At 58.5% G+C, this 113,963-nt stretch carries 105 protein-coding genes, 4 tRNA genes and 2 pseudogenes (1 of these 111 running past the window's edge); 63 read left to right on the top strand and 48 right to left on the bottom strand.

The genetic code is table 11. The features are described from left to right. The 3 genes from NIM86_RS00555 to NIM86_RS00545 all read right to left on the bottom strand — a co-directional run. Nucleotides 1–882, bottom strand: the 5' portion of a protein-coding gene (locus NIM86_RS00555; protein ID WP_253378304.1) for a DNA polymerase IV. It extends 459 nt beyond the left edge of the window; only the first 882 of its 1,341 coding nucleotides appear in the window; it begins with the start codon at nt 880–882; the stop codon falls past the left edge of the window. Nucleotides 883–966: 84 nt separating this feature from the next. Further along, nucleotides 967–1,617, bottom strand: coding sequence for a hypothetical protein (locus NIM86_RS00550; RefSeq protein WP_253378303.1), 651 nt, complete (start codon nt 1,615–1,617; stop codon nt 967–969). Beyond that, nucleotides 1,614–1,907, bottom strand: a complete 294-nt coding sequence (locus NIM86_RS00545) for a DUF3572 domain-containing protein (RefSeq protein WP_253378302.1) — start codon at nt 1,905–1,907, stop codon at nt 1,614–1,616. Before NIM86_RS00545 ends, NIM86_RS00550 begins: the two co-directional genes overlap by 4 nt. 185 nt (nt 1,908–2,092) lie before the next feature. On the opposite strand from NIM86_RS00545, the gene NIM86_RS00540 reads away from it, so the two are divergent. Both NIM86_RS00540 and NIM86_RS00535 read left to right on the top strand, forming a co-directional pair. After that, on the top strand, nt 2,093–2,464 hold the full coding sequence (locus NIM86_RS00540) for a response regulator (protein WP_094078022.1): 372 nt from the start codon (nt 2,093–2,095) through the stop codon (nt 2,462–2,464). Nucleotides 2,465–2,502: 38 nt separating this feature from the next. After that, nucleotides 2,503–3,873: a PleD family two-component system response regulator gene (locus NIM86_RS00535; RefSeq protein WP_253378301.1), complete on the top strand. Its 1,371-nt coding sequence runs from the start codon at nt 2,503–2,505 to the stop codon at nt 3,871–3,873. A 348-nt stretch (nt 3,874–4,221) separates the two neighbouring features. Here NIM86_RS00535 and rpmG read toward each other — a convergent pair whose 3' ends face one another. The 5 genes from rpmG to topA all read right to left on the bottom strand — a co-directional run bounded on the left by rpmG (nt 4,222) and on the right by topA (nt 10,675). After that, on the bottom strand, nt 4,222–4,389 hold the full coding sequence (gene rpmG, locus NIM86_RS00530; RefSeq protein WP_253378300.1) for a 50S ribosomal protein L33: 168 nt from the start codon (nt 4,387–4,389) through the stop codon (nt 4,222–4,224). Between the two features lie 118 nt (nt 4,390–4,507). Further along, nucleotides 4,508–5,290, bottom strand: a complete 783-nt coding sequence (locus tag NIM86_RS00525) for an NUDIX hydrolase (protein WP_253378299.1) — start codon at nt 5,288–5,290, stop codon at nt 4,508–4,510. After that, nucleotides 5,287–5,742 carry a DUF983 domain-containing protein gene (locus NIM86_RS00520; RefSeq protein WP_253378297.1) on the bottom strand — a complete coding sequence of 152 codons (456 nt, stop codon included), beginning with the start codon at nt 5,740–5,742 and terminating at the stop codon, nt 5,287–5,289. Before NIM86_RS00520 ends, NIM86_RS00525 begins: the two co-directional genes overlap by 4 nt. After that, complete coding sequence (rnr, locus tag NIM86_RS00515; protein ID WP_253378296.1) at nt 5,739–8,060, bottom strand: ribonuclease R; 2,322 nt, start codon at nt 8,058–8,060, stop codon at nt 5,739–5,741. The genes NIM86_RS00520 and rnr overlap by 4 nt, the downstream gene beginning before the upstream one ends. Next, the gene (gene topA / locus NIM86_RS00510) at nt 8,060–10,675 is read right to left on the bottom strand and encodes a type I DNA topoisomerase (RefSeq protein ID WP_253378295.1); all 2,616 of its coding nucleotides are present in this window, start codon (nt 10,673–10,675) and stop codon (nt 8,060–8,062) included. The genes rnr and topA overlap by 1 nt, the downstream gene beginning before the upstream one ends. A gap of 260 nt (nt 10,676–10,935) precedes the next feature. On the opposite strand from topA, the gene NIM86_RS00505 reads away from it, so the two are divergent. Continuing rightward, a complete protein-coding gene (locus NIM86_RS00505) occupies nt 10,936–11,166 on the top strand; it encodes a hypothetical protein (RefSeq protein WP_253378294.1) in 231 nt (76 codons plus the stop codon). Between the two features lie 21 nt (nt 11,167–11,187). On the opposite strand, the gene dprA is transcribed toward NIM86_RS00505, so the two are convergent. From dprA to NIM86_RS00485, 4 genes are read right to left on the bottom strand one after another with little or no spacing between them, the layout of a single operon-like run. Beyond that, on the bottom strand, nt 11,188–12,333 hold the full coding sequence (gene dprA, locus NIM86_RS00500; protein ID WP_253378293.1) for a DNA-processing protein DprA: 1,146 nt from the start codon (nt 12,331–12,333) through the stop codon (nt 11,188–11,190). Further along, nucleotides 12,317–12,952, bottom strand: coding sequence for a glycerol-3-phosphate 1-O-acyltransferase PlsY (gene plsY / locus NIM86_RS00495; protein WP_253378292.1), 636 nt, complete (start codon nt 12,950–12,952; stop codon nt 12,317–12,319). The genes dprA and plsY overlap by 17 nt, the downstream gene beginning before the upstream one ends. Nucleotides 12,953–12,977: 25 nt before the next feature. Then, complete coding sequence (locus NIM86_RS00490; RefSeq protein WP_253378290.1) at nt 12,978–14,270, bottom strand: dihydroorotase; 1,293 nt, start codon at nt 14,268–14,270, stop codon at nt 12,978–12,980. Then, nucleotides 14,267–15,223, bottom strand: a complete 957-nt coding sequence (locus NIM86_RS00485; RefSeq protein ID WP_253378288.1) for an aspartate carbamoyltransferase catalytic subunit — start codon at nt 15,221–15,223, stop codon at nt 14,267–14,269. Before NIM86_RS00485 ends, NIM86_RS00490 begins: the two co-directional genes overlap by 4 nt. Before the next feature lie 151 nt (nt 15,224–15,374). On the opposite strand from NIM86_RS00485, the gene NIM86_RS00480 reads away from it, so the two are divergent. The 3 genes from NIM86_RS00480 (at nt 15,375) to NIM86_RS00470 (ending at nt 17,960) form a co-directional block, all read left to right on the top strand. After that, nucleotides 15,375–17,000 carry an acyl-CoA dehydrogenase family protein gene (locus NIM86_RS00480; RefSeq protein WP_253378286.1) on the top strand — a complete coding sequence of 542 codons (1,626 nt, stop codon included), beginning with the start codon at nt 15,375–15,377 and terminating at the stop codon, nt 16,998–17,000. Nucleotides 17,001–17,106: 106 nt separating this feature from the next. Continuing rightward, nucleotides 17,107–17,589, top strand: a complete 483-nt coding sequence (locus NIM86_RS00475; RefSeq protein ID WP_253378284.1) for a hypothetical protein — start codon at nt 17,107–17,109, stop codon at nt 17,587–17,589. Next, nucleotides 17,586–17,960 carry a DUF6105 family protein gene (locus NIM86_RS00470; protein ID WP_253378282.1) on the top strand — a complete coding sequence of 125 codons (375 nt, stop codon included), beginning with the start codon at nt 17,586–17,588 and terminating at the stop codon, nt 17,958–17,960. Before NIM86_RS00475 ends, NIM86_RS00470 begins: the two co-directional genes overlap by 4 nt. Here NIM86_RS00470 and ruvX read toward each other — a convergent pair. Continuing rightward, nucleotides 17,916–18,392: a Holliday junction resolvase RuvX gene (gene ruvX, locus NIM86_RS00465; RefSeq protein WP_253378280.1), complete on the bottom strand. Its 477-nt coding sequence runs from the start codon at nt 18,390–18,392 to the stop codon at nt 17,916–17,918. The two genes, NIM86_RS00470 and ruvX, sit on opposite strands and share 45 nt — an antisense overlap. 73 nt (nt 18,393–18,465) lie before the next feature. Between ruvX and NIM86_RS00460 the strand changes: the two genes are divergently transcribed. From NIM86_RS00460 to NIM86_RS00440, 5 genes are all read left to right on the top strand, one after another. Then, nucleotides 18,466–19,176: a metal-dependent hydrolase gene (locus NIM86_RS00460; protein WP_253378278.1), complete on the top strand. Its 711-nt coding sequence runs from the start codon at nt 18,466–18,468 to the stop codon at nt 19,174–19,176. Nucleotides 19,177–19,301: 125 nt separating this feature from the next. Next, nucleotides 19,302–19,589: an Asp-tRNA(Asn)/Glu-tRNA(Gln) amidotransferase subunit GatC gene (gene gatC, locus NIM86_RS00455; protein ID WP_253378276.1), complete on the top strand. Its 288-nt coding sequence runs from the start codon at nt 19,302–19,304 to the stop codon at nt 19,587–19,589. 4 nt (nt 19,590–19,593) lie between these two features. Beyond that, a complete protein-coding gene (locus NIM86_RS00450) occupies nt 19,594–20,064 on the top strand; it encodes a GNAT family N-acetyltransferase (RefSeq protein WP_253378274.1) in 471 nt (156 codons plus the stop codon). After that, entirely contained in the window at nt 20,061–21,542 is a 1,482-nt protein-coding gene (gene gatA / locus NIM86_RS00445; RefSeq protein WP_253378272.1) for an Asp-tRNA(Asn)/Glu-tRNA(Gln) amidotransferase subunit GatA, read from the top strand. Before NIM86_RS00450 ends, gatA begins: the two co-directional genes overlap by 4 nt. Then, a complete protein-coding gene (locus tag NIM86_RS00440; protein ID WP_253378271.1) occupies nt 21,539–21,808 on the top strand; it encodes a hypothetical protein in 270 nt (89 codons plus the stop codon). The genes gatA and NIM86_RS00440 overlap by 4 nt, the downstream gene beginning before the upstream one ends. On the opposite strand, the gene mnmD is transcribed toward NIM86_RS00440, so the two are convergent. Both mnmD and NIM86_RS00430 read right to left on the bottom strand, forming a co-directional pair. Further along, a complete protein-coding gene (mnmD, locus tag NIM86_RS00435) occupies nt 21,788–22,522 on the bottom strand; it encodes a tRNA (5-methylaminomethyl-2-thiouridine)(34)-methyltransferase MnmD (RefSeq protein WP_253378269.1) in 735 nt (244 codons plus the stop codon). The genes NIM86_RS00440 and mnmD overlap by 21 nt on opposite strands. Continuing rightward, complete coding sequence (locus tag NIM86_RS00430; RefSeq protein ID WP_253378267.1) at nt 22,519–22,806, bottom strand: YrhK family protein; 288 nt, start codon at nt 22,804–22,806, stop codon at nt 22,519–22,521. Before NIM86_RS00430 ends, mnmD begins: the two co-directional genes overlap by 4 nt. Before the next feature lie 68 nt (nt 22,807–22,874). Between NIM86_RS00430 and NIM86_RS00425 the strand changes: the two genes are divergently transcribed. Further along, nucleotides 22,875–23,987 carry an FAD-dependent oxidoreductase gene (locus NIM86_RS00425; RefSeq protein WP_253378265.1) on the top strand — a complete coding sequence of 371 codons (1,113 nt, stop codon included), beginning with the start codon at nt 22,875–22,877 and terminating at the stop codon, nt 23,985–23,987. A gap of 51 nt (nt 23,988–24,038) precedes the next feature. Here NIM86_RS00425 and NIM86_RS00420 read toward each other — a convergent pair whose 3' ends face one another. Then, entirely contained in the window at nt 24,039–24,494 is a 456-nt protein-coding gene (locus tag NIM86_RS00420; RefSeq protein WP_253378263.1) for a VOC family protein, read from the bottom strand. A 229-nt stretch (nt 24,495–24,723) separates the two neighbouring features. On the opposite strand from NIM86_RS00420, the gene NIM86_RS00415 reads away from it, so the two are divergent. The 4 genes from NIM86_RS00415 to NIM86_RS00400 all read left to right on the top strand — a co-directional run bounded on the left by NIM86_RS00415 (nt 24,724) and on the right by NIM86_RS00400 (nt 27,688). Beyond that, entirely contained in the window at nt 24,724–25,305 is a 582-nt protein-coding gene (locus tag NIM86_RS00415) for a cold-shock protein (protein WP_253378262.1), read from the top strand. 163 nt (nt 25,306–25,468) lie between these two features. After that, the gene (locus NIM86_RS00410) at nt 25,469–25,987 is read left to right on the top strand and encodes a DUF192 domain-containing protein (RefSeq protein ID WP_253378261.1); all 519 of its coding nucleotides are present in this window, start codon (nt 25,469–25,471) and stop codon (nt 25,985–25,987) included. Nucleotides 25,988–26,063: 76 nt separating this feature from the next. Next, the gene (locus NIM86_RS00405; RefSeq protein WP_253378260.1) at nt 26,064–26,825 is read left to right on the top strand and encodes an alpha/beta fold hydrolase; all 762 of its coding nucleotides are present in this window, start codon (nt 26,064–26,066) and stop codon (nt 26,823–26,825) included. After that, complete coding sequence (locus NIM86_RS00400) at nt 26,822–27,688, top strand: alpha/beta fold hydrolase (protein WP_253378259.1); 867 nt, start codon at nt 26,822–26,824, stop codon at nt 27,686–27,688. Before NIM86_RS00405 ends, NIM86_RS00400 begins: the two co-directional genes overlap by 4 nt. On the opposite strand, the gene NIM86_RS00395 is transcribed toward NIM86_RS00400, so the two are convergent. Continuing rightward, nucleotides 27,685–28,461: an enoyl-CoA hydratase/isomerase family protein gene (locus NIM86_RS00395; RefSeq protein ID WP_253378258.1), complete on the bottom strand. Its 777-nt coding sequence runs from the start codon at nt 28,459–28,461 to the stop codon at nt 27,685–27,687. The genes NIM86_RS00400 and NIM86_RS00395 overlap by 4 nt on opposite strands. Nucleotides 28,462–28,583: 122 nt before the next feature. Here NIM86_RS00395 and cysE point away from each other — a divergent pair, with 122 nt between their 5' ends. Then, nucleotides 28,584–29,405: a serine O-acetyltransferase gene (gene cysE / locus NIM86_RS00390; RefSeq protein ID WP_253380617.1), complete on the top strand. Its 822-nt coding sequence runs from the start codon at nt 28,584–28,586 to the stop codon at nt 29,403–29,405. Nucleotides 29,406–29,552: 147 nt separating this feature from the next. Continuing rightward, entirely contained in the window at nt 29,553–29,762 is a 210-nt protein-coding gene (locus NIM86_RS00385; protein ID WP_253378257.1) for a DUF3126 family protein, read from the top strand. A gap of 46 nt (nt 29,763–29,808) precedes the next feature. Here the strand turns inward: NIM86_RS00385 and NIM86_RS00380 are convergent, their stop codons facing one another. Further along, complete coding sequence (locus NIM86_RS00380; protein WP_253378256.1) at nt 29,809–30,516, bottom strand: hypothetical protein; 708 nt, start codon at nt 30,514–30,516, stop codon at nt 29,809–29,811. 116 nt (nt 30,517–30,632) lie between these two features. On the opposite strand from NIM86_RS00380, the gene NIM86_RS00375 reads away from it, so the two are divergent. Next, entirely contained in the window at nt 30,633–30,935 is a 303-nt protein-coding gene (locus tag NIM86_RS00375; protein WP_253378254.1) for a hypothetical protein, read from the top strand. Between the two features lie 100 nt (nt 30,936–31,035). On the opposite strand, the gene NIM86_RS00370 is transcribed toward NIM86_RS00375, so the two are convergent. The 3 genes from NIM86_RS00370 to NIM86_RS00360 form a co-directional block, all read right to left on the bottom strand. Then, nucleotides 31,036–31,635, bottom strand: a complete 600-nt coding sequence (locus NIM86_RS00370) for a transglutaminase-like cysteine peptidase (protein ID WP_253378251.1) — start codon at nt 31,633–31,635, stop codon at nt 31,036–31,038. Nucleotides 31,636–31,989: 354 nt separating this feature from the next. Then, nucleotides 31,990–32,574: a PilZ domain-containing protein gene (locus NIM86_RS00365; RefSeq protein WP_253378249.1), complete on the bottom strand. Its 585-nt coding sequence runs from the start codon at nt 32,572–32,574 to the stop codon at nt 31,990–31,992. A gap of 100 nt (nt 32,575–32,674) precedes the next feature. Beyond that, nucleotides 32,675–33,301: a PAS domain-containing protein gene (locus NIM86_RS00360; RefSeq protein ID WP_253378246.1), complete on the bottom strand. Its 627-nt coding sequence runs from the start codon at nt 33,299–33,301 to the stop codon at nt 32,675–32,677. Between the two features lie 212 nt (nt 33,302–33,513). On the opposite strand from NIM86_RS00360, the gene NIM86_RS00355 reads away from it, so the two are divergent. The 7 genes and pseudogenes from NIM86_RS00355 to NIM86_RS00325 all read left to right on the top strand — a co-directional run. After that, complete coding sequence (locus NIM86_RS00355; RefSeq protein WP_253378245.1) at nt 33,514–34,332, top strand: rhomboid family intramembrane serine protease; 819 nt, start codon at nt 33,514–33,516, stop codon at nt 34,330–34,332. Nucleotides 34,333–34,406: 74 nt separating this feature from the next. Continuing rightward, entirely contained in the window at nt 34,407–34,832 is a 426-nt protein-coding gene (locus NIM86_RS00350) for a CBS domain-containing protein (protein ID WP_253378243.1), read from the top strand. Between the two features lie 185 nt (nt 34,833–35,017). After that, on the top strand, nt 35,018–36,517 hold the full coding sequence (gene gatB / locus NIM86_RS00345) for an Asp-tRNA(Asn)/Glu-tRNA(Gln) amidotransferase subunit GatB (protein ID WP_253378241.1): 1,500 nt from the start codon (nt 35,018–35,020) through the stop codon (nt 36,515–36,517). Nucleotides 36,518–36,598: 81 nt separating this feature from the next. Next, a complete protein-coding gene (locus NIM86_RS00340) occupies nt 36,599–38,026 on the top strand; it encodes a Glu/Leu/Phe/Val dehydrogenase (protein WP_253378239.1) in 1,428 nt (475 codons plus the stop codon). 137 nt (nt 38,027–38,163) lie between these two features. Next, nucleotides 38,164–38,661, top strand: coding sequence for a GNAT family N-acetyltransferase (locus NIM86_RS00335; protein WP_253378237.1), 498 nt, complete (start codon nt 38,164–38,166; stop codon nt 38,659–38,661). Between the two features lie 77 nt (nt 38,662–38,738). After that, entirely contained in the window at nt 38,739–39,137 is a 399-nt protein-coding gene (locus NIM86_RS00330; protein ID WP_253378235.1) for an NADH:ubiquinone oxidoreductase subunit NDUFA12, read from the top strand. Nucleotides 39,138–39,598: 461 nt separating this feature from the next. Further along, a pseudogene (locus NIM86_RS00325) lies at nt 39,599–40,018 on the top strand (DUF2155 domain-containing protein); the annotation flags it as partial. Here the strand turns inward: NIM86_RS00325 and aat are convergent. The 5 genes from aat to NIM86_RS00300 form a co-directional block, all read right to left on the bottom strand. Then, on the bottom strand, nt 40,019–40,645 hold the full coding sequence (gene aat / locus NIM86_RS00320; protein ID WP_253378233.1) for a leucyl/phenylalanyl-tRNA--protein transferase: 627 nt from the start codon (nt 40,643–40,645) through the stop codon (nt 40,019–40,021). Between the two features lie 22 nt (nt 40,646–40,667). Further along, nucleotides 40,668–42,008: an acetyl-CoA carboxylase biotin carboxylase subunit gene (gene accC / locus NIM86_RS00315; protein WP_253378231.1), complete on the bottom strand. Its 1,341-nt coding sequence runs from the start codon at nt 42,006–42,008 to the stop codon at nt 40,668–40,670. Between the two features lie 19 nt (nt 42,009–42,027). Continuing rightward, nucleotides 42,028–42,504, bottom strand: a complete 477-nt coding sequence (gene accB / locus NIM86_RS00310; RefSeq protein WP_253378229.1) for an acetyl-CoA carboxylase biotin carboxyl carrier protein — start codon at nt 42,502–42,504, stop codon at nt 42,028–42,030. A 158-nt stretch (nt 42,505–42,662) separates the two neighbouring features. Beyond that, nucleotides 42,663–43,382: a DsbA family protein gene (locus NIM86_RS00305; RefSeq protein WP_253378227.1), complete on the bottom strand. Its 720-nt coding sequence runs from the start codon at nt 43,380–43,382 to the stop codon at nt 42,663–42,665. Nucleotides 43,383–43,407: 25 nt separating this feature from the next. After that, nucleotides 43,408–44,808, bottom strand: coding sequence for a M48 family metalloprotease (locus NIM86_RS00300; RefSeq protein ID WP_253378225.1), 1,401 nt, complete (start codon nt 44,806–44,808; stop codon nt 43,408–43,410). 151 nt (nt 44,809–44,959) lie between these two features. On the opposite strand from NIM86_RS00300, the gene NIM86_RS00295 reads away from it, so the two are divergent. Next, a complete protein-coding gene (locus NIM86_RS00295) occupies nt 44,960–46,159 on the top strand; it encodes a pyridoxal phosphate-dependent aminotransferase (RefSeq protein ID WP_253378223.1) in 1,200 nt (399 codons plus the stop codon). Between the two features lie 30 nt (nt 46,160–46,189). Here NIM86_RS00295 and NIM86_RS00290 read toward each other — a convergent pair whose 3' ends face one another. Further along, nucleotides 46,190–49,102, bottom strand: coding sequence for an Rne/Rng family ribonuclease (locus tag NIM86_RS00290; protein ID WP_253378222.1), 2,913 nt, complete (start codon nt 49,100–49,102; stop codon nt 46,190–46,192). Between the two features lie 627 nt (nt 49,103–49,729). Between NIM86_RS00290 and NIM86_RS00285 the strand changes: the two genes are divergently transcribed. The 3 genes from NIM86_RS00285 (at nt 49,730) to prfB (ending at nt 54,809) form a co-directional block, all read left to right on the top strand. Further along, entirely contained in the window at nt 49,730–50,920 is a 1,191-nt protein-coding gene (locus NIM86_RS00285) for an N-acetylmuramoyl-L-alanine amidase (RefSeq protein WP_253378221.1), read from the top strand. Between the two features lie 200 nt (nt 50,921–51,120). Further along, nucleotides 51,121–53,571: a penicillin-binding protein 1A gene (locus NIM86_RS00280; RefSeq protein WP_253378219.1), complete on the top strand. Its 2,451-nt coding sequence runs from the start codon at nt 51,121–51,123 to the stop codon at nt 53,569–53,571. Nucleotides 53,572–53,692: 121 nt separating this feature from the next. After that, nucleotides 53,693–54,809 (top strand): peptide chain release factor 2 gene (gene prfB, locus NIM86_RS00275; RefSeq protein WP_253378218.1). Its coding sequence is split into 2 segments (ribosomal slippage): nt 53,693–53,761 and nt 53,763–54,809, totalling 1,116 coding nucleotides; the frame shifts between segments, so codons are not numbered across the junction. A gap of 28 nt (nt 54,810–54,837) precedes the next feature. Here prfB and NIM86_RS00270 read toward each other — a convergent pair. After that, nucleotides 54,838–56,064 (bottom strand): M23 family metallopeptidase, encoded by a 1,227-nt coding sequence (locus NIM86_RS00270; protein WP_253378217.1) that lies wholly within the window; start codon nt 56,062–56,064, stop codon nt 54,838–54,840. A gap of 419 nt (nt 56,065–56,483) precedes the next feature. Here NIM86_RS00270 and NIM86_RS00265 point away from each other — a divergent pair, with 419 nt between their 5' ends. Next, entirely contained in the window at nt 56,484–57,755 is a 1,272-nt protein-coding gene (locus tag NIM86_RS00265) for a diguanylate cyclase (protein ID WP_253378216.1), read from the top strand. 53 nt (nt 57,756–57,808) lie between these two features. On the opposite strand, the gene NIM86_RS00260 is transcribed toward NIM86_RS00265, so the two are convergent. Then, a complete protein-coding gene (locus NIM86_RS00260) occupies nt 57,809–58,276 on the bottom strand; it encodes a peroxiredoxin (protein WP_253378215.1) in 468 nt (155 codons plus the stop codon). A 348-nt stretch (nt 58,277–58,624) separates the two neighbouring features. Between NIM86_RS00260 and NIM86_RS00255 the strand changes: the two genes are divergently transcribed. Beyond that, nucleotides 58,625–61,690: a DUF3971 domain-containing protein gene (locus NIM86_RS00255; protein ID WP_253378214.1), complete on the top strand. Its 3,066-nt coding sequence runs from the start codon at nt 58,625–58,627 to the stop codon at nt 61,688–61,690. A gap of 3 nt (nt 61,691–61,693) precedes the next feature. Here NIM86_RS00255 and tyrS read toward each other — a convergent pair whose 3' ends face one another. Beyond that, nucleotides 61,694–62,947 (bottom strand): tyrosine--tRNA ligase, encoded by a 1,254-nt coding sequence (gene tyrS, locus NIM86_RS00250; RefSeq protein ID WP_256478305.1) that lies wholly within the window; start codon nt 62,945–62,947, stop codon nt 61,694–61,696. A gap of 74 nt (nt 62,948–63,021) precedes the next feature. Here tyrS and NIM86_RS00245 point away from each other — a divergent pair, with 74 nt between their 5' ends. Then, nucleotides 63,022–64,167, top strand: a complete 1,146-nt coding sequence (locus NIM86_RS00245; protein ID WP_253378213.1) for an anhydro-N-acetylmuramic acid kinase — start codon at nt 63,022–63,024, stop codon at nt 64,165–64,167. Here NIM86_RS00245 and NIM86_RS00240 read toward each other — a convergent pair. Together NIM86_RS00240 and NIM86_RS00235 are read right to left on the bottom strand one after the other, a co-directional pair. After that, entirely contained in the window at nt 64,164–64,442 is a 279-nt protein-coding gene (locus NIM86_RS00240; RefSeq protein ID WP_253378211.1) for a hypothetical protein, read from the bottom strand. The genes NIM86_RS00245 and NIM86_RS00240 overlap by 4 nt on opposite strands. A 143-nt stretch (nt 64,443–64,585) precedes the next feature. Beyond that, nucleotides 64,586–65,260: an alpha/beta hydrolase gene (locus NIM86_RS00235; RefSeq protein WP_253378210.1), complete on the bottom strand. Its 675-nt coding sequence runs from the start codon at nt 65,258–65,260 to the stop codon at nt 64,586–64,588. Between the two features lie 205 nt (nt 65,261–65,465). Here NIM86_RS00235 and NIM86_RS00230 point away from each other — a divergent pair, with 205 nt between their 5' ends. From NIM86_RS00230 to NIM86_RS00185, 10 genes are all read left to right on the top strand, one after another. After that, entirely contained in the window at nt 65,466–66,638 is a 1,173-nt protein-coding gene (locus NIM86_RS00230; protein WP_253378209.1) for a cysteine desulfurase family protein, read from the top strand. A 143-nt stretch (nt 66,639–66,781) separates the two neighbouring features. Beyond that, the gene (gene sufB, locus NIM86_RS00225) at nt 66,782–68,320 is read left to right on the top strand and encodes a Fe-S cluster assembly protein SufB (RefSeq protein ID WP_253378208.1); all 1,539 of its coding nucleotides are present in this window, start codon (nt 66,782–66,784) and stop codon (nt 68,318–68,320) included. After that, nucleotides 68,317–68,511 carry a hypothetical protein gene (locus NIM86_RS00220; protein WP_253378207.1) on the top strand — a complete coding sequence of 65 codons (195 nt, stop codon included), beginning with the start codon at nt 68,317–68,319 and terminating at the stop codon, nt 68,509–68,511. Before sufB ends, NIM86_RS00220 begins: the two co-directional genes overlap by 4 nt. A gap of 48 nt (nt 68,512–68,559) precedes the next feature. Further along, nucleotides 68,560–69,315: a Fe-S cluster assembly ATPase SufC gene (gene sufC / locus NIM86_RS00215; protein WP_253378206.1), complete on the top strand. Its 756-nt coding sequence runs from the start codon at nt 68,560–68,562 to the stop codon at nt 69,313–69,315. A gap of 12 nt (nt 69,316–69,327) precedes the next feature. Continuing rightward, nucleotides 69,328–70,593 carry a Fe-S cluster assembly protein SufD gene (gene sufD / locus NIM86_RS00210; RefSeq protein WP_253378205.1) on the top strand — a complete coding sequence of 422 codons (1,266 nt, stop codon included), beginning with the start codon at nt 69,328–69,330 and terminating at the stop codon, nt 70,591–70,593. Continuing rightward, nucleotides 70,586–70,975: a VOC family protein gene (locus NIM86_RS00205; RefSeq protein WP_253378204.1), complete on the top strand. Its 390-nt coding sequence runs from the start codon at nt 70,586–70,588 to the stop codon at nt 70,973–70,975. The genes sufD and NIM86_RS00205 overlap by 8 nt, the downstream gene beginning before the upstream one ends. Further along, entirely contained in the window at nt 70,965–72,221 is a 1,257-nt protein-coding gene (locus tag NIM86_RS00200; RefSeq protein ID WP_253378202.1) for a cysteine desulfurase, read from the top strand. Before NIM86_RS00205 ends, NIM86_RS00200 begins: the two co-directional genes overlap by 11 nt. A 4-nt stretch (nt 72,222–72,225) precedes the next feature. Continuing rightward, a complete protein-coding gene (locus NIM86_RS00195; RefSeq protein WP_253378200.1) occupies nt 72,226–72,603 on the top strand; it encodes an SUF system Fe-S cluster assembly protein in 378 nt (125 codons plus the stop codon). A gap of 100 nt (nt 72,604–72,703) precedes the next feature. Then, entirely contained in the window at nt 72,704–73,081 is a 378-nt protein-coding gene (gene sufA / locus NIM86_RS00190; protein WP_253378198.1) for a Fe-S cluster assembly scaffold SufA, read from the top strand. Nucleotides 73,082–73,092: 11 nt separating this feature from the next. After that, nucleotides 73,093–73,428: a TfoX/Sxy family protein gene (locus tag NIM86_RS00185; protein WP_253378197.1), complete on the top strand. Its 336-nt coding sequence runs from the start codon at nt 73,093–73,095 to the stop codon at nt 73,426–73,428. A 415-nt stretch (nt 73,429–73,843) separates the two neighbouring features. On the opposite strand, the pseudogene NIM86_RS00180 reads toward NIM86_RS00185, so the two are convergent. The 3 genes and pseudogenes from NIM86_RS00180 to NIM86_RS00170 form a co-directional block, all read right to left on the bottom strand. Further along, nucleotides 73,844–75,020: pseudogene (locus NIM86_RS00180) on the bottom strand (DEAD/DEAH box helicase); the annotation flags it as partial. A 180-nt stretch (nt 75,021–75,200) separates the two neighbouring features. Beyond that, nucleotides 75,201–75,959 carry an NAD kinase gene (locus NIM86_RS00175; RefSeq protein ID WP_253378195.1) on the bottom strand — a complete coding sequence of 253 codons (759 nt, stop codon included), beginning with the start codon at nt 75,957–75,959 and terminating at the stop codon, nt 75,201–75,203. Nucleotides 75,960–76,106: 147 nt separating this feature from the next. Next, nucleotides 76,107–76,182: transfer RNA gene (locus tag NIM86_RS00170), tRNA-Thr, on the bottom strand. A 109-nt stretch (nt 76,183–76,291) separates the two neighbouring features. Between NIM86_RS00170 and NIM86_RS00165 the strand changes: the two genes are divergently transcribed. Further along, entirely contained in the window at nt 76,292–77,626 is a 1,335-nt protein-coding gene (locus NIM86_RS00165; RefSeq protein WP_253378194.1) for a deoxyribodipyrimidine photo-lyase, read from the top strand. Nucleotides 77,627–77,646: 20 nt separating this feature from the next. Here the strand turns inward: NIM86_RS00165 and NIM86_RS00160 are convergent, their stop codons facing one another. From NIM86_RS00160 to NIM86_RS00120, 9 genes are all read right to left on the bottom strand, one after another. Then, nucleotides 77,647–78,759 (bottom strand): DNA topoisomerase IB, encoded by a 1,113-nt coding sequence (locus NIM86_RS00160; RefSeq protein WP_253378193.1) that lies wholly within the window; start codon nt 78,757–78,759, stop codon nt 77,647–77,649. Between the two features lie 79 nt (nt 78,760–78,838). Next, nucleotides 78,839–80,008, bottom strand: coding sequence for an osmoprotectant NAGGN system M42 family peptidase (locus tag NIM86_RS00155; protein ID WP_253378192.1), 1,170 nt, complete (start codon nt 80,006–80,008; stop codon nt 78,839–78,841). Then, nucleotides 80,005–81,714: an N-acetylglutaminylglutamine synthetase gene (ngg, locus tag NIM86_RS00150; protein WP_253378190.1), complete on the bottom strand. Its 1,710-nt coding sequence runs from the start codon at nt 81,712–81,714 to the stop codon at nt 80,005–80,007. The genes NIM86_RS00155 and ngg overlap by 4 nt, the downstream gene beginning before the upstream one ends. 2 nt (nt 81,715–81,716) lie before the next feature. Continuing rightward, entirely contained in the window at nt 81,717–83,501 is a 1,785-nt protein-coding gene (locus tag NIM86_RS00145) for an N-acetylglutaminylglutamine amidotransferase (RefSeq protein ID WP_253378188.1), read from the bottom strand. A gap of 114 nt (nt 83,502–83,615) precedes the next feature. Continuing rightward, nucleotides 83,616–84,362 (bottom strand): peptidase, encoded by a 747-nt coding sequence (locus tag NIM86_RS00140; RefSeq protein ID WP_253378187.1) that lies wholly within the window; start codon nt 84,360–84,362, stop codon nt 83,616–83,618. A gap of 35 nt (nt 84,363–84,397) precedes the next feature. Continuing rightward, the gene (locus NIM86_RS00135; protein ID WP_253378186.1) at nt 84,398–85,195 is read right to left on the bottom strand and encodes a transglutaminase family protein; all 798 of its coding nucleotides are present in this window, start codon (nt 85,193–85,195) and stop codon (nt 84,398–84,400) included. Nucleotide 85,196: 1 nt separating this feature from the next. Continuing rightward, the gene (locus tag NIM86_RS00130) at nt 85,197–86,138 is read right to left on the bottom strand and encodes an alpha-E domain-containing protein (RefSeq protein ID WP_253378185.1); all 942 of its coding nucleotides are present in this window, start codon (nt 86,136–86,138) and stop codon (nt 85,197–85,199) included. Nucleotides 86,139–86,174: 36 nt separating this feature from the next. Continuing rightward, entirely contained in the window at nt 86,175–87,590 is a 1,416-nt protein-coding gene (locus NIM86_RS00125) for a circularly permuted type 2 ATP-grasp protein (RefSeq protein ID WP_253378184.1), read from the bottom strand. 208 nt (nt 87,591–87,798) lie between these two features. Then, complete coding sequence (locus NIM86_RS00120; RefSeq protein WP_253378183.1) at nt 87,799–88,629, bottom strand: RNA methyltransferase; 831 nt, start codon at nt 88,627–88,629, stop codon at nt 87,799–87,801. 173 nt (nt 88,630–88,802) lie between these two features. Here NIM86_RS00120 and NIM86_RS00115 point away from each other — a divergent pair. The 3 genes from NIM86_RS00115 to NIM86_RS00105 all read left to right on the top strand — a co-directional run bounded on the left by NIM86_RS00115 (nt 88,803) and on the right by NIM86_RS00105 (nt 89,963). Then, nucleotides 88,803–88,887, top strand: a tRNA-Tyr gene (locus NIM86_RS00115). Between the two features lie 32 nt (nt 88,888–88,919). Beyond that, a tRNA-Gly gene (locus NIM86_RS00110) sits at nt 88,920–88,993 on the top strand. Nucleotides 88,994–89,162: 169 nt separating this feature from the next. Continuing rightward, nucleotides 89,163–89,963 (top strand): hypothetical protein, encoded by an 801-nt coding sequence (locus tag NIM86_RS00105; protein WP_253378182.1) that lies wholly within the window; start codon nt 89,163–89,165, stop codon nt 89,961–89,963. A gap of 11 nt (nt 89,964–89,974) precedes the next feature. On the opposite strand, the gene NIM86_RS00100 is transcribed toward NIM86_RS00105, so the two are convergent. Beyond that, nucleotides 89,975–91,897, bottom strand: coding sequence for a bifunctional diguanylate cyclase/phosphodiesterase (locus NIM86_RS00100; protein WP_253378180.1), 1,923 nt, complete (start codon nt 91,895–91,897; stop codon nt 89,975–89,977). Nucleotides 91,898–92,118: 221 nt separating this feature from the next. Between NIM86_RS00100 and tuf (NIM86_RS00095) the strand changes: the two genes are divergently transcribed. From tuf (NIM86_RS00095) to NIM86_RS00085, 3 genes are all read left to right on the top strand, one after another. Next, nucleotides 92,119–93,294 carry an elongation factor Tu gene (tuf, locus tag NIM86_RS00095; RefSeq protein WP_253378178.1) on the top strand — a complete coding sequence of 392 codons (1,176 nt, stop codon included), beginning with the start codon at nt 92,119–92,121 and terminating at the stop codon, nt 93,292–93,294. A gap of 187 nt (nt 93,295–93,481) precedes the next feature. Then, complete coding sequence (locus NIM86_RS00090; RefSeq protein WP_253378176.1) at nt 93,482–93,913, top strand: VOC family protein; 432 nt, start codon at nt 93,482–93,484, stop codon at nt 93,911–93,913. Beyond that, nucleotides 93,906–94,721 carry a hypothetical protein gene (locus tag NIM86_RS00085; protein ID WP_253378174.1) on the top strand — a complete coding sequence of 272 codons (816 nt, stop codon included), beginning with the start codon at nt 93,906–93,908 and terminating at the stop codon, nt 94,719–94,721. The genes NIM86_RS00090 and NIM86_RS00085 overlap by 8 nt, the downstream gene beginning before the upstream one ends. Before the next feature lie 22 nt (nt 94,722–94,743). Here the strand turns inward: NIM86_RS00085 and kdsB are convergent, their stop codons facing one another. Next, nucleotides 94,744–95,481, bottom strand: coding sequence for a 3-deoxy-manno-octulosonate cytidylyltransferase (kdsB, locus tag NIM86_RS00080; RefSeq protein WP_253378172.1), 738 nt, complete (start codon nt 95,479–95,481; stop codon nt 94,744–94,746). Between the two features lie 2 nt (nt 95,482–95,483). Continuing rightward, on the bottom strand, nt 95,484–96,113 hold the full coding sequence (locus tag NIM86_RS00075; RefSeq protein WP_253378170.1) for an HAD family hydrolase: 630 nt from the start codon (nt 96,111–96,113) through the stop codon (nt 95,484–95,486). Between the two features lie 194 nt (nt 96,114–96,307). On the opposite strand from NIM86_RS00075, the gene NIM86_RS00070 reads away from it, so the two are divergent. The 9 genes from NIM86_RS00070 (at nt 96,308) to rpoC (ending at nt 108,916) form a co-directional block, all read left to right on the top strand. Next, a tRNA-Trp gene (locus tag NIM86_RS00070) sits at nt 96,308–96,383 on the top strand. Between the two features lie 340 nt (nt 96,384–96,723). Continuing rightward, nucleotides 96,724–96,930 (top strand): preprotein translocase subunit SecE, encoded by a 207-nt coding sequence (gene secE / locus NIM86_RS00065; RefSeq protein ID WP_253378168.1) that lies wholly within the window; start codon nt 96,724–96,726, stop codon nt 96,928–96,930. A gap of 38 nt (nt 96,931–96,968) precedes the next feature. Next, nucleotides 96,969–97,499: a transcription termination/antitermination protein NusG gene (nusG, locus tag NIM86_RS00060; protein ID WP_253378166.1), complete on the top strand. Its 531-nt coding sequence runs from the start codon at nt 96,969–96,971 to the stop codon at nt 97,497–97,499. Nucleotides 97,500–97,654: 155 nt separating this feature from the next. Continuing rightward, nucleotides 97,655–98,083, top strand: a complete 429-nt coding sequence (gene rplK, locus NIM86_RS00055) for a 50S ribosomal protein L11 (RefSeq protein ID WP_114390530.1) — start codon at nt 97,655–97,657, stop codon at nt 98,081–98,083. Between the two features lie 4 nt (nt 98,084–98,087). Then, nucleotides 98,088–98,786: a 50S ribosomal protein L1 gene (rplA, locus tag NIM86_RS00050; RefSeq protein WP_253378164.1), complete on the top strand. Its 699-nt coding sequence runs from the start codon at nt 98,088–98,090 to the stop codon at nt 98,784–98,786. 324 nt (nt 98,787–99,110) lie between these two features. Beyond that, nucleotides 99,111–99,629, top strand: a complete 519-nt coding sequence (gene rplJ, locus NIM86_RS00045; protein ID WP_253378162.1) for a 50S ribosomal protein L10 — start codon at nt 99,111–99,113, stop codon at nt 99,627–99,629. Nucleotides 99,630–99,689: 60 nt separating this feature from the next. Next, complete coding sequence (gene rplL / locus NIM86_RS00040) at nt 99,690–100,070, top strand: 50S ribosomal protein L7/L12 (RefSeq protein WP_253378160.1); 381 nt, start codon at nt 99,690–99,692, stop codon at nt 100,068–100,070. A 306-nt stretch (nt 100,071–100,376) separates the two neighbouring features. Then, nucleotides 100,377–104,552 (top strand): DNA-directed RNA polymerase subunit beta, encoded by a 4,176-nt coding sequence (gene rpoB / locus NIM86_RS00035; protein WP_253378158.1) that lies wholly within the window; start codon nt 100,377–100,379, stop codon nt 104,550–104,552. Nucleotides 104,553–104,713: 161 nt separating this feature from the next. Beyond that, on the top strand, nt 104,714–108,916 hold the full coding sequence (gene rpoC, locus NIM86_RS00030) for a DNA-directed RNA polymerase subunit beta' (protein WP_253378156.1): 4,203 nt from the start codon (nt 104,714–104,716) through the stop codon (nt 108,914–108,916). An 86-nt stretch (nt 108,917–109,002) separates the two neighbouring features. On the opposite strand, the gene NIM86_RS00025 is transcribed toward rpoC, so the two are convergent. Then, nucleotides 109,003–109,287: a transcriptional regulator gene (locus tag NIM86_RS00025; protein WP_253378155.1), complete on the bottom strand. Its 285-nt coding sequence runs from the start codon at nt 109,285–109,287 to the stop codon at nt 109,003–109,005. A 432-nt stretch (nt 109,288–109,719) separates the two neighbouring features. Here NIM86_RS00025 and rpsL point away from each other — a divergent pair, with 432 nt between their 5' ends. The 4 genes from rpsL to tuf (NIM86_RS00005) all read left to right on the top strand — a co-directional run. Further along, nucleotides 109,720–110,091 carry a 30S ribosomal protein S12 gene (gene rpsL, locus NIM86_RS00020; RefSeq protein WP_253378153.1) on the top strand — a complete coding sequence of 124 codons (372 nt, stop codon included), beginning with the start codon at nt 109,720–109,722 and terminating at the stop codon, nt 110,089–110,091. A gap of 64 nt (nt 110,092–110,155) precedes the next feature. Continuing rightward, nucleotides 110,156–110,626 carry a 30S ribosomal protein S7 gene (gene rpsG / locus NIM86_RS00015; protein ID WP_253378150.1) on the top strand — a complete coding sequence of 157 codons (471 nt, stop codon included), beginning with the start codon at nt 110,156–110,158 and terminating at the stop codon, nt 110,624–110,626. A gap of 28 nt (nt 110,627–110,654) precedes the next feature. Beyond that, nucleotides 110,655–112,748 carry an elongation factor G gene (gene fusA, locus NIM86_RS00010; protein ID WP_253378148.1) on the top strand — a complete coding sequence of 698 codons (2,094 nt, stop codon included), beginning with the start codon at nt 110,655–110,657 and terminating at the stop codon, nt 112,746–112,748. A gap of 64 nt (nt 112,749–112,812) precedes the next feature. Continuing rightward, nucleotides 112,813–113,963: elongation factor Tu (gene tuf / locus NIM86_RS00005; RefSeq protein WP_253378147.1), on the top strand; the 1,151-nt coding region annotated here is incomplete at its 3' end.

Raw genomic sequence — 113,963 nt, 5'->3', positions numbered from 1 at the left:
TAACCTGGAAAGATCACTGTTGAAGGTGGTCTCCGACGACAGACTTTTGCGGTTACGATCCGGAACGACCTTTCGGTCGTCCCGTCCTTCGGACAAAGCTTTGAGGCGCTGCCCGCCATTGCCGTATCGGCGCAAAAGCTTCTCCTCGCTCATCGCCTGAAGATCGCTGATATGTTCGATACCGTCCTTTCGCAAAGCGGCTTGAAAAGCGGGACCGACACCCGGCAATCGGCCGACAGGTTGGCGGGCCAGAAACGAAACGGTCTCCGCTTGGCCGATAATGGAAAAGCCGCGCGGCTTATTCAGGTCGGATGCCATCTTGGCCAGAAATTTGTTGTGCGACAGGCCGACGGAGACCGTAATTCCGATCTCGGTCTGAATGCGCCGAGCGAACTGCGCCAATGTGTAGGCGGGCGGCGCCTTATGCAGACGCTCCGTGCCGGAAAGATCGAGAAATGCCTCGTCGATCGAGACCGGCTGCACGAGCGGCGTCAGCTCTTGCATCATCGCCCGGATTTGCCGGCCGATGTTTGCATATTTCGCCATATCCGGGCGGATGATGACGGCGTCAGGGCAGAGCTTCAATGCTTTGAACATCGGCATTGCGGAGCGCACACCGAAAATCCGCGCCTGATAACAGGCTGTTGTAACAACTCCGCGCTTGCCGCCGCCAATAATGACCGGAAGGCCAGCAAGCTCTGGCCGGTCGCGTTTCTCGACCGATGCATAAAAAGCGTCGCAATCGATATGGGCGAGGCTGAGATCCGACAGTTCCGCGTGGCGAAGCAGCCGTGGCGACCCGCAATTTGGACAGCGTTTGGCGTTGCGAATCTCTGTGTTGAGGCAGTCCCGGCAAAATCCTTGAGCGAGATCGATTGTCATAGCCGAATGCCGCCGGATGATGTTGCGCGGGGTCTCTCCGCCCATTTTAGCGTTCGATTGGCGCGCTGGCCAACGATGAAATTATCAGACGCCGAGAGCCTGGCGCGCCTCGGCCGCCGCCATGTACCAATCCTCCGCCGCAATGACAGAATCGGGCAGGGGAGGCATCAGGGCCTTCATCGGCCGGTGAGCCATAAGGTGGATCAATGCCGCGCCCGGCATGGCTTTGCCAACCGAAAGGAGATTGTATGCCATGTCGTCTATGAAAGCGACGGGTGCATCGCGTCCGCCGTGCAAGAGCGCGACGGCTGGTCCTTTCGCCTTCTCGGTCGTAACCAGCGGATAGGAAACGGAAAGAGATGACAGTAATGCCTCACGAGCCTCGAAATGACGATGCGGCATGGCCGTCAGAAGCACGATCTGTACCTGGTCTGCCAGTGGTTCCAGGGCATCCGGAAAGCCGGGCGCTAATGTCTGCCAGTCGTGCTGAACTTCGAAAAACCTTGTAACCAATTCCTTGACGGTTGTTTTGGATGCCTCGGCACCGTCTGCATCGAAAATGTTTCCATCAAGCGCAAACGAAATCGGGCGGAACGAATAATTTTCTGATTTGAGCCAACTCATGAACGGCCCGAGAAACTCCAGAACAACTTCATCAACATCGAGCACAAGCAAGGGACGGTTGTCGGCGGCGATTGATTCGATCTGTCGCCTTGTCTGAGGATCGTCGCTCATGGCTGTCTGTCCCATTCATCCCTTCCACCGGGCAAATGACGCGCTGCCTTGACGACACGTTCGGGCGCGATGCCGGACTGGGCTGAAAAGTCCATAAGGGTGGGCTCATGCGCCAGTACGAATGCCAGTACGCCGCCGAGAAAGCCGGGTTCCGCCGCGGCAGAGCGGATTTCCGATATGGTGATCCCGGTGAGCGAAAGAAAACGGGGCAGAAGAACGGAATCGGCCGCGATGTAGCTTAGCGCTGCAATCGCTATTTCTTCGGGTTCATCCGCGTGGTTATCGGGCATTCAGTCTACTCATGTGCTGGGTCTAGCTTTTCTAGTGCCTGCGTATTCAACAGGTTGCACCGTGGAATAAGCGCCAGTTTGCGTTTCATCAATCAAATCGCGCTAGTGTGGTGGAGAATTTTGCGTATGGCGTGGTGAGTACCGCCATGGCGTTCGATGAAAATCGATAAGGAGAGAGGTCGTTCATGGCCAAGACCGTGATGATCGTCGAGGATAACGAGCTGAATATGAAGCTCTTTCGCGATCTCATAGAAGCGTCGGGCTATGAGACGGTCCGGACGCGCAATGGCCAGGATGCACTGGATCTGGCGCGCGAACACCGCCCGGACCTCATTCTCATGGATATTCAACTGCCCGGTCTCTCCGGGCTCGAAGTGACCAAGTGGCTAAAGCAGGACGACGAACTGCACACCATACCGGTCATCGCGGTAACGGCCTTTGCGATGAAGGGTGATGAAGAGCGCATCAGGCAGGGTGGTTGTGAAGCTTATATTTCAAAACCTATCGCTGTTGGTTCCTTCATGGAAACAATTCGCTCCTATCTCGGTGATGGATAATTGGCCGGGCAGTCCGGACGCGCATTGGGGGTAGACTGATGACAGCTCGGATACTGGTGGTCGATGACGTTCCGGCCAACATTCTGCTGTTGCAGACGCGGCTGAGCGCCGAATATTTCGACGTGGTGACAGCGGAAAACGGCCTGCAGGCCCTGAAGGCTTGCGCCGAACAGGCCATCGATGTGGTGCTGCTCGACATTATGATGCCGGACATGGATGGCTATGAAGTCTGCGAACGGTTAAAGGCCGATCCGGAGACGGCTCATATACCGGTCGTTATGGTGACGGCTCTCGATCAGCAGAGCGATCGGGTGCGTGGTTTACGCGCCGGCGCTGACGATTTCCTGACGAAGCCCGTCGATACCATGCAGCTTCTGACGCGGGTCAAAAGCCTGGTTCGCCTTAAAAATCTCTCCGATGAATTGCGGCTTCGAGCGGCGACGTCGCGCACTATCGCGATCACCACTCTGTTGACGGGTGCGGAGGAAGCAGCCCGACAGCCATCTATTCTTCTGATCGACGAACGCGAAGGCTCGGCAGCCTGCTTGTCCGCGAGCCTGGAAGGCTGGGCAACGATCAAGCACCAGAGCGATCCGCAAACCGGGTTTTTCGATGCGGTTGAAGGCCAGTGCGATCTCGTCATGGTCGCAACCGGCTTCAAGAATTACGATCCATTGCGGATCATCGCGCAACTGCGGTCGATAGAGCGGACACGCTTTACACCGCTCATGCTGATTGCCAATCCGGAAGAAACGGACGTGGTGACGCGGGCGCTCGAACTTGGCGTGAACGATTACGTCACCCGACCGGTTGAGCCGCAGGAGTTGAAAGCCCGGATCACGACCCAGTTGAAGCGTAAGCATTTTCACGAGGGACTGCGCGCCAGCCTGACCGAAACGCTACAACTCGCCATTACCGACCCGCTGACGGGACTGCACAATCGGCGTTATCTCGAGGGGCATTTGCAGACGCTTTTTGATCGGGCCGTCAAACGCGGAGCGCCACTTTCGCTGATGATGATGGACCTCGATTTCTTCAAGCAGGTGAACGACCGACACGGTCATGATGGCGGCGACGCGGTGCTACGCGAGTTCGCTCAAAGGCTCCGGCGAAATGTTCGCGGAATGGATCTGGCCTGCCGCTACGGCGGCGAGGAATTTATCATCATCATGCCGGAGACCGATCAGCGGACGGCCCGGCAGGTTGCGGAACGCTTGCGGGCGGCCATTGAGGCATCGCCATTCCCGCTTGGCCCAGGCAAGCCCGATATCGACGTGACCGTATCAATCGGCGTGTCGTCATTGGGGGAAGAGCAGGAGACGACAAATTCTCTCCTGAAGCGTGCCGATATGGCGCTTTATTCCGCCAAAGAGAACGGCCGTAATCGGGTTATCGACGATGCGGCATGACGCGAAACCCCTTCAATATTAACCAATTCGCAGGCTTTCCGCGCCGCATTCTTAAGAATCGGTTGATTTCCGTCACCACTTGACGAATCGTATTATTATGAAACAGACGCATCCGTCCTGTTTCAGAAGAACACCCCTCGATGCTCAGGTCCGCCGCATCTCCTGGGTTCTTGGGGTCAGTCGGTCGACGGCATTCTTATCGGTTTCCTCGTACCGTGAGTGTTCGTCGACCGGCTCCTTATCTTCAGATATTACCCGAAGTTCACCATCCAACATTCTATAGGTAAAGAAAAACCGGGCGCTAGGCGCACCCGGTTCAAACGTTCGATGCAAGTCGCGACGGCGACGTTACTTGATTTTGGCCTCACGGAAATCGACGTGCTTCTTGGCGATCGGATCGTACTTCCGCTTCACCATTTTTTCCGTCATCGTCCGGCTGTTTTTCTTTGCTACGTAGAAAAATCCGGTATCCGCCGTGGACTGCAGCTTGATTTTGATGGTCGTGGCCTTCGCCATGGTCTTGCTTCCGACAGTTAGAGAAATTGCAAACACGCCAAGGGGCGCGTTGCTCGCCCGGCGACAATCGTGCGCGGACCAATAAAGATCGCCGCGACAATGTCAAGCGCTGGTCTGGTCATACGCGTTCCAGCACCATGTCGCCGTGCCGTTCAAAGTGCACAGGCACCGTTGGAGATTCATGAAGATCGGGATCATTCGTCAGTCGCTCCACCAGATGAGCGATGATAATCCGCGTGATACCGGGCAGCTTGTCGCTCTCAAGCGCCTCGCTCAATGGAAGCCAGATGAGATCGCTCAATTCCTGCGTCGGCCCACCCTCCGGCAGCTCATGCGCCACCGCCTCATCCCGCCAGCAGGCGAAAAAACGTGTGTCGAACCGTCGCACACGACCGGGCGGCGTAATGGCGCGTGCGACGAAACGCAGCTTTGACAGATCCGGCAGAAGCCCATGTTCGCCAAAGGCTTCCCAGCCCGAAGGCATCCGCGGCACCTCACGCTCAGCCACGCCGATCAGCAGGCCGGCCTCTTCATAGCTTTCGCGAACAGCTGAAAGAGCGGTGGCGGTGGCGCGCCGTTCGGTAAAGCGCTTCGCTGTACGGCTGGTCAGTTTATCCAGATCGTCGGAGCGCAGACGCTGAGCTGCACCAAGCGCCACGCGTGAGTCGCCGGGATCGGTGCGTCCGCCAGGGAACACGTAACGATTGGCCATGAAGGCGTGTTTACCGTGCCGCTTGCCGACCAAGACGCGAACATCGTCGCTAGAGCGATCGAGAACGATGAGCGTGCCGGCATCGCGAGGGCGAAGACTGCGGCCCTTGACGGAGCGCATGTCGGCAGGGTCGTCGCCGCGCGGGTCCTTTGGCGCGCCTCTCGGAAGTTGCGAGGCGAAGTCTGTCACGAACCGCTCCGCGGGTCGGAAGGATGATCTTCGATGGTGTCAGGTTCTCCGCCGAAGCCGTGCATGTAAAGCGCCCATTGCAGGCCGACCACCGCGCCTTTGACGGGCGGAAGCATGGCGATCACCGCGATGATGATGAGAACGCTCCAGACGATCATGTGAGTGACCATCGACCATTCTACGAGCGCCTCTGCCGCCATATAGGCCCCGACGACGATATGGCCGACGATAAAGACGACGAGATAAGCGGGTAGGTCGTCCGCCCGGTGATGAAAGATCGGCTCCTGGCAGACCTCGCAGCTATCGACCGTTCTCACATAGCTGCGAAATAATCGGCCTTCGCCGCAGTTCGGGCAGCGCATGGCCGCGCCACGCAAAATGGAGCGGCCGAGAGGTCTGTCCGGGCGGCCCGTGTGGTTCTCGCCTCCAAATTGGGAGATGTCGTCCTTCATCGCCTTCTGCCTCCGCTACGGCCCTTGCGAATCTTTTTCTCGCCCGACCTGCCTTTGGCTTTCGCCGATCGCGCACGTCTCTGGCCAGCACGCGCCTTGTCGCGCGAACGGGCGATGCCAGACAGTTTATGCGGCTCGCTCTGCATTTCCAAAAGGATCGAACCCGCAAGCGGCTGAACTTCGAGCAGTTTCACCTCAACGGCGTCGCCAATCCGCCACCCAAGCCCGGTGCTGTCGCCACTCAGCGCAAACGCCGCTTCATCGAAATGATAATACTCATCGCCCAACGACGAAATTGGCACGAACCCATCCGCTCCGAATTGATCGAGCTGGATGAAGAGACCGCTTTTCGTGACACCCGTGATACGTCCGTCGAAGGGCTCGCCGATCCGTTCGGCCAAAAAGCCGGCAGTCAGGCGGTCTACCGTCTCGCGTTCGGCAATCATGGCGCGGCGTTCGGTCCCTGAGATAAGGGCGGCAATATCGTCCAGCCGCTCCTCCTTCTCGTTGGATAGACCATCGTCGCCTAGATTGAGGGCGGAGATCAGTGCGCGATGCACGATCAGATCGGCGTAGCGGCGGATAGGTGAGGTAAAATGCGCATAGCGCGTCAGGGAAAGACCGAAATGGCCGAGATTATACGGGCTATAGACCGCCTGGCTCTGCGTCCGCAGCACAATTTCAGAAGCCATCGCTTCATATGGCCCGCCGCGCGTCCGTTCGAGAATGCCGTTAAAGGCGCTTGAGTTCAGCGCTGGGCCGCGCTGAAGCGATTGTCCGATGGATTTCAGAAACTCGCGCAGCACTTCCTGCTTGGCCAACGAAGGTTCGTCGTGGACCCGGTAGATCAGCGGATGTTTTTTGCGTTCCAAAGTTTCAGCGGCGCAAACATTGGCCTGGATCATGAACTCCTCGATCAGCCGGTGCGCATCGAGGCGAGGGGGGATTTCGATCCTGTCGATCGTGCCGTCTTCCTTCAGCCGGATCTTGCGCTCCGGCAGATCCAGTTCAAGCGGTCCCCGGCTCTTTCGACCCTGCGACAGAACGCGATAGGCTGCCCATAGCGGCTCCAGAACCGTTTTCAGAAGCGGTTCGGTCTTCTGCGTCGGCGCGCCGTCAATGGCGGTCTGAGCCTCTTCATAGGCAAGTTTGGCCGGCGAGCGCATCAGCACTCTGTGAAACGAATGTCGCACCTTACGGCCGCCAGAATCGAACACCATGCGGACGGCGAGGGCAGGGCGGTCTTCGCCTTCGCGCAGGGAACACAGATCGTTGGAGATGCGCTCCGGCAGCATCGGGACGACCCGGTCTGGAAAATAGACCGAATTGCCGCGCTTCAGGGCTTCGCGATCCATGGCCGAGCCGGACCTTACATAAGCCGCGACATCGGCGATTGCGACGGTCACGACCTGCCCGCCGGGATTCTTTTCATCCAGGTCCGGTTTGGCGAAGACCGCATCATCGTGGTCTTTCGCGTCGGCTGGATCGATGGTCACAAGCGGAACTTCGCGCCAGTCCTCGCGGCCTTCTGAGGATATCGGCCTGGCGTTGCGCGCTTCCGCGATCACTGCGTCCGGGAAGATATGAGGAATGCCATGGGCGTGAATCGCGATGGCCGAAACGGCGCGTTCGGTTCCGAGTTGCCCGATAACTTCCTCGACCGAGCCGCTGGCAAGGCCGCGCCTGTTGCCACGGTTGGGCGAGACCTCGACGAGATCGCCGGGCTTTGCTCCTGCCAGCCCTCCTTCTGGCAAAACGATCTCATCCTGGCGCCGCTCGACGGGCTCAAGGCGAAACGAACCGTCTTTCAACTGCCGGACGACGCCTAATACGCGTCCTTCGGCCTTGTCGAAGACCTTGATAATCCGTGCCGTGTAAGAAACACCATCGTCATCGCCTTTTGCAGGAAAGATCTTGGCCAGCGCCTCATCGCCGATTCCGGGCGGCCGGCGTTCATCCTTGCGCAGCTTTACCGCGATGGCCGGTGGGAAGCCGTCGGCATCCTGATCCCAGTTGCGCGGTCGCGCCATCAGTCCGCCATCGGCGTCGCGGCTCATAATGACGATGGGAGTGACAGGCGGAAGTTGTCCCGGCACCCGCATTTTTCGGCCCTCCGCTTCCAGAAGACCGTCATCGGCCATGTCCTGCAAAAGATCTCGGAGCGCCGCGCGTTCCGCGCCTTTGATACCGAAATGGCGGGCAATCTCGCGCCGGCTGGCCGCGTGCGGATGATCTTTTAGATAGGCCAGGACCGTATCGCGGTCCGGCACCGCCTGCATTCGCTTGGACGAATGGCCCTCGGCCTTTTTCCTGGCCATCAGTCCTCTTTGGCCTTGGTGGCCGTTTTTTTCTTAGCGGAGGCTTTCTTTTTGGCTGGCGCTTTCTTCTTCGCGGCGGTCTTCGTGCCCCCGCCTTTTTCGACTTTCGCCGCTATGAGCTGAAGCGCCTCTTCCACGGTGATGCTCGCCGGGTCCTTGCCTTTCGGCAATGTCGCGTTGACCTTGCCCCAATTGACGTATGGGCCGTAGCGGCCATCGCGGACAGTCATCGGACCACCATCGGGATGATCGCCGAGCTCCTTCAGCGCTGCCGCCTTGGCGCGGCCTCGGCCGCCGCTTTTCGCCTTTTCGGCAATGACTGTGACCGCGCGGTTGATGCCGATGGAGAAAACGTCTTCCACGGTCTCCAGATTGGCGTATTTGCCGTCATGCAGGAGGAACGGGCCATAGCGGCCGATACCCGCCGAGATCATCTTTCCGCTTTCCGGATGTTGACCGACATCGCGCGGCAGGTTGACGAGCGCCAACGCCTTTTCATGGTCGATCTCCTCGACGGCCCAACCTTTGGGAATCGAACCGCGTTTGGCCTCCTTGCCTTCGCCGCGTTGAACGTAGGGACCGAAACGTCCCGTCCGCAAGGTAATTTCCTCGCCCGTATGCGGATCGGTGCCGAGAGCTTTCGGTCCCTCGTCGAGGCCCGATCCTGCTCCATCGCCCTCCGGCGGCCCATCGAGCTGGCGGGTGAAGCTACAATCCGGATAATTGGAGCAACCGACAAACGCGCCGAATTTTCCGAGTTTGAGCGACAATTCGCCATTCCCGCATTTCGGGCAGATCCGTGGATCGGTGCCGTCTTCCCGATCCGGAAATGCGACCGCCGCCAATTCGTCATTCAGACGGTCGAGCACATCCGAAACACGCAGTTCCTTGGTATCGTCGACATGGGAAGAAAAGTCGCGCCAGAAGCGGGCGAGCACGTCCTTCCATAACGCCTTGCCATCGGAGATCTGGTCGAGCTCCTGCTCGAGACCCGCAGTAAAATCGTATTCGACATATTTATCGAAGAAGTTTTCCAGGAACGCGGTCACGATGCGACCGCGCGATTCCGGCACCAGTTTGCGGCTTTCTACCTTGACGTAGTTTCTGTCCTGCAGCGTCTGGAGCGTCGCGGCATAGGTCGACGGACGACCTATGCCAAGCTCTTCCATCTTTTTGATAAGGCTTGCTTCGGAGTAGCGAGGCGGCGGCTCGGTAGTGGATTTGGTGACTTCAATCGCCTTGCGCTCGGCCTCTTCGTCGGCGCGAATTTCTGGCAAACGTCGATCGTCATTGTCGTCGTCGCCCTTGTCGTCCTCATCTCGCTGGTCGGTATAGGCGGCCAGAAAGCCGTCGAAGCGGATCACCTGACCATTGGCTCGAAGCGTCGCAGGCGCGCCGCCGCCTGACGCGATCAGCTCCACGGTGGTGCGCTCGAGGTCGGCCGCAGCCATCTGGCTGGCGATCGCTCGTTTCCAGATCAAGTCGTAAAGGCGGAACTGGTCGGCATCGAGAAAGCGCTTCACGCTGGCCGGCGTACGCGTGAAGTCCGTAGGGCGGATCGCCTCGTGTGCTTCCTGAGCGTTTTTGGCCTTGGTGGAGTAGTGACGGGGCTTTTCCGGCACGTAGCGGTCGCCAAATTCACCGCCAATCGCCGATCGGGCGGCATTGATGGCTTCTGGCGCCATCTGCACGCCGTCCGTTCTCATATAGGTGATGAGGCCTGCGGTCTCGCCGCCGACATCGACGCCTTCATAGAGGCGCTGGGCAACCTGCATGGTGCGCGAGGCGCCGAACCCCATGCGCGACGAGGCCGCCTGCTGCAGTGTCGACGTGGTGAAGGGCGGGCCGGGATTGCGTTTACCGGGTTTGGCCTCGACACTTTCGATACGGAAGGACGACTGGTTGAGAACAGCCTCGATCCGCTTGGCGTAATCTTCGTCCTTGATATCGAGCTTGTTGGTTCGCTTGCCGTCAAAAGTCGTTAGCCGGGCGGAGAAGCTATCGCCGCGCGGTGTCAGAAAGGTGCCGGCCACCATCCAGTAATCTTCGCGGACAAAGCGCTCGATCTCCGCTTCTCGGCTGCAGACCAGGCGCAGTGCGACGGATTGAACGCGCCCGGCTGACCGGCTGCCGGGCAATTTGCGCCAAAGCACGGGCGATAGGGTAAAGCCGAACAGGTAGTCGAGCGCACGTCGGGCGAGATAGGCGTTAACCAGATCGTCATCGATCTGGCGCGGATTGGCCATCGCCTCCAGCACGCTCTTCTTTGTGATGGCGTTGAAAACCACCCGGCTGACCGGCTTGTCCTTTAGAGCACGCTTCTTGTTGAGTACGTCCAGAACGTGCCATGAAATGGCTTCGCCTTCGCGGTCGGGGTCGGTCGCTAGAATGAGATTGTCAGCATCTTTTAAAGCTCTGGCGATTTCCGACAGCCGTTTGTTGGATGCGCCGTCGACTTGCCAGCTCATGGCGAAATCTTCTTCGGGCCGGACCGAGCCATCTTTCGGCGGCAGGTCGCGGACATGCCCGTACGACGCAAGAACCTTATAGTCCTTGCCCAGATATTTATTGATGGTTTTGGCCTTGGCAGGCGACTCGACGACGACGACGTCCATGAAACTTCCGATGTTGGAGCACCGCCACGCGATGCGAATGGCGCTTCACATGGCGGCGCAAAGGCATGCGGTCAAGCCCGGCGCGTTTTGTCTGCAATTTCAATTTCACCAAATTCTTTTGGAGATGGAGGCCTTGAATCCAGTCGGGACACACCAAAAACGCGCTGGCAGGACAAAATAGGAAATATTTCTTTACAATCTAAGAGAGTGATTTAATAAATATACAACTGACATTGCTGACGGACAGGCGGAGAGCCATTATGAAAAGCCGAAACAGCCGCACCGACACGCTTGATTATATCCAGATGATGCTCCGTGAACTGTACCGGCTGGCCCAGTCCGAACGCTATGACATTCTCGCTTATATGATCGAGATGTCTTACATCGAATGCAGTGACGTTTTGCGGGGCGAACGACCTCAGCGCCTTCCAGCCAGGAACGACGAAAATTTCAGCGAGCCGCCAGCCGCCGCACAACGTCGTACGGGTTGATCGGAGAACGGACCGAAGAGGCTACTCCTCCGGAAGGCGTTGGACGCGGTTGCCTGGCAAGCGTTGTATCCGGCCCGCGAGATCGAGTTCGAGCAGGTGCGCCAGGACTGCCGATGCGGACAGACCCGTATGGCGGATGAGTTCGTCAATCTCGACGGGTGAGAAGTCCAGCGCCTCCACAACCCTGTCGCGCTCACTCTCGTCCGGTTCGTACGCGGGTTGCTCCGGCTCGTCGGCCACGACCGAAGGATAGGCCGTCGGCGTACTTTGCTGAGGCCGCAGATCCTCGATAATGTCAGCCGCCGATGTCACGAGGACCGCCCCATCCCGTATCAAACGATTGCTACCTTCGCTTCGAGGATCGAGAGGTGAGCCCGGTACTGCAAAGACATCCCGACCGAGTTCTGCCGCTAAACGCGCAGAAATGAGCGACCCGGAACGTTTGGCTGCCTCAATCACGACGAGACCGATACCGAGCGCGGCAACGATCCTGTTTCGGCGCGGAAAATCCCGAGCCGTCGCGCGCCATCCGAGAGGCATTTCGCTGACGACCGCACCGTTCTGCGAAATGATCGCATCCATTAACGGGATGTTCTCCGGCGGATAGGGTTGATCGAGACCGCCAGCAAGCACAGCGACCGTGCCGAATGGCAAAGCTGCTTGGTGAGCTGCTGCGTCGATACCACGCGCAAGGCCGGAAACCGTGCCGTAACCACCTTCTCCGAGTTCAGCGGCTATTTTGCGGGCCAGCTTGATCCCCGTGATGGAAGCGTTCCGAGCGCCAACGATTCCGACGAGCGGCGTCTGAAGAACATCGGCCGAACCCGCTATGCACAGAAGTGGTGGCGGCAGTTCGGTATGAGAAAGGATTGCGGGATAATCCGGTTCGCCGATGGCGACGAATCGAAAGCTGTTTCTCTCGGCCGTCTCCAACTCCCTCTCGATGTCGCCCTCGTCAGCGATACGAGGCAATTTTTTTGCGCCGCCGCGCGCGGCCAGTTCGGGCAATGCCGAAAGAGCCAGCTCTGCCGAACCGTATCGGTTAATGAGGGCGCGGAAACTTGCCGGGCCCACATTCTCGCTGCGGATGAGCCGCAGCCAGGCAAAGCGCTGACGCGAGGACAGGCGCGGCCTTTCGCTTCGGTTCGTCTCAGGCGGCCGGTTCACGCTTTTCGCCCATGCGTGGTTCGGTACCGTTCATAAGCCGACGGATATTGGGATGATGCTTGGCGTAGACGATAATGCTCATGAGAAGAAAGAACCACGCAACCGACCCATAACCGAGAAACAGCAGCACAATAGGTACGGCCAGAGTGGCGATCAGAGCGGAAAGAGAGGAGATGCGCGTGATCGCGGCACAGCCAATCCAAATCGCTGCGAATGTCAGGAAGCCAGGCCAGGCCAATCCCAGTAAGACGCCGAGATAAGTTGCAACGCCCTTGCCTCCCTTGAACCCTAGCCAGACGGGAAAAAGGTGGCCAAGAAAAGCCCCAAGCCCTGCGCCCATGGCAGGATATGGACCCATGCCATTGTTCCGCCCCCACCAGAGCGCCAGAAGAACAGGCAAGGTGCCCTTCAGCGCGTCGGCCAAAAGTGTCAGCGCAGCCAGTTTCTTATGGCCGGTGCGCAAGACATTCGTCATGCCGATATTGCCGGAGCCGATGGCGCGAATGTCGCCCAGCCCGGCCATGCGGGTGATGACGAGGCCGAACGGGATCGATCCGCACAGATAACCGCCGGCCAGAGCAAGCAGCGTGATTGCCAGCGTTTCGCCCGATAAATCCATCAAGGCCCTCCCAGACCGCCGCCGGCTAATCGTTCAATTCAAAGACTGTCCGTCCTGAAACGATTGTCCGGATGACTCGCCCGCTCATTCGCGCATTTTCAAAACAGCTATTGCGCGAATGTGAGCGTAAATCCTTGTCGGAGACCTCCCATGGTGCGTCAAGATCGATTATCGCGATATCGGCCTTGGAACCCGGTTTCAACGTACCGTATGGCAGGCCGAAAAGGGCGGCAGGAGCGCTCGTAACCACTTCGATAGCGCGCATCAAATTCAGGGTTCCATCGTGAACGCGGCGCAAAAGGGCCGCCAGAAGCGTCTCGAGACCGATTGCGCCCGGTGCGGCCTCCGCGAAAGGCAGGCGCTTGGTGTCGACATCCTGCGGATCGTGGCTGGATACAACGACATCGATCGTACCATCGGCGATTGCATTGGCCATGGCGTGACGATCCAACTCGTCACGAAGAGGCGGCGAAAGCCGGTAAAAGGTTCGATAGCCCTGTACGTCGTTCTCGTTCAGTGAAAGGTGGTTGATGGAGACGCCGGCGGTGACTTTATGGCCGTTATCCTTTGCGCGTCGCACGGCGTCGGCGCTCATCATGCAGGAGATCTTCGCCGCGTGATAGCGAGCGCCGGTCAGACCGGCCAAAGCCAGATCGCGCTGGAGCGATATCAGCTCGGCTTCGCGGGGAACGCCGGGCAGCCCCATCAGCGTGGCCAGCTTGCCTTCATTCATCACGCCGCCCGCGGCCAGCGCCTCGTCCTGCGTTTCAGACGCGATCACAGCGTCGAAATCGCGCGCATAGGTCATAGCCCGGCGCATAACAACAGGGCTTTCCAGCGTATTGCGTCCATCGGTGAATGCGACCGCCCCGGCTTCCCGCAAAAGGCCGAATTCGGTCATCTCCTGGCCGCGCAGTCCTCTGGTGATAGCAGCAGCAGGATGAATGCGAACGAGCGACGTGGCGCGGGCGGTCCGCAGAACATATTCGACGAGTGAGGGTTCATCCATGACGGGACTGGTGTCCGGCATCATGACAAGGGAAGTGACGCCGCCTGCCGCTGCCGCTTCGGAGGCCGAGCGGATGGTTTCACGATATTCGTAGCCCGGCTCGCCAATGAAAACTCGGCCATCCACAAGCCCGGGCGCGATTATGCGACCTTTGCAGTCGATAATCTCAGCGCCTTCCGGTGCGCCCTGATTGTGGACATCGGGACCGGCAGCCACGATATGATCGTCTTCGACGAGAACCGCGCCGGTCGCATCGATGCCGCGCGAGGGATCGACGACGCGGCCATTGGCCAGAAGCAGCGTGCTCATGAGCTGCCCTCTTCATTATGCGACGGGCCGGCAAGCAGTTCGAGCACGGCCATGCGGACGGCTACGCCCATTTCGACCTGCTCCTCGATCACGCTTTGCGGCGCATCGGCCATCAGACTGGCAATTTCCACGCCGCGATTCATCGGGCCTGGATGCATCACGATTGCGTCGTCCTTGGCGAAGGCCAGCTTCTCGGCATCCAGTCCGAAATAGCGGAAATATTCGCGCTCGCTCGGCACGAATGCGCCACTCATGCGCTCACGCTGCAGGCGCAGCATCATCACCACGTCGGCGCCGGCGAGGCCGTCTTCCATCCGGTGAAAGACCTCAACGCCGAACTCGTCAATCCCGGCTGGCATGAGCGTCGACGGGCCGACCAAGCGGATGCGCGCGCCCATCTTACCGAGAAGGAAGATGTTTGAACGCGCGACCCGGCTGTGCAGCACATCGCCGCAAATGGCGACAGTCAGGCCCTGCAACCTGCCTTTGTGACGGCGGATCGTCAGCGCGTCGAGAAGCGCCTGGGTTGGGTGTTCGTGCTGGCCATCGCCGGCATTGACCACGGCGCAGTCGACCTTTTGCGCCAGCAATTCCGCCGCGCCTGAACTGCCATGGCGGATGACCAGAATGTCGGGTCGCATCGCGTTCAGCGTCATCGCCGTGTCAATCAGCGTTTCGCCTTTTTTCACCGAGGAGGACGCAACGCTCATGTTCATGACATCGGCGCCGAGCCGTTTTCCAGCCAGTTCGAAGGACGCCTGAGTTCTCGTCGAGGCTTCGAAGAACAGGTTGATCTGGGTTCTGCCGCGCAGCGAGGAGGTCTTTTTGTCCGGCCGGCGGGAGACTTCCACCGCCTTCTCTGCCCGGTCCAGAAGAAATTCGATATCCTGCTCGGAAAGGCTGCGGATGCCGAGCAGATGACGCATCGAAAAGGAGTGCGGGCGGGCCACCATGGTTGTGTCTGATAGCGGCGCGCCACCGGGCCTGCAAGCGCTCATCGCCAATCAGCCACAGGCGATTGCTGTGGCCGTGGCGGCATGAAAATGCTGAAGACGCGATAGAATACGCTTCGATTCGCCTCCCAGGCAGAAGGACACGCCCATCATGGCTAGCGATTTCAACCGCACACCCCCGCTGGCTGGCGCCAATGCGTGGCGGCGCGATCCTTTGCTGGTGCAACTCACCGACGCGTTTACCGCCGATGTCCGCGATGGACTCGATTCGCTTGGCGCTTACGTCCTCGCGCCCGAAGCGCTCGACCTGGCAAGGCTCGCCAACCAAAAGTCACCGACGCTCGAAATACATGATCGGCACGGCGAACGGCTGGATCGTTTGGAGTTTCATCCCGCATATCACGCGCTGATGCGTCGCTCCGTCGCCGAGGGACTTCACGGCTCCTTCTGGGAAGAAGGCGCAAATGAAGCCGGCCATCGCGCGACGGCACGCGCTGCGCGATTCTATCTGATGGCGCAGCTTGAATGCGGCCATCTGTGTCCGATCACTATGACGAACGCTTCGCTGGCTTCCATCGCCAGCAGCGAAAGTCTCTTCAATGATTGGCGGCCGCGGGTCGTGACGCGGAAATACGATCCCAGCGAGCGGCCGCCTTCGCGAAAGGCCGGGCTGACGTTGGGAATGGGCATGACCGAGAGGCAGGGCGGCACAGATTTACGCACCAACCGGACCGAGGCGGCCGAGATCGGCAGCGGTTATTGGCGGATCGAGGGGGAGAAGTGGTTCTTCTCCGCACCGATGAGCGATGGTTTTCTGGTGCTTGCCCAAACCGGTGAAGGACCGGGCTGCTTTCTGATCCAACGTATTCGTGGCGATGGCCAGAACAATGGACTTCGCTTTCAGCGCCTGAAAGACAAACTCGGCAATCGTTCGAATGCGTCATCGGAAGTGCGTTTCGAAGGCACGATCGGCCAGCTTCTAGGCGAACCTGGGAAGGGCATTCGCACCATCATGGATATGGTCAGCCTGACCCGGCTCGATTGCGCCCTCGCTTCTTCCGGGTTGATGCGCGTGGCGCTGGCCGAGGCCGTTCACCATTGCAGGCATCGCGAAGTTTTCGGCGCGAAACTCTACGACCAGCCTTTGATGAAGCGGGTCCTGGCAGACATGGCGCTCGATGTTGCTGCCGCGACGGCGCTGGCCTTTCGTTTGGCGCGCGCTTTCGACGAAGCGGCTGAAAGCGATATTCAGGCGTCTTGGCTACGATTGATGACGCCAGTGGTTAAGTACTGGATCTGTAAAATTGCTCCCGCGCTGACCTACGAGGCTATGGAGTGCCTGGGCGGGGACGGCTACTGCGAGACGTTTCCAATGGCGCGGTTTTACCGCGAGGCTCCGGTCAACGCGATTTGGGAGGGGTCAGGCAATGTGATGGCGCTCGATCTGTTGCGCGCCCTCAACCGGTCGCCGAAGGCTCTCGAAACGATCCTTCAGGATCTGCACGAAGGGCTCGGTCGCTCCGCCGATTCAACGGTCGATGTTCTGCGTGCGGCCGCCGAAGTGGCGCGTAACGATGAGGGTAGCGCGCGTTTTCTGACCGAGCAGCTTGCCTTGGCAGCCGCGGCGGCTGAACTGCGTCGTCTCGGCGCGGGGCGGATTGCCGACGCCTTCGCCGAAAGCCGCCTGGGCGGCGCTTGGCGCAGCACCTATGGCACGCTCGATAGCCGCTACGAACCTGCGGCTATTCTGGAAACGCTTTACCCTGCCGATGCCTGAGAGGCTTTTGTGGATAGAAGCGCCTGCCGTTAACCCTAAGCCAGAGATTGCGTGGACACATCACCGCTCCCACTACAGTTTATAAATCGTTAACAGGGAGTGTTTCATGGCGCGGCTTGTGCCGGTCTCGGTGTGTCTGTTCTGGATGGCGGTTTTCGTTGCGACTGGCCTGATGGCGATGCTGGCTCATCGGTCAGCGGGCGAGGCGGCGATCTGGCCGGCTTTGATACTGCCGATCATCGCGGGAGCGACGGCATTGGGGTTTGCATGGCTGGCGGCGATGATCGCCGTATTGCCTCGAAACGAATGCCCTGCGTCAGATCGCCCCTCTTATCAGCTGGTTTTCACGCTAGCTCTCGTCACGATTGGCGTTTCGATGATCGGACATGTGCCGGCCTACGGCCTTCGCTCTCTGATCGATGGCAGTCTTGTGGCATCCGGGCTGATTGCCTCATTCCTGCTGATCGAAAAGGCCATGCCCGAAGGTTTCGAAGAGCCTCCCGCAAGGTTGTCAGCCCGGCGCTCCAGCCATCTGGCTGCGCTTGCGGCCGTTGTCAGGCCTTGCAGAGCCGATGGTGACAGATCGTGATCACCCGCGTCTGTCTTATTTTCTGGGTGTTGCCGCTGACGCTGTACACGACATGGTTTGTTCTGTCGGCAAATGACATCAATTTCGGCAGCATCTATCTTTCGCGGCAGATGCACGACCTCATCATGCAAAGCTACGCCAATCTTCTGGGGATTGAAGCATCGCTGGTTCCCGCCCTGCTTATCCGTGCGGTCGTCTGGGATCTGGCGGTGGTGCTGTGCATTCTCGCTTTCCGCCGCCGAAAGCAGATAAGAGCCTGGTGGAACGCGCATCTCCACGGGAAGCAGCCCAGCACCGCGCCTCTAAACGAAACGGCCGGCGAGAGCTTAACGCTTTCGCAGCATGGCGATCCGGTCCAGCGCCCCCTGTAAAATAAAGGCAGCCGCGGCCGAATCGATCTTCGTTGCCCGTTTGGCGCGCGACACATCGGCGTCGATCATGGCGCGCTCGACCGCAACTGTAGAAAGCCGCTCGTCCCAGAAGATAAAAGGCAGCGCCGTGACGCGCTGCATGTTTCTGACGAAGGCACGCGTGGCCTGTGCGCGTGGACCGGCCGATCCATCCAGATTGTTTGGCAATCCGATAACGAAGCCCGCCAGCGGATCGCCCGCTAGTGACGCCAGCAGCGCTTCGGCATCCTGGCTGAATTTTTTGCGCGCAATGACGGGCCTTGCATGAGCAAAAGAAAGCTGTCCGTCTGAAACGGCGAGACCGATGGTCTTCTCACCGAGGTCAAGACCTGCCAGCACCTGTCCGTAAGCCAGTCGATCAGTGATCTCTTCGATGGTGATGGCATTGTTCATGCGGTAATCCCGTTCTTTTCGTTGGCGGCCCGCGACCTATTGTCACTCGCTGACAGAGATGAGGAGACGCGCCATGAAACTGACTTGGTACGGTCACGCAACATTTAGTCTGCAGACTGCCGATGCAAAAATCTTCGTTGATCCCTTTCTGGAGGGCAATCCGTCATGGGACGGCGGATGGGAGAAACCGGCGGAGGGGGTGAGCCATATTCTGCTGACACATGGGCATGACGACCATATCGGGGTGACCGTAAAAATGGCGCAGAAGACAGGCGCCACGGTGGTCGCGCCATACGAGATCATCCAGTTTCTCACAGCGGAGGGTCTGCCGGAAGATCAGGGCAGCCCTATCAATCACAGCGGCACCGTTGCGTTCGATGCATTCAGGGTGACGTGCTGGCCGGCGCTGCATTCCAGTTCGACCTTCCGTGATGGCAAGACCATCTATCTCGGCAACCCCACCGGCCTGGTCGTCGAACCGAAGGGCGAGGATGAAGCTACGGTTTATTTTTCCGGCGATACGGGCATCTTTTCCGACATGGCGCTCATCGATGAAGTTCATAAGCCGAAGATTGGAATTGTCTGTATCGGCGATCGATTGACCATGGGACCGAAATTGGCGGCGATGGCGTGCCGCAGATATTTCAACTTCGACAAGGTAGTCCCAAGCCATTACGGCACGTTCGAGTTTCTGAGCGGCACCGCTGAAGCGTTCAAAGATGAGATGAACGGTTCCGATACGGAGGTTGTTGTTCCGACAGTCGGCCGGCTCGTCGAAATCTAACCGCTTCCCTCCTGCCTTAGCATGGTATGCGGCTCGGTTGCGCCGCTGATAGCGCCTCGCTATAGCGGGCGGCGAGAGCGCAGCCGAACAAGGCCGCGTGCCGACCCGTCTGCCCGGAGTTTGTCATGAGCGTCGATATCGACACTGTTCACCGCGTTGCCCACCTCTCGCGTATTGCCTTGAAAGAAGGCGAAGCGGAGCGGATGACGAGTGAACTCAACGCCATACTGGGCTTTGTCGAACAGCTGTCCGAAGTGGACGTCGAGGGTGTCGAGCCGATGACTTCTGTCCGTCCGATGGCCATGCGCCGTCGCGATGACGAGGTCACAGATGGCGGCAAGGCGGACGACATCGTCAAGAACGCGCCGGCGACCGAAGATCATTTCTTCATGGTGCCGAAGGTGGTGGAGTAGGGTTTTGGCCTTCGCCGTTACAGCAGAGCCGGCATTGCAAGACGATGTGCGAACCATGGTGGAAGCATTGACTTTGGCGATGACGCCGCTCCATCCGCCGGAATTTCAGTTTCAGATGACCGCTGAAGAGATGGACGGTGCGGATTGCACGGTTTTCCTCGTTCGCGACCCTGATGGTGCGCCTGTCGGGATGGGCTGCCTGAAACAGCATGATGCGAAGACTGGCGAGGTCAAACGCATGTTCGCGGAGCCTGAGCGTCGCGGGCAGGGCATCGGCGCGAAGGTGCTGGCCGCTATCGTCGAAAAGGCGCAGGCGCTGGGTCTTGCCGAACTGGTGCTGGAAACCGGCACGGCGGAGGAGTTCGCCCCCGCCTGGCGCCTCTACGAGCGCGCTGGCTTTTCGCCCTGCGGCGCCGTTCTCGATTATCCGTCCTCAGACCATAACCGTTTCTACCGTAAGGCTCTTTCCGCATGACCGATCTCACAAAGCTCACCCTTGCCGAGGCGCGCGATGGCCTTGCCGGGAAGCAGTTCACGTCCTCGGAGATCACGAACGCCTATCTCGGCGCTATCGATGGCGCCAACGGTGCGCTGAATGCCTATGTGGCCGTCGGCTACGACAAAGCGCGCACCATGGCCAAGGCGTCCGATGACAGACTGGCTCAGGGCAAGGGCGGAGCGCTGGAGGGCGTACCGCTCGGCATCAAGGATCTGTTCGCGACAGAAGGCGACCACACTCAGGCCTGCAGCCGCATTCTTGATGGTTTCCACCCGCCTTATGAAAGCACGGTCACCTCTAATCTCTGGGCCGACGGCGCGGTGATGCTCGGCAAGCTGAACATGGACGAATTCGCCATGGGCTCGTCCAACGAGACGAGCGCCTACGGGCCGGTCAGGAACCCATGGCGGGCGGACGGCGCGACCACCGATCTGGTGCCTGGCGGCTCGTCCGGCGGCTCCGCCACGGCGGTGGCGGCTCATCTATGCGTGGCGGCGACAGCGACCGACACAGGCGGTTCGATCCGCCAGCCGGCGGCACTCACCGGCACAGTCGGCATAAAGCCGACTTATGGCCGATGCTCGCGTTGGGGTGTGGTGGCTTTTGCCTCTTCGCTCGACCAGGCCGGGCCGGTGACGCGCACCGTGCAGGATGCGGCCATCATGCTGAAATCCATGGCCTCTCTCGATAAGAAAGACAGCACCTCCGCCGACGTGCCGGTGCCGGATTTCGAGGCGGCTGTTGAACGCGGCGTCAAGGGCCTGACAATCGGCATTCCTAAGGAATACCGTATGGATGGCATGAGCGACGAGATCGAGGCGCTCTGGCAGGACGGCATCGCCATGATGAAGGATGCTGGCGCTGAAATCCGCGACATTTCCCTGCCGCACACGAAATATGCCTTGCCGGCCTACTACATCGTCGCACCGGCCGAGGCGTCGTCGAATCTCGCGCGCTATGACGGCGTTCGCTACGGTCTGCGCGAGACGGGCCGTGACATCACGGATCTGTACGAGAAAACCCGTGCCGCGGGCTTCGGCGCAGAGGTCAAGCGCCGCATCATGATCGGCACCTATGTGCTGTCCGCCGGCTATTATGACGCCTATTATCTTCGCGCCCAGAAGGTGCGCACGCTAATCAAGCGCGATTTCGAGACCGTGTTTGACGATGGCATCGATGCGATTTTGACGCCGACCACTCCCGGCCCGGCCTTTCCGATCGGCGACAATGAACACCACGCCGACCCGGTAAAAATGTATTTACAGGATGTCTTCACTGTGACTGTGAACATGGCAGGCCTGCCGGGTATCGCAGTACCGGCGGGATTGAATGCGCAGAGACTGCCGCTCGGTCTGCAACTGATCGGCAAGCCTTTTGACGAGGAAACGCTATTCGCCGCCGGTCGTGTGATCGAGAAGGCGGCGGGCCGCTTCACGCCGGAGCGCTGGTGGTGAGCGATGAAGGCCGCTTGGCGCTCGCCCAACGGGCGCTGACGCTTCTTTCCGATGGCGGATATGCGCTTGGCCCGCAATGGGAAGAGGCGCACGACATTGCTCAGGCCCATGAAGGCGATGCGCTATTCGATCAACTTCATGCGATTGTTCATCGCATCGAAGGCGATGAGTGGAATGCCAATTACTGGTATCGCCGGGCGGGTCTAAAGATGCCGGACACTTCTGTAGCAGATGAGGTAAATGCCTTAAGGCAGAACCTCAGCTGACCGCGAGCTTTGGTCGATGAGCCTCCCCACCATCATCTCGCGCTTTGTCCCGAAGCCCGGCCTTTTCTCCACCCAAAAACCTGCTGCTTCCAGATTTCGCCGTACCCAGCCAGCGGCGGTGTAGGTCGCGAAGGTGCCGCCCGGCGCGGTTTGATTTGCCAAGTCGGTCATCAGTTCGCTGGACCAAAGATCGGGGTTCTTGGCCGGCGAAAACCCGTCCAGAAACCAAGCGCCGGCAGGTGTCGGCATATCGGTCATTCGCGTCCCCGCATCGCCATTCAGGATGGTCAGCTCCACATCGTTTGCGTGGCCGAGTCCGACTGTCAGATCGCCGCTCGAATGAACTGCTACAGCATTGAGCAGCGGCTCTACGAGAGCAGCCAGATGGGGCCAGGGCTGCAACATTTCGGTCATCGTGCCGGCATCGAGCAGATGTTTTTCGAAGCTGACCAGTTTCAGCATTGCGCCAGCAGGCGCAGTGTCGCCCCATAATTTTGTGGTCGCCAGCATGTTGAGGCCGCTGCCAAAGCCCAGTTCGCCGATGACGAAGGTCTCATTTGCCGACAATGCCGCAAATTGCTCCCAAAGCCGGTTGCCGTTCAGAAAAACATGGGTGGTTTCGGCTAGCCCGTCCGCACGGCTGAAAAAGACATCGTCATAGAGTTCGGACCGGGCGTGACCGTCTTCGGTCCATCCAACGCGGTGGGGCGTCATGAACTGTTTTCCTGCCCATCGACGAGTCTGCCCAGATCGCCCGATGCCGCATACTGAATTTCGCGGATCAGCCGAAGGGTCGGTTTGACCGCGAAGAAGAACGATCCGACGACGAAACACCAGATGGCCGGGTTTTGCAGACTTTTGTAGAAAAACATCCAAGAGCCGACCAGGAAAAGCATAGCAGCGCTGAACGAGACGAGCGTATCGAGAATTTCATAGGCCACATGAATTGTGCGATGCCGTTCCGAGGCATGTTTGTTGCGGGGATCGAAAAACGTCATGAAACTGCTCGTCGCTGAATGAAATACGGTATGGCGCGGGTCATAGCGTGGGAGATTTGGAGCCGCCAGTGATCAGTGACGCAAAGGGACCGTTTGATCTCGCGATCATTGGCGGCGGCATTGTCGGCCTATGGGCGGCGCATTTTGCTTCGAGAGCCGGACGCTCCGTTGCGCTGATCGAGCGCGGCCGGATCGGCGAAGGCGCATCCGGCGGTGTTCTAGGCGCGCTGATGCCGCATCAGCCGGAGCCTTGGAATGTCAAAAAGCAGATTCAGTTCGATGCCCTGGTGGAGCTTGAAAATCTCTGCGCAACTCTGGAGCGAGAAACCGGCCTGCCGACCGGTTACCGTCGCACAGGCCGTGTGACGCCGATAATGGACGAGCGCCAGCGGAGCCGACAGGCTTTATGGGCGGACGGAGCGCGCAAACATTGGCAGGCTGACAAGGGGGGAAGTTCAAGCTTCGAGTGGCACGTTCGCGATGGCTCCGACCCATGGAACGCTCTCTCAAAAGAAGCGACGCCGTTCGGCTATGCTGTCGATACGCTCAGCGCAGTCGTTGCGCCGCGAAAATTGCTGGCGGCGCTGCGCGCGTCGATTGCAGGATGGGTAACATTTTACGAGCGCTCCCATCCTGTTCGATGGGACGCTGCAGCCGCGAAACTTGATCTGAGCAGAGGCCGACTGACCGCTAAAGCACTGCTCATCGCAGCCGGGGCCGGCACCGGTGAGCTCTTGACGGCACTTGGCCTCAAACGATCCGAGACGCCGACCATAATCGGCGTGAAAGGGCAGGGCGCGCTTCTGCGTCCCGCCGTTCCGTTTCCTCTGGACATGCCGATGATCTACGGCGACGGCGTCTATCTGGTGCCTCACGCCGACGGAATGATCGGCCTTGGTTCAACGACGGAGAAAAGCTGGGCGAACCCTTATACAACCGACGAAAAGCTCGATCACCTTGTGGATAAGGCCAATACGCTCTGCCCCTGGCTCGACAACGCCGCGGTATTGGAGCGATGGGCCAATCTGCGCCCAAAGGGACCGACAGCCAATCCTGTTGTGGGAGCGGTCGGGCAGCACGCGGTCATGGCTTCCGGCGGCTACAAAACGGGACTCGCCTTCGCGCCATCGATGGCGCGACAGGCGCTCGAAATTTTATGGGAAGACAGCGCCGTTCAATGATTCGATCTTGCAAAAAGTGTCTCGAAACAATTGATCGGACGGCGCTTTTTCCTACCAGCTACCGGTGTTTTCCATGCTCTTCCATGGCTCGGCTGGGTCCAGCGCTTCGCCTTCCTGCAGCAGCTCTATCGAAATATCGTCCGGACTTTTGACGAACGCCATGTAGCCGTCGCGCGGCGGGCGGTTGATGGTGATCCCGGCATCCATCAGTTTCTGGCAGGTATCGTAGATATTATCGACCTTATAGGCGACATGGCCGAAATTGCGCCCGTTGGAATAGGTCTCCTGCTCACCGTTCTCGTCAGGCCAGTTATAGGTCAGTTCGAGCTCAGGCGAGCGCTGCTCCTTGGCGCGGTCGAGATCGGAAGGCGCCGCAAGAAAGATCAGCGTGAACTTTCCCTTCTCATTGTCGACACGCCGCGTTTCCGTAAGGCCCATTTTGCCGACCCAGAAATCCAGCGCTTCGTCGATGTCGGCAATTCGAATCATACTGTGCAGATAGCGCATGCCTTCTGCTCCTTTTCTGAATTTTCGATAAGGGATTTGTCATCTGAAATTGTAGGGTGCATCCGCGTCGCGCCAAGCCGCATTCGGCATCAGAACGGCAGCAAGTTGTATCTTCTAGGTGACGAAACGGAAGTTTCTATCGATGCGGCCTTGTCAGACCAAGATTTTCCTATGCTAAGCTTAATGAAGAGATTCGCGTGCACGGTGGTTCGAGGGGTGCGTATCGCCAATGGGGGACAATATCACAGGGCAAGATGGCGCGGCGGCTACTGACCTGTCCCTTGGCGCGGACGAAGGTGTCGTCGAAATCCACGGCCAAATCAAATGGTTCGACGTTGCGAAGGGCTACGGCTTCATCGTGCCGGACGAAGCCGATATGGGCGACGTTCTGCTTCACGTTACCTGCCTGCGTCAGGATGGCCACCAGGCAGCTTTGGAAGCAGCACGTATTCATGTTCTAGCCAAACGCGGCGATCGTGGGCTGCAGACCTTCAAGATCCTCTCTCTGGACAATTCCACAGGCGTCCATCCCTCGGAAAGTTCGGCGCCTCGAACCCGCGTGGCGGTGGAGCCAGAGACCGGTCTGGAACGGGCTTTGGTGAAGTGGTTCAATCGGACCAAGGGGTTCGGTTTTCTTACACGCGGCGAGGGCACCGAGGATATTTTCGTACATATGGAAACGCTGCGGCGCTACGGCCTGACCGAATTGCGTCCGGGGCAGACTGTATTGGTTCGGTATGGCCGATCCGGCAAGGGCCTGATGGCGGCTGAAATTCATCCGGATATCGGCACGCCGGTCATTTCCAATTAGCGCCCCTCGCGCCTCCGCCTTCCTCGCGCATTTCTCTTCCATTAACAAAGCCGGCTGAAATCAGGCTGCGAAATCACTTATTTGTCGGCCTTGCGCCCAATTGCCGCCGTGAAACTCGACAATTCTAACGATTGCTGAGGTCGCGTGATTTGGAGAGGCGCATATGAGACGGCAGGGACGGTTTTCATTCGATCTGCTTTCGCTCGTTTTGGCCTGCGCTCTCCTGTTTGGCGGCGTTCTGGCACTGACCGGCAGCGGGACCGCCCGGTCCGACATGCCGGCTCCCGGCCAGGCGATGATCTTGTCGACCGACCCTGTGCCACTGACCATCGACGGTCGAGACGACATCGCAATCATGGTGGAAATCGCGACGACGCCTGTGGAAACCGCGGCAGGTCTCATGTTCCGCGAAAAGATGGACGACGATCACGGCATGCTGTTCGCGTTCGACAAACCGAGCAGACGCTCGTTCTGGATGCGAAATACGGTCATGCCGCTCGATATTATTTTTGTCGATGAGAACGGCGAAGTGGACTCGATTCGTCGTGGCAAGCCGCTCGACGAAACGCCTCTGAAGTCCGATGGGAAAGTCCGGTACGTTCTTGAATTGAAGGCAGGCCAGGCCGAGGCCTTCGGTATCCGCGACGGTGTCGTTTTACGCCATCCGGTCATCGGTGGATAAAAAGTTCAGCCGCTGATTTGGCGTGCGAATAATCTTCATTCTTGAATGGATCGCCGTGAGGCCGTAACCAACGGCCATGACCAGCTTTATTCATGACGGGCTTCCGATAGCCTTTCAGGACGAGGGGCCGCGTGATGGCGATCCCGTCCTTCTCATCCATGGATTTGCCTCCAACCGGCGGATCAACTGGGTCGAGACAGGCTGGACGAAGACGTTGGATGCGGCCGGCTATCGCGTTATCGCTTTGGATAATCGTGGCCATGGCGATAGCGAAAAGCTCTACGATCCGAAGGCGTATACTCCGGCACTGATGGCTGCGGACGCAGTGGCCTTGCTGGATCACCTCAAAATTCCGAAGGCTCATATAATGGGCTATTCGATGGGCGGGCGGATCGCTGCCTTTCTTGCCCGCGATCACGGCGAGCGCGTCGCTACGCTCACACTTGGCGGCATAGGCATGGCTCTCATCGAGGGAAGCGGGGACTGGAAGCCGGTTGCCGATGCGCTGCTCACAGACGAGCCGGATACGATCACCGATCCAACGGGCTTGGAATTTCGCACTTTTGCCGACCGAACTGGCGCCGACCGAAAAGCCCTCGCAGCATGCATCGCCAGCAACCGCGTTTTGTTGTCGGCGGAGGATATGGCGCAGATTGATCGACCGACGCTTGTCGCCGTTGGCACAAAGGACACGATTGCCGGCTCGCCGAAAGAACTGGCGGCTTTGATGCCGAAGGCCGTTGCCTTCGATATTGAGCGGCGCAGCCATTTGATCGCCACCGGCGACAAGACGTTCAAGGCGCGACTTCTTGCTTTCCTCGAAGAATATCCGCTGTGAATCTGCCGACGGAACGGATGCTGGACGTCCAAGGGGCGGACGGAAACGATCTGTCCGGCAGTGTTGTCGGGTCGGGCCGCCCTGTGCTCATGCTTCATGGCGGAGGCCAGACCCGGCACGCCTGGCAGCAGACGGCGGAACGCCTCGCCCATCGAGGATACGCGGCCTATAGCTTCGATATGCGGGGGCATGGCGATAGCGCCTGGGTTTTGGAAACAGGATATAGTTTTCAAGATTACGCACGCGATGCCGGCGCGCTTGCCGACTGGTTGAAGGCGGAAACCGGCTTACCGCCGATTGGGGTCGGCGCGTCTCTTGGCGGTCTCAGCATGATCGGCGCGGAAGATGAAAAAGCGCGATTTAAGGCCATCGCGCTGGTCGATATCGTGCCGAAAATGCGTCAGGAGGGCGCGCAGCGGATCGTCAGCTTTATGACCGCCGCAGCACAGGATGGATTTGAATCGCTGGAAGCGGCGGCAGAAGCCATTTCAGCGTATATGCCCAATCGAAAGCGACCCAAATCACTGGACGGCTTACGCAAGAATATGCGCCAGAGAGATGACGGCCGCTGGCGCTGGCACTGGGACCCGGTATTCGCGTCGGGCGGCGACCGTTCGATCCTGGCGGATGCGCCAAAACACCTGCTGCGCTTCGACGAGGCGATAGACCGCCTGACATTGCCTGTTCTGGTGGTTCGGGGCATGTCGAGCGAACTGGTCGACGAAAAAGAGGCGCGTGATGCTGCCGAGCGTCTTTCGGACGGCCACTATGTCGACATCGCTCAGGCCGGGCACATGATAGTCGGCGACCGAAATGATGCCTTTAGCGAGGCGCTCCTCACTTTTCTCGAAGGCATATCCTAGCGGCCTTTGAAGACGGGGTCTCGCTTCTCGCCGAACGCTGCACGTCCTTCCGCATAATCGTCGCTGTCGAAGGTGGCGTCGCCGAAAGCTCGTGCCTTTTTGGCAAGCGGCTGACCACTATCGATGGTCGCCAAAATGGCCGCCTTGGAAGCAGTAACGGAAAGCGGTGCGCGGCGGGCGATCCTGCCGGCCAGCGCACAGGCAGCATCCAGGACGGGTCGGTCGGTTTCGACAGAAACAACGAATCCAGCCGATAGCGCCTCTTCGACGCTTAGAATATCGGCCGTAAAGGCGAGACGCCGCGCTGTCTGCGGGTCAAGAGCCGTCACAATGTCGATCATGGCTTCGCGAGGATAGGCCAGTCCAAGGCGCGCTGCCGGTATACAGAACTTCGCGGTCGTGTCGGCAAGTCGGAGATCGCAGGCAGCGGCCAAGCCGAACCCGCCCCCGAAACAAACGCCGGATATGGCCGCTATTGCTGGAAATGGCGCATTACGAAGCGCCGAGAATGCCGAAATATTACTCGCCTCATAGCGGCGCGCGCTTGCCGCGTCGCGGCGAGTGGATTCGAATTCGGCAATATCCGCTCCCGCACAGAAATGCGCGCCTTCACCAGTCAGGATCAGAGCCCGCGTCACGCCGCTTTCCCCAAGAGAATTGATCTTGGCTGAAAGCTCTTCCCACATGTCTTGCGTGAGAGCGTTGCGTTTCGCCGGTCTATCGATGGTGATCGTGGCGACGTGGTTCTCGGTATGGCAGGCAATCGCCGTCATGGAGCGTTAGCTTTCATTCTCGGTTCCAGTTGGACTGCGGCTGGCAATGGCATATATGACAACGGTAGAAGACGTTAGGGGTGGAGGTCACTCCGACCGTACCGAATGGAGGCGAAATGGCCATGGCCTTGGGGCAGCGCGCGAACGCATCTTCCGCCAAAAGTTTCGATCCCATATGGGACGCACTTCGGACGGAAGCCGAGGAAGCCGTCGATCGCGAGCCGATGATGGCGGCCTTTTTGTGTGCAAACGTTCTCAACAACAGCGATATGGAAAGCGCGATTGCCCGTCGCGTATCGGAGCGACTTGGCCATGAGCTGATGGCGCCGTCGCTTATCGAACAGGCCTATGCGCAGATGCTGGAAGGCTCGGAAGGGTTCGCCACGTCTCTTCGCGCCGACCTTCAGGCGGTCTACGACCGCGATCCCGCGTGCCAGCGCTATCTCGATGCTTTCCTTTACTTTAAGGGCTTTCACGCCCTGCAGGCCCACCGTGTCGCGCACTGGCTTTGGAGTGAAGGGCGCAGAGACTTCGCGCTTTATCTGCAAAGCCGCAGTTCCGCAGTTCTGGGCGTTGACATCAATCCAGCGACAATCGTCGGCAAAGGGGTCTTTTTGGATCATGCGACGGGTATCGTCATCGGACAGACCGCAAGAATTGGCGATGATGTCTCGATTCTTCAGGGCGTAACGCTCGGCGGCACCGGCAAGGAAAATGGCGACCGCCATCCGAAGATTGGCAATGGCGTTCTGATCGGCGCGGGCGCAAATGTGCTCGGCAACATCGAGATAGGCCATTGCTCCAAGGTGGCGGCCGGTTCGGTGGTCCTTCGCCCCGTTCCGCCAAATTCGGTTGTCGCGGGCGTGCCCGCACGCATTGTTGGCAAGAGCGATTGCGCCGAGCCGGGTCGTGCTATGGACCAGATGCTGTCGATGGATGACTGACAGGCGATCGGACTTTTATCATCGGTGTAGACGAATGCGCGGGACGCCTCTATGCCCACAAGTCCGCCGCGCTAGTTCATTGACACGGTGCGCTCCTGGCGAGCGACATGGCCCGGTGCTTTCGATAAATTTGACTTGGAGAATATCTTGAAACCTGAGGAAATCCGCAAGCTGGACGCCTATTTCAAAAGGCTGTTCCGGACCGACAAGATCGAAGTGCGTGCACGCCCCCGCAAGGACGATTCCTGCGAGCTCTATCTCGACGACGAATTCCTCGGCGTTATCGACCGCATCGAGGATGAGGGCGAGGTATCTTACAATCTAGCTATGGCCATTCTCGACATCGATCTGGATTGAGGGTGCGGAAGCGCCGATAGTCGTGATGCGTCGGCGGGCAAACGTTCTAGCGGATCAGGCTACTGATCCGCTTTTTTAATGCGCTGTCCATTGTGTGCCATTGGCTCAGCATCTTGCGCGGAAAGCGATAGGTCATGGAAAGACCGTTGCCGATACGAATGTCGCGCTCGCATCCTGCCAGCGCTTGTCGGCCTTCAGCGCCTGCAAGGCAGCGCGCCACGAAAAGACCGCCTTCGTCATCTGAACCGCGAGCTAGCAATTCATTGCCATATCCGGCATCGGAACGGAAAGCCTGAAGCGTTATGCCGGATGGACCAGAAATTCCCGGCTCGCGCAGAAGGGGGCGGTAAACGCTGGCATATCGGCCGCTCATATCGCGCGACATGGATGCCCGCTCGATCGTGACGAAAATAAGCGAGCGGCTCTTTGACCGGCTGTTGAAGATCGCCGTTGCCTCACGAGAGTAGCCGGTTAGATCAGGCCAGCGAAGATAGAGCTCGAGGCTGGCATATTCCGCGGGGCTCCGCTGTTGCGCATCGCGGATCATGTTTTCCGGCACGGACAGCACATTATCGCCAATGACAATCTCCATTGGATCGGTGCGATCGCTATGACCGCCGAGAGATAGCGTCTGTCCATACCGGTGGCCTGCGCCGACAATCAAAGCCGTTGCCAAGCAAAGCAGAAGGACAACAACCGCAAATCCTCGGCCCAAAACTGGACCGGTGGGGGACAGTGTCCCATTTTCGATCATCGTCGTCCTCAGTCCACATAGCCTTGACCGGCAACTGCCCATCTTCAGGGCGGCACGCCACTTGCTTCGCAGTTGGCATCGAGAATGTCACGATCATGGTTAATGGATTGTAAGCGATGAAGATGGCCGTTCTGTTCCTGATTGCCTGGTGCTTTGGAATGACGATGACGGGCCTGACCGCCAGCCTTGTAACGGCGCACACGGGCTGCCGTATTATCTTCGCGGAAATAATCGATCGCCGCCGCCCACTGCTCTCAGCGTTTCTGTGGACTGCGGCGCTAGGCCCGGCCCTGGCTCTGAATGAGGGGCTGGCGTTTCGGCATTCCACGATATTCCTATGTGCGGCAGTTCTGATTGCCAATCTTTGGGCAATCGCAAGCGGCATTGTTTTGATAGGTCTCATTGAACGGTTGCTCTGAGAGGCAGCCCGAAACGCAGAAGCCGGCCTCCAGGGGAAGAGACCGGCTCCCGGTTCGGCCGCCAGGGACGTGGACGCGACCGATTACGATAGATGAGGGATCAGCGGCTGATAGCGCCAACCGCTATGGCGCGAGCATCGTCCACCAGCTCCCACTGTGCGCTATTTCGTGGGCTTTGAAGCTTCAGGAAAGTGTAGTCCGTCTGTTCCCACGGCAGAACGCGGTCGTTCAGATTGTCCAGAACCACGTCACCGCGGTCGGTGCGGACAGTAAGCACCGCATGGCCATCACCGTTCGGTTGCAACACGACCGTTATGAGAAGGGCGGAAGCCGGTACGCCAGCTTCCTGAAGGCGGCGGCGCTTCTCAAGCACGTAGTCCTCGCAATCACCGACGCCTTGCGGGTAAGACCACAATTCTTCGCGGCCCCAGATCTGAAGGTCGGTCAGCGGCATGACCTCAGCGTTCACGGTGGCATTGACTGCTAGAATGGCCTCCCACGACGCCTGCGATAGAGGGTAGGGCTTCGGAGATGAAGCGCGGTCGCTACATTCGCTTGGCGCCTGCCAGCAAAATTCCGCGTGGCCAAGCGGCGGATTGGCTGCGCCAGTAGTGTTCATGAAAGGTCGCGCCTCGACAACGCCACAAACAAAGAGTAAAGACGCAATTGAATAAGTAATGGTTTTGATAATTCTCTGCATGACTTGTCTCCCCTGATGAGGAGAAAGATGACACAGAGAATTTTGCGCCACGCAAAAATCGGTGCGTGCATTTTATACGAATAAAATACAAATCAAAATCAAATGCGCGCGATTTGAATATTGCTTTGTTAACGGTGTTAACGCGGCTGTTAAGGTCTTGTTAAGGCGCGGTTGGCGGCCTCCGTCCGGATCATGCGGCGCGTATCGGCAGGATCGGCGGGGTAGGGCGTTTATAAACCCTCGCCCAAGACGCCAAGACGTCAAAAGCGGAAATCTGTCGAAAAAGAAAAAGCCGGCTTAGCCGGCTCATTGATGTCTCGTTTTATTATAGTGAAGCGGAGGTGTAGAGCGCGGCTAGGCCATTTTTCCGAGATCGATGAACTCGATAGCGATGCCGTCATTGAAGTGGCGGATCACGCGGCCCTTCATCGTTCCGAGAATAACGGGCGTTCCGAGCGCGGGACGCACCTCGGTTGCTATCGCTGCGCCAGACAGGGAGAGATCGATGATCCGGCAGCTATATTTCCGGCCATCTTCCATACGCATCGCTGAGATAGGATTGCGTGGTTCAACGCGCGCGTGCCGCCGATCTTCTGGTAGGTCGAGTTCATGCCGGTTGGCGAGCCAGGTCAGCTGCGAGGCGATTTTGTCCTTCTTGCGGTCGGACGCGATGATGGTCATGGCGAAGCCATCATCGAGCGCTCGTGTAACAACGCCTTCGACGCGGCCGATATGGTCGAGGTAGCAGATACACTTTTCACCAGGCTCGCCCGTGACTTCCGTCTGAAGCGCTGCGCTGCCCGGACTCATATCGACGACATGGCAAACGTGTTCGCTGCCGTCTTCAAGCATGAAGCGACCATAGACTTTCGCTGCCACCCGCTGAAAGGCTCTTCGCTCTGGCGATTCGGGCATTTGCAGGTCTGGGGCCAGACTCATTTCGATACGCCCTGATTAAAAATAGACGGTTCCTCGATTGGAACTTTTGCCATTCAAAAGTTAAAGCGGCGTAACGGAATCAAGGAAAAAATTCCGAAGCCTAATCGCTTCGGCCGCCCTGCAACACAGTCAAATGCGCGATTTTCCGCCCGATCGGCATGTTCTGGATTGCATGTTTCGTTGGTGCGATCGGGGGCACTTTGATTTCCGTGCGACCGGATAGGAGGCCCGGCTCCCGCTCTGGATCGATGATTCGCACCGAACGCATTTTCCATTCGACGATGGGATCGTTCCCCAGCCAGTAGGGCCGTTCGCTTGGCACCGCGGAGCCCAATGCGCGCTCGCCACCTTCTTCACTTGCAAGCGGCAAGATCAGCAGTTCGTAGGAAATGCGTTCGCCACCTTCGCTGAAGCCATCGATAGCAAGGACGGTGATGGCGTCGCCGGTGAGCGCCTGATCGGCAAGTCGCAGCAACATACGCCGATCACGTGGGTGAAAGAGCGTTTGAAAGGCATGGCCGCGAAGTTCTGTTCCGAACTGCTGGCAAAGGGCGGTGCCTGCCAGTCGGAATTCGATGGTTCCATCGGACTGGCGCTGGAGGATGAAGGTGCCTGGCAACAGCGTACGGATATCGCTTGGCTCGATGCTGTTGCGATGCGGCGCTTTATCCGCGCCACGCAGGCGATTCCAATAAAGGAACAGATCCCTGGTCTGCTGCTGTCTCATTCGTACCTCGATCGGTCGGTGTTGTGCCAGGACGGAGCAGAAAGGGTTGCTTCGTTGGCCTTTGACCGAGGCGTTGCATTGGCCATGCCAGATAGGCCGCCATAGAAGGCGACAGCCGATCCATTCGTCTGAATTTAGCGACTTTTGGCCAGCTGACTTCTTGTAGTCGGCCGGTGGCGTGCCATCTTCGGATGTTCAGAAGAGGCGGATTTGTGACAAATCAGAAACCGGGCGAGCGGAACTTAGACGGGCGCGATGACGCGGAACGGTCGCAACCTTCGCCTTGGGCGAGTGGCGGCGCCGATGAATTTACGACTGATTGGAGCGCCTCTGACGGCGGTCCGGGTGCAGCGAACGAGCGAAGCGAACCGCTTATAAACCTGGCGCCGGCAGTGATGTTCTTTCTCGTCCTGATGGCGTCTATCCATGCTGTGCGGAGCTTCGTGTTGCCCGCTGGTCTGGATCGTGCAGTCCTATATTGGTTTGCGTTTATTCCGGAAATCGCTGCCTATGGTGTTTTCGGCCTGCTGCATGAATTATGGGCCGCGATCACCTATTCGCTGCTTCATGGCAGCTGGACGCATTTCTTTATGAACGCGGTCTGGCTGACGATTTTCGGCTCGCCCTTGGCTTTGCGTATCGGGACTACCTCGTTCGTGCTGTTCTGGATTGTGACTGCCTTCGCCGCCGCCGCTTTGCATTTTGCTATCGATCCGTTCAGCGCCTCTATTCTCGTCGGTGCTTCCGGGTCGATCAGCGGTATGATGGGCGCAGCCGCCCGACTTGGCTTTCGTATCGACCGTCGCGGCGCGCAACGGGCCTTTGCCGGCCATCCCATGACCATGAGCGAGGTTCTGCGATCCCGCGCTGTGGTCGCGTTTATTTCCGTATGGCTTCTTTTGAACCTTATGACGGGGCTTTTTCTGCCGGTAGGCGATAGCGCGATTGCATGGCAGGCCCATATTGGCGGCTTCATCGCCGGTTTTTTCATTCTGCCATTCTTTCCGGTCCAGAGTGGCGGCCACTTTTGATCCGACTGAATCAGCTTGCGAAATCCGCTTGGGAGAAGCACGATAACGAAAAGAGTTGAAATGGAGGAAAGCCAATGAACGTTCGTCAAATTTTGGAGGAGAAGGGCCGCGAAGTGGCGACATTCGGACCCGACGCCACGATGAACGAGGCGGCTCGGCACTTGGCTGAGAAAGGCATTGGCGCGCTGGTCGTCATGGCCGGTGATGCCATCGCCGGCATCCTTTCGGAGCGCGACGCCGTGCGTGCGATCGCCAGTCTCGGCGCATCCGCTCTTGAGCGTCCGCTTTCTGATTTCATGACCAGCGACGTGAAGAGCTGCAACGAGGAAAGCACCGTCGAAGAGGTGATGGACTTGATGACCGATGGCCGCTTCCGCCATCTTCCGGTGGTCGAGGATGGAAAAATGGTCGGAATCATTTCTATTGGCGATGTCGTCAAGCGTCGCATTCGCGAGGCGCAGCAGGAAGCGGATTCGCTCAAGCAATATATTGCCAGCTGAGGTCGGCCACCGCTTGGCGGCGATCTTCGGGAAAGGGCGACGATCGACGCCTTGAACGGCCCAGGCATTTGTTTTACCCGAACTGCAAAGGCGATCAGTCGGCGCACGCTCTCCGTGAACGGTGCGCTTTCGTAAAGCCTTGACCCAAACCGACGCTCTCACCTTTTGAAGGAACGATTGCAACAATGGCCATCGTCGATAGCCGCACACCCGATCCGAAACGCTTTCTCTCCGGTGCAACCGGCGATTGGGAAATCGTCGTCGGTATGGAGGTGCATGCCCAGGTCACGTCGCAGAGCAAGCTTTTCTCAGGCGCTTCCACCAGCTTCGGCGCCGAACCGAACGACAATGTCAGCCTCGTCGACGCCGCCATGCCAGGCATGTTGCCAGTCATCAACGAGGAATGCGTTCGGCAGGCCGTTCGCACCGGGCTCGGTTTGAAAGCGCAGATCAACAAGCGCTCTGTCTTCGACCGCAAGAATTATTTTTACCCCGATCTGCCGCAGGGCTATCAGATTAGCCAGTTCGCCCACCCCATTGTCGGCGAGGGCGTCGTTTCGGTTTCCGTCGGTCCCGACCGGCAGGGGAATTTCGAAGATGTCGAAATCGGCATCGAAAGGCTGCATCTGGAGCAGGATGCCGGCAAAAGCATGCACGACCAGCATCCGACCATGAGCTATGTCGATCTCAACCGTTCGGGTGTCGCGCTCATGGAGATCGTTTCCAAACCGGATCTGCGTTCGGCGGATGAGGCCAAGGCCTACCTGACCAAGCTCCGTACCATTCTGCGCTATCTCGGTACCTGCGACGGCAATATGGACGAAGGCTCCATGCGTGCAGATGTGAATGTGTCGGTGCGCAAGCCGGGCGGCGATTTTGGCACGCGCTGCGAGATCAAAAACGTCAACTCTATACGTTTTGTGGGTCAGGCCATCGAATCGGAAGCCCGCCGGCAGATCGCCATTCTGGAAGATGGCGGGCAGATCGATCAGGAGACGCGGCTGTTCGATCCCAGCAAGGGCGAGACGCGATCCATGCGCTCCAAGGAAGAGGCGCATGACTACCGCTACTTCCCCGACCCGGATCTTCTGCCGCTTGAATTCGACGATGCTTTTGTCGAGAACCTCGCCGCTGGATTGCCCGAACTGCCCGATGACAAGAAAGCGCGGCTGATGGCCGATGCTGGCTTGTCTGCCTACGATGCGTCGATTCTCGTTTCGGAAAAGGCAATCGCCGACTACTACGAGGTGCTTGCGAAGGGTCGAGACGGAAAACTGGCTGCAAACTGGGTCATCAACGATCTTTTGGGCGCGCTGAACAAGGCCGGTCAATCTATCGACGAAACGTCGGTCACGCCCGACCAGCTTGGGCAGATCATCGATCTGATCAAGGAAGGCACGATCAGCGGTAAAATTGCCAAGGACGTTTTTGAGATAGTGTTCGCTGAAGGCGGTGAACCGAGAACGATTGTCGAAGAGCGCGGCATGAAGCAGGTGACGGATACCGGCGCCATCGAAGCCGAGGTCGACAAGATCATTGCGGCGAACCCCGATAAGGTCGAGCAGGCCAAGGAGAAACCGTCGCTGGCGGGTTGGTTCGTTGGGCAGGTTATGAAGGCGACGGGCGGCAAGGCCAATCCACAGGCTGTAAACCAGCTCGTCCGGCAAAAGCTCGGAGTCGACTAAAAAATTTAGATCGCTCGTCTTGCTTTCTCAGGCAATCGACCGTCCTCTGTCGGCAATGGCATGTGGGGAGAGGATGAAGACATGACCCAGCCGATCACCGAACCCAGCTTTCGCGAAAGCGTCGATATGCATTTCGAGCGCGCCGTCAAGCGGCTCGAGCTTTCACCGGGCTTGGCCCAGAAAATCCGGGTTTGCAATTCGACCTATACGGTGCGGTTCGGCGTTCGGCTCCGCGGCCACATCCATACCTTTACCGGCTATCGCGCCGTCCACTCTGAACATGCTGAACCGGTCAAGGGCGGCATCCGTTACGCGACCGGCGTTCACCAGGACGAGGTGGAGGCGCTGGCCGCCCTGATGACCTACAAATGCGCGCTCGTCGAGGTGCCGTTCGGCGGGTCGAAGGGCGGCCTGAGAATCGATCCGCGCGAATGGTCTGAAGAGGAATTGGAGCGCATCACCCGCCGCTTCGCTGCCGAACTCATCAAGCGCGATCTTATCAATCCCAGTCAGAACGTGCCAGCGCCCGATATGGGAACCGGCGAGCGGGAAATGGCTTGGATTGCCGATCAGTACCGCCGCATCCATACGACCGACATCGATGCCCAGGCCTGCGTGACCGGAAAGCCGCTCAATGCCGGTGGCATTCGCGGTCGGACGGAAGCGACGGGGCGCGGCGTTCAATATTCTTTGCAGGAATTCTTCCGCCACCCGGCCGATTTGGAGATCGCTCACCTTGAAGGCACGCTGATGGGACAGCGTGTCGTGGTGCAGGGCCTTGGCAATGTCGGCTATCACGCCGCGAAATTTTTGCAGACCGAGGATGGCTGCAAGATCATCGGCCTTGCCGAGTATAATGGCGGTCTGTTCGATGAGAGCGGAATCGATGTCGATGCCGCACGCAATTACTTCATCGAGAATGGCAGTTTCGAAGGCTACGAAAAGGGCCTGTTTATTCAAAACTCCCCGTCTCTTCTCGAAGCCGAGTGCGACATTCTGATCCCCGCGGCGCTGGAAGGCGTCATCAACCTATCCAATGCGGATCGCATTCGCGCGCCGCTGATCGTCGAGGCGGCAAACGGTCCCGTGACGGCGGGCGCCGATGAACGGCTGCGTGAGCGCGGCACGGTTATCTTGCCCGACATGTACGTGAACGCCGGCGGCGTGACCGTGTCCTATTTCGAGTGGGTCAAGAATCTGTCTCACATCCGGTTCGGTCGTATGCAGCGACGCGGTGAGGAAACACGTCACCGTCTTCTGATCGAGGAGATCGAGCGAGCGACCGGCGTGCAGATGTCCGATACGTTCAAGCAGTTTTACATTGAAGGCTCCGATGAGTTGGCGCTCGTGCGCTCAGGCCTGGATGACACAATGCGCGTCACCTATCAGGCAATGCGAGAGAAATGGCACGAGAAGCGGGACACCGATCAAACCATCGATCTTCGTACCAGCGCCTACATGATCGCGGTGGAGCGTATCGCAGCCAGCTATCGTTCGCTGGGTCTCTGATCGCCGCAGGACCACCTCTGGGGAAAGAGTCCGCTCCTTGACGAAGAGGCCCATATCGGGTTCCTTCGGAAATCAGATGAAGGGCATCACGGGACACGCCGGCCCGAACCGTCCGGCGCGAGTACGACTGACCGACCATGTGGATCCGCACTGTCGATCCGAACGACATTCCCGCCATTCAGGCACTTCTGGCGCGCACATGGCACGCCACTTACGATGATATATACGGCAAGGATCGGGTCGCCGCGCTGACGGCGAACTGGCATTCCGAAGCGGCGCTGCGCAAGCGGTTGAACAAGCCGTATTCCGAGTTTGTGATCGCCGATGACGGCGAGGACATTCTCGGTGTGGCGTTCGCTTCAATGGGCGATGGCGGCGACGACCGGACAGCTTTTCTTCACCAGCTCTACGTCAATCCTGAAGTGCAGGGCAGGGGAACCGGCACCGCGCTCCTGATCGAGATGGAGAGCGCTTTTCCGGCGGCCGGTCGAATGCGGCTTGAGGTCGAGGAAGCCAATGAGAAGGCGATCGCATTCTATCGAAAACAGGGCTACGCTCACGTCGACCGTACCGAGAATTGCGGCGTGAAGGACAGCGGAATTCCGGCCCTCATCATGGAAAAGACGCTGGGCTAGCGGGTTGTCACCCTTGCAAAGGGCATTTGAGAGCGCCATAAGCGCGTTACGGCAATTCCGCGCGATATGGGACGCTCATGAGCACCTTTCTCAAGCAGTTCTTCACATGGTGGAACGGCAACCAGCTCAACTTCCGCTTTCATCTTTGGCGTCATACCGAAAAGGTGGGCGAGGACGAGTTCGGCAACATCTACTATCAAGGCGGCAAAGACTCCGAGGGCCGGCCGCGTCGCTATGTCGTCTATTCGGAAATTTCCGAACCGTCCCTCATCCCGGCCGGGTGGCACGGCTGGATGCATCATAAAACCGATGTGGCCCCGCCATCGGCGGAATATCGGCCACGCGAATGGCAGAAGCCGCACCGGCCAAATCTGACTGGCACACCATCCGCCTACCGGCCGAAGGGATCGCTTTTCAATACCGGCGAAAGACCACGTGTCACTGGCGACTACGACGCTTGGTCCCCTGGCGAATAACCTTTTCGGAAAACGATTGACCTTGATCGTTTGGCGCAGCGCCGCCACATTCCGTGGCTACCAAGATGACGCCATGGTAAACGGATGAAGAGGCTGCCTCGCCCATGATGTTCGGAAGCGCGAATTTGCGGCGGATCGGTTTGTTAGCAGCTATAGCGGTGGGACTGGCAACGACCAACCCGGCGCTCGCGCAGACTATCGAACGCCGGCCGCTTCCTTCGCCGCTACAGCCAGACGGCACCTTCGCCGATCCGGCTCAGAATTATGAAGCGCCGGTCGATCCAAATCCGGACGATCAACTGCCGCCGCCCGATGGCGTGCTGACCGACCCGGATTCCGAGCAATACGATCCGTTGGCGAGCGATCCTTTTTCCACCGACGCGCAGGACCCGCTGGCTCAACCCGACGATAATGTGGTTGCTCCAGGTGCCGATCAGATGGGGGGCGAGATCAGCGAGCCAGCGCCGGCGGTCGAAGACCGTCCTGTCAAGAACAAGGTCGCGGTGTTCACCGGCATCGACAAGATCACCGGGCGCATTCATCACTTTGACGTTTTGGTCGACGAGACCGTGCAGTTCGGCGCTCTGCTGGTTACGCCGCGCGTTTGCATCAATCGACCGGAGAGTCTGGAGCCCAAGACGGACAGCTTCGTCGAGATCGACGAGATGACCCTTGATCGGAAGGTCAGGCGTATTTTTACCGGGTGGATGTTTGCCGAGAGCCCCGGCTTGAATGCTGTCGAACATGCCGTCTACGACGTTTGGCTCAAAGGCTGTAAACAGGATGGCGATATTGCCGATGCTGCCGCACAGGGCGAGAGCGGCGCCAGTGAGACGGCAGCCGCGCCTTCATCCGAGAGTGACACGAGCGGCCAGCAGTAATCAGCCGTCGAAATTGGCAGTATATGAAAGCGCATCGGCGAGTAGCGCTTCGTAACGGTCCCGCTCTATGTCGATTGCACCGAACTGCTTGAGATGCTCGGTCGTGAATTGCGTGTCGAGTAAGCGAAAGCCTCTTTCGCGCATTCTTGTCACCAGATGGACGAGACAGATTTTGGACGCATCGCGTCGTCGGCTGAACATGCTCTCCCCGAAGAACGCCGCGCCGAGCGTAACCCCGTATAGGCCGCCAACAAGATCGTCGCCATCCCAGGCCTCAACGCTATGTGCATGGCCGTCTTCATGGAGCTTCAAATAGGCCCGGCGGATTGGCCCGTTGATCCAGGTCGTCTCCCGGCCCTCCCGCGATTCGGCGCAGCCTTCCAGAACAGCCGCGAAATCGCGATTGGTCGCGATCGTATAGGGTGCCCGGCGAACCGCTTTTTCAAGGCTCTTCGAGATGTGAAACCGATCGAGCGGAATCACCCCGCGAATATCGGGCTGGACCCAAAAGACCTCATCGTCCTCGGCGTCCTCAGCCATTGGGAATACGCCTGAAGCATAGGCGCGCAGAAGCAATTCTGTCGGAATTTCCCGGCCGGGAGCGTGGGGTCGATGTCTGTTCCGCATGGTCGTGCGGTCCTGAAACCGCCTAATCGTTCGCTAGATAGTGTTCCAGCCAGTGAATGTCGTATTTGCCGTCGGCGATATCCTTGTCGCTGACCAGATCGCGGAAAAGCGGCAATGTGGTGTCGATGCCGTCGACGACGAATTCATCGAGTGCGCGCCGCAGACGCATCAGGCACTCCACGCGATTACGACCGTGAACGATCAGCTTGCCGATGAGGCTGTCGTAGTAGGGCGGTATCCGATAGCCGCTATAAACGCCTGAGTCGACGCGAACGCCTAGACCGCCGGGGGTATGAAAATGGGTGATGGTGCCCGGTGAGGGCACGAAGGTACGCGCGTTTTCCGCGTTGATGCGGCATTCGATCGCGTGGCCCTGAAACTCAATTTCGTTCTGCTGAACCGACAGTCCACTACCGGAAGCAACCCGGATCTGCTCGTGAACCAGATCGATACCGGTGATCGCTTCCGTCACCGGGTGCTCCACCTGCAGGCGCGTATTCATCTCGATGAAATAAAACTCGCCATTCTCATAGAGAAATTCGACTGTGCCGGCGCCGCTATAGCCCATCTCAGCAACGGCTTCCGAGCAGATAGCGCCGATCTTTTCGCGTGCGTCGCTATTGAGTGCCGGCGAATTGGCTTCTTCCCAAACTTTTTGGTGCCGTCTTTGCAGCGAACAATCCCGCTCTCCCAGGTGGATCGCGTTGCCCTGGCCGTCTCCCACGACCTGCACCTCGATGTGGCGAGGCTTGGCCAGATATTTTTCGATATAGACAGCATCGTCGCCGAATGCCGCACCGGCTTCGGAACGAGCGGTCTGGAAGGCGGTTTTGAGTTCACCCTCGTTTTTCGCGACTTTCATACCGCGTCCGCCGCCGCCCGCTGCCGCTTTGATGATGACCGGATAGCCGATCTCGGCGGCCACGCGCTTTGCGTCGTCGGGATCGGTCACGCCGCCTTCTGAGCCAGGGACGACTGGAATTCCAAGCCGCATGGCGGTTCGCTTGGCTTCGATCTTATCTCCCATAATGCGGATATGATCTGCCTTGGGTCCGATGAAAGCGATGTTATGCGCTTCCAGAATATCGGCGAACTTGGCGTTTTCGGACAGGAACCCGTAGCCGGGATGAATGGCGTCGGCTCCGGTGATCTCGCACGCAGCGACGATCTGATGGATGTTGAGGTAGGAATCACGACTGGCCGGCGGGCCGATGCAAACGCTTTCATCAGCTAATTTGACATGCATCGCCTCAGAATCCGCTGTGGAATGCACTGCGACAGTCTGAATGCCGAGTTCGCGACACGCACGAAGCACACGAAGCGCGATCTCGCCGCGATTGGCGATCAGTATCTTGTTGAACATTTTGCCGCCTCGCGTTCGATTATTCGATGATGACGAGAGGCTCGCCAAATTCGACCGGCTGCGTGTCGCTAACCAGTATCTGCTTCACCGTCCCTGCTTTGGGTGCAGGAATCTGGTTCATCGTTTTCATCGCCTCAATAATCACCAGCGTCTGACCGGCTGTGACACTTGCACCGACTTCAATGAAGGGAGCGGCGCCGGGCTCCGGCGATAGATAGACTGTGCCGACCATGGGCGAAGGAACGGCCTTGGAAAGATCGACTTCGCTCTCCGATGCCGGGGCAGGCGATGCCCCGCCTGGCACGGCCTGTGGCTGTGGGGCAGAGGCGGCAGATGCTGGTATGGAAGCCGTGACCGCAGGCGCGAATTGAGCCTGACGCGATACGCGAATACGCAGTTTGCCCTGCTCGACTTCGATTTCGGAGAGATTGGTCTCGTTGAGAATGTCCGCAAGGTTACGGATAAGCGCTTGATCGACCGTATGCTCCGACGACATGGGAAACCTCATTATTGAAAATTTTTGCAGCCGACCGATACGCAGCTCGACCAATCCGGCAGGGGACGAGCGGTCAGCTATAATCTGCCTTGCAACCGGCGAAAAGCCCTTAGCGACCCAGCCGGATCAATGGAAGCGGTGTTGCCACCCAATTTCCGTCAGCCGTCCGAGGCGTTCTCCGGCAATGTCCGGCTGACGAGTTGATCGAAACCGAAAGGACCGCTTTTGTCGAAATAGGTCGGTGTGCCGTTGACCTGAAGACCGAGCCCCAGCTTTTCTGTCTTTTCCAGATACTCAAGGGTTTCTCTCTCCGCCATGGCAGTGCGGAGCGCGGCTTCGTCGATACCCAGATCGATAGCGGTTTCCAGCGCCTTGTCCTCAGTGGCTCGGCCTTCGGTCGTGAACATTTTACTGTGGAATTCGGCATACTTCTCCGGGGCTATCCGGTTCAGAGCAGCAGCCACGATGTGAGCGGCCTGCGAATCCGGCCCGAGAATGGGATATTCCTTCAAAACGATCTTGAGATCGGGATTTCCCTCAATGGCCGTCTGCGCTTCGCTGTAGGCCTTGCGGCAGTATCCGCAATTGTAGTCGAAGAACTCGGCCACAACCATCGTTCCATCCGGATTGCCGAGAAATGGATCGTCCGGATTGCCGAACAGATCGGCTTGCGCCTGCGCGCGTTGCTTTTCCGATAGAGCTTGGGAGACTTCCACCAAAATTTCCGGGTTGTTCAGGAGATAATCGCGAACGATGGTCTCCACCTCCGCTCGGGTCATCGGCGATTTGGCGTCCTCCGCAACGACAAGGCTCGGCGCTGCGATCAGAATGGTCCCGGCAAGAGCCGAGCAAATGAGATGTTGTCTGGTGCGGAACATAGGTGTCCTTTCCGTCGAAACGGCGTCAGCGTTTCTTCACGATGGGTTTGTATTGAACGATATCCTGAGCCTTGAGCCAAATAGGGCTACCGCGCCTGGTCTTCGTCTGTGCGCGGGCCGCGAAGATTTTGGCATCCTTGATCCTGCCAGAATAGAAAAGTTCGTTGGCGCTGGCGAGTTCCGCAGCGGCGATATCGCCGCTTAGCCCATAGGCTTGAGCGAGAAACCGCCAGCCGATCGGCGTCTCCGGGTCTGACCGTAGCGCCGTTTCCAAAACCGAAATCGCCTGACGGGCTGCTGCAGGCTGACCGCTCGCCACCAGAGCCTGCCCTTCAAGGCTTGCGAGAATAGCGGAGTTCGAGCCATCCAGTTTTCGTGCCTTGCCGTAAGCGGAGGCAGCGTCGGTCGAACGGTTGAGACGCATCAGGGCATCGCCACGAAGCTCGTGAAAATAAGCGTAGCTCGGTCGCTTTGAAAGCAACGCATCCGCCTTTTGAAGCGATCGCTGTGGGCTGCCATGCAGCAGTTCGATCATGGCGTTTGCGTAGTCGCGCGCCAGCCCGCTTTTCAGTTGCAAAATCAACCGATTGGCCGAGCCGCTCGTATAGGCCGCGATCTTGGCCCGCGCCAGATCGTGCCGCGTCTGTAGAGCGGGATCGTCTGCTTTATTGAAGTGAGGGCTTTGTTCCGCGAGCGAACGCAAAGTCTGCAGACGTTCCTGGGGCAGGGGGTGGCTCATCTGATACGGGTCGGCCGAGCGAATACCGGCCAGTCCCATACCGCGCGCCATACGTTCGAACGTTTTCAGCATGCCACGCGGCGACTGCCCGGTCTTGCGCAGATAATCGACAGCGGCGCGATCCGCCGTCATTTCTTCTGATCGCTGATAAGAGAGTAATGTGCGACGCGAGGCTTCTACACCACCCGCACCGAGGCCGGCACCGACACCCGCGAGCCCGCTGGCGCCAGATACCGCGCCGGCGGCCGCGGCGCCTGCACCGAGTATAGAGGCGATGACGGCCATGGTTTGTGCGCCCCGCGCCTGATCGCGCAGCCTATGCAAATGGCCGCCGGCAAGATGGGCAGCCTCATGCGCAATGACGCCAATGACCTCGTTGGGCGTCTCTGCCTGCATGATGGTGCCGGTGTTCATGAATAATCGCTTGCCGTCGACGAAGGCATTCAGGCTCTGATTGTTGACGAGTACGATGCGAACCCGTCCCGGATTGATGCCCGCAGCCTTGAAAATCGGGCGACTATACGTCGCGATGAGGTTCTCGATCTCGGCGTCCCGCACGATGTCGAGATTTCTGCCCGAACCCGCCGCGAAAAGCGGAGAGGGGAGACTGGACATGATGATGGCGATGCCGGCGACAATTGCCGCGATATGCCGGAAGACATGCGATAGGGGTGACGAATAGATCATGGCCCGATTTGTAATCGCTCACCGCCTTGGAGGATAGTCTGTCCCGATAGCTGTTCTCCTCGCTTTTTGTGTGGGAGACAGGCGTACGCTTGTCGCTAGCCGGGCAATCGGGCATTTCTGCGGTAGCGTATCAGACTGGATTGGACTTTCGATGAGCATATCGTCCATGCGTACCGTAGCCTCGTCTTCCGACCCGCTGCATCTATCGAGACGCGCCGGTCTGGTGGAGCCTTTTCACGCAATGGACGTGTTTGCTGCAGCCGGACGAGCCCGCCAGGCGGGCGTCGACGTCATCTCGCTTGCTGTCGGTCAGCCTGCCGATCCAGCGCCACGAGGCGTTCGTGAGGCCGCCATCTCGAAGGCTACGGAAGGCCGGCTCAGCTACACCAATGCGCTGGGTCTGGACGAGTTGCGACAGGCCATCGCCCAGCATTACCGCGATTCCTATGGCGTGGTCGTGTCGCCGGCGCGGATTGCCGTAACAAGCGGTTCCTCAGCGGGCTTCAATCTGGCGTTTCTCAGCTTGTTCGATCATGGCGATCGCGTTGCGATAACGCGGCCCGGATATCCCGCTTACCGTAATATTCTCTCGGTTCTCGGTCTCGAGGTCGAAGAAATTTCGACGGCGGAAACCGGTTATTTGACTGCGGATTCTTTGCGTGAGGTTCACGGGCGCAAGTCGTTGAAAGGCCTCCTTTTTGCCAGTCCGGCCAACCCGACGGGCGCATCGATGCCGGAAGAGGCATTGCGGGAACTGGTCGATGTCGCCGCTGAACTCGGCATCGCCCTCATCTCCGACGAGATTTACCACCGGCTGAACTATACTGGACCGGACATAACCGCCGCCGCTTTTTCCGACGACGTCGTCATCATCAACTCGTTCAGCAAATATTATTGCATGACAGGTTGGCGGATCGGCTGGATGGTTCTTCCAGAGAATCTTGTGAGGCCCGTCGAGCGCGTCGCGCAAAGCCTCTACATTAGCGCACCGGAAATCTCACAAATCGCTGCCTGCCAAGCCTTTCAATGCACCGAGGAACTGGACGCCATTCGCCTGCGGTATCAGCAGAGCCGCGAATTGATGATGGATGCGTTACCCCGGCTCGGATTGCCGCTTCTGGCGCCGATGGACGGGGCCTTTTATGCCTATTGCGATATCAGCGCCTATTCTGAAGACAGCCAGGCATTTGCAAGGACTATGCTGGAGCAGACTGGCGTTGCCGCCTCGACCGGCATCGATTTCGACCCCATCGAAGGGCACAAATCGCTGCGCTTTTCTTACTGCGAAAAGCCGGAGAGAGTGGCCGAGGCGATGGAGCGTCTCAAAGAGTGGCTGAACGCCGGATCATAGAAGCGGGCTCAGCCCGCTTCTATTTCCAGATCAGAAGAAGCCGCCACGATTCCACCAGCCGGAGCGCCGCGGTTTTTTCTCCGGCTCGGCCGCCTCTTCTCCATCGGGCGAAACGGTCGTGATCTTCACTTCGGCTGGCGCATCATCATTGCTGGCCGTCTTCGTTCGGCGTGTCCGCGATTTTGGCTTTGACGCTTCCTCCGCCTGAACTGCGTCACTTTGAACAGTGTCGCCGAGCGTCCCATTGCCGGCCTCTGCGGAATGTTCGGACCCGCCTGATGAAGCTGTGGCGCTTTGTGCATCGGCATCTTCATCGATTGACGCTGTGGTCGGCTCGGCAGCGGCTGGCTCCGGAAGCGTCTTTGCGGACGTGTCCGTCGTCGCTGCTTCATCACTCTTGTTATCGCCTTCCACCGCGCCGGTGGCCTTTGGCGTATCGACAGCCTCGGCCGCTATGGCGTGATCCTTTTCCCCGGCCGAATTGTCGGAGTCCGATCCACTCTCGTTTTCGGGTGAGGGGTCGGCATCGTTTTGATTGTCAGACGACTTCGAGCGGTCGCGATTGCGCCGTCCGCCCCGGCGTCCCCGACGGCGCCGACGACCAGACCCCTTCTGGTCATCGCCGTCATCATCGTCTGTGGCGCTGTCCTTATCGTCATCGCTCTCGGAATTATCATCTGAGTCGGTGGACGAATTTTGATCACGACTGTCTTCGTTATCCTTCGCACCACCGCGCCTGCGACGCCGGCGACGCTTGCGGCGGCCGTTATTGCCATCATCGGAATCGGATTCGTCGTCGCTGCTCTCTTCTGCTGCGGCAATAGCTGCGGCGTCTTTCTCGTCTTCGGCGGCATCGTCCTCGACCAAAGCTGTACGGCCCGTGGAAGGCGGTAGACGGTCGGCATTCTCTTCCGCAGCGGCGGCTTCTCCGCGCTGAATATCGAGTATCTTGGCGCCAAGCGTCTCGTCAGCCTCAACCGAGATGGCGACACCAAATCGCTGTTCGAGTTCGATGAGCATCGCGCGCTTGTTGTTGAGCACGTAGAGAGCAATGAGCGAGGCGGTGCGCACGGTGATGTTGAACCGGCTGTCTCGCGTCAGATGGTCCTCGATCGACCGGATGACATGCAACGCCGTGGATGAATCCGAACGTATATAACCCGTGCCGTGGCAATGGTCGCAGGGATGCATCGTGCTTTCCAGAACGGAAGCCCGGATGCGCTGTCGGCTCATTTCCAGAAGACCGAAGGGTGAAATGCGACCGACCTGAATCCTTGCCCGGTCGTCTTTCAGGCAGTCCTTCAACTTCTTTTCAACGGAGCGATTGTTTCGCTTTTCGTCCATATCGATGAAATCGATGACGATCAGGCCCGCAAGGTCGCGAAGGCGGAGCTGCCGGGCGACCTCTTCCGCCGCTTCCAGATTGGTCGCGAGAGCCGTGTCTTCGATGGAGTGCTCGCGGGTGGACCGGCCTGAGTTCACGTCGATGGCAACGAGCGCCTCGGTCTGGTTGATGATGAGATAGCCGCCGCTCTTCAGGGTAACCTGTGGCTGCAGCATCTTGTCGAGCTGTGATTCCACGCCGTGACGGGCGAAAAGCGGTTGGGGGTCGCGATATCGCTGAACGGCTTTCGCATGGCTCGGCGTGAGCATACGCATGAAGTCCTTGGCCTCGCGATAGCCCTCATCGCCGGAGACCAGAATCTCGCTGATATCTTTATTGTAGAGGTCGCGGACGCTGCGTTTGATCAGGCTGCCTTCTTCATAGACGAGCGCGGGTGCGGTCGATTCCAGCGTCAACGAACGGACATTGTCCCAAAGCCGCATAAGGTATTCATAATCGCGCTTGATCTCAGGCTTGGACCGATTGGCGCCAGCGGTACGCAAAATCACGCCCATGCCCTGCGGCACATGGAGATCCTTGACGATCTCCTTCAGACGTTTGCGATCCGACGCCTGGGTGATCTTTCGGGAAATGCCGCCGCCACGCGCCGTGTTCGGCATGAGAACGGAGTAGCGTCCTGCCAGCGACAGATAGGTCGTTAGAGCCGCGCCTTTGTTGCCCCGCTCTTCCTTGACCACCTGGACGAGAAGAATCTGACGGCGCTTGATGACTTCCTGAATCTTGTAGTTCTTGCGCGGCGCGCGTTTATGGCGCGTTTCTTCGACAGGATCGTCAGAGCCGAGATTCTCGACCTCCTCGTCTTCGTCGTAATCCTCATCCGTGCTGTCATCGCCATCGTCTGATCCGGTTTCGTCTTCATCGGATGACTCGTCGAGCTTTTCGGAAATGACGTCGCTATCGACAGCCATCGCGATGGATGGCGGCTCATCATTCTCAGGCGTCTCTACGCTATCGGCTTCCTTGCTACCGTCGGCACCTGCATCGGTAGCTGCGGTTGAGGACTTTTCTTCGGAACCCGTGTCGGATGCGACAATTTCTTCCGCAGCCGGCAGGTCGTCCGGCTCTTTTTCCGATGACGTATCGGCGGTAGCAGTCTCCTCTGATGCTTCGGCATCATCGCCCTTCGCGCTCTTGTTCGAGCCCTTGGTATCGTCGCTCTTTTTGCGGCCACGGCTGGACCGCCGGCGGCGACGCGACCGGTTGTTTTCTTCCTGCTCCTCATCCTCTTCGAGGCTTTCGCGAAGAGCCTCTTCGGCTTCGGCAGCGGCAAGGGCCTGCCTGTCAGCAAGCGGGATCTGATAGTAATCCGGGTGAATTTCCGAAAAGGCGAGGAAGCCGTGGCGGTTGCCGCCATATTCCACGAAAGCGGCCTGAAGCGAGGGTTCCACCCGCGTGACGCGGGCGAGGTAGATATTGCCTTTGAGCTGCTTCTTATGCTGCGATTCGAAGTCGAATTCTTCGATACGATTGCCGCGACATACCACCACGCGTGTTTCTTCCGGGTGGGAGGCGTCGATCAGCATTTTGTTGTTGGACATAGGGAATGAACTCCCCGGCCAGGCCCGTCCCGTCATCCGGCCGTCTTGGCGGCAAGGAAGGAAGTGTCTGTCCGGTAAAATGGGGGCCGTGGACGAAGCCGGGCGGCGCCTTCGACAGATCGCGCGCCGCGCAGAAATTGCGCCTGGCGGGATATCTGTGGTTTCGCGCTGACAATGCCATGCTTTCGCCGAATTGACCGTTGCAACAAGGAGCCGCCGAATTGGCAGGGCTCCGACCTAGCTCTGTATGTGGCGGTGCGGGATGAGCCGGCCCGTCCGCTTTCCTCTATAACGGCGAATCATCAGGTAAGACCGCCGAGAGAATTCAGTGTGGATCCTCACTTCGCGATGCCTTGCCGCCGCTATAACGCTTCATCGGAGCGGTCTAAAAATGGCGGTCAGGCCATCGAAAGGATGGTTTGATCCGAGGCTCTTGTAGGTCTTTGACGTCAGTCTTGCAAGCCGAAGAGATGGCCTGGGCCGATAGAACGCAGTAAACGAAGGCTTAACGGCCGGGTGCGAATCTGATGCGCCATGCGAGGACTGCCTACCAACCGGAAAATGCGAGGCACTGTGAGCGCCTGTTTTATCCATAACCAGCTGACTCTCATACGATTCGCACGGATCTTGGTCCTGATAGCCGCTGTCTATTCTGTTTTCTCACCGGCGCATTCATGGGCGGGCGATCCTCTGCCGCATCGCCTGTTTTCGATCGATCTCGAAGGTGACGATGAAACGACCACGGTCGCTTTGATATTCGATAGAGAGCCGGATGTTTCACTTCGAATGTTGCGGGGACCGGAAAGGCTTATTGTCGATCTGCCGGCGACCGCTTTCGAGATGGCTGCGGAAAAAATCACGCCGAAGGGGCTCATTCAATCGATCCGCTATGGAGCGATGGATAAGGAGCGTTCACGAATGGTGATAGGGCTGCGCGGCCCTTTCACTCTGGAAGAGCAAAGAGCCGAAAAAGATGAGGATGGCCGCTACAGGTTAGCGTTCACTTTCAATCTGGCTTCGCGGACCGCGTTCGAATCCATGCTTCGCAAACGCGCCGTTCCTGCGGATGCCGTCGCGATCTCCACGCAAAAGGCAGAGCGGCTGAATGGCGAAACATCCTCAGACAAGCCGTTTACGGTGGTCGTCGACGCCGGCCACGGAGGTATCGACCATGGCGCACACGGCCGTCACGGCGTGAAAGAAAAGACGATCACACTGGCTTTTGCGCGGCAGTTAAAGGAGCAATTGGAAAAGATCGATGGCGTGCGAGCGGTTCTGACGCGCGACGATGACAGCTTCATTTCGCTGAATCAGCGCGTAAGGATTGGGCGGCAGGCCGGTGCCAATCTGTTCATCTCCATCCATGCGGACTCGGTTCGGCAGTCCTATGTTAGGGGCGCGACCGTCTATACGATTTCGAAGAAAGCATCGGACGCGATGGCGGCCGATCTGGCGGATTCCGAGAACGCCGTCGATATGGTGGCTGGATTGGATCTGCCCGAGGAAGACGAGGAGGTGACGGACATACTTCTCGATCTGACGCGTCGCGAAACCAAGGGTTTTTCGCTCCGCTTCGCCGGCAAGTTGGTTGAATCGATGGATGACGTGCTGCTGATGATAAAGAGGCCGCATCGACATGCCGGCTTTCGCGTGCTGACCGCGCCGGACGTTCCCTCGGTTCTTGTTGAGCTTGGCTATCTGTCCAACGACCGAGACGAAAAATTGCTTCAGGACGATGAGTGGCGTCGCAGAGCCGCCACGGCAATTGCCGCTGCCGTCAAGAAATATGCCTCGGCGCGAATGGCCGCCTTACGCTAGTTCTTTCTGGCACCGGAACATGGCGAAGACGTTCAACTGCCGCATTTTCTCCAAGAATTTCAGCCATCACACTGGATAAATAGTGGGGGACGAATGGGTCGGCACAGGCGCATTTGGCTTGCCGACCGTGCAAAGAAGTGGCCAAGGCTGTAGTTTGGCGCGGCTAGCGGGCTGTCGGAACCTTCCGGGGACAGAGAGTAATGATTCGAATCATCGGGTATTTTTTTGGGATCGGCATCGTTCTGGCGCTGGCTGTGGCTGGCGCGGTGGCGATTTTCATTACCCATGTCAGTTCCGATCTGCCCGACTATGAGGTTCTGGCGAACTATCAGCCGCCGGTAACGACCCGCGTTCACGCCGCCAATGGCGAGCTCATGGCCGAATATGCGCGCGAGAGGCGCTTGTTTCTCCCGATTGCAGCCGTGCCCGACCGTGTGAAAGCGGCATTCCTTTCCGCCGAGGACAAGAATTTCTATACGCATCCGGGTCTGGACGTTCAGGGGCTGTTGCGCGCCATCATCAACAATCTGCGCAACGGAACCCGGCAGGGCGCATCGACCATTACCCAACAGGTCGCCAAGAATTTCCTGCTGACGACCGAACAGACATACGAACGCAAAGTGAAAGAGGCGATCCTCGCCTTCCGCATCGAGCAGGCCTATTCGAAAGACCGCATCCTCGAACTCTATCTCAACGAAATTTTTCTCGGCTTCGGCTCGTACGGTATCGCGGGAGCGGCACTGGCTTATTTCGATAAGAGCGTGAACGAATTGACGGTCGCCGAGGCGGCTTATCTGGCTGCGCTGCCCAAGGCGCCGAACAACTATCACCCCTTCCGCTATCGCGATCGCGCCGTCGATCGCCGCAACTGGGTTATCAGCCAGATGCTGGCAAATGGGTATATCACGCAGCGCGAGGCGAACGAGGCGCGGGCCTCGGAGCTCGGTGTGCGGGGACGCCCATCGCGATATACCTATCTCTTTGCCGGCGAATATTTCACCGAGGAAGTGCGCCGCGAAATCATCGACCGTTATGGCGTCGACGAACTCTACGAGGGCGGCCTGTCGGTTCGAACCACCATCGACCCGGAACTGCAGAAACTCGCCCGCACTTCGATGCAGAAGGGCTTGATCGATTTCGACATCAAGCGTGGCTATCGCGGCCCGGTGAAAACGATTGAATTCGACGGTGACTGGGGCGGACCGCTTTCGAAGGTCGAGGGCCTCTATGACGTGCCGGAATGGAAGCTGGCGGTCGTTCTGGAAGCCGGTGACGCCTCCGTCGAGATCGGACTGGACCCTGACCGCAAGGATGATGGCTCCATCGTTGAGAAGCGTGTAACCGGCACGATTGCCAAGGATGACATGAAATGGGCGCTCCGGCACAAGGTCGACGGCGCCATGAAGAATGCCAGCTCTCCCGCTGGCGTTCTGAAACGAGGCGACGTTGTCTTCGTGGAGAAGAAGGCCGAAGGCGAGAACGCCTACAGGTTGCGCCAACCGCCGGAAATCGAAGGCGCGATGGTGGCAATGGACCCGCATACCGGCCGCGTTCTGGCCATGGTAGGCGGCTTCTCCTTTGCCGATAGCGAATTCAACCGCGCGACACAGGCCATGCGCCAGCCCGGTTCGTCCTTCAAACCCATCGTCTATGCTGCGGCGCTGGACAATGGTTACACACCGGCTTCCGTCGTCATGGATGCGCCGATCTCGATACGAAGCGGCAACACGATCTGGGAGCCGAAAAATTACGGCGGTAAATCCGCCGGTCCGTCCACATTGCGTCTCGGTATCGAGCGCAGTCGCAATCTGATGACGGTACGGCTGGCCAAGGACATGGGCATCAAGCTTGTCGCCGAATATGCCGAACGCTTTGGCGTGTACGACAAAATGGGCCTTTATCTGCCCAACTCCCTCGGTTCGTCCGAGACCACGGTTATGCGCATGGCGACGGCCTATTCCATCATGGCGAATGGCGGCAAGCAGATCCGTCCATCGCTGATCGACCGCATCCAGGATCGCTACGGCAAGACGGTCTACAAGCACGATCAGCGCGGCTGCGATGGCTGCACTGCGGAGCAGTGGAACGGCCAGTCGGAACCGGAGCTGATCGACAATCGCGATCAGATGCTCGATCCGATGACCGCCTATCAGATCACCTCCATGATGGAGGGGGTCGCCCAGCGCGGCACCGCTGCCAAACTCGCCGATATCGGTTTTCCCGTAGCGGGCAAGACGGGCACGACCAATGATGAGAAAGATGCCTGGTTCGTCGGCTTCACGCCGGATCTCGTTGTAGCGCTTTACCTCGGATACGATCAGCCAAGGCCGATGGGCAAAGGTTCGACCGGTGGCGGCCTTGCCGTGCCCATTTTCAAGGACTTCATGACCAAGGCTCATGAAGGCAAGCCGAATGTGGACTTCAAAGTGCCTGAAGGCATGTTGATGATACCGATCGATCGTCGGTCCGGAATGCGGGTTGCCGGTGGCAGTGGCGGCAACGTCATTATCGAAGCGTTCAAGCCGGGCACGGGACCGGCCGATGTCTACAGTGTCATCGGCATGGAAACGGCGGCGCGGGTCGATACGCCGCGCAGCGTATCCCGCGAGTCCCGGCAGATCATTCAATCCGCAGGCGGCGGCCTTTACTAGCCCTCCGATTGCCACTTTACAGGCCGCCTTGGCTGATTATGTTGCGCGGCGACGCTAGACGAGGCTGCCCCCTTGGGCTGCCTTTTCATGGAAACCATTGATCGGGAAGGATGCTCACGCCATGCGCGCAGAGACCGAAACTCTCGTTGACGAGATCAGGCAGGCCCTCAGCCTGCTGAGGAGGCATCTTTGACTGGGATGCAGCCCAAAAACGCCTTGGCTATCTGAACAGTCGGGCCGAAGACCCTTCCTTATGGGACGATCCCGCAGAAGCGCAGAAATTAATGCGCGAACGCCAGACGCTTGAAGAAAATATCGCCTCTATCAACCGTATCCAGCAGACGCTGGACGACAGTATCGAGCTGATCGAATTGGGCGAGATGGAAGGCGACGACACAATTGTTCGTGAGGCGGAGAACGCGATCTCTGACCTGCAGGGCGAGATTGAAAAACGCCGGATCGAGACACTTCTCTCAGGCGAGATGGATCAGTCGGACGCCTTTCTCGAAGTTCATGCCGGAGCTGGCGGCACAGAAAGCCAGGACTGGGCCAACATGCTGCTACGCATGTACACCCGATGGGCCGAGAAGCGCGGCTTCAAGGTCGAAGTGCAGGACATCTCTTACGGCGAGGAAGCGGGTATCAAGGGCGCTACGCTCCTGATCAAGGGCGAAAAAGCCAATGGCTGGCTGAAGACCGAGAGCGGTGTGCACCGTTTGGTGCGCATCTCGCCGTACGATTCCAATGCGCGACGCCACACCTCGTTTTCGTCCATCGGTGTCTATCCGGTCATTGACGACAATATTGAGATCGAGATTCAGGACAAGGATATCCGGATCGATACGTTCCGCTCGTCGGGTGCAGGCGGCCAGCACGTCAACACGACTGACTCGGCCGTGCGTATCACTCACGCGCCGACAGGTATCGTCGTGACATCGTCGGAGAAGAGCCAGCATCAAAACCGGGCGAATGCCATGAAAGCCCTTCGCGCACGTCTCTACGACCTGGAGATGAAGAAGCGTGAAGACGCGGCCATGGCAGAACATGACGCCAAGACCGATATCGGCTGGGGCCACCAGATCCGGTCCTATGTTCTGCAGCCCTATCAGTTGGTCAAAGACTTGCGGACGGGGGTGGAGAGCACCAACCCGTCAGAGGTCCTGGACGGCACGCTGGATGAATTCATGGAAGCGGCGCTGGCAGGTAAGGTTGTAGGCGAGGTCGAGGACGTCGAATAGACGCCGGGTACGACCCAGACGTTTCTGACTACAACAGTTCAGCCACCGTCTCGCCCGCTTTGAGAAAGCGTAGCGGATTGATGGCGTCGCCATGGCGGCGGACTTCGTAGTGCAGGTGCGGGCCGGTGGAACGGCCTGTCGAGCCGACCTTCCCGACGGTCATGCCCCGTTGGACTGCCTGCCCGACCTTCACAGTCACCCGGCTCATATGAGCGTAGCGGGTGCTGAGACCATCGGCATGTCTGATTTCGACCATGCGGCCATAACCGCCGTTACGTCCGGCCTTGACGACAACGCCATCAGCCGTGGCCAGGATGGGTAGACCCCGCGGCGCGCTGAAATCCAGACCGGAATGCATGGCACGCCGTCCGAGAATCGGATCTTTTCTGACGCCGAACCGGGATGAAATCGGCTGGTCGGGAAGAGGATTGGCGAGGGGAATGGAAACCGCCGTCTTTTTGACGTCGACATAGCGGTTAAGGGCGATGTCGAGACGCTCGACCATGGTACCGAACGTATCATCGCGCTGGTCGTCCAAAACGGGTTCGAATGGTCCGCCCATGCCGGCATAAGACGGTTCGGCATCGGTAGTGACGCCGACTTCGTCAAGAGCGGCGTTTAGCAAAGTCGTTGCAGCCTCGGCCTTATCTCCCACGACCCCGATCTCTCGAATTTGCTGATTCTCCATGTCCGTCAGCGAATGTTGAAGCGCGACGAAAGCGATGTCAGCGCGGTCGGCGAGGGAGAGCGGCGCCTTGAGTTCGGTAGCGGCGATAAGAGGTTGGGTTGGAGAAGGCGCCATCGCCTGGCGATCTGGCCGGGCCTGCGGCAGTGGCACGGAGCCGGTGGTGACGCCGAATTCACGAAGCAGTGGCGCGATCTTCGCTGAGCGGCTCGCAAGAATATCCTGCCGTTCCATCAGCTGCGTCATACGCATTTCGACAAGGTTCTGGTCGAGCATCTGTCGGCTGGTTATGCGATCGACCTGCCGGCGAAGCGCCGAGATGCGATCCTCATATGCGTATTCGAGATGCGCCTGCCGCCCGGCTTTGCCCGCGATGAGATCGTCACGAACGACAAGATAGGCGGTCGAGGCAAGGTAGCCGATGGCAAGGGCAGAGCCGAGAAAAATCACGCCAAACCGGCCGCGGAGCGTCAATTGAAACTGCCGGATCGTGCCGTCATGGGAGATGATGACGGCCGATGTCTTGCGCTTCTTCGAAATGGCAGCTTGAGAGCTATCCGCCGGGAGCATATCCGTCGCCTATGAAAGAAAATCTGGCACAAGTATCATTCTGTTAAGCTTAAAAAACGGTTTAGGACGTTGCGTGTAGAGACCCCTCCGGCTGAAATTTTACGTCCGCCATAGGCCCGCTGAGCCAGCGAATATTTCTGCAGCCGAGCTGCCCTCGGCCACCGCCAATTCAGGGAAATGATTTGCCGCGATCTGTGTAATTCACAGCGTAGAATAAACCACCGATCAAATGAGATGAATCATTCCGGGACGATTTATTTGAATGATTTAACAATTGGGTGAAGACCTTCGGCTAATATGAAAATATTCATGCAGGGGCGCGGATTTTGTAATTCGGTGATTGAGCTATGGCCCGATTGAATTGGATAAAAAAGAGCCCATTCCGGACGCGGTCGCTACGCACGTGGATCATTATTGCGATGGCGATGGCTTTTTTGCCGGTAGCCTTCGCAGCAGGCGGCGGATTTCTTCTTCTGCATCACGGCGTCATCGCACCTGTTGATGACGTGGCGGACCGGCAGCGGAGGCAAATCACGCCGCTTCAAAGGCTCAATATTCTGATTTGGGACGCGGTCATTCCGGTCGACGAACATTTGGAAGATCCGAACACCGCGCATTTGAACGGCTATCGAAATTTTCGTGAGGAAATCGAGACAGAGTTTGCGAGGGTGATGGGCGCCGTCGGCGATATCCCCTCCGTTCAGGCGCTCATCGAACGTGCCCGCCAGTCCTGGACCGACGCTGACGATATTGCCGGCCGACTTCTGTCTATAGGCTCACCCGATCACTCATCCGAAACCGCTGCGGCTTTTTCCCGCTTCCACGGTTCGATCATGACCACCTCTGACAGGCTTCAGGCGGCTTACAGACAGCTTGGCGAAAAGATCGATCAGGATCACGATATGGCGATCCTGTGGTATGAACGGTCGATATGGCTGTCGACCATTGCCGCAGGCATCGCTTTGCTCGCCATACTCGGTGGCGTCCTTATGATCGGTCGCGTTCTAAAACGCAGCGTTGACCGTCTGGTCGAAGGCGCGGCCCGGTTTGCCGAGGGTGACCGCAGCCACCGGATCGAAGTCGCCGTACCGCCGGAACTGAACCGCGTCGCGGAAGAATTCAATTACATGATCGGCCGGATCGATGAATCGGAACGAGCGCTTTCGGATCTGGCGCATGTGGACAGCCTGACCGGTATATCGAACCGCCGTGCATTCGATACGGCATTCACCGAAGCGCTTTCTCGGCATATTCGCACTGGCGTCCCGGCGTCCTTGCTGGCGCTCGACTTGGACCATTTTAAGCATGTGAACGACACATGGGGCCACGCCGCTGGCGACGAAGTTCTTCGGGCCATCACAAAGGTCATGATCGACAACGCGCGCCCAACCGATCGTGTGTTCAGGATGGGCGGAGAAGAATTTTGTGTGCTTGTTTCGGAAACATCGGCGGAAGAAGCCATGCATCTTGCGGAGCGTCTGCGCTCGGCAATCGAAAAAACAACGGTCCGGTTTGATGCGGAGCAGATTCGCGTCACCGTCAGCATCGGCATTGCCGAACTGACACGAAGTGCCGATCGCGAAGGCATGCTGATCGCGGCCGATCAGGCGCTCTACAAGGCCAAGTCGGAGGGTCGTAACCGCATAGTCGTTTACGACGATACGATCGAGATGGATGAAAACGCCGCCTGAGGCGGATATCCATCCACCGGTTTGGATCTGCTGGCTAACTAAACTTCTATGTCTCAGGCCGACTCGACTGCGGCCAGCACGGCCTCGGCATGACCGGGAACCTTCACCTTCCACCAGCTCTCCAGCACCGTGCCATCTTCACCAACGAGAACGGTGCTGCGCTGAACGCCCATATATTTGCGTCCATACATGCTCTTCTCGACCCAGACTCCATAGGTTTCCAGCACTTTTTTCTCTTCATCCGAAGCGAGGATGACGTCCAGCTCATGCTTGTCTCGAAACTTCGCGTGCTTTTTGACATTGTCCGGTGAGATGCCGACAACGACCGCGCCGTGACCGGAGAACTCGTCTTTCAGCGCAGTGAAGGCGAGCGCTTCAGCGGTGCATCCCGATGTGTCGTCTTTCGGATAAAAGAACAAAACAACCTTTTTGCCCCGATGCTCTGCAAGCGAAAAATCAGCCCCACCGTCTGTAGGTAAGGTGAAGTCCGGTGCGGTGTCGCCCTTCTGCGGAAATGTCATAGCTTCGCCTCTCTTTTGACATAGCGCTGTTCCGGTCCGATACAGGAGCGGACGTGCGAGGTCCACGGGGCAAAGTTGAACACAACGCTTGGGGAGAAAGAGGCCGCCGGGGAGGGTTCACGGTCCAGATCGCTACCGGCGCGATTCAGGCGGATTGCGCTTTTCGTTTTGCTCGCATCGCTCAGCCTATGCATAGCCGCCATCATCAGTTTGTGGTTTGTCGTCCAAAGCGATTACGGCCGAGAGCGCATCGCGGCGGAAACGAATCAACTTCTTCGTCGCGCGATCGCGCAACCAGTGGCCATGCGGATCGGCAGGATTGATTTGGGTCTGCGCGACGGATGGCGTTTGGCTGTCCATCTCCGCGATGTGGCATTGCTGGCGCCCGAAAGTCCCGTTCCTCTCGCTTCTCTGCAGACACTCGACCTCATGCTGTCACCCGCCGCGCTTCTGCAGGGCAGACTTTCGCTGTCCAGTCTGGCGTTGGAAGGGGGGCGTATCGAGGCGGGGCTTCTCGGACAAAGCGATTCCATCGATCCGCTCGCGCCAATCCGAAATGACGCTGGCCAGATCGACCCCGATCGAGCAACCAGTCTTGTGATGCAATCGGTCCGCTTTCTGGACCGCCGCGCGGACGATCTCGGCCTTCGCCGTATCGGTTTAAAGAACGTAACGATTGCGCACGGTTTGCTTGAACTGCGCGTTTCTGAATCCAGCATTCGTCGAAAAAGAGATCGGAACAGCGGACTGACGATGGAGGCGGTGACTGCCGTTCATAACGTCACGGAAACGCTGCGATACGATGTTGCGATCCGAGCTGATGCGACGTTCGATAGCGATCGCCGGATCAAACTGCTTAAAGCCAATCTCGATCTTCCGGATTTTGACCTGCAGCCATCCGCGCGCAGCCGCCTTGATATGAATAGCGTTGGCGTCGAACTGGAGGCCACAGAGATAGGGGCGCAGGAGCCTGGCCGTTTGATGGCGACCGTATCCGCCGATCACTTCGAACTGACTCCGAGACCTCATGAGCCCGTCAGCGGATCGTTCTCACTGACGGTTCGCATGGGCGAGGGAAGCGGAAAAGCGGAGTTCGACGATGGTTTCGTCCGCATAGGCGAAACTCATCTGCCGCTCGACGGCGCGGTCGGTCCCAGCCCGCTCCGTAGCGATGAGGGCACGCCGCTTTATCGTTTCGAATTGATCTCCAACGGGGCCTCGATAAACGCCGTCGACACAGGATTGCCGGCGCTTGAGGGTAATTTCCTGCTACGCGGCAATTACGATCCTCTTTTGAAGATTGCATCCGGCGGCCGCATGGCGATCAATTGGCCGGGAGGCAAAGCTGAGGGCTGGGTGGCGCTGGCGATTGCCGATCCGCCCTTTCTAGGCATGTCGCTGGAAACCGATGAATTGGCTTCTGTCGATCTAAAGCGGCTCTGGCCCTACACGGTGGCTCCGAAAAGCCGCGCATTCGTTCTGGAAAACCTTCAAAAAGGCTCTGGTCGGAGCGTCAAGCTCGACGTGGCCGCGCCTTTGCCGCAGCTTCTCGATCCGGAGTCCCGCCACACAAAAGACGAGCTGAAGCTTGCCATGCGTATGGATGGCGTATCCATCGCTCTGCCGGACGATTTGCCAAACATTGAGAATGCAGCCGGCACGATCAAGCTGGAGGGAACGACGGCTGAAATCCTGGTCGAGCACGGATCGGGCGAGGTCGGCGGAGAACGGCTCGAACTGGGATCGACCCGATTGGATATACCGGACACCAAGGCGAAGCCACTGCGTAGCCAACTCTCTGTATCGGCAACCGGCGATGGCGGAGCGCTCGCCCGGATCGCGCAGTCGGAACCGATCAATGCCCCGCTGCCAATCGCGCCTGAACGCCTCTCTGGCATGGCGACTGCCAATGTCGAGGCCGACCTCATTCTTGGGCCGACGCTGGGGCAACCGTCGGTCAGTGCTTTCGCCGTCAGTGCCGAGTTTGAGAATGCCTCTCTAGACGGCGAGTATGACGGCCACACTGTCGCAGATGCTGATGGAACGCTGTTTGTCGATCCGACCGGGTTGACGCTTCGGCTCCAAGGAAAGCTCGATGATCTGGAGGCCAGCCTCGACCTAAAGCAGGCCAGGGACCAGCCGATGGAGTTCGCCGTTCGCGCGAAGCTCGATGAAAAAGGGTTGAACCGGATTGCGCCTGCTCTGACCGATTATATGAACGGCACCGTGCATGCCGAAATGACGTTGGCGCCAGATGGCGTGCAGGACGTTTCGCTCGATCTCAAGGATGCCGCTCTTGCGGTTTCGCCCATCGGTTGGTCGAAAGGCCTGGGCGTTCCAGGTAAGGCCGCCTTCAGGCTGGAGACGAAGACCGACACGACCCGCATATCGAATTTTAACCTTCAGGCCGGCGCGACTCGGCTTGAGGGGAAGATGACATTGCGCGACGGGGGTTTGGAGAGCGCCGACTTTCCGGTTCTTGCCTTGAATGAAAACGACGATGCCCGTCTGTCGCTCCGGCGAGACGGCAAAACCATGCGCATCACGATACGTGGACCGCGCCTCGATGCTCGCCCTATTGTTAGAATTCTGACATCGCCGGCATCGGAAAAGCCGAAAACTTCACAGGACGGCGAGACGCGGTTGGCCGATCGGGTCGAACTCGATGCTCTGGTTGGAACGCTGAGTGGGTTCGGTGAAGAGGCGCTGCGCAATGCGAAGATCACTTTCAGCGGGACGTCAGACGAACCTGATCATGCCGTTCTCAGCGCGGTGTTCAAAAGTGGTAAGCGCGTCGCCTTCACCTATGAACGGCAGGCCAATCGCAAACTGCGGATAAAAAGTGGCGACGCTGGCGCTTTGCTTCGTTTCACGGACCTCTACGGTAAGGTCTCGGGCGGGCGGATCGATGCGCTGATGACGGGTGGTGCGGCGCAGCCCATGACCGGAACTGTCGATCTTTCCGACTTCCTGATTGTCAACGAGCCGCGGCTGGAATCGCTGGCATCTCGTCCAGCAGGAGGCCAAAGTCTCAATCAGAGAGTCAATGGCAAGCTCGACACGCAATATGTCGCGTTCGAAAGCGGCAGCGTCAGTCTCGTCAAGTCAAAGAACCGTCTCGACGTTGCCAATGGGGTCGTGCGCGGGCCGCAAATCGGCATGATGTTCGAAGGGACTGTTTATGACGCTGAGGGGCGGATGAACATGACCGGCACCTTCATGCCAGCCTATGGCCTCAACCGGATTTTCGGAGAAATTCCGATCCTTGGCATGGTTCTCGGAAACGGCCGCGACAAGGGCCTGATCGGTGTGACTTACCGCTTGTCCGGCCTGGCGAAGGACCCCCAGTTGACCATCAATCCGCTTTCAGTGGTGGCGCCGGGGATATTCCGCTCCATTTTTGCCTTCCGCTGATCCCTACGAGCTCGGGACCACGAGTGCATGCCTCTTCTTACCGACGGATAACTTGATGTGACCCTCCGGTCCAAGGTCGTCGGCTGTGACTGTGCCGCGTTCGTCGGTCACAGGCCGATCGTTGAGCTTTAATCCGCCACCCTTGACCTGCCGGCGTGCTTCTCCGTTCGAACTGGCAAGGCCTGCGGTGACGAACAGCGACAGAATTCCGATACCGCCTTCAAGTTCGCTGCGTGATATCTCGATACGCGGCAGTGCTGAACCGGTCTGTCCTTCTTCAAACGTCCGCCGGGCAGTGTCGGCCGCCTCGTCTGCCGCATCTCGGCCATGCAGAAGCGTCGTCACTTCATTGGCCAGTACCTTCTTCGCTTCGTTGATCTCGGCGTCTTTCAAAGCGGCCAGCCGGGCGATCTCGTCCATCGGCAGCGTGGTATAGAGCTTCAGGAAGCGCTCGACATCGGCGTCTTCGGTATTCCGCCAGAATTGCCAGAAATCGTATGGAGAAAGCATATCGGCGTTGAGCCACACCGCGCCATCAGCCGTCTTGCCCATCTTGGCGCCAGAAGACGTGGTTAGAAGAGGCGAGGTGAGGGCATAGAGTTGCGGCGTGCCAAGCCTGTGGCCCAGATCGATTCCATTGACGATGTTGCCCCACTGGTCGGAGCCGCCCAATTGCAGCCGGCAGCCGTGACGACGGTTCAACTCGACGAAGTCGTAGGCCTGAAGGATCATGTAGTTGAATTCGAGAAATGACAGCGACTGCTCGCGCTCCAGCCGCATGCGCACCGAATCGAAAGAAAGCATCCTGTTGACGGAAAAGTGACGGCCCACATCCCGAAGAAATGGAACATACTCCAGGTCCATCAGCCATTCGGCGTTGTCGATCATCAGCGCGTCGGTCGGGCCGTCGCCGAATGAAAGGTAGTTCTCGAAGGCCTGGCGAATGCCGCTCAGATTGGCTGTAATCGTTTCGCTGGTCTGAAGCTTCCGCGCCTCGTCCTTGAAGGATGGATCGCCGATCATGCCCGTGCCGCCGCCCATCAGCGCGATTGGCTGGTGACCGGTTTGCTGCATCCAGCGCAACATCATAATCTGCATGAGCGAACCGACATGAAGGCTTTTGGCTGTCGGGTCGAAGCCGATATAAGCCGTCACCGTCTCGGTCGCGAAGAGATCGTCCAGCCCGGTCTCGTCGGATATCTGATGGATGAAGCCGCGTTCGGACATGATACGCAGGAAATCGGACTTGAAGGCCATAATGAATATTCCGGCTTGGGAGAAGAACCGCGCGCCGCTAGCGCGGCGTTCGCGGGCGCTTTAACACTGTCCGCATGAGCGAAACAAGAATCGGATGTGTCAGAACCGCCCTCGGCCTGATGAGCGGCACGTCGATGGATGGCATCGACATAGCGCTTGTCCGTTCGGACGGGCGCAGCGTGACGGAACGGGGGCCGAGCCACCTGTTTCCTTATGAGGCGAGTTTCCGCCGCCGTCTGGCGAGCGGTTTGGTCGAAGCCGAGGCGCTGACCGACCGTGACGACCGGCCGGGCGACCTTGCTGATCTGGAGCGCGAACTGACCGACCGTCATGCTTCATCGGTTGATTCATTTTGCCAGAGGTTCGGCTTAACTATCGAAGAAATAGACCTGATCGGCTTCCACGGCCAGACCGTGCTTCATCGACCCGAAAGGGCGTTGACAGTCCAACTCGGCGACGGCAAGCGACTGGCCGGATTGACGGGTATAGCGACGATTGCCGACATGCGCGCCAGCGATATGGTGCATGGCGGGCAGGGCGCGCCGCTCGTGCCGGCCTATCACTCTGCTCTAGCCAGTCTGCTTGGCGCTGATGACGAAACGATCGCCTTCGTCAATATTGGCGGGATCGCTAACGTCACCTTTGTCCGGCCAGGCGAACCGCCACTCGCTTTCGATTGCGGACCCGGCAATGCGCTGATCGATCAGTGGATGCAGGAGCAGGCGGGCATCGATTTTGACCAGAACGGCACGATCGCCAGCGAGGGCAGGGTAATCGATGGCGTTCTGAACGCCTATCTCAGCGATCCATTCTTTGAGAAAAACGGTCCGAAATCACTGGATCGAAACGATTTTACACTGGGCCATATGGCGGGCGTGGAATTGCACGATGGCGCAGCGACCCTCGCACGCCTCACCGCCACCGCAATTCTTGAAGCAGCCCATCTTGCCAAAGTCCGCCCCAAACGCTGGATAATAGCCGGGGGCGGCGCGCGTAACGCGGCGATCGTTCACGATCTGCGGAAAGCTGCCTCTCAGTCGACGGTGGAGACCGCAGAGCAATGCGGTCTGTCGGGCGACATGATGGAAGCGGAAGCCTGGGCTTACCTGGCGATAAGAAGCTTTGAGGGGCTCCCGCTGACATGGCCGACGACGACAGGTGTCGAAGCGCCGGTAACGGGCGGCGTTTTGCACCGGCCCGAGAAGATATCGCCCGGCTAATCGGCCACCGGTCTCGCGAGGCAGGGATCGAGAAGAACCTGCCCTTTGCCAATACGGTTCCAGCCGCCGGCGAACTGCACTGTTTCGCCTATTGTTCGGCCTTCACTGCTATAGGTGACGCACATCACCTGAATGGCCGCTTCATCGCACATGATGAGATATGCGAGCGCGCCGTCCCACTGCGAATCGACCAGCTTACCCTCTATGGTGAGTGAAAACCTGGCGTCGATGTCGGGCGCATGGTCGATCCAGTCACCAATGGTTCGGCACGTCACCGGAACGTCGGCTTAGCCCTCGGCGATACGAAATGGGCTGTCAGGATCTTGCCAGTCCTTATCGGCCGCTACGCTTGGACCAGCGGAGCAGATAAGGATCGAAAGAGTTCCGGCGAGCCGGACCCCCCGCGCCAGAAAAACCATCAGCGGATGCGTTTCGGTTTCGGCTGGGTCAGTTCTCCGTTCAGGCGGCGGTCGAGATATTCCGAGCAGCTTTCGATCAACTCGTCGTGATGGTTGGTATAGAAGTGGTTCGCACCCTCTATTTGCCTTTGTGTGATCGTGATGTGCTTCTGTGTGTGAAGTTTGTCGACAAGCGGTTGCACATCTTTTGGAGTCGATACGCGGTCGTCTGTTCCGTGAATAATCAGACCAGACGAGGGGCAAGGCGCCAGAAACGAAAAGTCGTAGAGATTGGGCTGTGGCGAAACGGAAATGAACCCCTCGATCTCCGGTCGGCGCATCAGAAGCTGCATGCCGATCCACGAGCCGAAGCTATAGCCTGCGATCCAGCAATGTTTGGAATCCGGATGCAGGCTCTGCACCCAGTCCAGAGCTGCCGCCGCATCGGACAGTTCACCGTCGCCATGATCGAATTGGCCCTGTGATCGTCCGATGGAGCGGAAGTTGAAACGCAGCGTCGTGAAGCCACGCTTTTGAAACATGTAGAACAGATCGTACACGATTTTGTTGTTCATCGTGCCGCCGAATTGTGGGTGCGGATGCAGCACCATGGCGATCGGGGCGTTTTTCTCCTTGGAAGGCTGGTAGCGTCCCTCGAGCCGACCGGCGGGGCCGGCGAAGATCACCTCTGGCATTTTTCACTCTTTCTCGAAATGCGTTTAATCCTGACATTCAGGCCATTGCTTCGCCTTGACGCCATCGGGCCGGCTTTCTAAAACACTTAGAACCATTCTAAGTGATTGTGGTAGCCGTCCGGTCGGGTGGCTAAATAGGACAGCCGAGGCCTATTTTTCAAGGAAATTACGGTGCGTTGGCCAGCATCGTGAAGAGATGGACGGAATGTCAGGCAGCAAAGCGCGCCTCTACATGGATTATAATGCCAGTGCGCCACTGCGGCCGCAGGCTTATGACGCCATGCTTGCCGCCCTTCTGATAGATGCAAATCCCTCTTCCGTACACACTGACGGCCGCGCAGCACGGTCGCTCGTCGACCAGTCGCGTCAGCAGATCGATTGCCTGTTCGGCGGACAGGCAAAACAGATGATTTTCACGTCGGGGGCCACCGAAGCTGCGAATTTCGTGTTGACTCCTGACTGGACGATGGGCCGCGCGCCGGTGCGCTTCTCTAAACTATATGTCGCCGCCAGCGCCCATCCCTGTCTTCTTTCGGGCGGCCGATTTGCTTTCGATGATGTCGTTCAGGTTCCCGTCACCGAACATGGCACGGTGGACCTCATTATCCTCGAAGATCTTCTGGACCGACACGATGCCGCGTCAGGCATGCCTTTGGTCGCCATGCCTGCAGCCTGCAACGAAACTGGCGTCATGCAGCCGCTGACCGAACTGGCCTCGCTTGTCCGCGCCAAAGGCGGAACGCTCGTTGTCGATGCGGTCCAGATGGCGGGCCGGCTGCCGATCGATCTTTCAAATCCGGCAGGCGACTATTTCATCTTGTCCGCGCACAAGCTTGGTGGACCACGCGGAATCGGCGCTCTGGTCGCCTTGTCTGATCTTATGATGCCGCGACCGCTCATTACGGGTGGCGGGCAGGAAAAAGGCCACCGCGCCGGAACGGAAAATACTGTTGGGATCGCCGGCTTCGGCGCTGCCGTGCAGGCTGCGCTTATCGATATGGCCGAGGAGCGCTGGGCCGATACCGTAGTCCAGCGAGATCGTTTCGAGGCTGAACTCCGGATGCTATGCCCTTCGGCGATCATCCACGGCGATGCGGTACAGCGGCTTCCCAACACGAGCTTCTTCAGTTTGCCCGGAATAAAGGCGGAAACCGCACAGATTGCGCTCGATCTGGATGGCATTGCCGTTTCCGCGGGTTCGGCCTGCTCCTCAGGAAAGGTTGGACCAAGCCACGTTCTTGAGGTCATGAATGCGGAACGCGTTGACGGGGCATTGCGGGTGTCTCTCGGCCTCGACGCAAGCGACGCCGATATCGACCGGCTTTTGCAGAGCCTGCAACGCCTTTTGAAGCGAAGCAAAACGGCAAGAGCAGCCTGAACGGCCGCTTCGAATTACGCCGCCTGCCGCTTTCATTCGCGGTGGCGGCACACTAAATGGACGGATCAGACCGTCTGCAATGCCTGGCCGACGCCAGGCCCCAACCGCCGGGCCTTGACCCCGGCGAGGAATGGAGAACGACCATGCCTGCTGTGCAGGAGACGATCGAGCAGGTCCGCACGCTTGACGTGGACCAATATAAGTACGGCTTTCAGACCGACATCGAGAGCGAGAAAGCCCCGAAGGGTCTGTCCGAAGATATCATTCGCCTGATCTCGCAGAAGAAGGGCGAGCCTGAGTGGATGCTCCAATGGCGGCTCGAGGCTTACAAGCGCTGGCTTTCCATGGAGGAGCCGGACTGGGCGCGAGTCAGTTATCCGAAAATCGATTTTCAGGACATTCATTACTACGCCGCTCCGAAAAGCTTCAAGGAAGGGCCGAAAAGCCTCGATGAAGTCGATCCCGAGATATTAAAGACCTACGAAAAGCTCGGTATCCCATTGAAAGAGCAGGAAATTCTCGCCGGTGTCCGCCGGGCCGATGAGCCGAGCCAATTGAACGGCGATAGCGATGATGACATCTCCGAAGCGCCCTATGGCAAGGGCCGCGTGGCGGTCGACGCCGTTTTCGATTCCGTATCGGTCGCGACCACCTTCAAGAACGAGCTGAAGAAAGCCGGCGTGATTTTCATGCCAATCTCCGAGGCGATCCGCGAACATCCTGAGCTGGTCAAAAAATACATCGGCTCTGTCGTGCCACAGGGCGACAACTACTATGCCGCACTAAACAGCGCCGTCTTTACCGATGGCTCCTTCGTCTTCGTGCCGAAGGGCGTTCGCTGTCCGATGGAGCTGTCCACCTATTTTCGCATCAACGAGCAGAACACCGGCCAGTTCGAACGGACGCTCATCATCGCCGAGGAAGGAGCCTACGTTTCCTACCTGGAAGGATGCACCGCGCCGCAACGCGATGAAAATCAGCTTCATGCCGCAGTGGTCGAACTTATCGCCATGGACGATGCGGAGATCAAATACTCTACCGTTCAGAACTGGTATCCCGGCGATAAGGAAGGCAAGGGCGGCATCTACAATTTCGTCACCAAACGTGGCGACTGCCGTGGCGCGCGCAGCCATATTTCATGGACGCAGGTCGAAACCGGCTCGGCCATCACCTGGAAATACCCGTCCTGCATTCTGCGCGGCGATGACAGCCGTGGCGAGTTCTATTCGATTGCGGTGTCCAACGGTCATCAGCAGATCGATAGCGGCACCAAGATGATCCATATTGGCAAGAACACGACCAGCCGGATCATCAGCAAGGGTATCTCCGCCGGTAACAGCCAGAACACCTATCGCGGTCAGGTCTCCGTGCTGCGTAAAGCAGGAGACGCCCGCAATTTCACACAGTGCGACAGCCTTCTGATCGGCAATGAGTGCGGCGCGCATACGGTGCCTTACATCGAGGCGAAAAATGCCTCGGCCCGGCTTGAGCACGAGGCGACGACTTCGAAAATCTCCGAGGATCAGCTCTTCTACGTGATGCAGCGCGGCATTCCGGAAGAAGAGGCAATCGCGCTTATCGTCAATGGCTTCGTCAAGGACGTTATCCAGGAACTGCCGATGGAATTCGCGGTCGAAGCGCAAAAGCTGATCGGGATTAGTCTTGAGGGGAGCGTTGGGTGAGTTCGGTCGAAAGCCTACACACCCGTCTTGCCGAAATCGATCGGCTGATCGAAGAAGCTCGCTCGAATGCAGCGCGCGATATCAAAGAAGGCGCGGACCACCAGGTCGAACGCGATCTTGCCGATCTCGTGAAAGAGCGCGAGGCGCTTCTGCTGGACATCGAAACTCAGAATGGCGCTGGCACGCGCTGAAAATTTACGGCGGCATAGCCCGTCTGACTAATTTGAAACGGAACGAAAATGCTTGAAATCAAGAACTTGCACGCCCGCATCGCCGAAGACGGCACGGAAATCCTCAGAGGCGTCGATCTGACGGTGAAACCCGGCGAAGTCGCTGCGATCATGGGGCCGAATGGCTCGGGCAAATCCACTCTATCCTACGTGATCGCCGGCCGCGACGATTATGAGGTTACGGAAGGCGATATTCTCTGGAATGGCGAGAGCATTTTGGAGATGGACCCCGCTGAGAGAGCGGCTGCCGGTGTTTTCCTGGCCTTCCAATATCCGATGGAAATTCCGGGCGTTCCAACCATGGAGTTCCTGAAAACGGCGCTGAACGCGCAGCGCACATCGCGCGGCGAAGAAGCGCTCAAGATTCCGGAAATGCTGAAGCGGGTCAAAGCGGCGTCATCCGAACTCGAAATGGATATTTCCATGCTGAAGCGGCCGCTGAATGTCGGCTTCTCGGGGGGCGAAAAAAAACGCGCCGAAATCCTCCAGATGAAATTGCTTGAGCCAAAGCTTTGTGTGCTCGACGAGACGGATTCCGGCCTCGATATCGACGCCTTGAAAGTGGTCGCCGATGGCGTGAACCATCTGCGTAGCGAAGACCGCGCCTTTCTCGTCATCACCCATTACCAGCGTCTGCTGAACCATATCGTGCCCGATAGCGTCCATGTCCTCTACAAGGGTCGTGTCATTCGTTCAGGCGGTAAGGAACTGGCGCTGCAACTCGAAGATCAGGGCTATGCCGAGATCATCGGCGAAGCGGCGTAACGGAGCGGTTTGATGACAGCCCATACGCTTATCAAGAACACACAGGCCGAAAGCGCTCTGATCGACGCTTTCGCCAAGTCGATTGACACTCTGCCCGGAGCCGCCACCACGACGACGGCGCGCAAAACGGCGATCGGTGGCATTTCAACCCGCGGTCTTCCGACGCGTCGGGTGGAGGAATGGCATTACACAGACCTGCGCAATCGCCTGAAGACAGTGCCGGAAGGCGACGCCCGGGCGTCTGGCGATGCGCTGAATGCGCTCGCGGAAGGCATTGCGCGTATCGACCTTTTCGATGGCAATGTACCGTCAGATTTGCCGACTGGCGTTCAGGTGACTCACTTGCGCGATCTTCTCGAAAGGGGCGAACTCGACCGCTCTCTAGCGCCTGCTGATCCAGAAGACGTCATCGGCGCTCTCAACGCAGCCTTTGTCTCTCACGGAGCGGCTCTGACGATTGACGCCGGCGCCAAGCTCGACAAGCCGCTGGAGTTGTCGGCCTCTCACGGTCCGGGTCAGGCTCATTTGCGTGTTCCGGTATCGGTTGGTGCGGATGTCGAAGCCACGATCGTCGAGCGGCAGACAGGCGAGGGGGCTGCCTTCGTGACCGGTGTTGTCGATCTTACCGTGGGTGACGATGCCAATGTGCTTTGGGTTTTGGTCCAGGAGCAGGCTGTCGACACCGATCAGCTGACGCAGATGAAATTCCGGCTTGGCAAGAATGCTCGTCTGACGCTGGCTATTTTGAATGCGGGCGGCCGTTTGGTCCGTCACGAAATCAGAGGCGTGCTGGAAGGCGAGGGCGGCGATTTTCAGATGCGCTGCGTGAACCTTCTCGGTGGTGAAAGCCATGTCGACGTGACCATGGTGCTCGATCACATTGTGCCGAACACGACCGGAACGGAGATCGTTCGCAACATTGCGACGGGCAAGGCGTCAGGCGTGTTTCAGGGTCAGATCCGTGTCGCCAAGGAAGCGCAGAAAACTGATGCTCGCATGGCCTGCAACACGCTGCTCGTCTCTGACGAAGCCGATTTTTCGGCCAAGCCGGAGCTGGAAATCTTTGCCGACGATGTGGCTTGCGGTCACGGCGCGACCGTCGCCGAGATCGACGAGGCGCATTTGTTCTACCTTATGAGCCGCGGCATTCCCGAAAACAGGGCGCGCGCATTGCTCGTAAAGGCGTTCGTTGCAGAAATTCTCGAAGAACTCGACCATGAGGCGATTTCTGAAGCCCTGGTGAGCAAGGTCGACGATTGGTTCTCAAAAAATGGCTGATCTGCCCATCAGGCTCGATCATTCGGTCATCGCCGTGGAAGACTGGGATGTCGCCCGCGACTTTTACGGCCGCGTTCTCGGCGCCGAAATCATAGAGCAGGGCGCCGGTCTGGGATTTCGCTTCGGCCAGTCACAGTTGAACTGCCATGGACCGGGCGTTCGCGGCAATCCGAATGCGAGGCATCCGGTAAGGCCGGGTGGCGCCGATCTTTGCTTTTGCTGGAACGGCCCGGTGCAGGAGGCGATCGACCATCTTGCGGCGCACGACGTTGCCATCGAACTCGGCCCGGTGACGCGCAATGGCGCGGGCGGAGAGGGACGAAGTGTATACTTCCGCGATCCTTATGGCTCGCTTCTGGAGTTCATAAGCTATGACGGTTGAGGCTTGTTCCATCGCCGATCCGCTTGCGGGCTTCGATGTCGATGCGGTTCGCGCGCAATTTCCGATCCTGTCGCGCGAAATTCACGGTAAGCCGCTGGTCTATCTCGATAACGGCGCGTCGGCGCAAAAGCCGCGCGCGGTCATCGACGCGATGAGCCGGATGTACGAAACCAGCTATGCCAACGTGCATCGCGGTCTGCATACCCTATCGAACGAAGCGACCGACGCATTCGAACAGGCGCGCGAGACTGTGCGCCGTTTTCTGAATGCAGCCAGTGTCGAGGACATCGTCTTCACCCGGAATGCGACCGAGGGCATCAATCTGGTGTCCTACAGCTACGGCGCGGTGGAACTGGATGAGGGCGACGAGATCGTGCTGTCGATCATGGAGCATCATGCCAATATCGTGCCCTGGCATTTTCTTCGCGAACGCAAGGGCGTGAAGCTCGTCTGGGTTCCGGTCCGTGACGATGGCTCCCTTCATTTGGAAGATGTCGAAGCGGCAATTACCGACCGCACCAAACTCATAGCCATGACGCATATGTCGAACGTGCTCGGCACGGTCACGCCGATGGCCGACATTTGCGAGATGGCGCGCGAGCGCGGTATCGCCACACTGATCGACGGCAGCCAGAGCGCTGTACACATGCCGGTCGATGTTCAGGCGCTCGGTTGCGACTGGTTCGTTTTCACTGGCCATAAAACCTACGGCCCGACCGGAGTTGGCGTCCTGTATGGCCGCAAGGAGCGGATGGAGCCGTTACGGCCCTTCCTCGGCGGCGGCGAGATGATCGAGGAAGTGACAACAGACAACGTCACCTACAATCAACCGCCTCACCGCTTCGAGGCGGGAACGCCCAACATTGTCGAAGTGATCGGCTTGGCAGCGGCGCTTGACTGGATGGACGGGATCGGCCGCGAAACGATAGCGGCATACGAAGCGAAGCTTCGCGATTACGCGCATGAACGTCTCGGCGGTCTCAACTGGCTGCGCATATTCGGCCACGCGCCGGACAAGGGTGCGATTGTCAGTTTCGAGATGGAGGGCGTTCACGCCCATGACGTCTCGATGCTGATCGACCGGTCCGGTATTGCCGTTCGCGCCGGCACGCACTGCGCACAGCCGCTGCTGCAGCATTTTGGCGTGACCAGCACCTGCCGCGCCTCATTTGCGGTTTATAATACGCTGGACGAGGTCGATAAACTCGCCGAGGCGCTGCAAAAAGCGCACGATTTCTTTGGGTGATGTGATGAGTGACGAGACCGATCAGGCCGAAGGAGCGCAGAAGGTCTATTCCGCCTCCGCCTTACCGGCTGAAGAACTGGCCCGGATGACGGACGATATCATCACGGCATTGAAGACGGTTTACGATCCCGAAATACCGGCGGATATCTACGAACTCGGCCTGATTTATAAGGTCGATATCGAAGACGACCGGACCGTTAAGATCGACATGACGCTGACCGCTCCCGGCTGTCCTGTTGCCGGTGAGATGCCCGGCTGGGTACAAGATGCGGTGTCCACGGTCGAAGGAGTGCAATCGGTCGATGTCAGCATGGTGTTCGATCCGCCATGGACGCCCGACCGCATGAGTGAAGAAGCGCAGTTTGCTCTCGGCTGGTACTGAGGGCGACGGCTTGGCTTGATCGAAGCATCGAACTCTCCCATCTTTGATGGGAAACGTTACCGATCCGCCGGACCTTTGATTTGACCGGCAAGGAGAGATTATGGGCCTTTCACTGGTCAGCCTGACAGATGATGCCGTCAATCGGATAAACGAGATCGTCGCAGATCGTGACGGCGCCCGCGGCCTTCGCCTGGGGATCAAAAAGGGCGGCTGCGCCGGTATGGAATATACCGTCGATCTAGTGACCGATCCCGATCCGAAGGACGATCATGTCGAGGTCGACGGTGCTCATCTCTGGGTCGCGCCTGAGGCCATGCTGTTTCTACTCGGCACAGAGGTCGGCTTTGAAAAAACACCCTTGCGTACCGGCTTCACCTTCCGCAATCCCAACGAAAGCAGCGCCTGCGGCTGCGGCGAGTCTGTCGAGCTGGAAGCGGCGGATTTGAAGGAACTGGCCGAAGCAAGGCGATCGGCCTAGGGCTGACTGATTTGGACGATGATTATCTAGCCGATCTGTTCTCAGGTCTCGGACCGATCTCCGTACGCCGCATGTTCGGCGGTAAGGGCATCTACCATCAGGGGCTTATTTTCGCGCTTGATATGAGCGATGGCCGCATCATGATGAAAGGCGATGCGGTAAACGCTGGCAACTATGAAGCGGCAGGCTGCGAGCGTTGGAGTTATCAACGGCCCGGCAGAAATAAGACGTTCATGCCGTACTGGACAGCGCCAGACGATGCGCTCGATAGTCCGGAGGCCATGATGCCATGGGCGCAGAGCGCCTTTGCGGCTGCGCTAAGGGCCGACGATAAGAAACGGAAATAGTAGTAGGCCCGTAGGCGGATAAACTGGCTTCAGGCCAAACCGTTCATCATGAAAGCCGGAACTTCGTCGCCGAACCCTCGTGGCGCATCGCCGAGATCGTCCTTCTTTCGGCCTCGACGATTATCGGCCTGACCCCCGCTTTTGGCCGAACCGGAATTATGTTCGCCGTCAGCGCTCTTCTTGGAGCGAGACCGATTTTGCATGGGCTTTTCATTCGACTGAGGCTGTTCGGCGGACTTTGGTTCCTTGCCAATGTCGGCCTGATCGTCCGTTTTCAGATCGGATCGATCGGCAACATCCGCCGGCGCTGCCTTATTGTCATCACCGGCGGCCTTGTTCGATCCACGGCTGTTAGAGCGTTTGCGTCCGGTCGACCGGCCTCGTCCGCTTCTTTTGTCTTCCGCGCCTTCGTCACCGAGCGATGACAAATCACCACCGACCCATTCGACATCCTGCTCAATCAGCTTGATGACCGAGTCGAGATATTTCTCATCGGATTTGGAGACGAGCGTGAAGCTCTTGCCGAGGCGGCCTGCGCGGCCTGTTCGCCCGATCCTGTGGACGTAATCCTCCGCATGGCGCGGAATGTCGAAATTGAAGACGTGACTGACATCGGGGATATCGAGACCGCGAGCGGCAACATCGGATGCGACGAGCAGACGAAGCTTGCCATTGCGGAACGCTTCGAGCGTCGCCATTCGTGCGCGCTGGTCCATATCGCCGTGCAATGCGCCCGCATCGTAGTCGTGCTTGAGCAGCGAGCGGAATAGCGTCGATACGTCGACCTTCCGATTGCAGAAGATGATCGCGTTTTTAAGATCGTCCCCTTCGGCATCGATCAACTCGCGCAGCTTGGCGCGCTGATCGTAATCTTTTTTGCCGACAGCTACGAGCTTCTGCTCGATTGTGGACGACGTCGAAGATGCCCGCGAGACTTCGACCTTCACCGGCGCTTGAAGGAACTGCTCGGTCAGGCGCTGAATCTCGGGCGGCATGGTCGCCGAGAAGAAGAGAGTCTGTCGGGTGAAGGGGATCAGTTTGCAGATGCGCTCGATATCGGGGATGAATCCCATATCGAGCATGCGGTCGGCTTCGTCGATAACCAGAATCTCGACGCCCGTCAGCAGCAGTTTGCCGCGTTCGAAATGATCGAGCAGCCGACCGGGTGTCGCGATAAGCACATCGGCGCCGCGCTCCAGTTTCTTTTCCTGCTCGTCGAAGGACACGCCGCCGATCAGAAGCGCGACATTAAGCCGCCGATGGTTCTTGCCGTATTTCTCGAAATTCTCTTCCACCTGCGCGGCGAGTTCGCGCGTCGGTTCCAGGATAAGCGTCCGGGGCATACGCGCCCTGGCGCGTCCTTTCTCCAGCAATGTCAGCATTGGCAGCGTGAAAGACGCCGTTTTACCCGTGCCCGTCTGCGCGATGCCCAAGACGTCCTTGCGCTCCAGCGCATGCGGGATAGCTCCGGCCTGAATGGGCGTCGGCGTGGTGTAACCAGCGTCCTCCACAGCAGACAGAACTTTCTTCGACAGGCCCAGTTCGGCGAATGTCGGTAATGTCTCTTGGGTCTCGTTATCCGAAACGGTCACGGCAATCCGGTCTTGGAACAGGCGCGGCGTTGGATCGGTCCAGTTGGCGGCGCGTACAGGAAAGGGGCGTGCTTTTGACAAGCCCCGCTTGGCGGCGAACTACGGCTTGACCGACTGAAAGTCAAGCGAAGACGGCATTTGCGGCTTTATAAGCGTTAATTTAGCTGTGATGACGCGCAATCAATAACGGAACTGTTCCAGAAGAATACGCTCATCCCAACCATGACTTCTGTCGAACAAAATGGTTGCTGAAAGAGATCGGCTCTCGCGAATGGCGACAGCGCGAACGCTTTTGATTTCAGTGTGATCGGCAACCGCGTTGACCGGGCGTTTCTCCGGTTCAAGGATTTCGAGATCGACCGTCGACTGGTTAGGCAGCAGCGCTCCGCGCCAGCGCCTTGGCCGGAATGGGCTGACCGGCGTCAACGCCAGAAGCGGCGCCGAAAGCGGTAGAATAGGTCCGTGCGCTGACAGATTATAGGCTGTCGAGCCAGCAGGCGTAGCTACCATCACGCCATCGCAAACCAGCTCCTCCATTCGAAGGCGGCCATCGATAAGGATGCGGATCTTCGCCGCCTGATAGGACTGCCGCAGCAGCGAAACCTCGTTCAATGCCGCTGCGTGGTGGTCATCGCCGTTCAAATCTGTGGCGATCATCCGCAAGGGCCGGATCGTTTCACCTTCAGCATCTTCAATTCGCTCGATCAGCCCCTCATCGGAATAATCGTTCATCAAAAAACCGACCGATCCGCGGTTCATTCCGTAGATGCGGGAATCGGTATCCATATGGTCGTGAAGGGTCTGGAGCATGAATCCATCGCCACCAAGCGCGACGATCACATCGGCCTCGCGGCTGTCATGATTTCCGTAGCGGTCGCTCAGCCGTCTGGCTGCACCTTTTGCCTCTTCGGTATCGCTGTGAACGAAGGAAAATTTCATGACGGCAAGGTAGGTCAGTCGAACCTTTTGGAAAAGTGCTTATCCCAAGCAAACTTAGCTGGAGAGAGATTAAGTCGCCGCGGCCGCCTCGGCGGCCGGCCAAACAGCCGAAAGGCTGGCGATGGGATGACGCCAATGTTTGGAAAATGGTGCCCCCGGACGGAATCGAACCGCCGACCTTCGGTTTACAAAACCGCTGCTCTACCAGCTGAGCTACAAGGGCATTCCACGCCGCTCTGATAGGCTGCAAACGGCTCGGTTGCAAGGGTGGAACCGCTCTTCCGTCCCACGCATTGCCTCATCGAACAGGAAATTTCAGGGGCAAGTCCGGTATGAGCAGTTTCGAGGATCGCGTCAGCCATTGCAAAGGCGAGTTGAGGCAGAACAGCGACACCGTCATTTACTGGAGCGTGCTCGCACATCGCATTGCCGACAATCCCGCACTGGCGCGGGCCATCGAACTGGCGAACGAGCACGGCAAGCGATGTCTGGTGGTGGCAAGTCTTTCGATCCACGGCGGAGAAATTACGAAGCGCCAGACGAAATTTGCTGTCCAAGGCATCGCCGAGATGAAAGAAGCGTTGAAGGAAAAGAGTATTCCCTTCTTCTTTCTGGCAGTCTGTGACGATGGTCTGCCTGATGCGATTTTGGATCGTGCCGCGGCTGTTATCACCGATTTCGGCTATCTCCGGCACCATCGCCAGCAGCGAGAAAAATTGGGCCAGGCGTTCGACGGATGCATTGAAGCACTGGAAACGATGGTTTGTGTCCCGGTGGTGGAAGTGTCCGACAAGCAGGAATACGCTGCCCGGACCATCCGTAAAAAGCTGATGGAAAGGCTAGACAACTGGCTGACCGAGGCGAAGATGCCGACGCTCGAAGATCAAACCGGTTTGCGGCTCGATATCGAGGAGAGCCCGCTGGACTGGAAAAAGATCGATGGCGTCTCCGACGATGAAGCGTCGGAGATTGATTGGCTGGAAGGAGGGAGCGAAAAAGCGCGGGCTCGTCTGAGCGCCTTTCTCAGAAGCGATCTGGCGAACTACGCCGATGACCGCTCCGATGCCAACAAGGAGAATGTGTCTATTCTCTCGCCCTATCTCCGCTTCGGTCATATCGCGCCGACAGAGATTGTACGCAAAGCGAGATCGGCCAAAGCCGACGCGGACGCATTCATTGAGGAACTGGTAGTTCGCCGCGAACTGGCCTGTAATTTCTGCCATTACAATCACAATTACGATCGGCTCGACGCTTTGCCGGATTGGGCCGAGGAGACGCTTGATAAGCATGAAAGCGATGAGCGCGATCCCAAATACGGGACCGCGTCACTGGAAAACGCCAAGACGGGCGATGACGTCTGGAATGCCGCGATGATGGAGATGAAGCAGCGCGGCTATCTCCACAATCATCTCCGCATGTTCTGGGGCAAATATATTGCCAAAGCGATGCGCGATCCGAAGACCGCTCACAAGACGTTATTGACGCTCAACAATCGATATTTCCTCGATGGTGGCGATCCGAACAGCTTTGCAAATACGCTGTGGGTCTTTGGTCTCCACGACCGGGCATTTCAGGAAAACGATGTCATCGGCAAGGTCCGGCCGATGGGGCATGGCGCACTGGAGCGCCAATTCGACGTGGAAAAATGGGTCGAGGACAGGCAGTGAGATTGACCGAAAATCTCCGGTCAGGCTGCCTGCTTTTGCGTATCGCAGCCTGCCTGCTGCGAGAACCACTGCAGAAGACGGATTTCACCGGCATCCAACCATTCTTCGTCCTCGGCGTCGATGGCTGAAAGCTGCTCGCACAGCTGGTTGCCGTGCCAGCTATCGATCAGTCCGGGATGAATGTACTGGCTGCGACAAACGGCGCGCGTATTGCCCAGAACGGAGGCAACTTCGTCGATGGCTGAGTTCAGCATCTGAGCCTGGGCGCGTTTGGTTTCAGGCAGTGCGATACCGTTGAGAATATCGGCCGCAAGAACAGTCGCCGTCCAGGTGCGGAAATCCTTGGCCGAAAAATCCTGCTCGAGCGTATCCCTGATGTAATCGTTCACATCGTGGCTGCGAACAGGTTGGCGTTGGCTATCGTCACTGAGATATTTGAACAGGTGCTGGCCGGGAAGATCCGAAATCGAACGAATGACGCGCGCAATGCGGCGATCGGTCAGTGATAAATCCCATTCCTTGCCGCTTTTGCCACGAAACGTAAAACGCACCGTGGAATGGCCGAGATCCAAATGGCGCTTCTTCAGCGTTGTGAGGCCGAAACTGCGATTCTTTTCGGCATAGCGCACATTGCCAATGCGGATCATCGTATTGTCGAGCAGCCAGACAACCAAAGCCAAGGCTTTGTCTTTGGGCATGCCGTGGCGTCGCAAATCGGCATCGACCCGTTGACGAAGCGTTGGCAGTGCCGTGCCGAATAAGGGCAGCGTCTCGAACTTCAGTCTGTTCTGCTGCTCCATCCAGTCAGGATGATAGCGATACTGCTTGCGCCCTTTTGCATCCCGCCCAGTCGCCTGAATATGGCCTCTTGGATCGGGGCAGAGCCAGACATCTTTCCAAGCCGGCGGGATAGCCAACGCGTTGAGACGCTGTCGTATCGACTTGTCGGCAATCCGGTGCCCCTTCTGGTCGCGATAAACGAAACCCTTTCCGGCGCCTCGCCGGCTCCAGCCAGTTTCATCGTCGTTGACATAGACGAGGGATGCGCGGTCGGCGAGCTGTTCGTAATAGTCGTCGGAATCCGGATCGGGCAATCGATTTTCGACCTGCTCGGACTCGCCATACGCCAACATCGGTAACGCACTCCTACCTCAACCATCGCACCGAACGATGCTCGGAAAACGGGAGGCGGGGCCTAAGGTTCCCGGAGCACTATTCGCTCTTCGGCGGATGAACGCGGCTGACGTCTCTTGGCAGACGCTGCTCGGCATCGTCGGTAGGCTGATCCGTAAAGCCGGTCGTATCCGCCCGCTTATAGAAATCGCGCTCAATGGCGACCGGCGAGATGCAGAAGGCCGTCACCAGTTCGGCGACCGAACGCAGGGCATGAAGATGAATGCGCTCATAGCCGTGGCTGGAGTCGACGCCGAAGGTGGCAAGCGCTGTTCGAACATCGGCCCCGGCCTCAAGCGCTGAAGCAGAATCAGAGCGATAATATCGGAAGACATCCTTTTGGTAGCGGATGTCATTTTCGACGCAAAGATCGACCAGCTTTTTTGACAGATGATAATCGAACGGACCCGTCTGATCGGCCATGGCGATGGTCACGCCGAACTCGTCGGAATTCTGGCCGGGGGCCGTGGTCCCATTATCGATTGCCAAAAGCGAAGCAACATCGTTTGAGACAATCGAAGCCGCGCCGACGCCGACCTCCTCGGCAATCGTGAAGAGCCAGTGAATGTCCACCGGAGTTTCGACTTCCTCGTGCTGCATGGCTGAGAGAGCGGCGAGCCCCGCCGCGACGCCGGCCTTGTTGTCCAGATGTCGCGAGACGATGAAGCCGTTTGGCAGAAACTCTGGCTGCGGGTCGATGGCAACAAGATCGCCGACCTCGATACCGAGCCGGTCGGTTTCCTCCGGCGACCGGGTCAGGGCGTCGATACGAAATTCAACATTGTCCCAGCTTACTGGCTGGCTGTCGATTTCCTCGTTGAAGGTATGGCCGGACGACTTCAGTGGCAAAATCGTGCCGCGATAGCCGCCCTTTCGCGAGAAAACGGTGGCGCGAGCGCCTTCAGCGAAGCGGGCGGACCAGGTTCCGACCGGAACGAGGGAGGGGCGGCCATTCGGTCGGATGGATTTGACGATCGCGCCGATTGTGTCGAGATGGGTGACGATAGCCCTCGCGCCGCGAATATCGCGTCCGCGCCGGATTGCACGAATGGCGCCCCGGCGGGTCAGTTCGACGCTCAAACCCAGATCGTCCAGCATGTCGGCGACACGCATTGTGATGGTATCGGTATAGCCGGTAGGGCTTGGAATATCGAGAAGTTCGGAAAGGACGTTCGACAGATAGTTGGTGTCGATCGGCAGTCGGTTCATGCAGGAAGCTCCGATTGGGATGCGCGAAGCGCTTCCCTCGCTGCATAAGGCATCGATAGAGGAAAGAGTAGGTCGATAAATCGCTCGGCCGTCGGCTGCGGTTCATGATTGGCCAGCCCCGGCCGCTCGTTGGCCTCGATAAAAGCGTAGTCGGGACCACGCGGACTTTTCACCATGAAATCGATGCCGGTGACGGGAATATTGATGGCCCGCGCCGTACGAACGGCGGCATCGACAAGTGTTGGATGTACCTCGCCGGTGACATCGTGAATGGTGCCACCGGTATGAAGGTTGGCCGTTTTGCGAACCTGAAGTGTTTTGCCGTCCGGCAGAACGTCAGTCATGTCGTAGCCGCCGGCGAGACAGGTCGCGCGCGTGTCCTCGTCGAGCGGGATACGAGATTCGCCGCCAGTCGCCGCGCTACGGCGTCGGCTCTGATGTTCGATCAGCGTTTCGACAGTCGATTCTCCATCGCCGACAATCTGTGCCGGCTTACGGATTGCGGCTGCCACCAGCTTGTAATTGATCATAACGAGCCGCAGATCGCTGCCTTCGACCATTTCTTCGATCAGCACTTCGTCAGCGACCTTCCTTGCTGCCGTGATCGCTTTTTCAAGTTCATCCTGACTTTTCACGCCGACCGTAATTCCGCGACCCTGTTCGCCCCGCGCGGGTTTGACGACAAGAGCGGAGTGGTCGTCCAGGAACTGCTTGATTTTGTCGTCTGGAGCTTTCGTGGTGATCTGGCTTGGAACGCGGACGCCGGCCTTTTCTACGACACGGCGCGTGACCGATTTATCGTCGCAGATGCTCATCGCGATGGCCGATGTGAACTCCGTCAGACTTTCGCGGCACTGTACGGTACGACCGCCATAGGAAAGCTGGAAGAATCCGCCTTCGGCATCGGTCACCTCAACCTGGATGCCGCGCCGCCGGGCTTCGTCGACGATGATCTTTGCATAGGGATTGAGGCCGTGATCCTTTTCCGGACCGCTGAAGAGCTGCTCATTAATCGCGTTCTTGCGTTTCACCGTGAAGTAAGAAACGCGGCGAAAACCAAGCTTCTCGTACAGCGCTATGGCGCTCTCATTATTATGCAGGACGGTGAGATCCATATAAGCGGCGTTTCGCTCGGCAAAGTGGCCGGCAAGCCGGTGCACGAGCGACTGGCCGATCCCGCTTTGTCTCGCTTGCGGGTCGACCGCCAGGCACCACAATGACGAACCGCGTTCTGGATCTCCGAAAGCCTGCAAATGATCGACGCCAGTCACCGTTCCGATGATCGCCCCGGTCTGATCGTCTTCCGCGACGAAATATGTGAGCGCCCGCGCATCGCGGTGGGACCAGAAAAACTCCGGTGGCACAGGCACCATGCCACGGGTTCGATAGATGCGATTGACCTCTTCCGCATCGCTATGGGACGACAGCCGCCGGATGAAGAAATTGCTTGGCTTCGGGTCGCCATTCCGGTCGCTGCCCAGATCGATGCGGAAGGTATGGGAGGGGTCGAGAAAAAGCTCGTGCGGGGCCAGCGATAGCAGCACATGAGGGTCGTCCACATAGACTGCGATGTCGCGGGCGTCGGCGCGCTCGCGACGCAGCGTTTCGATAAGCGTTTTGCCGTTCTCAAAGGTCTGGCCGAAAACGAGTCGCCCCCATCCGCAATCGAGGCTGTAGTTGGTCTTTGGTCCTTCGGTCTCTGCCATGATTAGGCGCTCCCGGCACCGTGAGATTGAAGCCACATCTCAAGCAACGCCACCTGCCAGAGTTCGGAGCCGCGAAGGGGCGTGATGTGATCCGTGGGCTTGGCGAAAAGATCGTCCAGGTAAGACTGGCGAAAAAGGCCGCGGTCCCTGGCAGCCTGACTGGATAACGCATCGCGCACCATTTCCAGATAAGGGCCGGAAATGTATTTCAGGGCCGGGACAGGGAAATAGCCCTTCTTGCGGTCGATCACTTCGGACGGAATGACGAGCCTCGCCGCTTCCTTCAGAACGCCTTTGCCGCCATGCGCCAGTTTGTACTCGGGCGGAATAGTCGCAGCCAGTTCCACCAGCTCGTGGTCGAGAAATGGCACACGCGCCTCCAGTCCCCACGCCATTGTCATATTGTCGACTCGCTTGACCGGGTCGTCGACGAGCATGACCTGGCTGTCGAGCCGGAGCGCCCTGTCGACCGGTGTATCGGCTTTGCCTGCCATAAGATGGGCACTGACGAGTTCGCGGCTGGCATCGCTTGCCGCCAGCCATTCGTCTGAAAGGTGGGTGGCCATCTTGGCGTGGTCGCGGTCGAAGAAAACCTTGGCGTAGTCCGACACGACGTCGTTGGAGTTCATAAGTGGCGGATACCAGTGATAGCCGGCGAAGACTTCGTCCGCCCCCTGACCGGACTGCACCACGCGAATTTGCTTCGAAACCTCACGCGAGAGCAGGAAAAACCCGACATTGTCATAGGAGACCATCGGTTCGCTCATTGCGTGAATAGTATCGGGAAGTTCGTTGATCAGATCGGCAGATGGCACGAAGATCTGGTTATGATCGGTGCCGAAATGATCGGCGATTAGGTCGGAATATTGAAACTCATCGCCCTTCTCGCCATGTGCTTCCTCAAAGCCGATGGAGAAAGTTTTCAGATCGTGCTGGCCCTGCTCGGCAAGCAGGCCGACGATCACCGAACTATCCACCCCGCCCGAAAGCAGAACGCCGACGGGAACGTCTGCTACCATGCGCCGCTGAACGGCAAGCCGCAACGCCTCCAGCACCCGATCACGCCAGTCGTCGAAGGTGAGGCCGCTATCTTCCGCCCGGCGCGTGTAAGGTGGCTGCCAGTATGTGCGGTCGGTCTCGTTACCGTCAGCGTCGATGCGCCGGATTGTCGCTGGCGGCAATTTGCGCACACCATTCAGGATCGTACGTGGTGGAGGCACGACCGCGTGAAAGCTCATGTAATTGTGCAGGGCATCGCGGTCGATCGACGTATCGATATCGCCGGCTGCGAGAAGGGCAGGGAGGGTCGAGGCAAAGCGCAGCTGCTTACCCTGCCGACTGAAATAGAGCGGCTTAATGCCAAAACGGTCGCGCGCCATGACCGCTTCGCCAGTGTCGCGATTATAGATGCAGAAGGCGAACATGCCGTGAAAACGGCTGACGCAGTCCTCGCCCCAAGCGTGAAACGCCTTGAGAATGACTTCGGTGTCACCGGTGGAAAAGAAGCTGTAACCCAGCCCTTCGAGTTCGCCTCGAAGTTCCGGATAATTATAGATACAGCCATTGAAAACGATGGTCAGACCCAGTGCCGGATCGACCATCGGCTGCTGGGCTTTCTCCGACAGGTCGATGATCTTAAGGCGACGGTGGCCGAATGCAGCGCGTCCATGTCCAACGAGACCCGATCCGTTTGGCCCCCGGCTTTGCATGGAAGAGACCATGCGGCTGACAGCAGCCGTATCGGCCCATTCGCCGTCGAATCGGATTTCACCGGCTATGCCGCACATAAATTGTCCTTCCTGTTGCGGTTTATTCGCGCTTTGTATGAGAGCTTATTAGATATGTCACATGGCCCTTCGCGTTAGCGAGACAAGGTTTCGCACCAGCGAAGAAGAGCGGCTCTACTGGTCGGCTGTTATTGTCAGATCAGGCAGGCGCGCGAATGCATGTTTCAGGGCGTCGGACCACCCGAGCGAAATGGCGCGAAAATCGGCATCGTGTTCCTCGAAACGCCGGAACGGGCCAATTTGGAAACTGTCCTTGTTGTAGATCACCATATCGATTGGCAGACCGACGGACAGGTTGGACCGGAGCGTCGAATCGAATGAAATGAGCATCAGCTTTGCCGCCTCGGCGAAATCCATTTGCTGCTCATAGGCCCGACTGAGGATGGGTCGCCCATATTTGATCTCGCCGATCTGGAAAAACGGGTTATCCGATTTGGCCTCGATAAAATTGCCTTCCGGATAAATAAGGAAAAGGCGGGGCTCGCTCCCGGCGATCTGCCCCCCGAGAATAAGCGTAGCGGAGAAGGCGTGGGCCGTTGGCTGATCGTCGTGAATACGCATGTTCGTGACCACCTCGTTCAGCGTTTCGCCGACGAGCTTTGCGGTCTGGAACATGGATTGGGTGCGAAAGATGGATGGATCGCGGTCGTCCGGTGCCTTGCTTCGCTCTTCCAGAAGGCCGATGGCCGCCTGCGTTGTCGCCAGATTGCCTGACGAGAGCAGCACCATGGACCGTTCGCCCGGCATTTCGAACGTATGAACCTTTTTCACACGCGAAACGTCATCGACGCCAGCATTGGTGCGCGTGTCGCTCATAAAGATGAGGCCGCGATCCAGCATCATTGCCACGCAATATGTCACGGATTGGCCCTCCCACCGGGCGACGGTCGGACGGCTTACTGCTGTTCTACAGCAAGATTGACCGACAGACGCTCGCCTTCAGCGCCGACCCGCACCCCGCTGATCGGACAGGCGTCATTATAGTCCCGACCGGAGGCGATTCGCACGTAGCGTTCGTCTGGACATTTGCGGTTTGTGGGATCGAAGCCGACCCAGCCCAAACCGTTCAGATAAGTTTCGGCCCAACCGTGAGAAGCCTCTCCGCCTATATCGTCTCCGGAGACGAAGTATCCGGATGCGTAGCGGGCGGGGATACCGAGATGCCGGGCAGCCGCCAGAAAGATATGCGAGAAGTCCTGGCACACGCCCTGACCCTGTTCGAAGGCCTCTACGGCGGTCGTGCCGACATGCGTCGCGCCCGATGTATAATCTAGCTGTTCCGCAATAGCGTCCATCAGGCGGTGAAGCATATCGACCTGATCGTCACGGCGAACACTATCTGCAAGATCAGCAATGCGGTCATCGGGTTCGGTAAGAGCGCTGGCCTGCAGAAATACAAATAACGGCATCCGACCGGGCGACTTCTGCATGATACCCTGCGTTTCCTTGGTATCGATCATTCCTTGCGCCGTAATCTCGATCAGCTCGGCCCCTTGCTCCGCCTTTAGAAGCGTACACTTGTTGCCAAACGCATCGCGCGCATCGAATTGATGGCGCGCACCATTGAGATTGAGCTGCCACTGACCGACCGATTGACGCTCATTGCTTTGCGGAGTCAGCCGCGCCTTTTGCAAAGCAAAATCGGGCGGGGTCTTATACTTGTAACGGCTCGTATGTTGGATCGCGATGCGCATATCAGTCGAAATTGTAGTCCGTAGCTATCTGGGTGGAAAGGGCGTTGTTCTGCTGGATGGTCTCCTGGAGAAAATCGTGGAGCCCGATCTCGAAGATCTGATCCATATCGAGCGCACGTAGCCGCAATAGCAGATTATGCGCTGTCTCATCGCAGTCCTGGCTCTGGTTGTAGTGTTCGGCCAGATAACCGAGCGTCTTGTCGAGGCGTTCCGCGCAGTAGATCAGTGAGCGGGGCATGGAACGGTTCAGGATCAAAAACTCGGAAATGTTTGTCGAGTTGAAGTCCGTTCCGTATATGAAGCTGAACGACCGATGCGCCGAGACGGAACGAAGAATCGACCGCCATTGGTGGTTATCGAGCGACGTGCCGACCCACGATGCGCTCGGCAGAAGGACGAAATACTTCACGTCCATGATGCGCGCCGTGTTGTCCAGCCGTTCGGAATAGGTACCCAGCCTGCAGAAGGAATAGCGGTCGTCGCGCAACATTGTGCCGTGAAAGGTGCCGCGTATCTGGGCGACCTGACGTTTGATTTCGTCGATATGATCGATAAGCGTGTCGAGGTCGATCGGCTTGGAAAGACCATCCTTGATCGTCATCCAGGTCTCGTTGAGGCTTTCCCAAACCTCGCGAGTGATGGCCGTTCGCACCATGCGCCCGTTGGAACGCGCATTCTCGATGCAGGACAGAACCGACGAGGGGTTGTTGCGGTCGCGTAGAAGGTATTCGGCGACATCTGCTTCTGCCGCATCGTCGACATTTGCCGCATAGGTCTGGTCGACACCGGCGCTGCGAAGAACTGACGGCCAGACATCACTCTTGTCTGCATCGCCAGTCAGCGCGACATGCGCGCCGGTATCGACAATGCGGGCGACGTTTTCAGCACGCTCGATGTAGCGGAAAAGCCAGTAAAGGCCGCTGGCAGTGCGTCCTAAAAGCATGAAGGTGTCCTGTTGTATGAAATTATCAGCGGGCTATCAGTCGTCATCGAGCACCCATGTGTCCTTTGTGCCGCCGCCCTGCGACGAGTTGACGACCAGAGACCCTTCTTTAAGCGCCACCCGCGTCAGTCCCCCCGGCACGATGCGGACCTTGTCGCCGCCCATCAATGCGAAAGGTCGCAGATCGACATGCCGGGGCGCCAGTCCCGATTCTGTGAAGATCGGGCAGGTCGAAAGGGAAAGGGTGGGCTGGGCGATGTAATTGTCAGGATGTTTGCGCAGCTTTTTGCCGAATTCCTCGCGCTCTTCCTTCGTAGCGGTCGGACCGACAAGCATGCCGTAGCCACCCGAACCATGGACCTCTTTGACGACAAGCTCATCGAGATGATCCAGCACATAGGCGAGGCTGTCCTCCTCCGAACAACGCCATGTCGGGACGTTTTTCAGGATCGGTTTGGATCCCGTATAAAATTGCACGATATCAGGCATGTAGGTGTAAAGCGCTTTGTCATCGGCGATACCGGTGCCCGGCGCGTTGGCTATGGTGATCCGTCCGGCGCGATAGACATCGAAGATACCCGGCGCACCGAGAACGCTGTCGGGATTGAATGTCAGCGGGTCCAGAAAATCGTCGTCCACCCGGCGATAGATCACGTCGATGGGCTTCATGCCCTCGGTCGTGCGCATACAGATGCGGCCATCCGTCACCTGCAGGTCAGATCCCTCAACGAGATCGACGCCCATGGAGTCGGCCAAGAAGGCGTGTTCGAAATAGGCGGAGTTGAAGATGCCGGGCGTCAGCACCGCGACCGTCGGTTTGCCGTTACACTCCGGAGGCGCAACGCTTTCCAGCGATTGCCTCAGCAATTGCGGATAATTTTCGACGTTTCGGATACGGTTCTTACGGAAGAGTTCGGGAAAGAGCCGCAGCATCGCCGACCGGTTCTCCAGCATGTAGGAGACACCGGACGGAGTGCGGGCATTGTCCTCCAGCACGTAGAATTCGTCCGGTCCGGTTCGCACGATATCGGTGCCGATAATGTGGGTGTAAACGCCACGTGGCGGGCGAAAATTCATCATCTCCGGCAGAAAGGCTTCATTGCCCGCAATAATGGATTCGGGGAGGATGCCGGCCTTGATGATCTCTTGCTTGGAATAGATGTCTTCGAGAAAGGCGTTGATGGCTATGACGCGCTGCTCGATACCTTGCGACAGGCGACGCCATTCCCGCGCGGAAATGATCCGTGGAACGATATCGAACGGTATGAGGCGCTCTTCCGCTTCCTCCTGGCCGTAAACGGCAAAAGTAATCCCGGTCCGGCGAAATACCTGCTCGGCATCGTGATGTTTGCGGATCAGAGCTTCGTTATCCTGTCGCTGCAGCCATGACGAATAGGCCGCATAGGGATCGCGAAGATTTTCGCTCGTTCCCATTTCATCGAAATACGACATGTAACCTCGCTCGCTCTTCGACTCACCAATGCCGGCACGCTTAATTATTCGACCGGCTACCCGACCGATCCGGGCCGGCAAGCCATAGAAAGACTTGTATAAATTTCTCGGTCCGGCAAGGGAGAGACCATAAATTCGCCGACTGGCCCATCCGAGATAGCGGCAGATGACGTAGCGGTTGGTCTCGGTTGTAACCCGCTGCTGCCGCTCAATCTTTGGTCGTCAGATGGCGGTGAGCCGCGTAAAGTGCGATGGCCGTGGCGTTGGACACATTGAGCGAGCGGATAGCCCCTGGAACATCAAGCCGTGCCAAGGCATCCACGGTGAGCCGCGTCTTTTGTCGCAGGCCCTTGCCTTCTGCACCGAGAACCAGCGCGATCCGACCTTCCCCAAATGTGGATTCCAGCGGTTCCGGCCCATCGGAATCGAGACCGACCGTTTGAAAGCCTAGCGATTTCAACTCCTCCAGGGCTTCAGCCAGATTGCGAACGGTAATGTGGTCGATATGCTCCAGCGCGCCCGATGCGGCTTTGGCCAGCACGCCGCTCTCGGTGGGCGAGTGGCGGTTGGTCGTAATCAGTGCGCCTGCGCCGAATGCCACGGCCGAGCGCATGATCGCACCGACATTGTGCGGATCGGTGACCTGATCGAGGACGAGAAGCAGGGACGTCTCGACAAGTTTGGAAAGCGGTTGTGGCGTCAGGGCATCGGCTTCCAGACAAACTCCCTGATGCACGGCGTCGGCGCTGACAATCGCATCGATGTCTCTTGGATCGACTTGTTCGACAGCCAATTCGCCGAGCGAAGAGGGGGCCAGATCAAGACGTTGCCATGCATTCCGCGTGACCAGAAGGCGGCGTTTGCGGCGCTTGGGGTTTAGAAGCGCTTCGCGGACCGTGTGAAGTCCGTAAAGGCGGACGGTTCCATCATCGGCCTGCATTCGCTCGACAGGCTTGTTTTGCTCGCGGTGGGCACGGCGCAGCCTTGCATAATGGCTGTCTTTCGGAGTCCCGTGTTTGTCGGCTTTTTTCTTATTCATCGCCGTGGTCTAGCCGCCGGAGAGCCGGGCCGCAATGGAGCTTTCAAACAGATCGGTTTCTAACGGGCTGCAAATGGTTGACAGAGCAATCGCGGCTCGCCATAAGGCGCTCCCATCGGTCAGCCAATCAATTATTGGCGGGCAAAGCCGCGAGGCTCTGTACCGGTCTGTTCGGAGGGGTGTCCGAGTGGTTAAAGGAGACGGACTGTAAATCCGTTCGCTATGCGTACGCTGGTTCGAATCCAGCCCCCTCCACCATCGGTCCGGAAGACAGAGTGATCTCGTAAGGCGCGGGTATAGCTCAATGGTAGAGCAGCAGCCTTCCAAGCTGAATATGCGGGTTCGATTCCCGCTACCCGCTCCATCGGCTTCGCGCGTTATCGATCCGATCTCCTGACGCTTCAGCCCGCAGATAAATCCCGACAAATTAATCATAAAATGCATCTGTCAGGTATTTTTACCTGTGATCGCTAGACAGCTCCGGCGTATTAGTTAACACTTTATAAACTATAAAGTGCCCCGGAGTAGTGAGTATGGCGGTTCCAGCACGGTCGCAGGATCAGCGGCCTTTCGAACGGGTCTTGCAGTTATTGGATCGAACAGTCGTCCGTCGACCGACGACCGGCGAGGACTGGGAAGACATTTTCCGCTTGCGTTACAACGCTTATCGCACACGCGATTACATCGAGAGCAACGAAAACCGCCTCGATAGCGATCATTGGGATTTTGCTGACAATACATTTGTCTTCGGCATTTTCGTCGATGACCAGCTGAGCATGAGCATCCGCATTCACCATCTCAATAAGGAACACCCGGACGGCCCGTCCCGAGAGAGTTACCCGAACCATCTCAATTCCCGTATGCTTTTGAGACAGAGTTTCATCGACTGCAGCCGCTTCGCGATCGACCCCAATCTCGATCCGTCAGTCGACCGCGCGGCGCTTCGTTTCATGCCGCCGCGGCTTTCGGCCATGGCCGCTCTCTTCTTCGAAGCGGACTACATTCTCCATCTCGTAAGGCCCCGCCACAAAGCCTTTTATCAGCGGTACTTTCATGCCGAGACCTTCGCCACCGGTGGAGAGTGCGGAACGGTGACGTTTCCTGTCGATCTAACCGCCACGCGCATAGGCGCAAACGATCAGCAGATGCTGGAGCGGCTGCCCTTCCTCCATTCGCTGGAGTCGGAACGCGCGATGCTGTTCGATGAAGAGACGGCACGCCGCTGCTGCTTCTGTGTGCGCCCCACCGCCCATCTCGTCCTCAAACGTCTGAACGATAATATGGATGACGAACGCATCGAAGCTGTGGGAGCTTCGACGGATGCAGCGGCCTGACGGTCGTCTGCTCAGGCTTGGAGGCTGATCGTTTCGTCGGTTTCTTCGGAAATCCGTTCCGGATCGAAGAATGGGTGCGCGAGATAGGTCCGGATATCCTGACCGCTCTGAATGGGACGGCTCAGCAGCCAACCCTGAATGGTGTCGATGCTCTCAAGAGAACGCAGGGTATCGAACTGCTTTCGCCGCTCCACACCCTCGGCGATGATCGTCAGACCGAGATCCTGTGCTGTACGGGCAAGGCCAGCAATCAGGACACGGGCGCGCGAACCTTCTGAAACCTGATTGATCAATGAACGGTCGAGCTTGAGTTTGTCGAACTCGTAGTCGATCAGATAGCCGAAATTAGCGTAGCCGGTGCCAAAATCGTCCAATGCCGTCTTCACACCCAGCGCCCGAAGGCCGTGTAGAACCTGCCGCGTCATCAAAGGCTCTTCCGCGAGCGCTGTCTCGGTCATTTCCATGGTCAGACGGTGAGGCGCCAAGCCGTAGCGGATCAGAACGTCGAAGACGGTGTTGACGATATCGCGCCGTCTCAGGTCACACGCCGACAGATTGACGGATACGCCGACGGTCGATGGCCAGTGAACGCATTCGGCCACCGCCGTCTCGACCGCCCAGCGCGTGAATTCGCTGACGATGTCGGCGGTTTCGGCCAATGGAATGAATTCGTTCGGAGAGATCGTGCCGAGCGTTGGATGATCCCAGCGCATCAGCGCTTCGCATGTTGTTATCGCGCCAGTGTCGATATCGCCCATAGGCTGGTAGACGAGCCGAAGTTCGCCTGCAGCTACGGCTTGGCGAAGATCGCGGCGAAGGATTTCTCGCCGCTCGAACTTGCCCTGCATTTCATCGCGGTAGATGTGGTAGCCGTCACGGCCCAGCTCTTTCGTTTCGTAAAGGGCAAGGTCGGCATAAACGATAACGGAATTCTGGGCGTCGGCATGCTTGACGGCAGCCGCGCCGACGCTTGCCTTGACCGAGAGGTAGACGCCCCGACAATTGAACAGATCATCGAAACATTCCAGCACCCTGCCGCAAATGTTTTCCATTTCGCTCTGCGGCTCATGTGACCGCGCCAGGATGGCAAATTCGTCGCCGGCCAGACGGGCGACGGTCAGCCCCTCATGTTCAATCCGTTCGAGTCTCCGCGCGATTTGCACGAGCAGCGCGTCACCGACAGAGTGACCGTAGCTGTCGTTTACGGCCTTGAAGTAGTCGATGTCGACGAGCACGGCGATGTAGTGGCCACGGTCCGGTTGGGACTGCTCTTCGGAGAGCTTCTCATAAAAGCCCTTGCGGTTCAGAACGCCGGTGAGACTGTCACGGATGGCGACACGGCGGATCGTCTCCAGGGCGTCTCGCTGCCCCTCCAGCAGATTTCGTATACCTGCGGCCAGCGACCTCGCGCTGAGGAAAAAGGGCACGAAGAATATGGCCGTCACGCCGAACCATGGGTTCGGATGCATCCACCAGCCGATCGCGCAGGGTATGCCCATGGCCAATGCCTGCGCGCTGACCAGGCTGGACGATGCGAAATTGCGGGCGACCACGCCAACCATTTGTGCCAGACAGAGACCGACGGAAAGCGAGATAATGAAAACATGATTGGTCAGCAGCATGGCCTGAAGGACGAAGAGACCATGCGACAAGGCGATAATGACGCTGCAAACGAAGAAAGACCGCTCCCAGGCCGAAAGGGATCGAACCTCGATGCCCCGGCGCTGAAACTCGTACATGCGCCACAGCCGTACGAGAGCAAAAGGGACCATCAGCAAGCCAGGCAGCAGGAAACGCCAATCCTCTGCATTGATCGCTGCCATTCCGAATGCGGCGAAGCTGGTGACGAGACCATGAATCGCGGAAGCCGGTTTGCTGTGAAGCGCCGTAAGCGCTTCCGCCTTGGCGCGCATCGGCTGACATGCCTCGGTCATTCAATGACTTTCTTGTGATTCCAATCGGATCAATCCGATCTCTGCGCGACCACATTTTCCCGAAGAAAAGTTAAAGAAGAGCCAAAGCCTTGTTGCGTTTAGCTTTTCCGATAAATCGCGGACAATGATTCGTGGCTTGCTTCGAGGTGCACAACGCTCTATGTCGCGGCCCATCGTTTCGAAGCTTGCCAAGGGCAAGAGAAGCACAGGACGAAAGATCGATGGCAAAGGGTAAGTTTGAGCGCAACAAGCCGCATGTGAACATTGGCACGATTGGTCACGTTGACCACGGCAAGACGTCTCTGACGGCGGCGATCACGAAGTTTTTCGGTGATTTCAAGGCCTATGACGAGATTGACGGCGCGCCGGAAGAGCGTGCGCGCGGCATCACGATTTCGACGGCGCATGTGGAGTATGAGACCGACAGCCGTCACTACGCCCATGTCGACTGCCCGGGCCACGCCGACTATGTGAAGAACATGATCACGGGCGCGGCGCAGATGGACGGCGCGATCCTGGTCTGTTCGGCGGCCGACGGCCCGATGCCGCAGACGCGCGAGCATATTCTTCTGGCCCGCCAGGTTGGCGTTCCGGCGATCGTTGTGTTCCTGAACAAGGTCGACCAGGTCGACGACGAAGAGCTTCTGGAACTGGTCGAGATGGAAGTGCGCGAGCTTCTGTCGAGCTATGAGTTCCCGGGCGACGACATTCCGATCGTCAAGGGTTCGGCGCTTGCGGCGCTGAACGATTCCAACAAGGAGATCGGCGAAGACGCAGTCCGCGAACTGATGAAGGAAGTGGACGCCTACATTCCGACGCCGGATCGTCCGATCGACCAGCCGTTCCTGATGCCGATCGAGGATGTGTTCTCGATCTCGGGCCGCGGCACGGTTGTGACGGGTCGCGTGGAGCGCGGCGTGGTCAATGTGGGCGACGAGCTTGAGATCGTCGGCATCCGCGACACCACCAAGACGACCTGCACGGGCGTTGAGATGTTCAGGAAGCTTCTGGACCGTGGCGAAGCGGGCGACAATATCGGCGCGCTGCTGCGCGGCATCGACCGTGAGGGCGTTGAGCGCGGCCAGGTTCTGGCCAAGCCGGGTTCGGTCAAGCCGCACAAGAAGTTCAAGGCCGAGGCCTATATTCTGACGAAGGAAGAGGGTGGCCGTCATACGCCGTTCTTCACCAATTACCGTCCGCAGTTCTATTTCCGCACGACGGACGTGACGGGCATCGTGACGCTGCCGGAAGGCACGGAGATGGTGATGCCCGGCGACAATGTGACGGTGGACGTGGAACTGATCGTGCCGATCGCCATGGAAGAGAAGCTGCGCTTCGCCATCCGTGAAGGCGGCCGCACCGTCGGCGCCGGTATCGTCGCTGCAATCACTGAGTAACGTCGCTCCGACACGTGCGAGCCGATGAATATGCAGGGCGGATGTCTCATCCGCCCTGCTTCTGTTTCTGCCGAGTGGATCACGGTTGGCGGCACAGGCAGGCTTCCTGTATTCAGAAAGACGCTGAAGTTGCGCAGGGCGTCGACCTGCTCGGCGTGACTGTTACACCAAAGTGAAAGAATATGGCATGAAGCTCTGGCTCCATCACATCAACGTCGTTTCTCACGACGTCGAAGAGCTGCAAAACTTCTACAGCGACGTGTTGGGGCTGCGTCGGCAGACCGACGATATCCCCGTCCGAAACGACGGTTATAGCGCACCGGTCGCATTCTTGAGCGATGGCAGCGTCCAGATGCATCTGGCGGGCCGCGATCTCGATCTTGGCTTTCGTTCCGGTAACGCAATCAATCCTGTCGAGCGCGGCCATATCGCCTTTCGAACGGATGATCTTGCCGCTTTTCGAAAACTCTTGGACGACAAAGGCATTTCTTATTCCGATTATGGTGGCGTAGCGACCGATAGCTGGCACCAGATCTTCTTTCACGATCCAGTTGGCAATGTGATCGAAGTGCATGAAGTAAAGGGTGAAATCCAACCCGGAGAAGCGGGCCATGACTAATGTGTCCAGCGCCGAGGTTTCGCTTCTCGACTCCATAGATCGTTTCGAGACGGCGGTGATCTTCGCCAATAGCACGGTAGCCGATCCGGCGCGCTATGCCGCCGATCCCGACCCCAAGCGGCTCCATGTCTTTTTCGGTCCGGTTTGGAAAATTCTCGGCGAGCCATTCCGTCACAGCAGTCTTCTTTGCCAGCCGATGCGTACGCATGAGACCCTCATTCAGTCCGCCGCCAATCGTGAAGCCGCTAAAGCGCTTTTTGCGCCGGACGCTTTGATCGGCACGGCAGCAGTACGTGGAGGGAAGGATCATCGCGGTCCGTTGGAGGATAGGCCAGCGGCTATCTGTCCCGAGGGTGCCGATTTCGTCATCGATGGTCGGTCGGTGGTTCATGGCTGGTACACACAGGGGCGCCCGCCATCGACCGGGTTGATGGTGGCGCTCTGGCTACTGGATAAATGCCCGGAAATGACGGTGACGCTCGATGGCTTCACTGGCGTTCCGGACGGGACCAATAAAATGCTGAACAGCCACGATTGGGTTCTGGAGCAGAGCGTTCTGGAGATCGAGCGCCGGGCAGGGCGTCTTATCCGGCGTCCTGAGCCGCAAACAACGACGATTGACGCGCTCAGAAGACGCTATCCTGAGATGGATGTCACGGAGATCGCCGAGGTGGTGCAGGGCAATTTTGAAACGGTACTCGTCGCCACTCGGTCGCTGGCAGCTAAAGCCGCACGCCGTCCAAGCGGTATTATGGCCGTAAGAAAATGGGGTGCTCGAATCAGGTCGATTACGAAGGGCCAAAGGTAAGGAGCCCTGAGCTCGGTTCCGTTCAGTTCAGCCGATCGCTCATCTTCGCGCGTACGCGCTCCAGATCGCTTGGCGTGTCGACGGGAATGTCGTCACCCGGTTCGACCTCGACCATTTTGACCTTGTGACCGTGCTCGACAAAACGCAGCATTTCCACGCTTTCAGCCCGTTCGAGGGGGCCGGGCTTCAGCGAACTGAAAAGCTTTAGCGCCTCGCGACGGAAAGCATAAAGCCCAAGCTGGCGCAGATGCCGCACCGCATCGCCTTTGGGATAGGGAATCGGCAGACGCGAATATGCAAGAGCGTTACTTTCGAAATCGCAGACAACCTTGACATTGTTGGTATCGATGGCGTCGCCCGAATGGGTTATGACGTGGCAGCCATTCGTCACCAGCACCTCGTCCGGACTTTCGATCAGCGCCTTGACCACTGCATCGATGGCCTTCGGATCGATCATTGGCTCGTCGCCCTGGACGTTGACAATGATGTCTTCGTCGGTGACGCGAATAGCCTCCGCGATCCGGTCGGTACCGGTGGGGTGGCTGGATCGGGTTCGGATCACCGGCAGGTCCAGAATCTCGCACTGCCTTGCGATCCGATCATCGTCGGTGGCGATATAGGCCTTGCCGATCAACTCCGTTTCGCAAGCGCGCTGAAAGACATGCCACATCATTGGCTTGCCGTTGATATCCGCCAATGGCTTGCCCGGAAACCGGGTCGCGCCGTAGCGGCAGGGAATGATAGCGGCGACGGTCGGCATGATCAGTCCAATCCAAGCAAGGTAAGAAGCATTTGCGGTTCCGATAGCCGGTGGCGATCGTCATCCACCGGGTCGCCATACCCCCAATCGACATGGGCATATGCAATGCCAGCCCGTTTTGCCGCTTCATGATCGCTCTTCATATCGCCGACAAAGACGGTGTGGACGGGGTCAGTGTGCAACAGAGCCATGGCGTAGAGCAGCGCGTCTGGAGCCGGTTTGCCGCGCAGATCGGCGCGGGGCGTCAGAACGATGTCGAAGTGACAATCCAGCCGCTCCAATACAAGGCGCGCCCTGATTTCGTCCTTCGAAGTCACGATGCCGGCCTTCACCGAAGAGCCGGATATACGCGACAACACGTCTGCCATTCCATCATAGAATTCGGTCTGACTTATCGTCTCGGTCGAACTTCGACGAAACGTTGTTTCGATGGCGGCAGCGCGGTCGGCCAGGCCGAGACGCGCCATAATATCGGCGAATGGACGGCCGATCTCCGCGAAATAGGCCTCGAAAGGCGTCGTCAATTCGTGTTCGTTCTGAACGGCCCGCCACGCACGCTCCATGTTCGATCTGGAATCGAGGATAACGCCATCCAGATCGAAAAGAATGAGGTCGAATCGAGAGGTCGGCATAAGGGGCGGCAGCCTTTCAGCTGATCGTGACATTTTCGCCGTTCGCCGGGGCTGATCTATATCGATGGCTGGATAACTGCAACCGCGCGCTCGCGACCTCATGCTGCAAGTTGATAAGAGGTCTGCCAAGCCAGGTTGCCGTATTTTGTGTTGCCAATCCGCCCATCGTTGCCTATGAGGGCGCCAATCGCGCTAGGGGTATAGCTCAGTTGGTAGAGCGGCGGTCTCCAAAACCGCAGGTCGGGGGTTCGAGCCCCTCTGCCCCTGCCAGCCATCGCGATATGAGCAGTACTGGAAAGCTCGTTCGATAAGCACTTGAAATATATTTCGCGACTCGATAGATAGAGTTGCTGGCGCGAAGCGTTTGATCGCTTTCGCGCCCAAAGCACATGGACAAACCGACTCGAAGTGGGTAGGCACAAATCCATCGGTATCGACGGTGACGATTGGATGGTCATCGCGATTTCCTGAAATGAAATGATGCGGGAGTGGCGCCATGCGCCTGATCGCGCATGGATGTGAGGCGCATACCTTTAAGGGTTGCGTTGGCGCTGCCAAAGGCGCGCGGCATCCGGGGTAATGAGCGGCGGAACGGTAGGTCAGGCGGACTATGGCATCGACACGAACCAAAAATCCCTTTGTCTATCTTCAGCAGGTGCGGGATGAGGCGCGCAAGGTCGTTTGGCCGAGTCGTCGCGAGACGGTGATCTCCACGATCATGGTTCTGGTCATGGCGGCGCTTGCTGCGGTGTTCTTCTTCGCCGCCGATCAGGTCTTCGCGATCATTATCGAACTCATTCTCAATATCGGCGTCTGACGTCGCACGAAGCGTTTTTCGAGGAAGCTTTATTCATTATGCCCGCACGCTGGTACATCGTTCACGCCTACGCGAACTTTGAGAAGAAGGTGAAGGAATCGATCGAGGAGCAGGCCAAGCAGAAAGGCCTGTGGGATCACTTCGAGGATATCGTGGTCCCAACCGAAAAGGTCACCGAAGTTCGGCGTGGCCGCAAGGTCGATACCGAGCGTAAGTTCTTCCCGGGTTACGTCATGGTTCGGGCCGATCTGACCGATGACGTCTTTCATCTAATCAAGAACACGCCCAAGGTGTCCGGCTTCCTTGGAACCGAGAGTAAGCCGATCCCGATTCCGGATCGCGAAGCCGAGCAGATTTTGACTCAGGTTCAGGAAGGGGTGGAGCGGCCCAAGCCTTCCATCGTTTTCGAGATCGGCGAAAATGTCCGCGTCTCCGATGGCCCGTTCGCTTCGTTCAACGGCGTCGTGCAGGAAGTCGATGCGGAGCGTTCGCGCCTCAAGGTCGAGGTATCGATCTTCGGTCGCGCGACTCCGGTCGATCTGGAATTCGGTCAGGTCGAAAAGACCTGATCGATCAGGCCGCTGTGAAGTGGCCTTTCGGCGGTTCTTCGGGACCGCCACATCGGTGGGAGGGTGAGGGCGCTTTGCCGGCGGCCTTTTAAAAGCCCGGACCACCACGTTGCAACCGCCGCGAAAGATCGCGGCACAATTGAAGGACAGGCAACATGGCAAAGAAAGTTGCTGGCGAACTGAAGCTGCAGGTGCCCGCGGGCTCTGCTGCTCCGGCTCCGCCCATTGGTCCCGCGCTCGGTCAGCGCGGTATCAACATCATGGAGTTCTGCAAGGCGTTCAATGCGCGCACGCAGGAGATGGAAAAGGGGATGCCGATCCCCACGATCATCACCTATTATCAGGACAAGAGCTTCACATTCGTCACCAAGCAGCCGCCGGTCAGCTACTTCATCAAGAAGGCGGCCGGGCTGAAGTCCGCTTCCAAGGCGCCCGGCAAGGAAGTTGCAGGCAAGCTGTCGTCGGCTCAGGTTCGTGAAATCGCCGAAGCCAAGATGACCGACCTCAATGCGAACGATGTAGAAGCCGCCATGCGCATGGTCGAAGGCTCCGCCCGTTCCATGGGCCTGCAGGTGGAGGGCTGATCCGATGGCGAAAATGGGAAAACGGACCGAGAAGGCCCGCGAAGGAATCGATCGTACGAAAAACTACGATCTGTCCGAAGCTGTTTCGCTGATCAAGGATCGTGCGACCGCTAAGTTCGATGAGACGATTGAAGTCGCGTTCAATCTCGGCGTCGATCCGCGTCATGCCGACCAGATGGTCCGTGGAGTTGTCAACCTGCCGAACGGCACGGGCCGCGATGTTCGCGTCGCTGTGTTTGCGCGCGGCGACAAAGCGGAAGAGGCTACGGCCGCCGGCGCGGACGTCGTCGGTGCCGAAGACCTCGTCGAGCAGGTGCAGGGCGGCAAGATCGATTTCGATCGCGTCATCGCCACGCCTGACATGATGCCGCTGGTCGGCCGTCTCGGTAAGGTGCTCGGCCCGCGCGGCATGATGCCGAATCCGAAGGTCGGTACTGTCACGCCGGACGTGACGGCGGCGGTCAAGGCTTCCAAAGGCGGTGCAGTGGAGTTCCGGGTCGAGAAGGCCGGTATCGTGCACGCCGGCGTCGGCAAGGCCTCGTTCGATGCCGATAAGCTGGTCGAAAATGTCCGCGCCTTTGCCGATGCGGTCAACAAGGCCAAGCCGGCTGGCGCCAAGGGCACCTATCTTAAGCGTATGAGCATCACCTCGACAATGGGGCCTGGCGTCAAGATTGATCTGGGTACGCTCAGCGCGGAATAAGCAATTTGCCGACGGCGAAGAGGGCTTCGCCGTCGGCACGAAATCCCGGTCGCTTTTTGTAGCCGGGTCGGATGGAAACATCCGGACTATCCTGTCCGAGATTGTGGGTGGCTCTGCCTTAATCGCATGGCCTGCATGAGACGGGGTTAGGCCGGAAACTGGCACCAAGTCAGTGGATGGTTCGAACCGTATTCCGAACTCGGTCGTCGCTTCCGGCGGCGATGGGTGAGGGGGCAGGAAAATCGCTGTCGCATCTTTGGAATGAAAGAGGCGGCAAACTGCCAACCGATCGGCGAGTTTTCGCCGATCAAACGGAGAGACGAAGTGGAAAGAGCGGAAAAACGCGAATTCGTCACGGAACTGAACGGTGTTTTCCAGAACGCCGGCTCTGTCGTCGTGGCCCACTATACCGGTCTCAGCGTCGCAAAAATGAGCGATCTGCGCTCGAAAATGCGTGAAGCTGGCGGCACGGTGAAAGTCGCGAAGAACCGCCTCGCCAAAATCGCTCTTCAGGGCACGGAATCCGAAGGCATGTCCGACCTGTTCGTGGGTCAGACGCTGATTGCCTATTCGGAAGATCCGGTCACCGCACCGAAGGTGGCGTCCGACTTCGCCAAGGCTAACGACAAGCTCGTAATCCTTGGCGGCGCGATGGGCGCGACCATGCTCGACCAGTCCGGCGTGAAGCAGCTTGCTGAATTGCCGTCGCTGGATGAGCTGCGCGCCAAGATCGTCGGCATGATCAACACGCCGGCCACGCGCATCGCAGGTGTCACACAGGCTCCGGCAGGCCAGCTGGCCCGCGTTCTCGGCGCCTATGCCCGGAAGGACGAGGAAGCGTAAGGCTTTTCTTCAACCAACCTATCAAACAACTGTTCGAACTATCTATCAAGGAACTGAAAAATGGCTGATCTCGAAAAGATTGCTGACGACCTTTCAAACCTGACCGTCATGGAAGCTGCAGAGCTTTCCAAGATGCTCGAAGAGAAGTGGGGCGTTTCCGCCGCTGCTCCGGTTGCTGTTGCGGCTGCCGGCGGCGCTGGCGGTGCTCCGGCTGAAGCGGCCGAAGAGAAGACCGAATTCGATGTCGTTCTTACCGATGCCGGTGACAAGAAAATCAACGTCATCAAGGAAGTCCGCGGCATCACCGGTCTTGGCCTGAAGGAAGCCAAGGACCTGGTCGAAAGTGCTCCGAAGCCGGTCAAGGAAGGCGTTTCCAAGGCCGAAGCCGACGAGATGAAGAAGAAGCTCGAAGAGGCAGGCGCCAAGGTCGAGCTGAAGTAAATCCGTCCCGACGGATCGGCCGCCCGGTTTTTGCCGGGCGGCTGTCTCGGGGCAGGCGAGGGCGCAAAGCCCAGACCGAACCCTTTTCCTGATGTTCTGAAAGCGGAATTTCAGGAGACGGGTTTTGCCCGTTAGGGACCGGGCTCATCGATTGGATGGATGAGCGGTTCCAGAGCGTGATGCACAGAGCGGACGGCGTTCGCGAACCTCATGCTCGAGCAAAATATTGGACCCGTCACGATTGGATGGTGGCGGTTGTGGCCCGGTCCGGGGCCAAGATGGACGACCACGACGAGGATATGACGCATGGTGCAGACCCAGACATTCAATGGTCGCAGGCGCGTACGAAAGTTTTTCGGGCACATTCCCGAAGTTGCGGAGATGCCAAATCTGATCGAGGTTCAAAAGGCCTCCTACGATCAGTTTCTGATGGTGGACGAGCCGGAAGGCGGACGTCTGGAAGAGGGGCTTCAGGCCGTCTTCAAAAGCGTTTTTCCGATTTCCGATTTTTCCGGAACGGCCATGCTGGAATTCGTACGTTACGAGTTCGAGCAGCCCAAATTCGATGTCGATGAGTGCCGTCAGCGCGATCTGACCTACGCAGCGCCGCTGAAGGTGACGCTGCGTCTTATCGTTTTCGATGTCGATGAAGACACCGGCGCCAAGTCGATCAAGGACATCAAGGAGCAGGATGTCTACATGGGCGACATGCCGCTCATGACCGGCAATGGTACGTTCATCGTCAATGGCACCGAGCGCGTCATCGTCTCGCAGATGCACCGTTCGCCGGGCGTGTTCTTCGATCACGATAAAGGCAAGAGCCACTCGTCTGGCAAGCTGCTCTTCGCCGCGCGCGTCATTCCCTATCGCGGCTCCTGGCTCGATATCGAGTTCGACGCCAAGGATATCGTTCACGCGCGTATCGACCGCCGGCGCAAGCTGCCGGTCACCAGCCTGCTGATGGCCCTTGGTCTCGATGGTGAGGAAATCCTCGATTTCTTCTATGAGAAGAGCACCTATAGCCGCGACAAGGACGGCTGGCGGATTCCGTATTCGCCGGAACGTTTCCGCGGCATGAAGACGGTCACCGATCTCGTCAACGCCGATACCGGTGAAGTCGTGGTCGAGGCCGGCAAGAAAATCACGCCCCGCCAGGCAAAGAAGCTTGCCGATAACGGCCTCACCCACATCCGCGCGACCGATGACGAATTGAACGGCTCCTATCTCGCCGAAGACGTCGTCAACATGGAGACCGGTGAGATCTGGGCCGAGGCCGGTGACGAACTGACCGTCGAGACCGACGCCAAGAGCGGCGAGAAGAAAGGCACTCTTATCGATCTGCTGGCGAACGGCGTCGATGAATTGCAGATTCTCGACATCGACCACGTCAATATCGGCGCTTACATCCGTAACACGCTGACCGCCGACAAGAACGAGAGCCGTCAGGACGCGCTGTTCGATATCTACCGCGTTATGCGGCCGGGCGAGCCGCCGACAATCGACACCGCCGAAGCGATGTTCCAGTCGCTCTTCTTCGACGCCGAACGCTACGATCTTTCGGCCGTCGGCCGCGTGAAAATGAACATGCGCCTCGGTCAGGACGCCGAGGATACGGTTCGTACGCTCCGCAAGGAAGACATTCTGGCCATTGTCAAAACGCTGGTCGAAATGCGCGATGGTCGTGGTGAGATCGACGATATCGACAATCTCGGCAACCGCCGCGTCCGCTCTGTCGGCGAACTGATGGAAAATCAGTACCGCGTCGGTCTGCTGCGCATGGAGCGTGCGATCAAGGAGCGTATGAGCTCCATCGAGATCGATACGGTCATGCCGCAGGATTTGATCAACGCCAAGCCGGCGGCGGCTGCGGTGCGCGAATTCTTCGGCTCGTCTCAGCTCAGCCAGTTCATGGACCAGACCAACCCGCTTTCCGAGATCACGCACAAGCGTCGCCTCTCGGCGCTTGGACCGGGCGGCCTCACTCGCGAGCGTGCCGGCTTCGAGGTACGCGACGTGCACCCGACGCACTACGGCCGCATCTGCCCGATTGAAACGCCGGAAGGCCCGAATATCGGTCTGATCAATTCGCTGGCGACCTTCGCGCGGGTCAACAAATACGGCTTCATCGAAAGCCCTTACCGGACGATCAAGGACGGAAAGGTCACAGATGAAGTGCATTACCTGTCGGCGATGGAGGAATCCAAGCACTACGTCGCCCAGGCCAATGCCGAACTCAACGATGACGGTTCCTTCGTGGAAGAATTCGTCGTTTGCCGCCATGCCGGCGAAGTGATGATGGCGCCGCGCGAGAACGTCGACCTGATGGACGTCTCTCCGAAGCAGCTTGTTTCGGTCGCGGCCGCGCTCATTCCGTTCCTGGAGAACGATGACGCCAACCGCGCGCTGATGGGGTCGAACATGCAGCGTCAGGCCGTGCCGCTGGTTCGTGCCGAGGCGCCGTTTGTCGGAACCGGCATGGAGCCGATCGTGGCGCGCGATTCCGGCGCAGCTATCGGTGCGCGCCGCACCGGTATCGTCGACCAGGTCGACGCCACGCGTATCGTTATCCGTGCCACCGAAGATCTCGATCCGGGCAAATCCGGCGTCGACATCTACCGTTTGATGAAGTTCCAGCGGTCCAACCAGAACACCTGTATCAACCAGCGTCCGCTGGTTCGGGTGGGCGACAGGATCGGTAAGGGCGACATCATTGCGGACGGCCCATCGACCGATCTGGGCGATCTGGCGCTTGGCCGGAACGTGCTCGTCGCGTTTATGCCTTGGAACGGCTACAACTACGAGGACTCCATCCTTCTTTCCGAGCGGATCGTCCGCGACGATGTCTTCACCTCGATCCATCTGGAAGAGTTCGAGGTCATGGCCCGCGATACCAAACTTGGGCCGGAAGAGATCACCCGCGATATTCCGAACGTTTCGGAAGAGGCGCTGAAGAACCTCGACGAGGCCGGTATCGTCTATATCGGCGCTGAGGTCGGTCCGGGCGATATCCTGGTCGGCAAGATCACGCCGAAGGGTGAAAGCCCGATGACGCCGGAAGAAAAACTTCTGCGCGCCATTTTCGGTGAGAAGGCGTCCGACGTTCGCGACACCTCCATGCGCATGCCGCCCGGCACCTTCGGCACTGTCGTCGAAGTGCGCGTCTTCAACCGCCACGGTGTGGAGAAGGACGAGCGCGCCATGGCGATCGAGCGCGAGGAGATCGAACGTCTCGCCAAGGACCGTGATGACGAACAGGCGATCCTCGACCGCAACGTTTACGGTCGTTTGGAAGAAATGCTCGTCGGTCAGTCCGCGATTGCCGGTCCGAAAGGCTTCAAGAAAAATGGCGAGGTGACCGCCGAAACGCTGCAGAATACGCCGCGCAGCCAGTGGTGGCAGTTTGCTGTCGAAGACGAGCAGCTTCAGAGTTCGCTCGAAGCGCTTCGTGGCCAATACGACGAATCCAAGAAGGCGCTCGAGCAGCGTTTCATGGATAAGGTGGAAAAGGTCCAGCGTGGCGATGAGATGCCTCCGGGCGTGATGAAGATGGTCAAGGTCTTCGTCGCGGTGAAGCGCAAGATCCAGCCCGGCGACAAAATGGCCGGTCGTCACGGCAACAAGGGTGTGGTCTCCCGCATTCTGCCTTGTGAAGACATGCCATTCCTCGAAGACGGAACGCATGTCGATATCGTGCTGAACCCGCTCGGCGTGCCAAGCCGCATGAATGTCGGACAGATCCTGGAGACCCATCTGGGTTGGGCCTGTGCAGGCATGGGCAGGCAGATCGGCGATCTTCTTGAAGCCTACCAGGAAGGCGGCGATATGACGCCGCTCCGAAAGGCGATCGAGGCGGTTGTTCCGGACAACGATCGCAACGAGCCTGTGCGGGCCTATGACGATGATTCTGTCGTGGAACTAGCGAGCCAGATGAAGCGCGGTGTCTCGATTGCGACGCCGGTCTTCGATGGAGCCATCGAACCGCAGATCAATGAGATGCTTGAGCAGGCGGGGCTTTCGTCCACCGGCCAGAGCACTCTCTACGATGGGCGTACGGGTGAAGCGTTCGACCGGCAGGTCACGGTCGGCTACATCTATATGCTGAAGCTGCACCATCTGGTGGACGATAAGATCCACGCCCGCTCGATCGGTCCGTACTCGCTCGTTACCCAGCAGCCGCTGGGCGGCAAGGCGCAGTTCGGCGGCCAGCGTTTCGGCGAGATGGAAGTCTGGGCGCTGGAAGCTTATGGCGCGGCCTACACGCTGCAGGAAATGCTGACGGTGAAGTCGGACGATGTGGCCGGCCGCACCAAGGTTTACGAGGCAATCGTCCGTGGCGACGATACCTTCGAGGCCGGCATTCCCGAAAGTTTCAACGTTTTGGTCAAGGAGATGCGCTCTCTCGGCCTCAATGTCGAACTGGAAAACAGCGCGGTCGATCCAGAAGAGATGGATCAGCAGCAATTGCCCGACGCGGCAGAATAGCAAACGCCAGTCGCGCGGATCGCAAATCGGTTCGCGCGGCACGCTCCTGATGGCGGGAGCGGCAAATCCTTCCGCCATCATAATGCCGGCGCGCGGTGCACGAGGATGAGACACCCGCCGGTTTTCGGAACAGGGGCGAGACGCCCCAAAAGGAGAATGGCATGAACCAGGAAGTCATGAACCTGTTCAATTCGCAGGCCCCGGCTCCCACTTTCGACAGCATTCGTATCTCGCTGGCGAGCCCGGAAAAAATCCTGTCCTGGTCCTACGGCGAAGTGAAGAAGCCGGAGACCATCAACTACCGCACATTTAAACCGGAGCGCGACGGCCTGTTCTGCGCCCGCATCTTCGGTCCGCAGAAGGACTATGAGTGCCTTTGCGGCAAGTACAAGCGCATGAAGTATAAGGGTATCATCTGCGAAAAGTGCGGTGTGGAAGTCACGCTGTCGCGCGTGCGCCGCGAGCGGATGGGCCATATCGAGCTTGCCGCCCCGGTGGCGCATATCTGGTTCCTGAAGAGCCTGCCGAGCCGCATCGCGACGCTGCTCGACATGACGCTGAAGGATATCGAGCGGGTTCTCTATTTCGAGAACTACATCGTGACCGAGCCGGGTCTGACCAGCCTTCAGGAGAACCAGCTTCTCAGCGAGGAGGAGTTTCTGACGGCAGCCGAGGAATTCGGCGACGACAGCTTCACCGCCATGATCGGCGCCGAGGCCATCCGCGAAATGCTCGCTGCGATGGAACTGCCGAAAATTGCGGTGGAACTGCGCGAGGAACTGTCGGAAACCACATCGGAACTGAAGCAGAAGAAGCTGCTCAAGCGCCTGAAAGTGGTCGAGAACTTCATCGAGTCCGGCAACAAGCCAGAATGGATGATCCTGACGGTCGTGCCGGTCATTCCGCCGGATTTGCGCCCGCTGGTGCCGCTCGATGGCGGCCGGTTCGCCACCTCCGACCTGAACGATCTCTATCGTCGCGTCATCAACCGTAACAACCGTCTGAAGCGGCTGATCGAACTGCGTGCGCCGGGCATCATCATCCGCAACGAGAAGCGCATGCTTCAGGAGGCGGTCGACGCCCTTTTCGACAATGGTCGTCGCGGTCGCGTCATTACCGGCGCCAACAAGCGTCCGCTGAAGTCGCTTTCCGACATGTTGAAGGGCAAGCAGGGTCGCTTCCGTCAGAACCTTCTGGGCAAGCGCGTCGACTATTCGGGCCGCTCGGTCATCGTGACCGGCCCTGAGCTGAAGCTGCACCAGTGCGGCCTGCCCAAGAAGATGGCTCTCGAGCTGTTCAAGCCGTTCATTTATGCGCGTCTCGATGCCAAGGGCTATTCGTCGACGGTCAAGCAGTCCAAGAAGCTGGTCGAGAAGGAAAAGCCGGAAGTCTGGGATATTCTGGACGAGGTTATCCGCGAGCACCCGGTTCTGCTGAACCGCGCGCCGACGCTTCACCGCCTTGGTATTCAGGCATTCGAGCCGGTCTTGATCGAAGGCAAGGCGATCCAGCTTCACCCGCTGGTCTGCACAGCCTTCAACGCCGACTTTGACGGCGACCAGATGGCCGTTCACGTGCCGCTTTCGCTGGAAGCTCAGCTGGAAGCACGCGTGCTGATGATGTCGACCAACAACATCCTGCACCCGGCGAACGGCGCACCGATCATCGTGCCTTCGCAGGACATGGTGCTGGGTCTGTACTATCTGTCGATCGTCAATGAGAACGAGCCGGGCGAGGGCATGGCGTTCGCCGATATGGGCGAACTGCATCATGCGCTCAACACCGGTGTCGTAACGCTTCATGCCAAGATCAAGGGTCGCTTCAAGACGGTGGACGAGGAGGGCAATCAGGTCTCCGAAATCCACGACACGACGCCTGGACGCATGATCATCGGCGAGCTCTTGCCGAAGAACGTCAATGTGCCGTTCTCGACCGTCAATCAGGAGATGACCAAGAAGAACATCTCGCGGATGATCGACACGGTCTATCGGCACTGCGGTCAGAAAGAGACGGTCATTTTCTGCGACCGCATCATGTCGCTCGGCTTCGGCCAGGCGTGCCGTGCGGGCATTTCCTTCGGCAAGGACGACATGATCATTCCGGATGCCAAGGCGAATATGATCGACGAGACCGAAAAGCTCGCCAAGGAATACGAGCAGCAGTACAACGATGGCCTGATCACTCAGGGCGAGAAGTACAATAAGGTCGTCGACGCTTGGGCCAAGTGTTCCGAGAAGGTCGCCGAGGAAATGATGAAGGGCATCAAGGCGGTTGAATTCGATTCCGAGACGAACCGCCAGAAGCCGATGAACTCCATCTACATGATGAGCCATTCCGGTGCGCGTGGTTCGCCCGCGCAGATGCGCCAGCTTGCCGGTATGCGCGGCCTGATGGCCAAGCCGTCCGGCGAGATCATCGAAACGCCGATCATCTCGAACTTCAAGGAAGGCCTGACCGTTCTTGAATACTTCAACTCCACGCACGGCGCCCGTAAAGGCCTGGCCGATACCGCATTGAAGACGGCCAACTCTGGCTATCTGACGCGTCGTCTCGTCGATGTGGCGCAGGACTGCATCGTTGTTAAGCCAGACTGTGGCACGGACCGCGGCCTGACCATGACTCCGATCGTCGATGCCGGTCAGGTTGTTGCGTCGATCGGCCAGCGCGTTCTGGGACGAACCTCGCTGGACGATATCGTCGATCCGAAGAGCGGCGATACGCTGGTTGCTGCCGGAAAGACGATCGATGAACGCGATGTCGACGCCATTGAAAAGGCGAGCATTCAGTCCGTGCGCATTCGCTCGGCGCTGACTTGTGACGTCAAGGTCGGTGTCTGTGCAGTCTGTTACGGACGCGATCTGGCGCGCGGAACGCCAGTCAATCTCGGCGAAGCCGTTGGCGTCATCGCTGCACAGTCGATCGGTGAGCCGGGAACCCAGTTGACCATGCGAACCTTCCACATGGGCGGCACCGCTCAGGTGGTGGATACCTCGTTCCTCGAGGCGTCCTATGGCGGCACGGTGAAGATGAAGAACCGTTCGGTCGTTCGCAATTCGTCGGGCGATCTGGTGGTCATGGGCCGCAACATGGCCGTGACCATTCTCGACGAGAAGGGCGAAGAGCGCTCCAGCCAGCGTGTTACCTACGGTTCACGCATCTTTGTCGATGACGGCGACACCATCAAGCGCGGCCAGCGCGTCGCCGAGTGGGATCCTTATACGCGTCCGCTGCTGACCGAAGTTGAGGGTCGCGTCGAATTCGAGGAACTGATCGATGGCGTGTCCATGTCTGTTTCCGAGGACGAATCGACCGGTATCACCAAGCGTGAGGTGATCGACTGGCGGTCCACGCCGCGTGGCGCTGATCTCAAGCCGGCGCTCATCATCGAAGGTAAGGACGGCAAGCCGGCCAAGCTGGAGCGCGGCGGTGACGCCCGCTACATGATGAGCGTGGAAGCGGTGTTGTCGGTCGAGCCAGGCGCGAAGGTTAAGCCGGGTGACGTTCTGGCGCGTATCCCGATGGAGAGCGCCAAAACCAAGGACATCACCGGTGGTCTGCCGCGTGTGGCCGAGTTGTTCGAAGCGCGTCGTCCGAAGGATCATGCCGTGATTGCCGAAATCTCCGGCACGATCCGTTTCGGCCGCGATTACAAGAACAAGCGCCGTATCATGATCGAGCCGAATGAAGAGGGAATGGAGCCGGCGGAATATCTCATTCCGAAGGGCAAGCCGTTCTATCTTCAGGACGGCGATGCCATCGAGAAGGGCGACTACATCCTCGACGGCAATCCCGCGCCTCACGATATCTTGGCCATCAAGGGCGTGGAGGCTCTTGCTTCCTATCTCGTCAACGAGATTCAGGAGGTCTACCGGTTGCAGGGCGTGCTTATCAACGACAAGCACATCGAGGTGATCGTCCGGCAGATGCTGCAGAAGGTCGAAGTCACGGAGCAGGGCGATTCGCTCTACATTCCGGGCGACAATGTCGACCAGATCGAATTCGACGAGGTCAATCAAAAGCTCGTCGATGAAGGCAAGAAGCCGGCCAAGAGCCAGCCCGTGCTTCTCGGCATCACAAAAGCGTCGCTGCACACGCCGTCCTTCTTCTCGGCCGCCTCCTTCCAGGAGACGACCCGCGTGCTGACGGAAGCGGCTGTCGCTGGCAAAACCGATACGCTGCAGGGCCTGAAAGAGAACGTCATCGTTGGCCGGCTCATCCCGGCCGGTACTGGCGGCGCCATGAACAAGATTCGCCGCGTGGCATCCTCGCGCGACGATCTTATTCTGGACGAGCGTCGGCGTGCTGCCGAGAGCGATGCGGGTGCCGCGATGCTGTCGGACATGAGCGAAGAGCCTGCTGAATAAGCGGATGTTGCTAGCTTGAATTGAGAAGGGCCGCATTTAACGATGCGGCCCTTTTGCTTAATCAGTTGAACTTCAGGCGATTCGTCTTAATCGTCGTCTCCATCGACGATTATGATCGAAACTTCCCCCTCTAGTGCGCCTTGATATGCCGAGGCGTGCGGCTCCTCATCGGGCTCATCGAGAATCTCCCCGATCTGTTCGAACTCCACTTCCGCGAATCCCTCTTTCTGGAGGGACTGCGCGGCAAGTTGCACCGCCGTATCGTCGTCGGGCGCGGAAACGAGAATATGGATGCGCTCGGCAGGCTCGCCCTTCTCGCGCCAGACCTTTCCGGTAATGATCTGGACGTTGCCGGTGGAATTCTCATCCATAATACTGAAATCCTTATATTTTTCGCGGAAACAACAGCAACCGCAGCGCAATCGGATATAGTATAGCGCTCGGAAGGAACCACACGAAAATCCATAAGCAGTCAAATAGGGCGTCCGCCTTGGAATTTCCTCAATCCAAGCTGTTGACTTGAAACCGGCCAACGGCTAAATGCGCCTTCGTCTGAGCCGATGTGAGGTCGGTTTTCGCAAGCGACGCGCTTGAGAAGTTAAGCCTCAAACAGGGTTCGAACAGCGAGCGAAGACATTTTCGTGTTGCACGAAGGGGGTGGCATTCCATCCCTTTCCTCTGCGTTTTCGAGGCAGGCCGTGTCAATCACCACGGTTCATGCCTCTTTTGTGCACGTTGGTGACTGCTTGAACCGGCCCTTGAAGAGGGGCGACAGACACAGAATTTGGAATAGGGAAGGTGAAATGCCGACCATTAACCAGCTGATCCGCAAGCCGCGCAAGGCGCCAGTCAAGCGCAACAAAGTGCCGGCCATGGAGCAGAATCCGCAGAAGCGTGGTGTTTGCACCCGCGTGTACACAACGACCCCGAAGAAGCCGAACTCGGCGCTTCGTAAGGTTGCGAAGATTCGCCTGACCAACGGCTACGAAGTGATCGGTTACATCCCGGGTGAGGGGCATAACCTTCAGGAGCACTCCGTGGTCATGATCCGTGGCGGTCGCGTGAAGGACCTTCCCGGCGTGCGTTACCACATCATCCGTGGTGTGCTCGATACGCAGGGTGTGAAGGACCGCAGGCAGCGCCGCTCGAAATACGGCGCCAAGCGTCCGAAGTAAGAAGTTTTAGGGAAGGGCGCTCATCTCTGGGCGTCTCTTCGAGGTTTGAAAGACAGGAAAAGCGATGTCCCGTCGTCACCGCGCAGAAAAACGTGAGATCAACCCGGACCCGAAGTTCGGCGATCTCGTCGTGACCAAGTTCATGAACGCCATCATGTATGATGGCAAGAAATCCGCCGCCGAGCGCATTGTCTATGGTGCATTCGATCAGGTGGAACAGAAGTCCAAAGCCGATCCGCTGGCGCTCTTTCATGAAGCGCTGGACAATGTTGCGCCGCATGTTGAAGTGCGTTCGCGTCGTGTTGGTGGTGCCACCTATCAGGTGCCGGTCGAGGTGCGCACCGAGCGCCGCCAGGCGCTCGCGATCCGCTGGCTGATTAGTGCCGCGCGTGGCCGTAACGAAACGACCATGGTCGACCGTCTTTCGGGCGAGTTGATGGATGCGGCTAACAATCGCGGCTCCGCGGTCAAGAAGCGCGAAGACACGCACCGTATGGCGGAAGCCAACCGTGCTTTCTCGCACTATCGCTGGTAAAGCCGAACCGAATTGACGGAGGTCGATCATGACCCGCGAATATAAAATCGAAGATTACCGCAACTTCGGCATCATGGCGCATATCGACGCCGGTAAGACGACGATGACCGAACGGATTCTGTTCTACACCGGCAAGTCGCATAAAATCGGCGAAGTTCATGACGGCGCCGCGACGATGGACTGGATGGAGCAGGAGCAGGAGCGTGGCATCACGATCACCTCCGCTGCCACGACGACCTTCTGGGAAGGCCGTGACGGCAAGAAGCGCCGCTTCAACATCATCGACACCCCCGGACACGTCGACTTCACCATCGAGGTCGAGCGCTCGCTTCGCGTGCTGGATGGCGCGGTTGCGCTGCTCGATGCCAATGCCGGTGTCGAGCCGCAGACAGAGACGGTCTGGCGTCAGGCTGACAAATATCATGTCCCACGCATGATCTTCGCCAACAAGATGGACAAGACCGGCGCCGACTTCTTCCGCTGCGTCGAGATGGTCGGGTCACGCCTCGGTGCGAAGGCCGTTGTCCTTCAGCTGCCGATCGGCGCCGAGAACGATTTCGCCGGCGTGGTTGATCTGATTGAGATGAAGGCCCTGATCTGGAAGTCTGAGAATCTTGGCGCAGAATGGGATGTCGTCGACATTCCCGCCGACCTGCAGGCTCAGGCCGAAGAGTATCGTGAGATGCTGATCGAGTCGGCCTGCGAGATCGACGATGAGTGGACGGAGAAATATCTCGAAGGCGAGATGCCGGACAACGACACCATCCGCGAGCTGATCCGCAAGGGTACGCTGGAAGTGAAGTTCTTCCCGATGATGTGCGGCACCGCGTTCAAGAACAAGGGTGTTCAGCCGCTGCTCAACGCCGTTGTCGATTACCTGCCGTCACCCGTCGAAGTGCCCGCCATCAAGGGTATCGATCCGAAGACGGAAGGCGAAACAACACGCAAATCGTCTGATGACGAGCCGCTGTCCATGCTCGCCTTCAAGATCATGAACGACCCGTTCGTCGGCTCGCTCACCTTCGCCCGTATTTATTCGGGTGTCCTCAACAAGGGCACCGGCGTGATGAACACGGTCAAGGAAAACCGCGAGCGCATCGGCCGCATGCTGCAGATGCATTCCAACAGCCGCGAAGACATCGAAGTGGCATATGCGGGCGACATCGTCGCGCTTGCCGGGCTGAAGGACACGACCACGGGCGACACGCTCTGCGATCCGCTCAAGCCAGTCATTCTGGAGCGTATGGAATTCCCCGATCCGGTCATCCAGATCGCGATCGAGCCGAAGACCAAGGGCGACCAGGAAAAGATGGGCATCGCGCTCAACCGCCTGGCAGCCGAAGATCCTTCCTTCCGCGTCAAGAGCGACGAGGAAAGCGGCCAGACAATCATTGCCGGCATGGGCGAGCTTCACCTTGACATTCTGGTCGATCGCATGAAGCGCGAATTCAAGGTCGAAGCCAATGTCGGTGCGCCGCAGGTGGCCTACCGCGAGACGATCACCCGTGCTGCCGATATTGACTACACGCACAAGAAGCAGTCTGGCGGTTCGGGCCAATTCGCCCGGGTCAAGATCACCTTCGAGCCTAACCCGGAAGGCGAGGATTTCGTTTTCGAATCCAAGATCGTCGGCGGTAACGTACCGAAAGAATACATTCCCGGCGTTCAGAAGGGTATCGAGAGCGTGCTCTCATCCGGTCCGGTGGCGGGCTTCCCGATGCTAGGCGTGAAAGCCACGCTGACGGATGGCGCATACCACGACGTCGACTCCTCGGTTCTTGCCTTCGAAATCGCGGCCCGCGCCGCGTTCCGCGAAGGTGCTCAGAAGGCTGGTGCACAGCTTCTGGAACCGATCATGAAGGTCGAGGTTGTGACGCCGGAAGACTATATGGGCGATGTGATCGGCGACCTGAACAGCCGCCGTGGTCAGATCCAGGGCACTGAGAGCCGTGGCATCGTGCAGGTCATCAACGCCTATGTGCCGCTTGCCAACATGTTCAAATACGTGGACAGCCTGCGCTCTTCGACGCAGGGGCGTGCGCAGTACACCATGACGTTCGATCACTACGAACCGGTACCGTCGAACGTCGCCCAGGAAATCCAGGCGAAATACGCGTCCTAACGGACCGAAACGAACAACTGAATTCAGCCGCACAGCGGCCAGAGACTGAGAATGGAGGCCTACGATGGCAAAGGGTAAGTTTGAGCGCAACAAGCCGCATGTGAACATTGGCACGATTGGTCATGTTGACCATGGCAAGACGTCTCTGACGGCGGCGATCACGAAGTATTTCGGTGATTTCAAGGCTTATGACGAGATTGACGGCGCGCCAGAAGAGCGTGCGCGCGGCATCACGATTTCGACGGCGCATGTGGAGTATGAGACCGATAGCCGTCACTACGCCCATGTCGACTGCCCGGGCCACGCCGACTATGTGAAGAACATGATCACGGGTGCGGCGCAGATGGACGGCGCGATCCTGGTCTGCTCGGCGGCTGACGGCCCGATGCCGCAGACGCGCGAGCATATTCTTCTGGCCCGCCAGGTTGGCGTTCCGGCGATCGTTGTGTTCCTGAACAAGGTCGACCAGGTCGACGACGAAGAGCTTCTGGAGCTGGTGGAGATGGAAGTGCGCGAGCTTCTGTCGAGCTATGAGTTCCCGGGCGACGACATTCCGATCGTCAAGGGTTCGGCGCTTGCGGCCCTGAACGATTCCAACAAGGAGATCGGCGAGGATGCGGTCCGTGAACTGATGAAGGAAGTGGACGCCTACATTCCGACGCCGGATCGTCCGATCGACCAGCCCTTCCTGATGCCGATCGAGGATGTGTTCTCGATCTCGGGCCGCGGCACGGTTGTGACGGGTCGCGTGGAGCGCGGCGTGGTCAATGTGGGCGACGAGCTTGAGATCGTCGGCATCCGCGACACCACCAAGACGACCTGCACGGGCGTTGAGATGTTCAGGAAGCTTCTGGACCGTGGCGAAGCGGGCGACAATATCGGCGCGCTGCTGCGCGGCATCGACCGTGAGGGCGTTGAGCGCGGCCAGGTTCTGGCCAAGCCGGGTTCGGTCAAGCCGCACAAGAAGTTCAAGGCCGAGGCCTATATTCTGACGAAGGAAGAGGGTGGCCGTCATACGCCGTTCTTCACCAATTACCGTCCGCAGTTCTATTTCCGCACGACGGACGTGACGGGCATCGTGACGCTGCCGGAAGGCACGGAGATGGTGATGCCCGGCGACAATGTGACGGTGGACGTGGAACTGATCGTGCCGATCGCCATGGAAGAGAAGCTGCGCTTCGCCATCCGTGAAGGCGGCCGCACCGTCGGCGCCGG

It is taken from the genome of Notoacmeibacter sp. MSK16QG-6 (assembly GCF_024158145.1).
GTDB lineage: Bacteria > Pseudomonadota > Alphaproteobacteria > Rhizobiales > Rhizobiaceae > Notoacmeibacter.
The sequence above is the reverse complement of the archived record's forward strand: the minus strand, read 5'-3'. Positions and strand labels throughout refer to the sequence as shown.

What these genes read in the sequence shown, in the direction of transcription:
- NIM86_RS00205 (WP_253378204.1), top strand. Translation starts at nt 70,586, where the DNA reads ATGGCTGATCTGCCCATCAGGCTCGATCATTCGGTCATCGCCGTGGAA.
- NIM86_RS00535 (WP_253378301.1), top strand. Translation starts at nt 2,503, where the DNA reads ATGACAGCTCGGATACTGGTGGTCGATGACGTTCCGGCCAACATTCTG.
- sufC (WP_253378206.1), top strand. Translation starts at nt 68,560, where the DNA reads ATGCTTGAAATCAAGAACTTGCACGCCCGCATCGCCGAAGACGGCACG.
- tyrS (WP_256478305.1), bottom strand. Translation starts at nt 62,947, where the DNA reads ATGGCCTTCAAGTCCGATTTCCTGCGTATCATGTCCGAACGCGGCTTC.
- NIM86_RS00290 (WP_253378222.1), bottom strand. Translation starts at nt 49,102, where the DNA reads ATGTCCAACAACAAAATGCTGATCGACGCCTCCCACCCGGAAGAAACA.
- NIM86_RS00270 (WP_253378217.1), bottom strand. Translation starts at nt 56,064, where the DNA reads ATGCTCCCGGCGGATAGCTCTCAAGCTGCCATTTCGAAGAAGCGCAAG.
- mnmD (WP_253378269.1), bottom strand. Translation starts at nt 22,522, where the DNA reads ATGACGCCCCACCGCGTTGGATGGACCGAAGACGGTCACGCCCGGTCC.
- NIM86_RS00295 (WP_253378223.1), top strand. Translation starts at nt 44,960, where the DNA reads ATGAGCATATCGTCCATGCGTACCGTAGCCTCGTCTTCCGACCCGCTG.
- NIM86_RS00550 (WP_253378303.1), bottom strand. Translation starts at nt 1,617, where the DNA reads ATGAGCGACGATCCTCAGACAAGGCGACAGATCGAATCAATCGCCGCC.
- NIM86_RS00475 (WP_253378284.1), top strand. Translation starts at nt 17,107, where the DNA reads ATGGCGCGGCTTGTGCCGGTCTCGGTGTGTCTGTTCTGGATGGCGGTT.
- rplL (WP_253378160.1), top strand. Translation starts at nt 99,690, where the DNA reads ATGGCTGATCTCGAAAAGATTGCTGACGACCTTTCAAACCTGACCGTC.
- NIM86_RS00200 (WP_253378202.1), top strand. Translation starts at nt 70,965, where the DNA reads ATGACGGTTGAGGCTTGTTCCATCGCCGATCCGCTTGCGGGCTTCGAT.
- NIM86_RS00380 (WP_253378256.1), bottom strand. Translation starts at nt 30,516, where the DNA reads ATGATCGAAAATGGGACACTGTCCCCCACCGGTCCAGTTTTGGGCCGA.
- NIM86_RS00540 (WP_094078022.1), top strand. Translation starts at nt 2,093, where the DNA reads ATGGCCAAGACCGTGATGATCGTCGAGGATAACGAGCTGAATATGAAG.
- NIM86_RS00265 (WP_253378216.1), top strand. Translation starts at nt 56,484, where the DNA reads ATGGCGATGGCTTTTTTGCCGGTAGCCTTCGCAGCAGGCGGCGGATTT.
- NIM86_RS00365 (WP_253378249.1), bottom strand. Translation starts at nt 32,574, where the DNA reads ATGAGTCTGGCCCCAGACCTGCAAATGCCCGAATCGCCAGAGCGAAGA.
- NIM86_RS00350 (WP_253378243.1), top strand. Translation starts at nt 34,407, where the DNA reads ATGAACGTTCGTCAAATTTTGGAGGAGAAGGGCCGCGAAGTGGCGACA.
- ruvX (WP_253378280.1), bottom strand. Translation starts at nt 18,392, where the DNA reads ATGAACAATGCCATCACCATCGAAGAGATCACTGATCGACTGGCTTAC.
- secE (WP_253378168.1), top strand. Translation starts at nt 96,724, where the DNA reads ATGGCATCGACACGAACCAAAAATCCCTTTGTCTATCTTCAGCAGGTG.
- accC (WP_253378231.1), bottom strand. Translation starts at nt 42,008, where the DNA reads ATGTTCAACAAGATACTGATCGCCAATCGCGGCGAGATCGCGCTTCGT.
- NIM86_RS00025 (WP_253378155.1), bottom strand. Translation starts at nt 109,287, where the DNA reads ATGGATGAGAATTCCACCGGCAACGTCCAGATCATTACCGGAAAGGTC.
- rpmG (WP_253378300.1), bottom strand. Translation starts at nt 4,389, where the DNA reads ATGGCGAAGGCCACGACCATCAAAATCAAGCTGCAGTCCACGGCGGAT.
- NIM86_RS00085 (WP_253378174.1), top strand. Translation starts at nt 93,906, where the DNA reads ATGACTAATGTGTCCAGCGCCGAGGTTTCGCTTCTCGACTCCATAGAT.
- NIM86_RS00105 (WP_253378182.1), top strand. Translation starts at nt 89,163, where the DNA reads ATGGCGGTTCCAGCACGGTCGCAGGATCAGCGGCCTTTCGAACGGGTC.
- topA (WP_253378295.1), bottom strand. Translation starts at nt 10,675, where the DNA reads ATGGACGTCGTCGTCGTCGAGTCGCCTGCCAAGGCCAAAACCATCAAT.
- plsY (WP_253378292.1), bottom strand. Translation starts at nt 12,952, where the DNA reads ATGGATTTATCGGGCGAAACGCTGGCAATCACGCTGCTTGCTCTGGCC.
- NIM86_RS00415 (WP_253378262.1), top strand. Translation starts at nt 24,724, where the DNA reads ATGGGGGACAATATCACAGGGCAAGATGGCGCGGCGGCTACTGACCTG.
- gatB (WP_253378241.1), top strand. Translation starts at nt 35,018, where the DNA reads ATGGCCATCGTCGATAGCCGCACACCCGATCCGAAACGCTTTCTCTCC.
- NIM86_RS00075 (WP_253378170.1), bottom strand. Translation starts at nt 96,113, where the DNA reads ATGCCGACCTCTCGATTCGACCTCATTCTTTTCGATCTGGATGGCGTT.
- NIM86_RS00395 (WP_253378258.1), bottom strand. Translation starts at nt 28,461, where the DNA reads ATGACGGCGATTGCCTGCCATACCGAGAACCACGTCGCCACGATCACC.
- NIM86_RS00430 (WP_253378267.1), bottom strand. Translation starts at nt 22,806, where the DNA reads ATGACGTTTTTCGATCCCCGCAACAAACATGCCTCGGAACGGCATCGC.
- NIM86_RS00300 (WP_253378225.1), bottom strand. Translation starts at nt 44,808, where the DNA reads ATGATCTATTCGTCACCCCTATCGCATGTCTTCCGGCATATCGCGGCA.
- NIM86_RS00165 (WP_253378194.1), top strand. Translation starts at nt 76,292, where the DNA reads ATGAGCAGTTTCGAGGATCGCGTCAGCCATTGCAAAGGCGAGTTGAGG.
- rplK (WP_114390530.1), top strand. Translation starts at nt 97,655, where the DNA reads ATGGCAAAGAAAGTTGCTGGCGAACTGAAGCTGCAGGTGCCCGCGGGC.
- kdsB (WP_253378172.1), bottom strand. Translation starts at nt 95,481, where the DNA reads ATGCCGACCGTCGCCGCTATCATTCCCTGCCGCTACGGCGCGACCCGG.
- NIM86_RS00230 (WP_253378209.1), top strand. Translation starts at nt 65,466, where the DNA reads ATGTCAGGCAGCAAAGCGCGCCTCTACATGGATTATAATGCCAGTGCG.
- NIM86_RS00145 (WP_253378188.1), bottom strand. Translation starts at nt 83,501, where the DNA reads ATGTGCGGCATAGCCGGTGAAATCCGATTCGACGGCGAATGGGCCGAT.
- rpoB (WP_253378158.1), top strand. Translation starts at nt 100,377, where the DNA reads ATGGTGCAGACCCAGACATTCAATGGTCGCAGGCGCGTACGAAAGTTT.
- rpsG (WP_253378150.1), top strand. Translation starts at nt 110,156, where the DNA reads ATGTCCCGTCGTCACCGCGCAGAAAAACGTGAGATCAACCCGGACCCG.
- NIM86_RS00370 (WP_253378251.1), bottom strand. Translation starts at nt 31,635, where the DNA reads ATGCAGAGAATTATCAAAACCATTACTTATTCAATTGCGTCTTTACTC.
- tuf (WP_253378178.1), top strand. Translation starts at nt 92,119, where the DNA reads ATGGCAAAGGGTAAGTTTGAGCGCAACAAGCCGCATGTGAACATTGGC.
- NIM86_RS00490 (WP_253378290.1), bottom strand. Translation starts at nt 14,270, where the DNA reads ATGAGCACGCTGCTTCTGGCCAATGGCCGCGTCGTCGATCCCTCGCGC.
- NIM86_RS00195 (WP_253378200.1), top strand. Translation starts at nt 72,226, where the DNA reads ATGAGTGACGAGACCGATCAGGCCGAAGGAGCGCAGAAGGTCTATTCC.
- NIM86_RS00235 (WP_253378210.1), bottom strand. Translation starts at nt 65,260, where the DNA reads ATGCCAGAGGTGATCTTCGCCGGCCCCGCCGGTCGGCTCGAGGGACGC.
- rpsL (WP_253378153.1), top strand. Translation starts at nt 109,720, where the DNA reads ATGCCGACCATTAACCAGCTGATCCGCAAGCCGCGCAAGGCGCCAGTC.
- fusA (WP_253378148.1), top strand. Translation starts at nt 110,655, where the DNA reads ATGACCCGCGAATATAAAATCGAAGATTACCGCAACTTCGGCATCATG.
- NIM86_RS00375 (WP_253378254.1), top strand. Translation starts at nt 30,633, where the DNA reads ATGAAGATGGCCGTTCTGTTCCTGATTGCCTGGTGCTTTGGAATGACG.
- NIM86_RS00460 (WP_253378278.1), top strand. Translation starts at nt 18,466, where the DNA reads ATGAAACTGACTTGGTACGGTCACGCAACATTTAGTCTGCAGACTGCC.
- NIM86_RS00100 (WP_253378180.1), bottom strand. Translation starts at nt 91,897, where the DNA reads ATGACCGAGGCATGTCAGCCGATGCGCGCCAAGGCGGAAGCGCTTACG.
- nusG (WP_253378166.1), top strand. Translation starts at nt 96,969, where the DNA reads ATGCCCGCACGCTGGTACATCGTTCACGCCTACGCGAACTTTGAGAAG.
- sufB (WP_253378208.1), top strand. Translation starts at nt 66,782, where the DNA reads ATGCCTGCTGTGCAGGAGACGATCGAGCAGGTCCGCACGCTTGACGTG.
- NIM86_RS00360 (WP_253378246.1), bottom strand. Translation starts at nt 33,301, where the DNA reads ATGAGACAGCAGCAGACCAGGGATCTGTTCCTTTATTGGAATCGCCTG.
- NIM86_RS00175 (WP_253378195.1), bottom strand. Translation starts at nt 75,959, where the DNA reads ATGAAATTTTCCTTCGTTCACAGCGATACCGAAGAGGCAAAAGGTGCA.
- NIM86_RS00260 (WP_253378215.1), bottom strand. Translation starts at nt 58,276, where the DNA reads ATGACATTTCCGCAGAAGGGCGACACCGCACCGGACTTCACCTTACCT.
- sufA (WP_253378198.1), top strand. Translation starts at nt 72,704, where the DNA reads ATGGGCCTTTCACTGGTCAGCCTGACAGATGATGCCGTCAATCGGATA.
- NIM86_RS00340 (WP_253378239.1), top strand. Translation starts at nt 36,599, where the DNA reads ATGACCCAGCCGATCACCGAACCCAGCTTTCGCGAAAGCGTCGATATG.
- NIM86_RS00480 (WP_253378286.1), top strand. Translation starts at nt 15,375, where the DNA reads ATGGCTAGCGATTTCAACCGCACACCCCCGCTGGCTGGCGCCAATGCG.
- NIM86_RS00245 (WP_253378213.1), top strand. Translation starts at nt 63,022, where the DNA reads ATGAGCGAAACAAGAATCGGATGTGTCAGAACCGCCCTCGGCCTGATG.
- NIM86_RS00420 (WP_253378263.1), bottom strand. Translation starts at nt 24,494, where the DNA reads ATGCGCTATCTGCACAGTATGATTCGAATTGCCGACATCGACGAAGCG.
- NIM86_RS00125 (WP_253378184.1), bottom strand. Translation starts at nt 87,590, where the DNA reads ATGTCGTATTTCGATGAAATGGGAACGAGCGAAAATCTTCGCGATCCC.
- NIM86_RS00545 (WP_253378302.1), bottom strand. Translation starts at nt 1,907, where the DNA reads ATGCCCGATAACCACGCGGATGAACCCGAAGAAATAGCGATTGCAGCG.
- NIM86_RS00335 (WP_253378237.1), top strand. Translation starts at nt 38,164, where the DNA reads ATGTGGATCCGCACTGTCGATCCGAACGACATTCCCGCCATTCAGGCA.
- NIM86_RS00135 (WP_253378186.1), bottom strand. Translation starts at nt 85,195, where the DNA reads ATGCGCATCGCGATCCAACATACGAGCCGTTACAAGTATAAGACCCCG.
- sufD (WP_253378205.1), top strand. Translation starts at nt 69,328, where the DNA reads ATGACAGCCCATACGCTTATCAAGAACACACAGGCCGAAAGCGCTCTG.
- gatC (WP_253378276.1), top strand. Translation starts at nt 19,302, where the DNA reads ATGAGCGTCGATATCGACACTGTTCACCGCGTTGCCCACCTCTCGCGT.
- rnr (WP_253378296.1), bottom strand. Translation starts at nt 8,060, where the DNA reads ATGGCCAGGAAAAAGGCCGAGGGCCATTCGTCCAAGCGAATGCAGGCG.
- NIM86_RS00505 (WP_253378294.1), top strand. Translation starts at nt 10,936, where the DNA reads ATGAAAAGCCGAAACAGCCGCACCGACACGCTTGATTATATCCAGATG.
- NIM86_RS00130 (WP_253378185.1), bottom strand. Translation starts at nt 86,138, where the DNA reads ATGCTTTTAGGACGCACTGCCAGCGGCCTTTACTGGCTTTTCCGCTAC.
- cysE (WP_253380617.1), top strand. Translation starts at nt 28,584, where the DNA reads ATGGCCTTGGGGCAGCGCGCGAACGCATCTTCCGCCAAAAGTTTCGAT.
- rpoC (WP_253378156.1), top strand. Translation starts at nt 104,714, where the DNA reads ATGAACCAGGAAGTCATGAACCTGTTCAATTCGCAGGCCCCGGCTCCC.
- aat (WP_253378233.1), bottom strand. Translation starts at nt 40,645, where the DNA reads ATGCGGAACAGACATCGACCCCACGCTCCCGGCCGGGAAATTCCGACA.
- rplA (WP_253378164.1), top strand. Translation starts at nt 98,088, where the DNA reads ATGGCGAAAATGGGAAAACGGACCGAGAAGGCCCGCGAAGGAATCGAT.
- accB (WP_253378229.1), bottom strand. Translation starts at nt 42,504, where the DNA reads ATGTCGTCGGAGCATACGGTCGATCAAGCGCTTATCCGTAACCTTGCG.
- NIM86_RS00160 (WP_253378193.1), bottom strand. Translation starts at nt 78,759, where the DNA reads ATGTTGGCGTATGGCGAGTCCGAGCAGGTCGAAAATCGATTGCCCGAT.
- ngg (WP_253378190.1), bottom strand. Translation starts at nt 81,714, where the DNA reads ATGGCAGAGACCGAAGGACCAAAGACCAACTACAGCCTCGATTGCGGA.
- NIM86_RS00410 (WP_253378261.1), top strand. Translation starts at nt 25,469, where the DNA reads ATGAGACGGCAGGGACGGTTTTCATTCGATCTGCTTTCGCTCGTTTTG.
- NIM86_RS00520 (WP_253378297.1), bottom strand. Translation starts at nt 5,742, where the DNA reads ATGAAGGACGACATCTCCCAATTTGGAGGCGAGAACCACACGGGCCGC.
- gatA (WP_253378272.1), top strand. Translation starts at nt 20,061, where the DNA reads ATGACCGATCTCACAAAGCTCACCCTTGCCGAGGCGCGCGATGGCCTT.
- NIM86_RS00405 (WP_253378260.1), top strand. Translation starts at nt 26,064, where the DNA reads ATGACCAGCTTTATTCATGACGGGCTTCCGATAGCCTTTCAGGACGAG.
- NIM86_RS00485 (WP_253378288.1), bottom strand. Translation starts at nt 15,223, where the DNA reads ATGGTGGCCCGCCCGCACTCCTTTTCGATGCGTCATCTGCTCGGCATC.
- NIM86_RS00155 (WP_253378192.1), bottom strand. Translation starts at nt 80,008, where the DNA reads ATGAACCGACTGCCGATCGACACCAACTATCTGTCGAACGTCCTTTCC.
- NIM86_RS00090 (WP_253378176.1), top strand. Translation starts at nt 93,482, where the DNA reads ATGAAGCTCTGGCTCCATCACATCAACGTCGTTTCTCACGACGTCGAA.
- NIM86_RS00280 (WP_253378219.1), top strand. Translation starts at nt 51,121, where the DNA reads ATGATTCGAATCATCGGGTATTTTTTTGGGATCGGCATCGTTCTGGCG.
- NIM86_RS00120 (WP_253378183.1), bottom strand. Translation starts at nt 88,629, where the DNA reads ATGAATAAGAAAAAAGCCGACAAACACGGGACTCCGAAAGACAGCCAT.
- NIM86_RS00305 (WP_253378227.1), bottom strand. Translation starts at nt 43,382, where the DNA reads ATGTTCCGCACCAGACAACATCTCATTTGCTCGGCTCTTGCCGGGACC.
- NIM86_RS00330 (WP_253378235.1), top strand. Translation starts at nt 38,739, where the DNA reads ATGAGCACCTTTCTCAAGCAGTTCTTCACATGGTGGAACGGCAACCAG.